The organism is Paenibacillus sp. AK121 (genome assembly GCF_019042715.1).
Classification (GTDB): domain Bacteria; phylum Bacillota; class Bacilli; order Paenibacillales; family Paenibacillaceae; genus Paenibacillus; species Paenibacillus polymyxa_C.
On record NZ_JAHPJM010000005.1, the window covers coordinates 288,358 to 395,853 of the forward strand.

84 protein-coding genes, 1 rRNA gene and 2 pseudogenes (1 of these 87 only partly in view) are annotated in these 107,496 nt (G+C 45.8%); 74 read left to right on the plus strand and 13 right to left on the minus strand.

Features of this window, described 5'->3' with window-relative positions:
* Nucleotides 1–318, plus strand: partial view of a LacI family DNA-binding transcriptional regulator gene (locus tag KSP24_RS12015; RefSeq protein WP_025679019.1) — the 3' portion only. 687 nt of this gene lie to the left of the window's left edge; 318 of the gene's 1,005 nt are visible here — the last part of the coding sequence; its start codon lies beyond the left edge, outside the window; its stop codon occupies nt 316–318.
* Between the two features lie 87 nt (nt 319–405).
* Here the strand turns inward: KSP24_RS12015 and poxB are convergent, their stop codons facing one another.
* Nucleotides 406–2,130 carry a ubiquinone-dependent pyruvate dehydrogenase gene (gene poxB / locus KSP24_RS12020; protein ID WP_064963276.1) on the minus strand — a complete coding sequence of 575 codons (1,725 nt, stop codon included), beginning with the start codon at nt 2,128–2,130 and terminating at the stop codon, nt 406–408.
* 314 nt (nt 2,131–2,444) lie between these two features.
* On the opposite strand from poxB, the gene KSP24_RS12025 reads away from it, so the two are divergent.
* The 4 genes from KSP24_RS12025 (at nt 2,445) to KSP24_RS12040 (ending at nt 7,061) form a co-directional block, all read left to right on the plus strand.
* Nucleotides 2,445–3,938 (plus strand): tagaturonate reductase, encoded by a 1,494-nt coding sequence (locus tag KSP24_RS12025; protein ID WP_216975196.1) that lies wholly within the window; start codon nt 2,445–2,447, stop codon nt 3,936–3,938.
* Between the two features lie 17 nt (nt 3,939–3,955).
* Complete coding sequence (locus KSP24_RS12030; protein ID WP_216975197.1) at nt 3,956–5,455, plus strand: UxaA family hydrolase; 1,500 nt, start codon at nt 3,956–3,958, stop codon at nt 5,453–5,455.
* 124 nt (nt 5,456–5,579) lie between these two features.
* Complete coding sequence (locus KSP24_RS12035) at nt 5,580–6,026, plus strand: GNAT family N-acetyltransferase (RefSeq protein ID WP_216975198.1); 447 nt, start codon at nt 5,580–5,582, stop codon at nt 6,024–6,026.
* A gap of 177 nt (nt 6,027–6,203) precedes the next feature.
* Entirely contained in the window at nt 6,204–7,061 is an 858-nt protein-coding gene (locus KSP24_RS12040; protein ID WP_216975199.1) for a DNA-binding protein, read from the plus strand.
* Nucleotides 7,062–7,228: 167 nt separating this feature from the next.
* Here KSP24_RS12040 and KSP24_RS12045 read toward each other — a convergent pair whose 3' ends face one another.
* Nucleotides 7,229–8,119, minus strand: a complete 891-nt coding sequence (locus KSP24_RS12045) for a hypothetical protein (protein WP_216975200.1) — start codon at nt 8,117–8,119, stop codon at nt 7,229–7,231.
* Between the two features lie 254 nt (nt 8,120–8,373).
* Here KSP24_RS12045 and KSP24_RS12050 point away from each other — a divergent pair, with 254 nt between their 5' ends.
* The 6 genes from KSP24_RS12050 (at nt 8,374) to KSP24_RS12075 (ending at nt 15,644) form a co-directional block, all read left to right on the plus strand.
* Nucleotides 8,374–9,348: an ABC transporter permease gene (locus KSP24_RS12050; RefSeq protein WP_058829552.1), complete on the plus strand. Its 975-nt coding sequence runs from the start codon at nt 8,374–8,376 to the stop codon at nt 9,346–9,348.
* A 14-nt stretch (nt 9,349–9,362) separates the two neighbouring features.
* Nucleotides 9,363–10,250, plus strand: a complete 888-nt coding sequence (locus KSP24_RS12055; RefSeq protein ID WP_013370871.1) for a carbohydrate ABC transporter permease — start codon at nt 9,363–9,365, stop codon at nt 10,248–10,250.
* Nucleotides 10,251–10,276: 26 nt separating this feature from the next.
* A complete protein-coding gene (locus KSP24_RS12060) occupies nt 10,277–11,923 on the plus strand; it encodes a type 2 periplasmic-binding domain-containing protein (protein WP_216975246.1) in 1,647 nt (548 codons plus the stop codon).
* Nucleotides 11,924–11,967: 44 nt separating this feature from the next.
* A complete protein-coding gene (locus KSP24_RS12065) occupies nt 11,968–13,929 on the plus strand; it encodes a sensor histidine kinase (RefSeq protein WP_216975201.1) in 1,962 nt (653 codons plus the stop codon).
* Nucleotides 13,901–14,701 (plus strand): response regulator transcription factor, encoded by an 801-nt coding sequence (locus KSP24_RS12070; protein WP_216975202.1) that lies wholly within the window; start codon nt 13,901–13,903, stop codon nt 14,699–14,701. The genes KSP24_RS12065 and KSP24_RS12070 overlap by 29 nt, the downstream gene beginning before the upstream one ends.
* Before the next feature lie 130 nt (nt 14,702–14,831).
* A complete protein-coding gene (locus tag KSP24_RS12075) occupies nt 14,832–15,644 on the plus strand; it encodes a DUF3891 family protein (protein WP_013370875.1) in 813 nt (270 codons plus the stop codon).
* A gap of 129 nt (nt 15,645–15,773) precedes the next feature.
* Here the strand turns inward: KSP24_RS12075 and KSP24_RS12080 are convergent, their stop codons facing one another.
* Complete coding sequence (locus KSP24_RS12080) at nt 15,774–15,911, minus strand: hypothetical protein (RefSeq protein ID WP_013370876.1); 138 nt, start codon at nt 15,909–15,911, stop codon at nt 15,774–15,776.
* Between the two features lie 255 nt (nt 15,912–16,166).
* On the opposite strand from KSP24_RS12080, the gene KSP24_RS12085 reads away from it, so the two are divergent.
* The 6 genes from KSP24_RS12085 to KSP24_RS12110 all read left to right on the plus strand — a co-directional run bounded on the left by KSP24_RS12085 (nt 16,167) and on the right by KSP24_RS12110 (nt 25,686).
* Nucleotides 16,167–17,312, plus strand: a complete 1,146-nt coding sequence (locus KSP24_RS12085; protein ID WP_216975203.1) for a glucose-1-phosphate adenylyltransferase — start codon at nt 16,167–16,169, stop codon at nt 17,310–17,312.
* A 23-nt stretch (nt 17,313–17,335) separates the two neighbouring features.
* Nucleotides 17,336–18,439: a glucose-1-phosphate adenylyltransferase subunit GlgD gene (gene glgD, locus KSP24_RS12090; protein WP_064963269.1), complete on the plus strand. Its 1,104-nt coding sequence runs from the start codon at nt 17,336–17,338 to the stop codon at nt 18,437–18,439.
* Nucleotides 18,440–18,485: 46 nt separating this feature from the next.
* A complete protein-coding gene (locus tag KSP24_RS12095) occupies nt 18,486–20,939 on the plus strand; it encodes a glycogen/starch/alpha-glucan phosphorylase (RefSeq protein ID WP_216975204.1) in 2,454 nt (817 codons plus the stop codon).
* 133 nt (nt 20,940–21,072) lie between these two features.
* Entirely contained in the window at nt 21,073–21,681 is a 609-nt protein-coding gene (locus KSP24_RS12100) for a DUF2062 domain-containing protein (RefSeq protein WP_063208643.1), read from the plus strand.
* 154 nt (nt 21,682–21,835) lie between these two features.
* On the plus strand, nt 21,836–22,852 hold the full coding sequence (locus KSP24_RS12105) for a hypothetical protein (protein WP_216975205.1): 1,017 nt from the start codon (nt 21,836–21,838) through the stop codon (nt 22,850–22,852).
* 158 nt (nt 22,853–23,010) lie between these two features.
* Nucleotides 23,011–25,686, plus strand: coding sequence for a YhgE/Pip domain-containing protein (locus KSP24_RS12110; protein WP_216975206.1), 2,676 nt, complete (start codon nt 23,011–23,013; stop codon nt 25,684–25,686).
* Between the two features lie 60 nt (nt 25,687–25,746).
* Here the strand turns inward: KSP24_RS12110 and KSP24_RS12115 are convergent, their stop codons facing one another.
* Nucleotides 25,747–25,890 carry a hypothetical protein gene (locus KSP24_RS12115; RefSeq protein ID WP_216975207.1) on the minus strand — a complete coding sequence of 48 codons (144 nt, stop codon included), beginning with the start codon at nt 25,888–25,890 and terminating at the stop codon, nt 25,747–25,749.
* A gap of 134 nt (nt 25,891–26,024) precedes the next feature.
* On the opposite strand from KSP24_RS12115, the gene KSP24_RS12120 reads away from it, so the two are divergent.
* From KSP24_RS12120 to mnhG, 8 genes are all read left to right on the plus strand, one after another.
* The gene (locus KSP24_RS12120; RefSeq protein ID WP_216975208.1) at nt 26,025–26,999 is read left to right on the plus strand and encodes an aldo/keto reductase; all 975 of its coding nucleotides are present in this window, start codon (nt 26,025–26,027) and stop codon (nt 26,997–26,999) included.
* 538 nt (nt 27,000–27,537) lie between these two features.
* A complete protein-coding gene (locus KSP24_RS12125; RefSeq protein WP_216975209.1) occupies nt 27,538–28,179 on the plus strand; it encodes a universal stress protein in 642 nt (213 codons plus the stop codon).
* Between the two features lie 47 nt (nt 28,180–28,226).
* Nucleotides 28,227–31,085, plus strand: a complete 2,859-nt coding sequence (locus KSP24_RS12130; RefSeq protein WP_216975210.1) for a Na+/H+ antiporter subunit A — start codon at nt 28,227–28,229, stop codon at nt 31,083–31,085.
* A 1-nt stretch (nt 31,086) separates the two neighbouring features.
* A complete protein-coding gene (locus KSP24_RS12135; RefSeq protein WP_216975211.1) occupies nt 31,087–31,422 on the plus strand; it encodes a Na(+)/H(+) antiporter subunit C in 336 nt (111 codons plus the stop codon).
* Nucleotides 31,419–32,894, plus strand: coding sequence for a Na+/H+ antiporter subunit D (locus KSP24_RS12140; protein ID WP_216975212.1), 1,476 nt, complete (start codon nt 31,419–31,421; stop codon nt 32,892–32,894). The genes KSP24_RS12135 and KSP24_RS12140 overlap by 4 nt, the downstream gene beginning before the upstream one ends.
* Before the next feature lie 6 nt (nt 32,895–32,900).
* Complete coding sequence (locus KSP24_RS12145) at nt 32,901–33,377, plus strand: Na+/H+ antiporter subunit E (RefSeq protein ID WP_216975213.1); 477 nt, start codon at nt 32,901–32,903, stop codon at nt 33,375–33,377.
* Nucleotides 33,377–33,670 carry a Na(+)/H(+) antiporter subunit F1 gene (locus KSP24_RS12150; RefSeq protein ID WP_216975247.1) on the plus strand — a complete coding sequence of 98 codons (294 nt, stop codon included), beginning with the start codon at nt 33,377–33,379 and terminating at the stop codon, nt 33,668–33,670. The genes KSP24_RS12145 and KSP24_RS12150 overlap by 1 nt, the downstream gene beginning before the upstream one ends.
* Complete coding sequence (mnhG, locus tag KSP24_RS12155; RefSeq protein WP_040101481.1) at nt 33,654–34,016, plus strand: monovalent cation/H(+) antiporter subunit G; 363 nt, start codon at nt 33,654–33,656, stop codon at nt 34,014–34,016. Before KSP24_RS12150 ends, mnhG begins: the two co-directional genes overlap by 17 nt.
* Before the next feature lie 424 nt (nt 34,017–34,440).
* Here mnhG and KSP24_RS12160 read toward each other — a convergent pair.
* Nucleotides 34,441–35,001 (minus strand): annotated as a pseudogene (locus KSP24_RS12160) (multidrug resistance efflux transporter family protein); the annotation flags it as partial.
* Between the two features lie 187 nt (nt 35,002–35,188).
* On the opposite strand from KSP24_RS12160, the gene KSP24_RS12165 reads away from it, so the two are divergent.
* The gene (locus KSP24_RS12165) at nt 35,189–36,385 is read left to right on the plus strand and encodes a GTP-binding protein (protein WP_216975214.1); all 1,197 of its coding nucleotides are present in this window, start codon (nt 35,189–35,191) and stop codon (nt 36,383–36,385) included.
* Here KSP24_RS12165 and KSP24_RS12170 read toward each other — a convergent pair.
* Nucleotides 36,382–37,248 carry a LysR family transcriptional regulator gene (locus KSP24_RS12170; protein ID WP_013370887.1) on the minus strand — a complete coding sequence of 289 codons (867 nt, stop codon included), beginning with the start codon at nt 37,246–37,248 and terminating at the stop codon, nt 36,382–36,384. The genes KSP24_RS12165 and KSP24_RS12170 overlap by 4 nt on opposite strands.
* 130 nt (nt 37,249–37,378) lie before the next feature.
* Here KSP24_RS12170 and KSP24_RS12175 point away from each other — a divergent pair, with 130 nt between their 5' ends.
* The 6 genes from KSP24_RS12175 to KSP24_RS12200 all read left to right on the plus strand — a co-directional run bounded on the left by KSP24_RS12175 (nt 37,379) and on the right by KSP24_RS12200 (nt 42,595).
* Nucleotides 37,379–37,708: an antibiotic biosynthesis monooxygenase family protein gene (locus tag KSP24_RS12175; protein WP_013370888.1), complete on the plus strand. Its 330-nt coding sequence runs from the start codon at nt 37,379–37,381 to the stop codon at nt 37,706–37,708.
* Nucleotides 37,709–37,787: 79 nt separating this feature from the next.
* Entirely contained in the window at nt 37,788–38,807 is a 1,020-nt protein-coding gene (locus KSP24_RS12180) for a daunorubicin resistance protein DrrA family ABC transporter ATP-binding protein (RefSeq protein WP_025679061.1), read from the plus strand.
* On the plus strand, nt 38,804–39,619 hold the full coding sequence (locus tag KSP24_RS12185) for an ABC transporter permease (RefSeq protein WP_025679063.1): 816 nt from the start codon (nt 38,804–38,806) through the stop codon (nt 39,617–39,619). The genes KSP24_RS12180 and KSP24_RS12185 overlap by 4 nt, the downstream gene beginning before the upstream one ends.
* Nucleotides 39,620–39,684: 65 nt before the next feature.
* Nucleotides 39,685–40,359 (plus strand): response regulator transcription factor, encoded by a 675-nt coding sequence (locus KSP24_RS12190; RefSeq protein ID WP_025679065.1) that lies wholly within the window; start codon nt 39,685–39,687, stop codon nt 40,357–40,359.
* Nucleotides 40,356–41,480, plus strand: coding sequence for a sensor histidine kinase (locus KSP24_RS12195; RefSeq protein ID WP_216975215.1), 1,125 nt, complete (start codon nt 40,356–40,358; stop codon nt 41,478–41,480). Before KSP24_RS12190 ends, KSP24_RS12195 begins: the two co-directional genes overlap by 4 nt.
* A 542-nt stretch (nt 41,481–42,022) precedes the next feature.
* Nucleotides 42,023–42,595 (plus strand): DinB family protein, encoded by a 573-nt coding sequence (locus KSP24_RS12200; RefSeq protein WP_216975216.1) that lies wholly within the window; start codon nt 42,023–42,025, stop codon nt 42,593–42,595.
* A 279-nt stretch (nt 42,596–42,874) separates the two neighbouring features.
* On the opposite strand, the gene KSP24_RS12205 is transcribed toward KSP24_RS12200, so the two are convergent.
* Nucleotides 42,875–43,744: a DUF421 domain-containing protein gene (locus KSP24_RS12205; protein ID WP_025679071.1), complete on the minus strand. Its 870-nt coding sequence runs from the start codon at nt 43,742–43,744 to the stop codon at nt 42,875–42,877.
* Between the two features lie 272 nt (nt 43,745–44,016).
* Here KSP24_RS12205 and KSP24_RS12210 point away from each other — a divergent pair, with 272 nt between their 5' ends.
* From KSP24_RS12210 to KSP24_RS12260, 11 genes are all read left to right on the plus strand, one after another.
* The gene (locus KSP24_RS12210) at nt 44,017–44,286 is read left to right on the plus strand and encodes a glutaredoxin family protein (protein ID WP_013370895.1); all 270 of its coding nucleotides are present in this window, start codon (nt 44,017–44,019) and stop codon (nt 44,284–44,286) included.
* A 29-nt stretch (nt 44,287–44,315) separates the two neighbouring features.
* Nucleotides 44,316–45,656, plus strand: a complete 1,341-nt coding sequence (locus KSP24_RS12215) for an LLM class flavin-dependent oxidoreductase (RefSeq protein ID WP_216975217.1) — start codon at nt 44,316–44,318, stop codon at nt 45,654–45,656.
* Between the two features lie 17 nt (nt 45,657–45,673).
* Nucleotides 45,674–46,204 (plus strand): NADPH-dependent FMN reductase, encoded by a 531-nt coding sequence (gene ssuE / locus KSP24_RS12220; RefSeq protein ID WP_013370897.1) that lies wholly within the window; start codon nt 45,674–45,676, stop codon nt 46,202–46,204.
* Nucleotides 46,205–46,319: 115 nt separating this feature from the next.
* Nucleotides 46,320–47,210 carry a LysR family transcriptional regulator gene (locus tag KSP24_RS12225; RefSeq protein WP_216975218.1) on the plus strand — a complete coding sequence of 297 codons (891 nt, stop codon included), beginning with the start codon at nt 46,320–46,322 and terminating at the stop codon, nt 47,208–47,210.
* Between the two features lie 160 nt (nt 47,211–47,370).
* Complete coding sequence (locus KSP24_RS12230) at nt 47,371–48,222, plus strand: transporter substrate-binding domain-containing protein (RefSeq protein WP_216975219.1); 852 nt, start codon at nt 47,371–47,373, stop codon at nt 48,220–48,222.
* Nucleotides 48,223–48,298: 76 nt separating this feature from the next.
* Nucleotides 48,299–49,078, plus strand: coding sequence for an amino acid ABC transporter permease (locus tag KSP24_RS12235; RefSeq protein WP_019687081.1), 780 nt, complete (start codon nt 48,299–48,301; stop codon nt 49,076–49,078).
* On the plus strand, nt 49,075–49,785 hold the full coding sequence (locus tag KSP24_RS12240; protein WP_216975220.1) for an amino acid ABC transporter permease: 711 nt from the start codon (nt 49,075–49,077) through the stop codon (nt 49,783–49,785). The genes KSP24_RS12235 and KSP24_RS12240 overlap by 4 nt, the downstream gene beginning before the upstream one ends.
* Nucleotides 49,782–50,534, plus strand: coding sequence for an amino acid ABC transporter ATP-binding protein (locus KSP24_RS12245; protein ID WP_216975221.1), 753 nt, complete (start codon nt 49,782–49,784; stop codon nt 50,532–50,534). The genes KSP24_RS12240 and KSP24_RS12245 overlap by 4 nt, the downstream gene beginning before the upstream one ends.
* Nucleotides 50,535–50,549: 15 nt before the next feature.
* Nucleotides 50,550–51,566, plus strand: a complete 1,017-nt coding sequence (locus KSP24_RS12250; RefSeq protein ID WP_216975222.1) for an LLM class flavin-dependent oxidoreductase — start codon at nt 50,550–50,552, stop codon at nt 51,564–51,566.
* Between the two features lie 56 nt (nt 51,567–51,622).
* Entirely contained in the window at nt 51,623–52,780 is a 1,158-nt protein-coding gene (locus KSP24_RS12255) for an amidohydrolase (protein WP_216975223.1), read from the plus strand.
* A 190-nt stretch (nt 52,781–52,970) separates the two neighbouring features.
* Nucleotides 52,971–53,906 (plus strand): dockerin, encoded by a 936-nt coding sequence (locus KSP24_RS12260; RefSeq protein WP_216975248.1) that lies wholly within the window; start codon nt 52,971–52,973, stop codon nt 53,904–53,906.
* A 104-nt stretch (nt 53,907–54,010) separates the two neighbouring features.
* On the opposite strand, the pseudogene KSP24_RS12265 reads toward KSP24_RS12260, so the two are convergent.
* The 3 genes and pseudogenes from KSP24_RS12265 to KSP24_RS12275 all read right to left on the minus strand — a co-directional run bounded on the left by KSP24_RS12265 (nt 54,011) and on the right by KSP24_RS12275 (nt 56,910).
* Nucleotides 54,011–55,345: pseudogene (locus KSP24_RS12265) on the minus strand (ISL3 family transposase).
* A 19-nt stretch (nt 55,346–55,364) separates the two neighbouring features.
* Nucleotides 55,365–56,546, minus strand: coding sequence for an MFS transporter (locus KSP24_RS12270; RefSeq protein WP_216975224.1), 1,182 nt, complete (start codon nt 56,544–56,546; stop codon nt 55,365–55,367).
* A 73-nt stretch (nt 56,547–56,619) separates the two neighbouring features.
* Entirely contained in the window at nt 56,620–56,910 is a 291-nt protein-coding gene (locus KSP24_RS12275) for an ArsR/SmtB family transcription factor (RefSeq protein WP_058710457.1), read from the minus strand.
* 280 nt (nt 56,911–57,190) lie between these two features.
* Here KSP24_RS12275 and KSP24_RS12280 point away from each other — a divergent pair, with 280 nt between their 5' ends.
* The 13 genes from KSP24_RS12280 to KSP24_RS12340 all read left to right on the plus strand — a co-directional run bounded on the left by KSP24_RS12280 (nt 57,191) and on the right by KSP24_RS12340 (nt 74,244).
* Nucleotides 57,191–58,126, plus strand: a complete 936-nt coding sequence (locus tag KSP24_RS12280; RefSeq protein WP_216975225.1) for an ArsR family transcriptional regulator — start codon at nt 57,191–57,193, stop codon at nt 58,124–58,126.
* A gap of 304 nt (nt 58,127–58,430) precedes the next feature.
* Nucleotides 58,431–60,155, plus strand: coding sequence for an ABC transporter substrate-binding protein (locus KSP24_RS12285; protein WP_216975226.1), 1,725 nt, complete (start codon nt 58,431–58,433; stop codon nt 60,153–60,155).
* Nucleotides 60,156–60,264: 109 nt separating this feature from the next.
* Nucleotides 60,265–61,218: an ABC transporter permease gene (locus KSP24_RS12290; protein WP_017428378.1), complete on the plus strand. Its 954-nt coding sequence runs from the start codon at nt 60,265–60,267 to the stop codon at nt 61,216–61,218.
* Between the two features lie 15 nt (nt 61,219–61,233).
* Nucleotides 61,234–62,160, plus strand: coding sequence for an oligopeptide ABC transporter permease (gene opp4C / locus KSP24_RS12295; RefSeq protein ID WP_017428379.1), 927 nt, complete (start codon nt 61,234–61,236; stop codon nt 62,158–62,160).
* Nucleotides 62,161–62,173: 13 nt separating this feature from the next.
* Nucleotides 62,174–63,157 (plus strand): ABC transporter ATP-binding protein, encoded by a 984-nt coding sequence (locus KSP24_RS12300; RefSeq protein WP_216975227.1) that lies wholly within the window; start codon nt 62,174–62,176, stop codon nt 63,155–63,157.
* Nucleotides 63,150–64,118, plus strand: a complete 969-nt coding sequence (locus KSP24_RS12305) for an ABC transporter ATP-binding protein (RefSeq protein ID WP_013370914.1) — start codon at nt 63,150–63,152, stop codon at nt 64,116–64,118. The genes KSP24_RS12300 and KSP24_RS12305 overlap by 8 nt, the downstream gene beginning before the upstream one ends.
* A gap of 282 nt (nt 64,119–64,400) precedes the next feature.
* Nucleotides 64,401–65,393: a cation diffusion facilitator family transporter gene (locus KSP24_RS12310; RefSeq protein WP_216975228.1), complete on the plus strand. Its 993-nt coding sequence runs from the start codon at nt 64,401–64,403 to the stop codon at nt 65,391–65,393.
* 205 nt (nt 65,394–65,598) lie between these two features.
* Nucleotides 65,599–67,515, plus strand: coding sequence for a heparinase II/III family protein (locus tag KSP24_RS12315; protein ID WP_216975229.1), 1,917 nt, complete (start codon nt 65,599–65,601; stop codon nt 67,513–67,515).
* Between the two features lie 16 nt (nt 67,516–67,531).
* Nucleotides 67,532–69,442: a glycosyl hydrolase gene (locus tag KSP24_RS12320; protein ID WP_216975230.1), complete on the plus strand. Its 1,911-nt coding sequence runs from the start codon at nt 67,532–67,534 to the stop codon at nt 69,440–69,442.
* Nucleotides 69,443–69,498: 56 nt separating this feature from the next.
* Nucleotides 69,499–70,641, plus strand: coding sequence for a glycoside hydrolase family 88 protein (locus KSP24_RS12325; protein WP_216975231.1), 1,143 nt, complete (start codon nt 69,499–69,501; stop codon nt 70,639–70,641).
* A gap of 387 nt (nt 70,642–71,028) precedes the next feature.
* The gene (locus KSP24_RS12330) at nt 71,029–71,547 is read left to right on the plus strand and encodes an RDD family protein (protein WP_040103737.1); all 519 of its coding nucleotides are present in this window, start codon (nt 71,029–71,031) and stop codon (nt 71,545–71,547) included.
* 436 nt (nt 71,548–71,983) lie between these two features.
* Nucleotides 71,984–73,951, plus strand: coding sequence for an ATP-dependent DNA helicase (locus KSP24_RS12335; RefSeq protein WP_064963246.1), 1,968 nt, complete (start codon nt 71,984–71,986; stop codon nt 73,949–73,951).
* Entirely contained in the window at nt 73,945–74,244 is a 300-nt protein-coding gene (locus tag KSP24_RS12340) for a DUF6509 family protein (protein WP_090735253.1), read from the plus strand. Before KSP24_RS12335 ends, KSP24_RS12340 begins: the two co-directional genes overlap by 7 nt.
* Before the next feature lie 118 nt (nt 74,245–74,362).
* On the opposite strand, the gene KSP24_RS12345 is transcribed toward KSP24_RS12340, so the two are convergent.
* Nucleotides 74,363–74,725: a hypothetical protein gene (locus KSP24_RS12345; RefSeq protein ID WP_025679123.1), complete on the minus strand. Its 363-nt coding sequence runs from the start codon at nt 74,723–74,725 to the stop codon at nt 74,363–74,365.
* Nucleotides 74,726–74,977: 252 nt separating this feature from the next.
* Here KSP24_RS12345 and KSP24_RS12350 point away from each other — a divergent pair, with 252 nt between their 5' ends.
* The 3 genes from KSP24_RS12350 (at nt 74,978) to KSP24_RS12360 (ending at nt 79,984) form a co-directional block, all read left to right on the plus strand.
* Nucleotides 74,978–75,901, plus strand: a complete 924-nt coding sequence (locus KSP24_RS12350) for a PLP-dependent cysteine synthase family protein (protein WP_013370925.1) — start codon at nt 74,978–74,980, stop codon at nt 75,899–75,901.
* A gap of 1 nt (nt 75,902) precedes the next feature.
* Nucleotides 75,903–77,033, plus strand: coding sequence for a bifunctional cystathionine gamma-lyase/homocysteine desulfhydrase (locus KSP24_RS12355; protein ID WP_216975232.1), 1,131 nt, complete (start codon nt 75,903–75,905; stop codon nt 77,031–77,033).
* Between the two features lie 194 nt (nt 77,034–77,227).
* Nucleotides 77,228–79,984, plus strand: coding sequence for a PHB depolymerase family esterase (locus tag KSP24_RS12360; RefSeq protein ID WP_216975233.1), 2,757 nt, complete (start codon nt 77,228–77,230; stop codon nt 79,982–79,984).
* Nucleotides 79,985–80,122: 138 nt separating this feature from the next.
* Here KSP24_RS12360 and KSP24_RS12365 read toward each other — a convergent pair whose 3' ends face one another.
* On the minus strand, nt 80,123–81,040 hold the full coding sequence (locus KSP24_RS12365; RefSeq protein ID WP_216975234.1) for a hypothetical protein: 918 nt from the start codon (nt 81,038–81,040) through the stop codon (nt 80,123–80,125).
* Entirely contained in the window at nt 81,033–81,185 is a 153-nt protein-coding gene (locus KSP24_RS12370; RefSeq protein ID WP_165079916.1) for a hypothetical protein, read from the minus strand. The genes KSP24_RS12365 and KSP24_RS12370 overlap by 8 nt, the downstream gene beginning before the upstream one ends.
* Before the next feature lie 300 nt (nt 81,186–81,485).
* On the opposite strand from KSP24_RS12370, the gene KSP24_RS12375 reads away from it, so the two are divergent.
* From KSP24_RS12375 to KSP24_RS12445, 15 genes are all read left to right on the plus strand, one after another.
* Nucleotides 81,486–83,288 (plus strand): vWA domain-containing protein, encoded by a 1,803-nt coding sequence (locus tag KSP24_RS12375; RefSeq protein ID WP_216975235.1) that lies wholly within the window; start codon nt 81,486–81,488, stop codon nt 83,286–83,288.
* 24 nt (nt 83,289–83,312) lie between these two features.
* Nucleotides 83,313–86,702 (plus strand): tubulin-like doman-containing protein, encoded by a 3,390-nt coding sequence (locus KSP24_RS12380; protein ID WP_025679133.1) that lies wholly within the window; start codon nt 83,313–83,315, stop codon nt 86,700–86,702.
* Between the two features lie 3 nt (nt 86,703–86,705).
* Nucleotides 86,706–89,072: a transcription initiation factor TFIID gene (locus tag KSP24_RS12385; protein ID WP_216975236.1), complete on the plus strand. Its 2,367-nt coding sequence runs from the start codon at nt 86,706–86,708 to the stop codon at nt 89,070–89,072.
* A gap of 45 nt (nt 89,073–89,117) precedes the next feature.
* On the plus strand, nt 89,118–90,407 hold the full coding sequence (locus tag KSP24_RS12390) for a vWA domain-containing protein (protein ID WP_025679137.1): 1,290 nt from the start codon (nt 89,118–89,120) through the stop codon (nt 90,405–90,407).
* A gap of 18 nt (nt 90,408–90,425) precedes the next feature.
* A complete protein-coding gene (locus tag KSP24_RS12395) occupies nt 90,426–91,067 on the plus strand; it encodes a hypothetical protein (RefSeq protein ID WP_013370935.1) in 642 nt (213 codons plus the stop codon).
* Between the two features lie 16 nt (nt 91,068–91,083).
* The gene (locus tag KSP24_RS12400; protein WP_013370936.1) at nt 91,084–92,349 is read left to right on the plus strand and encodes a TRAFAC clade GTPase domain-containing protein; all 1,266 of its coding nucleotides are present in this window, start codon (nt 91,084–91,086) and stop codon (nt 92,347–92,349) included.
* A complete protein-coding gene (locus KSP24_RS12405) occupies nt 92,346–95,375 on the plus strand; it encodes a GAP1-N2 domain-containing protein (RefSeq protein WP_216975237.1) in 3,030 nt (1,009 codons plus the stop codon). The genes KSP24_RS12400 and KSP24_RS12405 overlap by 4 nt, the downstream gene beginning before the upstream one ends.
* Before the next feature lie 210 nt (nt 95,376–95,585).
* The gene (locus KSP24_RS12410; RefSeq protein WP_064963235.1) at nt 95,586–96,053 is read left to right on the plus strand and encodes a MarR family winged helix-turn-helix transcriptional regulator; all 468 of its coding nucleotides are present in this window, start codon (nt 95,586–95,588) and stop codon (nt 96,051–96,053) included.
* A gap of 91 nt (nt 96,054–96,144) precedes the next feature.
* A complete protein-coding gene (locus tag KSP24_RS12415; protein WP_064963234.1) occupies nt 96,145–97,521 on the plus strand; it encodes an MFS transporter in 1,377 nt (458 codons plus the stop codon).
* Nucleotides 97,522–97,606: 85 nt separating this feature from the next.
* Nucleotides 97,607–98,176 carry a hypothetical protein gene (locus KSP24_RS12420; RefSeq protein ID WP_216975238.1) on the plus strand — a complete coding sequence of 190 codons (570 nt, stop codon included), beginning with the start codon at nt 97,607–97,609 and terminating at the stop codon, nt 98,174–98,176.
* A gap of 69 nt (nt 98,177–98,245) precedes the next feature.
* Nucleotides 98,246–98,395 (plus strand): 50S ribosomal protein L33, encoded by a 150-nt coding sequence (rpmG, locus tag KSP24_RS12425; protein WP_013370941.1) that lies wholly within the window; start codon nt 98,246–98,248, stop codon nt 98,393–98,395.
* Nucleotides 98,396–98,903: 508 nt separating this feature from the next.
* On the plus strand, nt 98,904–99,149 hold the full coding sequence (locus KSP24_RS12430) for a type B 50S ribosomal protein L31 (RefSeq protein ID WP_013310118.1): 246 nt from the start codon (nt 98,904–98,906) through the stop codon (nt 99,147–99,149).
* A 609-nt stretch (nt 99,150–99,758) separates the two neighbouring features.
* Nucleotides 99,759–102,338 (plus strand): S-layer homology domain-containing protein, encoded by a 2,580-nt coding sequence (locus KSP24_RS12435; RefSeq protein ID WP_216975239.1) that lies wholly within the window; start codon nt 99,759–99,761, stop codon nt 102,336–102,338.
* A 26-nt stretch (nt 102,339–102,364) separates the two neighbouring features.
* On the plus strand, nt 102,365–106,939 hold the full coding sequence (locus KSP24_RS12440) for an S-layer homology domain-containing protein (RefSeq protein WP_216975240.1): 4,575 nt from the start codon (nt 102,365–102,367) through the stop codon (nt 106,937–106,939).
* A 493-nt stretch (nt 106,940–107,432) separates the two neighbouring features.
* A 16S ribosomal RNA gene (locus tag KSP24_RS12445) occupies nt 107,433–107,496 on the plus strand; the annotation flags it as partial.

Sequence of the window (107,496 nt, forward strand, 5' to 3'; positions counted from 1 at the left end):
CAACTGCTTGCCTTGAAAGAACCACCGACAGCGGTGTTTTGCTCTAACGATGATATGGCTATTGGTGCGATGAATGCGGTATTTGAAAACGGCTTGAAAGTACCGGAGGATATCTCTGTCATTGGTTTTGACGATATTGGTTTCTCGATGTATACGACTCCACCATTAACGACGGTCAAAAGACCGATTGAGCAGATTAGCGAGCGCGGAGCCGCTTGCATTCTGGAACGAATTCAGTCACCGTCCAATGAGGGCGAGCTTATATTTATGGAAACCGCGCTCATGAAGCGGAAATCGACGGCAGACAGACCACGCTGAGTTTTGTTATGTAAAAGAGGCAGGAACAATGCTCAAGCACTGTTCCTGCCTCTTTTTTGTTAAAATGAGCACTGCTTCGTCATGTATTTAACGAAAGAGATTGGTTTTAGCCAGTTCAACAATCTCGTCTCCGCGTCCGTTCAGCACGGCTTTCATCATCCACAGTGTAAAGCCCTCTGCTTGCTTAAGATTAATTTTAGGTGGCATGGACAGCTCCTGACGGTTCACCACCACATCTACCACAACAGGGCCGTCATGAGCCAATGCTTGCTGAATGGCATCCTCCAGCATCGTAGGATCTTCAACCCGAATGCCCTTGAGTCCCATGGCTTGCGCTACAGCACCAAAATCAGGGTTAACCAGTTCAGTCCCGTTTTCCAGAAATCCGGCTGCTTTCATTTCCAACTCGACAAAGCCAAGAGCGCCATTGTTGAAAACAATAACTTTTACAGGCAATTGATGCTGTTTTAGGGTGAGCAGGTCGCCCATCAGCATTGTAAGTCCGCCATCGCCTGAGAGGGCAATCACCTGTCGGTCAGGCTCAGTGGCCTGCGCACCGATTGCCTGGGGCAGTGCATTTGCCATCGTACCATGATTGAAGGAACCGAGAAGTCGGCGCTGACCGTTCATTTGTAAATAACGCGCTGCCCATACTGTGGGAGTACCGACATCACAAGTGAAAATAGCATTTTCCTCGGCGGTATCACTGATAACTTTGGCGAGATATTGCGGATGGATCGGCATATGACCTGGCTTACCAACCGCCAGATCGTCCAGCTCCTGGCGTACCTTGGCATAATGAGAGACGGTTTTTTCCAAATGCCTGGAATCATGCTCTGACGTTAAATGAGGAAGCAGCATTTCCAACGTTGCTTTTACATCTCCGCATAAACCATACGTCAACGGAGCGCGTCTGCCGAGATGGGACGGCTCTATATCTACCTGTAGGACAATCGCATCTTCAGGATAAAATTGTCTATAAGGAAAGTCTGTTCCAAGCATGAGCAGAACGTCACAATCCATCAAGGCATGGTACCCGGAAGAATACCCGATCAGTCCTGTCAATCCAGCATAATAAGGGTTGTCATATTCCAGATATTCCTTGCCTCGCAGAGCGGATACCATGGGAGATTTTAGCCTGTCACATAGCTGCATAAGCAAGTCGTGAGATTGAGCACATCCAGCGCCGCATAGCAACGTAATTCGTTTACCGTTATTCAAATATTCGGCCAGCCGGGAAATTTCAGAAGCGGACGGATGGATGACAGGTGCTGTGGGGTGATAGACATGTTCAGGGGTGGGCACCTTTTCCGCTTCCAAAGCTGCTACATCACCGGGAAGAACAATGACGGAAACACCTGAACGTGAAACTGCTTCCTGAATAGCCATGGTTACTGTTCTTGGAATTTGACGCGGTGTCGTAATTACCTCACAAAAGTGACTGCATTCTCCAAAAAGATGCTCGGGGTGCGTAGCCTGAAAATATTCACTTCCGATTTCATCACTTGGAATATGAGCTGCAATAGCGAGTACAGGCACCCGATTGCGGTGGCAATCATATAAACCGTTAATCAGATGCAGATTTCCGGGGCCGCTACTACCGGCACATACGGCAATACTGCCACTAAGATCAGCATCTGCTCCGGCTGCAAAGGCAGCCACTTCTTCGTGCCTTACATGAATCCATTCAATTTGACCATTGCTGCGAATGGAATCAACCATATTATTTAATGAGTCTCCAACGATGCCATAGATCCGCTTGACCCCTGCATTGACCAAAACTTGTACAATAGTATCCGCGATTGTCTTCATAGATGCTCCTCCTGCCTAGTAAGTAGTGTTATCCTGCCCGTGCTTTCTTGCGTCTATTCTGCTGAAATGTATATATGAACAAGGTCTCGGGAGAGGGTAATAGTTAGCCTTAACCGCCTTGGAACAGGTGCGAAACAACACATGAAGGACAATATACTTGCAGATTTTTATATAAACGTATATGTTAACGTGTTCATACTATTGTCATTATTATTTTTTAAAACTAAAAATATTGATAAAACTATTTTGTTAACGTGTGCATTATGATAAAATAACGGTGAAATCATTATGGTACTAGTGGGAGGCTACTCCGGATGAAACAAGTAGATGAATTAGATCAATTAAACAGAAAAAGCTTTATCATTATAGAACCGCATCCCGAGAGGGTACTACAATTCGGGGAAGGGAACTTCCTGCGTGCTTTTGTAGACTGGCAATTTGACAAAATGAATAAGCTGGCAGAATGGAATACAGGGGTTGTGATTGTACAACCGCAGCCAGGAGGTCTTGTGGAGAAGCTTAACGTGCAGGATGGTCTTTATACGGTTATCCTTGAAGGAATTAAGGATGGGCAGGCCATGAAGGAGCATACCGTTGTGGAGTGTGTCACCCGTGGAATTAATCCTTACGGTCCGGAATTTTTGGAGTATGAAGCGTTATCCCAAAAGCCAGAGCTGCGCTTTATTGTTTCGAACACGACGGAAGCAGGAATCGCTTATGCACCTGAGGATCAATTGGAAGATCGCCCGCAAAAAAGCTTTCCAGGTAAGCTGACCGCCTTTTTGTACAAGCGCTTTCAATTTTTTGAGGGCGATCAAAGCAAGGGACTGGTCATTATTCCGTGCGAACTCATCGACCGTAATGGAGACGCTCTTAAGGAAATCGTGCTGAAATATGCGAACCAATGGGAGCTTGGGGCTGAGTTTATTGCATGGATAGAGGAAGCAAATACGTTCTGCAACAGTTTGGTGGATCGGATTGTACCTGGTTATCCCAAAGACCGGATTCATGAAATCCAAGCGGAATTGGGTTACAAGGACGATTTGGTTGTTGTGGGCGAACAGTATCATTTATGGGTTATTGAAGGGCCACAGTGGCTTAAAGAAGAATTACCTGCTCATTTGGCCGGATTGAATGTACTGATTGTCGATGATATGGCACCATATCGTACACGAAAGGTGCGCATTTTGAATGGGGCCCATACGGCGCTTACACCTGTAGCCTATTTATATGGCCTGGATACGGTAGGGCAAGCGGTCGAGCATGATGTTATGGGCGAATATATCCAGTCGTTGATTCGAGAGGAAATTATTCCGACACTGGACTCGCCAGCAGCGGAATTGAATGTATATGCCGACGATGTGATTGAACGGTTCCGTAATCCCTTTGTAAGTCATTATGTCATGAGCATCGCATTGAATTCGGTGTCCAAGTTCAAGACACGGAACTTGCCATCCTTGCTCCAGTATGTGGCACAGCACAAGGCGTTGCCTGCCAAAATCGTATTTTCGCTGGCGTCCTTACTCGTATTCTACCGGGGAGACAGAAAGGGCGAGTCGATTGCATTGGCAGACGAAGCGGAAGTATTGAGCACATTTGGCGAACTGTGGAGTACGTATGACGGAACTCTCGCCGGAGCGAAGCAATTGACTGAGCAGGTACTCAGCAAACAGACATGGTGGGGGCAAGATCTGAATCAGGTTGAAGGGCTGGCTGAACAAACAGCGCAGCATGTGTATGAAATTACAAGCAGAGGAATGAAGGAGACGCTCGATTCTCTAACCGGGAACAGCGTACCCGGAGCATAAGCAAGGAGGAGACTGGAATGCTGGAATTCATTCAAATTCATAATCAAGATAACGTGGCTGTCGCTTTGCGTGATTACAAGCAGGGAGAAACGCTGGCATGGGGAGCACAACAAGAACAATGCGTGGAGCTGGCCGAGGATGTAGCGCGTGGGCACAAAATTGCGCTACAGGACATACCTGAAGGTGGGCATGTCCTGAAATACGGATATCCCATCGGTCATGCCATTCAGCCCATTCAGGCAGGTCAGCATGTGCATACGCATAATACGAAAACGAATCTGACAGGTGTGGAGGAATATACTTACAAGCCTAAGCCAGCTCCTCATATATATGAACAGGAGAGTCGGACGTTCCAAGGATTTCGGCGAAAGGACGGTCGTGTAGGGATTCGCAATGAGTTGTGGATTGTGCCGACGGTCGGCTGTGTGAATGGAATTGCCGAACTCATTTTAAATCGTTTTAAGCAGGAAGTGGGAGATATCTCACCTTTTGAAAATGCACTTGTGCTCAAGCATAACTATGGATGCTCTCAATTGGGCGACGACCATGCACATACGCGCACGATTTTGATTGATGCCGTGAAACACGCAAACGCGGGTGGCGTTCTGGTACTTGGTTTGGGCTGTGAGAACAATGAAATGAAAGAATTCAAAGAAGCCATCGGTGAATACGACTCGGAGCGGGTGAAGTTTTTGCTTTCCCAGGAGGTGTCGGATGAAGTGGAGGAAGGGGTAAAGCTGCTCCATGAAATATTTGCAGCCGTACAAGAAGATCGACGGGAGCCTGTACCTTTGTCTGAGCTGAACATCGGCTTGAAATGCGGTGGATCTGACGGCCTGTCGGGTATTACTGCCAATCCACTGCTTGGGCGTCTGTCGGATTATATGGCAGCACAGGGTGGAACGACTGTACTGACGGAGGTGCCCGAAATGTTCGGCGCGGAGACGATTTTAATGGAACGCGCTGCCGATGAGCAAGTATTTGATAAGATCGTACATTTGATTAACGATTTTAAACAATATTTTCTGGATTATAAGCAGCCAGTATACGAAAATCCGTCACCAGGCAATAAAGCAGGGGGCATCACGACACTGGAGGATAAATCACTGGGCTGTACGCAAAAATCCGGGTCTTCCACGGTCACCGATGTCATTCAGTACGGGGAGCGTCTCAAGACCAAGGGACTTAATCTGCTCAGCGCGCCGGGGAATGATCTGGTTGCTTCTTCAGCTCTTGCTGCAGCGGGCTGTCAGCTCGTCATATTCACAACCGGGCGTGGCACGCCTTTTGGCTCCTTCGTTCCGACGATGAAGGTGTCGACCAACTCGCCGTTATATAAGGCTAAACCTCACTGGATTGACTATAACGCTGGTTCACTGGTGGAGGATGTCAGTATGGAAGAGGCGCTACGCAACTTTGTCGATTACATTATCGATGTAGCCAGCGGAACCTGGGTGAATAATGAGAAAAACAATTTCAGGGAGCTTGCTATTTTCAAAAATGGCGTTACGTTGTAAAGGGGTTGTAACCTAAAGGAGGCGGATGGATCCGCTTCCTTTTTTGTGTTTGAATACTTCTAAATACGCTGTTAAACTTACTGCAAAATATGCTATATGGATATTCGCATAAGGGGGAAATACAGTGCAACATAAAATTATTGCTTATCGGGAAGGAAATCATGATCAACTCGTAGATATTTGGCATCGGGCAGTACACCAAACGCACACATTTTTGTCTGAAGAAGACATTCAATTTTACCATCACATCATAAGTAACGGCGCTTTAAGAGAACTTGAAGTTTGGATGGAGTGTACGGTACTTCAGGAGCCGATAGGGTTTATCGGGCTGGACGGGCAGAAAATAGAAATGCTGTTTGTCGACCCTGAATGGCACGGACAGGGCACAGGCAGCCGACTCATCCAGCATGCTGAAAAAATAAAAGGAACGCACCTCAAAGTGGATGTGAATGAGCAAAACGAGAAGGCGCATGCTTTCTACAGATATTACGGCTTTGTACCAACAGGACGATCTGCGCTGGATGGATCAGGCCGGGCATTCCCTTTGCTTCATATGGAACTGAACAAATGAATGCTCTATAGGCATCCACATTTTGAAAATTGGAATATATTATAATTTCCTTGCCACATGTCTGATTTTATGATATAACTTAATTACGTAATAAATACGTAATTAAGTTATTTTTAGTTGGAATATAGATCATGTTTTGTTTGATGAGTACAAAAGTCGGACAAGGAGGTGGGGAGGGTGGATGATCTTGTTCACTCCGACATCACAGATCTAGACACACTTGTTAACATGATTAAGCTGTCTTTTTCATTTATGGATGGTACCCATATGATCGCTTTATGCGACCAGCTGTATTCCCATGTCAACCAGAAGTATCAGGAGTTGCAGCTCTACAAAGCGTGCAAGAAACCTATACAACCCATACATACCAAACGGCCGTTAGTCTACTACTACGGCTACAGTCATCTTATGAAAGGCATGGCCTTCCAAAAACAAGGCAAGTATGAGGCCGCTCGAGATTGCATTGAAAAATATGCAGAGTTGGGCTGGTTTAATGGTCTCGATCCGTATGGAGAAGCAGAAGTGGAATATTATCGCCATGCTGCAAGAGCCAATTTATATGCTCTTGATATTTTATCGGGTCGTTCCGAGGTATTGCAGGAATACGTTCAATTTCTTCGTGACAATCCAGAAGAACTGTTACCGGGGCTTCTTTCCATTGTTGAGGGAGCGGCCAGACACGACTATCCTTTAGAGCGTGTGCTTGAATCATTTGCCGAACAAATTGAAGATTTCAAATATTTTGAAGAGCCTGTGAATGTATCCTATTATTTTCGCTTCTGCTATCAGCTGGCTCTTTATTATATAAAGCTGCGACAGTTTACGGTTGCGTTGGGCTATATTCTGCAATCTCTCAAGCTGTCCGATACCCTGGGTATGGAACATGAGCATGAGTTTAGAAAATGTACTGCTATATTTGAGATTTTCAGATCCCAAGCTACAGCAACACAGCAAGACCAATATATAACGATTCTAAAAGGAGTGTTAAAGGATGAAAAAATTGATTTCACGGCCGCTATCGCTCAGTCTGTTTAGTTTGCTGGTGTTTGTTACTAGTCATGATCTCATCACTGTGTTTTATCATGGAGCCAATCATTAATAAGGGAAAATGGTAGAAAATTAGTTGTTTTAATTAACCCAATAGCAAGTAAGCTCATTAAGATCAGGGCTTGCTTGCTATTGGTTTTTTTTGCGAGGAATATTTAGGCAGTGGTAGGCTTGTGCAACAAACTTTGTTCTAATGGATGCAATGAAATCCTTGTCTGTTGGTAAACGGGGAATGTTTCTTCCGTACTGTATGATCCAATCTTTAACGCTGCGTCCAGTGCCCGTAGCAAGGAGCCCACGAATTGCTCTGGCGAAAAGTAAATACTTTTCCCGACCATATGAATGTGAAGCTCGTTATGGTCACGGTTGCTTACAGACAGCAATAAACCTTGACCCTGAAAACCCGTACCGATTGCACGTATTTTGTTTATACTCGATAGCAGCATTTCCGTTTTCAGCGCACGTCCTTGTTCCTCTACAAACACAGATATCAGCCGTTTGTCTGTAACGATAACAATTTGGTTGCCCTGAAACGTATGGCTAAGGTGCAGGAAATCTTTATACACTCCAATAGTCTGCTCATGCGGAGAAACAATCCCCATTCGTACAAACTCATCCAACTCTGTGACGTCAGGCTCCTGATGATTTTTAATTCGTTTTTTGATACTGAACTGAATGGTCAAGATCCCCAAGATAGCTATAAGAAAAGCACTAAGACGGACGTGATATATAAAGAACATTAGGACGATAAAGCCGCCGAGTATCCATTGTCCCCAAGTCAAATAACGCAGTTTTTGCTGTGCCGTACGGCGATAATAACCGTATCCCTTTCCCGGTTGATACTCTTTATTAAACTTCGTCATACCACGCATCATGGTTAATCCATAGATTGATAAGACTGTCATTGCGAGTCCCAGAAGCGCCATAAACCATTCCTCAGCTGCAATGCCAACTAAAGTACACAGGCCAAACATGATGAGCCCTGCCCAGCAGGCAAACCTTTTTATCCGAACCTGTTTTTGAATCGAACGAACCAATTCTTCCATTCTTAATCCTCCTGATCTAGGTCATAGGTAATGATTGGAATTCCATATAGTCTTATCGTACCATCTGATAGTCTTTTTTGTGAATTAATAGATATAGAAAATCCAAAGGCTGGAAGAAACTTTTTACGTATTGTCCTATCTCCACCTGAACTTTAGACACCAAAATCAAAAAATCAAGTACTACTCATTAGAAGCAAAAGCCCCTAAAATAATAAATGTAAGTGCTTACATTATAGAGGAGGGAGGTCTTCTGTATGAGTACAGGATGGAAAAATCCACAACCACAACCACAACCACAGCCATCGGTTCGATCGGGGAGATGGACGTCACTAGCCCGCAGATGGGGGGGGCAAAAACATTTGCAGACCATGGCACTACTTGGAGTGGTATGGATGATTATTTTCCATTACATTCCGATGTACGGCATTTTGATTGCTTTCAAACATTTTGACATTATTGGTACTATATCAAGCGCACCATGGGCGGGGTTAGAGCATTTTCGCGCCTTCTTGGAGGATGATAACTTCTGGTACATTGTCAAAAATACACTGGGTATTAGTCTGCTCAAGCTGGCGATCGGGTTCCCGTTACCTATTGTATTTGCTTTGTTTCTGAATGAAATCCGGTCTACGCGGTTCAAAAAATCCATTCAGACCATTTCGTATCTTCCTCACTTTCTATCATGGGTCATTCTTGGCGGGATTTTAACCACGTGGCTGGCAGATACCGGATTGATCAATCAACTGTTACTAGCTTGGGGCTGGATCGACCAGCCGATTAGTTATTTAGCGGAGCCGGGCTATTTTTGGACTATCGTCGTCAGCTCGGATATTTGGAAGGAGCTTGGATGGTCAGCCATTATTTATTTGGCAGCAATGGCGGGCGTATCTACGGACATGTACGAAGCGGCCACCATTGATGGAGCAGGACGGTTTCAGAAAATGTGGTACGTCACACTTCCTGCGATCAAGGGTACAATATCCATTTTGTTTATTTTAGCGGTTAGCGGCATATTGAACTCCAACTTTGATCAAATTCTTGTCCTGCGTAACTCGCTGAATGAAAGCGCAAGTAATGTAGTTGACATTTATGTGTATCAGGTGGGCATTCAGCAGGGACGTTTTTCGTATTCTACTGCGGTAGGATTGCTGAAATCGGTTCTTGCTCTCATTTTGCTGCTGATAGCCAATTCTGTAACCAAACGGATGAATAATACCTCTCTATTTTGAAGGAGGACGGATGTATGCAGCTATTGCGACGCAGAACAGCAGGCGAAGCGATATTCGATTTATTTAACAACGTTTTTATGCTGGTCATTTGTTTTGTAACGTTATATCCCGTGTGGTATGTGCTGGTGAACTCCTTTAACGAAGGGGCAGACGCAATGCGAGGCGGCATTTACTGGTGGCCGAGACTCTTTAGTCTCAGCAGCTATCAGGCTGTATTTGCCAACAGCGGCATTATGACTGCGATGGGAGTAACGGTCGCCAAGACGCTAATCGGCACGATTGTGCATGTGTTTTTTACCGCCATGATTGCATATGCATATTCCCGTAGAGAGCTGATCGGGCGCAAGCTGTATATGCTGATCGGCACCATTACCCTGTTTTTTGGTGGGGGCTTGATTCCAACGTATTTGCTGATTCGTGATCTCGGGCTACTGGACAGCTTTTGGGTGTACATTATTCCTGCGATGTTCAGCTTTTTCGACCTTATTATTTTTATGGCTTTTTTTCGGGAACTGCCGGATGCACTGGAGGAAGCGGCGAAAATAGACGGAGCCAACGATTTCGGCATCTTTTGCCGGATTGTGCTTCCTGTATCCATGCCAGTAGTAGCGACAATTGCCTTGTTTCATGGGGTGTACCAGTGGAACGATTATTTTACAGGAATGATCTATATCAATAATACGGATCTTCAGCCGATTCAGACGTATTTGTACCGGGTTGTTGCCCAATCCAGCTCTAATCAAATGATGTCTGCCGCACCCGGGATTGTCGCCCAGTCCGTTACTTCACAATCGATCAAGCTGGCGACGATGGTCATAACGACTTTGCCGATTGTGCTGGTATACCCATTCCTGCAAAAATATTTTGTCAAAGGGCTAATGATTGGCTCGGTTAAGGGCTAGCACATCATCTAAGGGGGAGATTTATGATGAACATTCGTAAATGGCAAAAGGGGCTGTTGGCTGTTGTTCTGCTGGTAGGACCGCTCGTGGGATGTACGTCCGGTGGCAATGGCGCTGCCACGGAATTGAAAGATGAGAAGACAAAGGCTACGGCAGATGCGCCGGGCTGGAAGGCGGATACAGAGCCGATAACGTTTGACTGGTATTTGAATTTTTCCTGGTTCCCGAACAAGTGGGGGACGGATATGACTTCGAAGTATGTGACGCAAAAGACTGGAGTCAGTGTTAATTTTATCGTACCCGCAGGAAATGAAAATGAAAAACTGAATACCATGCTCGCCTCGGGCAAACTGCCTGATTTTGTCACGCTCAGTTGGGGAGAAGATGCAATCAAAAAAATGATCGAGGGCAAGATGGTGCTCCCACTTAACAAGTTGGCCGAGAAATATGATCCATATCTGATTAAAGTGGCAGACCCAGCTAAAATGTCATGGTATCGTCAAACAGACGGAAATGTATATGGGTATCCTAACGCGTCCTCTTCACCGCAGGATTACCAAAAATACGGCCAAAATTTTGTCTCCAATCAAACGTTTATGGTTCGTAAGGATATGTACGAGGCGATTGGCAAGCCGGATATGAGAACACCGGAAGGATTTTTGAAAGCGCTTCAAAAGGCGAAAGAGAAATTTCCGGAGGTGAACGGTCAGCCGCTGATCCCGATAGGGTTCCACGAATTTACGGATAACGGAAATTATTCTTTTGAAGACTATTTACTTAACTTTCTTGCCATTCCTCACGAGAAGGGCGGAAAACTGTATGACCGTCGTTCGGACGAAGAGTACATTCGCTGGCTCAAAACATTCCGCCAAGCCAATGAGCAGGGCCTGATCGCCAAGGACGTATTTATCGACAAACGTCCGCAAATGGAAGAAAAGGTGGCACAGGGACGGTATTTTGCCATGCTATATCAGCGGTCTGATTTTGCTACACAACAGGTGACATTGCATGCGAAAGATCCCAACTCCGTCTACATTGCAGTGGATGGACCTTCCAACAGTAAGCTGGACCCGCCGACGCTGGCCGGGCCAGGCATTTCCGGATGGACAGTGACACTTATTTCGAAGGATGTGAAAGACAAGGAGCGGGCTATTGAATTTCTGACTTATCTGATTAGTGAGGAAGGGAACCGTGATCTGTATCTGGGGGAGCAGGGAAAGTTGTGGGACACAATTAACGGTAAGCCAGCCTTCAAGCCAGAGGTACTGGAGCTGCTGAACAAGGATCGCTCTGCTTTTGACAAAAAGTATGGCGCCTCCTCCACCTTCTGGATGCTGATGGATACAAATATGAGTTTGCAGTGGGCGCCGCCCAGCGTCGAGCCGTATAAGCAGCCGGAAGATTGGACGAAAGGCAAGACCCACAGCTTCTCCCAATATGAAAATATCAAACCGACCGGAACCTCGGCAGAAGGCATTGCGTCAGGCCAGATAGACAAAATTTGGGGCAAGGCATTACCGAAGCTGTTGCTGGCTTCCTCGGATGAGGAGTTCGATCAGCTGTTTGCCCGCTTTTTGGAAGACCGCAAAAAAGCAGGCTATGACAAGGTATTGGCTTATCAGCAAAAAGCCTATGAGGAAAACATCAAAAAAATGGAACAGTTCACGAAATGATCTCGTTCAATACTTTATTTATTGAATGCTAAGGATGTGATTTCATGTCAGGCCGTGTACGTTCACAGATGAAGAGCCTGCTGCGCCGTCACATATGGCAGTGGCTGACGGATACGGCCGATCAGCTAGGCGGTTGCTCTCTTCAAGTCAAGCTCATTGTCGCTTATATCGGAGTCATTTTAATCCCGGTTGTAGTGTTCTCGCTTTATACCTTTCATCAATTGTACGAGAACACCATGCACGACATTACCGTACAAAATCAGTATGTACTCGATACAGAACTGGCCCAGATTCACAGTAATATGGAAATTATGGAGCGGACCGCACAGCTTGCGATTTCAGATCGCAACGTACTTCATTATCTAACCGAGGAACGTGAAATAAGCAGCGATGAGCTGGTTCAATTTAACTTAAATGTGTTTCCCAATTTACAGCACTTGCTCTACAGCAATCCCAACATTGAGAATATCCGGCTGTATACAAATAATCCCCAGGCCCATGAAATATGGCCCATGATTTTCAATGAATCACGCCTGCCTAAAACTTCCTGGCTGACAACAGCTCAACATCAGCAAGGAAGAATATGGTGGGATATATACAAGGGACCTAAGAGCTTATTGCAGGGGCAAGCAGGGCAGGAAAATGAAGCGGTACAGTATATGGCATTGCTGCGTGAAATTCAGGCAAGCGGAGGAAGACACGCAGGTTTGGTGGAAACCAATATGAGGCTAGAGCTCTTTTCGCCTAGAGTATTTGGTACCCCACCACGTGATTATGCATGGCAAATGTTCATTCTAAACGCCGAGGATTCCATGCCAAACGGTGGAAAATTAGTGTCTTCTACCGATATAGCTACAGCTTCCATTCAACCTGATCCCATTCCGATCCCTCTGTCCCATGTGCACCATCTGTTACAGTCCCGCGTTCAGGGACAGGGTGGTGCTTTTGACTTTACCTATGGGAATAAGCCTTATCTTGGTTTGTACCGTTATATAGAAGGGCTGGATGCCTATTTGCTAAATATAGTGGCGCTGGACGGTCCGCTGAGTGGCCTCCGTCACAAACGCAATGCCATGCTACTCATTATTTGTATATTGATATTGTTAATGTCCGTCATTTCTTATACCTTGCACGCTCTTATTCTCAAGCAGCTGCATACACTGCGTGAATCTATGAAAAGAGTACAGCAGGAGGGCGACTTTCAGCTTACAATCCCGGTATATGGGCGGGGAGAAGTCGCGGAGCTGGCTCTATATTTTCGCAGTTTGCTAAGTCGGATTAACGTGCTCATTGCTGAGGCTGTACAGAAGCAGGCCGCTGCTCAGGAGGCAGAATTGCAAGGACTCAAGCATCAGATTGATTCCCATTTTCTATATAATACATTGGAAAATTTAAAAATGATGGCGGAGATGGAACAACAATATCCGCTGTCAGATGCTCTCACTTCCCTGGGTTCGATGATGCGCTATAATCTTCAATGGTCCCGGCCGTGTGTTGCGTTGCGTGATGAAATTCGTCATATTCAGCATTATGTGGCCATTATGAACATTCGCCATGACAACCAAATTGGGCTGGACATTCGCCTGTCGTCAATGTTTATGGAACTGGAAATGCTGAAAATGTCGCTGCAGCCTATAGTCGAAAATGCAATAAAGCACGGTTGGAGTACATTGCGAAGACCATTCCTCATCACCATTGAAGCCTACTCCAAGCAGGATATCATTGAATTACGTATACAGGATAACGGAGTGGGGATATCTGAAGAAAGAAAGAATGCCATTATGGCTGGTCTGATGCATCCGGATATGGATTCCTACGAGCCCGGAATGCATGGAGGGATCGGCTTGTATAATGTGCATCGCCGTTTGAGTATGCAGTATGGCGTAGGTTATGGCATTAAACTGGACAGCATTCCCGGCCAATCGACGACAGTAACCCTGATTTTGCCTAGACGTCATATCACGAGGGGGGAGGACCATGACGACCAAGCTGTTGATTGCGGATGACGAAAAGAACATTCGAATGGGGCTTCAAGCCATGATCGAACGGGAATATTCCGGTCTCTATGAATGCGTGCTGGTTAAGGACGGAAAGGAAGCCTGGCAGCATGTAATGGAGTTTTCACCCGAGTTGGTGATAACGGATATCCGTATGCCGGTTATGGATGGAATTATGCTGATGCAGCATATTCGCAAGCTGGAGCCAAGAGACAGACCTTTGGTGATCATTCTTAGTGGATATGACGAGTTCCAATATGCGCGTGAAGCGATTCGCTGCGGAGCACGGGAGTATTTGCTGAAGCCGATCGTGAGGGAGGAGCTGTTCGGTGCGCTAGCAGTTTTGAACGAAGAATTGCAGCAACGGAACTCTCTACTAAACGATCGTGTTGATAGCGGGGAGATAGATAGACAGCCTGGCAGAACGGACGTTGCTAGTGCGATTGCTGATAGAAGCGGCAGCATGACGCGAGCAATCCAGTACATCCATGCTCATTTCAGCGAGGATTTGAACATGGCGGTAGTATCCAATTCAGTATCCTTGAATTATACGTATTTTAGTCAGGCATTCAAAGCCTATACAGGTCTTAGCTTTGTTCAATATTTAAAAAGGCTGCGCATTGCAGAAGCCAAAAAGCTGCTGGGGCGTCAGGAGGGCAAGATTTATGAAATTGCAGCTACTGTGGGCTTTGACAATGCCAAGCATTTTAACAAGGTGTTCCGTGAACTGGAAGGGATGTCTCCGCAGCAGTTTCGATTGAAGAATCTAGGGGGTAATTGAAAGTGAGGATGGAGAAAACTTCACTGCCTTTTTACCCTTATCCTGATATAATGAATGAAGGTAAACATAACCATGGCCTTCGATAGTTTGTACACATATCAGATAGACGCCTAACGGAAGGGGATAGCATATGGTTATTTATGAAACGGATCAAGCTTATATCATGACGACGCAGCATGACCATGCCCATATTTCAGGTGAGTTGGCTTCACAGTGGGAAGACAGTGCCTTTAAGAATAGACGCCATAAACAGGATTTTATATATGCAGCGAGGGAGCATGACCGGGGATGGATTAGGCTGGACGCTGCTCCTTTCTGGAATGATTATGTGTCAGCACCTTATACGTTTATCGATTTTCCGCTTAGTCCGCGTTTTGTTTTTTATCGTCTTGGGATTGATGAAGTCGAGCAAGAGAATGCGTATGCGGCGTTGCTGTGCAGCTTGATGTACAAGGAGCTCGTCGGACGGACCGAGCATGAAAAAGCTCAGGACAAGCAGATTACGCATGCTTATCAAGAGGCAGAGGAACAGCGTCGCCAGAGGCTCAGACAGGAGCTGACATGCGGCGTAACCTTCGAACATCAAGTGCGGACGGATGTACGGAGAATGTTGTTTTGCGACGAATTAAGTCTGTTTTTATGCAGCCGAGAGCCGGGTACTCCTACAGCAGATTATGAATGGTTTGCTGAAGGGTTGAGCTTCCCGGCTGTTCGTCATGAAAGCGAACGGGTTCGGGCTGAGTGGTTATCGGATCAGACGGTAGGTTTGTCCTTTTTTCCTTTCAAGGGCAATGTAGAGATTACTCATACCTTCAAGAAGGTGAGTAAAGAGAACATTCGTACCTCGGGTCTTCTAGAAGCGTACCGTTCCTCCGAATGCACGCATCGAACCTTTACCATTGAACATATCATGGAAGTAGAAGAACAGAAGGAGAATGCTTGACCGTCTAATCATTCAGCTTCGAACCGATGTGTTGTGCGTTGTTCGTGGTTGCAGAGCAGCGTCAAAGCAGAGCCTCCCTGAACAATTATTCAGAGAGGCTCGCGTGTTTCTTGCTTTAAAATTTAACGATTACGATTTTGCAGATGTTTTTGCACGGTTGACCATCGTCTGTACCTTATTCAATACCTTATCGCGTGCTCCTTTATTTTTCATCAGATACGTTACACCCATTCCCAATGCTGCTACTACCCATTTTTTATTCTTCATCAATAACGCCTCCTTATGATCATGTTGTCATACGCTAATGCCTAAAAAGCATCCAAAATGTGAAATGATGAACGGGATTTTACGATTTAGTGATTCCTTGCACTCGTTCCGCATAACTATGATTTACCCTTTCCATCACATCTTACCCGTTCCCTTGGTAATGAAACGATTACGACTGTCTCTTCACGTTTAATGGATATTATCAAATATCCTGCCACAATTGCTTCAGACGCACATGACAGGGAGGTCTTTGTTATGAGAAAGAAGGAAGTAGTTGCCATGCTGCTCGCCGGCGGACAAGGCAAAAGACTCAAAGGACTGACCCGCACACTGGCCAAACCGGCAGTATTTTTTGGAGGAACTTATCGTATTATTGATTTTCCTCTCAGCAATTGCTCTCATTCGGGAATAGACACCGTGGGCGTATTGACCCAATATGAGCCGTTGGTGCTTCATTCCTATATCGGCGTAGGCAGCGACTGGGATTTGGATCGCCTGGATGGAGGAGTTTTCGTTTTACCACCGCACGAGAAAGAGAATGGAAACAACTGGTATCGGGGCACAGCGGATGCGATTTATCGGAACCTGCATTTCCTGGATCAGTATGACCCGGAGCATGTGCTCATTCTGTCAGGGGATCACATTTATAAAATGGACTACAGTCGAATGCTCCACTATCACAAGGAAAAGGGAGCTGATTGCACCATTTCGGTCATCAATGTCCCCATTCAAGAGGCCCAACGGTTTGGGATACTGAACGCCGATGAGGACCTGAGAATATACGACTTTGAGGAGAAGCCTGAACAGCCGAAAAGCACATTGGCCTCTATGGGTATTTATTTATTCAAATGGGATGTGTTGCGTCACTACTTACTGGAAAGCGCAAGTGATTCTGAATCTTCACACGATTTTGGCAAAGACATCATTCCGCTATTGCTTCAGCATGGCCGGTCGCTGTATGCGTACCCGTTTGCTGGGTATTGGAAGGATGTAGGCACAATTCAGAGCTTGTGGGAATCTAATATGGATCTTCTGGTTCAGGACCCGCCGCTAGATCTGAATGACCCGTTCTGGCGCATCTATACCCGCAGCCCCAATCAGCCTGCCCAGTATATAACCCAACGGGCGATCCTGAAAAACAGCATCGTAAATGAAGGCTGTATGGTGGATGGAGAAGTAAGGCACTCCGTACTGTTTTATGGGGTTGAAGTCGGTGAAGGGAGCGTTATTACCGATTCTGTCATCATGCCGAATGTAAAAATCGGACGCAATGTACGTATTCACCGGGCTATCGTAAATGAGAATATGGTTATTGAAGACAACGCAGTCATCGGACCTGAAGATAGCTTGGATGAGATTATTTTGTTCGATCAGGAAAGCCAGCTTCATGCACGAATATAACTCGGATAAGGACGGTGTCCGCTATGAGCCGACTCATTGGAGTGATCAACCTGGATCACGAATTAGATCAATTGAAGGAGTTGACTTATTTCCGGTGCGGGGCCGCAGTACCCTTTGCTAGTCGATATCGGCTCATTGATTTCACCTTATCCAATATGATGCATGCAGGGGTGCATGATATTGCACTGTTTATCCGCCGCAAATACCGTTCGCTGCTGGATCATTTGGGTGAAGGTCGGCCATGGGATTTAGACCGCAGAAGAGGCGGGTTGTTTATTTTGCCACCGGACTGGAACGATCCGACGGACACATCACGTGGTGACTTACAGCATGTGCACAACAATCTGGACTTTTTCCATCGCTCATTGGGGCAAACCATTGTTCATGCAGGAACTCAGCATATCAACAAGGTTGATATAGAGGATGTATACCGATATCATCTGGAGAAGAATGCGGATGTCACCCTCGTATACAAACCCATCTACCAGCTCGAAACGGAGCATGCACCGTGTGTACGGCTGGAGATTGATGAGAGCGGACGAGTGACCGGTATTCATCAGGAGCAGGATCATCATAATATTTATCTAGAAATGTTTGTGATGGACAAAAGCTTGTATCTGGATCAGGTAAAGCATTGCATTGCTCATCAGGATAGTCATTTCTTTCGCGATGCGATTCAGAAAAATCCAAGTGGCCTGCGCATCTGCGCGTATCGCTATGATGGTTATCATTCAGTTATTAATTCCATTGAAAGCTACTATAAAAATAGCATGAAACTGCTGGATCAGGAGCAATATCAAGCTCTGTTCCAGAATCAGCCGGTGCATACCAAAATCAAGTATGAAGCCCCGACTCGTTATACGTACAGCGCCGAGGTGGATCATTCCCTTGTTGCCAATGGCTGCACCATTGGGGGAAAGGTCGAGAACAGCATTCTTTTTCGTGGCGTGCGGGTAGAGGAGGGCGCGCGGGTAAGCAACTCGATTATTATGCAAAAATGCGTCATCCGTAAAGGGGCAGTTGTGCAGAATGTGGTTTTGGATAAAGACGTGCAGCTTTCACCGGATCGAACTCTGATTGGCGACATTAGAGTTCCCTATGTGATTGCCAAGAATAGCGTGATTTAATAGATCATACTTAGCCATAAAAACGGAATTAACAGGAGGTACAACTTTGTTCAGCAATAAAGAAGTATTTAAGCAGGCTTTTCGAGAGCAACTGGTCGGAAGGCTGGGTAAACCGATGCAGGAGGCTCAGTCGGAAGACGTATATAAGGTTTTGGGTGGCATGATTCGTGAACAAGTCGGCAAGAATTGGGCCGAAACAAACCAAGCCTACAAAGAAGGACAAGAGAAGCAGGTTTATTATTTTTCACTGGAATTTTTAATAGGTCGTCTATTGGGCAATAATCTGCTGAATTTGGGCGTATTGGATATGGTTCGACAGGCATTAGGGGAATTGGGCTGGGATCTGGAGGAAATCGAAGCACAGGAAGCGGACGCGGGACTAGGCAATGGCGGTCTTGGCCGTCTGGCGGCTTGCTTCATGGACTCGCTAGCATCTCTAGGCTATGCAGGGCATGGCTGCGGGATTCGATATAAATATGGTCTGTTTGAGCAGCGTATTGTGGACGGGAATCAGGTGGAACTGCCGGATTACTGGCTACAGAAAGGGAATGTATGGGAGGAACGTCGTCCTGACAAAAAGGTCGAGGTTCATTTTTGGGGACGTGTGGAAACCCGTGAACTGGAGGGACGTCTTGTGTTCGAGACACAGGATGCCGAAACGGTCTGGGCTGTCCCTTACGATATTCCGCTGGTCGGCTATGGTCATGCGCAGGTGAATACGCTACGGATTTGGAGTGCTGAATCGGCACTTGATCCCGTGCGGGGACCGATTCGAGGAGAGGGCGGTTATTACCGCTTTCTCGACTACAATCGATCAGTAGAATCCATCTCGGCCTTTCTCTATCCGGATGATTCCAATTATGAGGGCAAGCTGCTTCGCTTGAAGCAGCAGTATTTCCTGTGCTCGGCTGGATTACAGAGTATTTTGCGTACGTTTGAGAAGCTTCGTTTACCTTACAGCCAGTTGCCCGATAAAATAGCACTGCACATTAACGATACCCATCCGACGCTGGTTATACCGGAACTGATGCGTATTTTGATGGATGTGAAAGGCTTGGGGTGGGATGAAGCGTGGGATATTACGACACGGGCCATTTCATATACGAATCATACGATATTAAGTGAGGCGCTGGAACAATGGCCCGTCAACATGGTGAGAGAACTGCTTCCTCGGATTTACTTGATCATTGAAGAAATGAACAAACGTTATTGCGCTATGCTATTAGAGCGTTATCCGGGTCAGGATATCAAAATTGGCGAAATGGCGATTATTCACGGTGAACAAATTCGCATGGCTCATTTGGCTATCGTCGGCAGTTATAGCGTTAACGGAGTGGCTGCATTGCATACGAAAATTTTGAAGGAACGAGAGATGAAATCATTTCATGAACTATATCCTGACCGGTTTAATAATAAAACAAATGGGATTGCCCATCGCCGTTGGCTGATGCACGCCAACCCGGAGCTGGCAAGCTTGTATGATGAGACGCTCGGTGTACGCTGGAGAACCCATCCACGTGAGCTCATCGACCTGCTTCGTTACAGTGAGGATGAGGCGTTCCAAAAACGAATTCAGGCGATTAAGCAAAATAATAAGATCAGGCTTGCTGAGTATGTGTTTGCAAAACAGGGTGTACGACTGGATACATCCTCCATTTTTGATGTGCAGGTCAAACGGTTGCACGGATATAAGCGACAACTGCTCAATATTTTGCATGTGATGCATCTATACAACCAGCTCAAAAGTAATCCTGCACTGGATGTAACGCCACGCACATTTATTTTTGGAGCGAAAGCAGCCCCCGGTTATTTTCTCGCCAAACAGACGATTAAGCTCATTAACAATGTGGCAGACACCATCAATCGGGATATAGATGTCAAGGACAAGCTGAAAGTCGTTTTTCTTGAAAATTATTCGGTCTCGCTGGCAGAGCTGATTATTCCTGCAGCGGATGTCAGTGAACAGATTTCTACGGCCGGCAAGGAAGCTTCAGGCACAGGGAACATGAAATTTATGATGAACGGTGCACTGACTCTGGGCACATTAGACGGTGCTAATGTTGAAATGCATGAAATGGTAGGCGATGCCAACATGTTCATTTTTGGATTGAAGGTCGATCAGATTGAAGAATATTATCGGAACGGCCAGTATTCGGCACGCAAAACAGCCAACAGTGATGAAAGATTGCGTGAAGTGCTGGATCAACTGGTGAATGATGCTCCTTTTACGCGGCATGAACGGGAATTTGAGGCCATTTATCAATCCCTGATTGATCATAATGATGAATACTTTGTGCTTAAAGACTTTGCAGCTTATGTAGATGCGCAGGCTCATATTGAGCAGGTGTACCGGAATCCCTCGGAGTGGACACGACGTGCTATTGTAAATATGGCCCATTCCGGAAAATTCTCCAGTGATTGCACAATTCAGCAATACGCAGCTGAGATTTGGGACCTTGTACCTTTATCCAGCGATGTCAATAAGCGAATTGTGTTTTAAAATAGCGAAACAGGCGGAATAGCATTGCTTTTCGAACGCTGAGGGTTATAATGACAGTATAGACTAAGTAAGGATGGGAGTTCTTTAACCTCATTCCTGAACTTGAATTTGTACTGTTGAAGGAGTCCTCCTATTGATAAAGTTCAATCCGAAAAGGCTCAAATCTCATAAATCAAAGAAGAAATACAACGTGTTTCAAAATATATGGCGGGCAATTCGTCTGAATTTTATCAAGCTGTTGCGCGCCCCTGGAGGAGTTAAAAAGATCTCTTTGGGCTTCGCCATTGGCTTTGGTCTGGAAATGATCGTGATTTCCACGGCCTCTCTGGTATACCTCGTGTTTTATCCGATTGTTCGGTTGTCTGGTGGTTCGCTGCCTGCGGCCATTGTGGGAAACGTTGTAGGCAAGCTGACCTTTTTGCCGATTGTACTGATGCCATTCGCCAAGCAACTGGGAGCTTGGATTTATCCATCACATTATCCGGTGCATGTCAGGGGCGGTCGACTTCACGAGCATTCTTTTATGGAGCTTTTTCACGGCAACTGGTCTGTATTCAGAGACCTACTGCACGGAGGTCTCCACATCCTGATCGGCATGTCCATTTTCGGTATCGTGCTGGGTATAATCTCGTATTTTGTCATTCAGGTTTTGTATAACCGTTCGCTGCACAAACGGTTGGAAAAACGGAAGCTGCGTCATGGCGCAGGATTTTCGCCTACCCGATTGCTGAAGAATGGATAATTTAATGCAAAAGAATAAGCTCCTTAAGCCTATCTTGTAGGCCTAAGGGGCTTCTTCTTTTGGATTTATGCAACTTTTTACTTTTGTGGCACGTCTAAGGATTATGTGTACTTGTATCCTATGAGTATTTATAGACACAGGAGGAATCGACGAAATGAACAAATGGAATTCTATCACAGCTACAGTCGCAGCACTCTCAATCCTGTTGGGAACGGCTCCAGTTGTAATGGCACAGCAACCCGCTGCTGTCACAACCACAGCTTCAAATGCACAAACTTCTGTTAACCTGGACCCGACCGCCACTAAGCGTCTGACGGATGTCCTAAACACATTAGCAGGGAAACAAACGATAGAGTTTACAAGTGCGGACACTGACGCATGGACGGTTTACGGTACCTTGAAAGGGACAGCAAATGCAGATTTCATCCAAAATTATGATTCCAAGAAAGGAATCGTGCAGTCCACCAGCATCATTTATAAGGCCGCTGATATGGATAAGGTGATGCCCCCTAATTTGCGCAGTAAAGTTGCGTCATTCCTGAAAACATTCGATACCGATAAAGTTTTCAAAATAGAGGCCATCTGGCGTGTATATTCCCCGATTGACGAAGGAGGATTCAAAAATTACTGGGTGCTATGGGGGAAAAACCAAAGCATTTATATTCACCTTGATCAAGGAAATAAAATAACGGCCAGCTTTTTGTACCCACTCAAAGACGTTAAAGCTGCCCTGATCAACAAAGCGAACCGTTCACTAAAAACACTGGGCATTCCTACAATGAAATCGTTTGAATATACGCTTCGTCAGCGAGAGGACAACGATACCATCTGGCACTTTAGGGATGAGAGCGACACAAACAGCGTACAGATCGGCGTGAAAACCGGTAAAGTATGGGCTGTAAAAAATGAGCATGGCATGGACTGGGATGGAGATAAGGATTTTGCCAAAGCATTTGCCAAGCCCAAGCTCAGTAAAAATCAGGCCCTTTCAGCTGCCAAGTCGAAAGTACAATCCCTTTTTGGAATTAATTTGAAGGGATATACCGTGCAAATAAAGAAAAACGAATATACATTCTTGAAAAAAGGTGCAGCTACCGTTGTGGGGAAAATCAATAAAAAGAGCGTATTCTACTCACTGGAAGCTATACCTGCAAATGGAATTCGAAATTAAGTAAAAGGGATTTCATAAAAAGCGTATGATCTGTAAAAGAGTCGTACGCTTTTTAGCAATCATTTTTATAATATTCGCTTCTGCCGCTCAAATCGTTTACAATACGTGTGCATACAACACTGGACGAAAGGTTAATGTACATATGAGGAGTGGTGAAGTTGCGGAAGATATGGCAAATCTACTTAACAGACTGGAGAAATGTTTTCAAAGTATCGACCGGGACTTTATTAGTCATTGGCATCATTCTTTTGCCTTCCGTCTATGCATGGGTGAATTTGAAAGCAATGTGGGACCCATATGCGAATACATCTGGTATAAAAATCGCAGTAACCAGCCAAGATCAGGGGGCTGAGGTGAATGGTAAAAAGATTAATATCGGCGACGAGGTTATACATAACCTTCATAATAACAAGAAGCTGGGTTGGACTTTTGTCAATGAAGCAGAAGCACGAAAAGGGGTGCTGAACGGTGATTATTATGCCAGCCTGCTGATTCCGAAAGATTTTTCAGAGAAAATTACGAGTGTGCTTACAGAAAATCCGCAAAAGCCGGAGATTGATTATGCTGTGAATGAAAAAATCAATGCAGTAGCTCCGAAAATTACATCCTCAGGGGCAACCTCTCTGACAAACCAAATTAGTCAAAACTTTATTGAAACGGCCAGCCAGGCAGTTTTGACGAAATTGAAGGAAGCCGGAGTCAAGCTGGAAGAGGAGCTTCCGACGATTCGCAACATTGAAAATCGGGTGCTGGAGCTAAATAATCGATTGCCTGATATCGATCGATTGGGTAAGCAGGCATTGGAGCTGGAGCAGAATTTACCGAAAATTAAGGATCAAGGACAAAAAATCATTGCATTGAAGGAAAAAATACCTGAAATCAATCGCGCGGGCGACCTGGTGCTTAAAATAGATAAAAACCTGCCTGAGCTGGACAAGGTGGCCGCAGTCATTTTGGATATCCAAAAAAGACTGCCTGATATTCAAAAAGCCGGTGATCGAATTGTTGAACTGGATCAGAATTTCAGTAAGGTAGAAAGCGCACTGGCCACCGCCTTGGAGGACACGCAAACGGCCCTTAAGGTCATTAATGCTGCCCGGACAGCACTGCCGGAAGTACAAAAAATAGCCGATACAGGCAAGGATTTTACAACTGGTATACTCGACTTTCTGGATAAAAACGAGGGTGCGCTTGATTCGATCGGAACCGTAGTAAAAGAAGATTTACAGCTGGTGCAACAAATTGCGAATGAAGTTTCACAGATTACAGGCATCATTCGTAGTGTGGATTTTGATCCCAAAGCAGCACAAGCTGCAGCGAATCGGATTAGCGGCAGGCTCACGACTGCTGTAGGTGTGTTGGATCATATTTCTCAATTGCTGAACCGTGTGAATGGGTATTTGCCTAGCCAGCCACTGGATTCACTTATTTCCCGGATAAGCGGGGTAGAGAATCGCTTTCGCCGATTGAATAGCACGGTTACTAGCATCGGGGATGCTATTCAGCGCGGTGAGAAACCAGCCCAAAATCTGCTGGATGATGCTGACCGTCTTGCAGGAGAAATCAGTAGCGGAATTGACAGCATTTTGGACAATTATGATACGGAATATGCACCTGCCATTCAAAGGGCGCTGGATCAAATCAAATCCGTTGCCCGCAATTCTGCCAATGTGTTGACCACTGCTCAAGAGCAGCTCCCGAATATTGAAAAGCTACTAAATGACGCACAGGCCGCTGCCGAATTCGGGCAGCATGAGCTAACACGTCTCCAGCAGGACTTGCCACAATATCGTCAAAAACTGCATGAAGCCGCTACGACGATTCAGGGACGCATGGGCGAGTTTACGAATGCTGTGAACAAAGCGGCAGACTTCGTGAAGCACGATTTGCCAACGGTTAAAAGTAAAATTCATCAGGCGGCAAACTTTGTACGTAATGATTTGCCGAAGGCGGAACAACAGTTTATTAAGATGGCGGACTTGATTGAAAACAAATTTCCTGAGGCTGAAAAAGCGGTACACCAGGTAGCCAATTTTGTCAGAACCGATCTTCCTGCTGCCGAGCATTCCATACGTCAGGCAGCAGACACGATCCGCAAGCTTAAGGGTGAAAATGCACTCGGAAGAGCGATTGCGTTGCTTAAGGGAGATGTGAAAAAGGAAAGTGATTTCCTCGGTAGCCCGGTATCGCTGAAGCAGGAGCGGATATACCCGATTCCTAACTACGGCTCTGCGATGTCACCTTTTTATACTACATTATCGATTTGGGTAGGTGCGATGCTGCTGGTCTCCATGTTCAGGGTAGATGTGGATGACCCGGAAGGTCAATATAAAAGCTACCAGGTGTATTTCGGACGGCTAATGACCTTCTCCACAATTGGTATTTTTCAGGCGCTAAGTGTATCTCTCGGTGATTTGTTTCTGCTGGGAACATATGTGGATGCCAAAGTAGCATTTGTACTGTCCTCTATGCTGATCAGTCTGGTGTTTACGGCCATGACCTATACCTTGGTTTCAGTGTTCGGCAATATCGGCAAGGGTCTCGCAGTCATCCTGCTGGTGCTCCAATTCTCCAGTTCAGGGGGGACATTTCCCATTGCGACGAGTACAGCTTTCTTTCAGACCCTGAATCCGTTCGTACCGTTCACCTATGCGGTTAGTCTGTTGCGGGAAACGGTAGGAGGGATGTTGCCTTCAACGGTAACACGAGATGTAGTGATGCTGTTCGTGTTTATCGGAATTTGCTTCTTGTTTGGATTGGTGCTTAAGAAGCCGCTCAGCAAACATACGAAGAAAATGGCTGAGCGAGCGAAAGAAACGAAATTGATTCCTTGATTGTTGAAAAAAAAATGAGTTACGGTGGTTGAGGTGAGCGGCTCCGCGAAGGGTTTGATCTTACGATCGCTGACGCTTCTCCAGATTCAAATCTTTCTCTCCGCTGGTAACCACCGTAAAGTCACTTCTTTTAACATTCGGTGGGTAGTATGAGAAGGGCCTCTGCATGTAATGCTTCGGCATGGTGCGGAGGCTTTTTTGCATGCGCTATCCACCTTTTAAAATGCATTTTGGGGTGTTTCAAAGGGGGGTTATTCTGGTGAATGAAGTGGGTATGGTCTTTTTTTATGCAATTTTTCGGAATTTAAAAAAATCCTTAAGCAAAGGCGGGAGACAGTATGGAGTATTCATACTTAGGAAAGTCAGGCTTGAAGGTTAGTCGGTTATGTCTGGGCACAATGAATTTCGGACCGGAAACTGAAGAAAAGGATGCTTTTAAGATTATGGATGCCGCGCTTGATGCGGGCATTAACTTCTTTGATACGGCTAATGTATATGGCCATGACCGTAAAGGCTGGACGGAAGAAATTATCGGACGATGGTTCCAGCAAGGCGGTGGAAGACGTGAGAAGGTCGTATTGGCGACCAAGGTTTACGGGGACATGAAAAATGAAAATGACGGACCCAATGCAGGATCAGGTTTGTCTGCCTACAAAATTCGCCGTCATTTGGATGCGTCGCTGAAACGTCTGCAAACAGACCATGTAGAGCTATATCAAATGCATCACATTGACCGCAATGTGTCATGGGATGAATTGTGGGGTGTATTCGAGTCCGTGGTGGATCGTGGACAAGTTGGTTATATCGGTTCCAGTAATTTTGCAGGCTGGCATATTGCGGTGGCTCAGGCCGAAGCGAAGGCACGTCGTTTTCTGGGTCTGGTATCGGAACAGCACTTGTACAACCTGAACGAACGTTCGGCTGAGCTTGAAGTATTACCGGCAGCTCAAGAGCTGGGTCTGGGTGTAATTCCATGGAGCCCGTTGGCGGGCGGACTGCTGGGACGCAATGCGTTAGCAGGTACAGGTTCCCGCAGCGCACGTGCCAAGGAAAAGGTAGAGCAGAATCGTGCGAAGCTGGAGCAATTTGCGGCGTTATCTCGCGAGCTGGGTGAAAAGGAAGACGTGATTGCCCTGGCTTGGGTGCTATCTCATCCGGCCGTGACGGCTCCAATTATCGGACCACGGACATTAGAACAGTTAGAGGATGCTCTGCGGGTACCTGAGGTTAAATTAAGTGAAGATGTGCTTGCCAAGCTGGATGAGATTTTCCCGGGTCCGGGAAAACCTGCACCAGAAGCCTACGCCTGGTAATCATACCTCGTACTTATGATCAAGCAACATTCTTTTTAAAAATAATTTCCAAAAAAACAGCAGATCTGGGAGTAGTCTCCTTGAGCTGCTGTTTTTATACTAATCGGAAAAACTAACAACTATTCGTTAATCTTTCGTACTATCCGTACATACTCCCTGGGGAGAAAGGGAATGCTTATTAGGACAGGTTCAGTGAAATGAGCTGATTGGAATTTGTAACTTTTATTTGCTGGTAACATCGGGTTGCTCATCGCTGTCTTTGTGTGAATATTATGTTCAAGTCCCCAGCACACGATAAGCAATAGGATAAAGAGACTGGTGCAGATCATCATTTTGCGCATCAACACATGAACCACTCCTCTGTAAGAATATTCTCCATTTCTACAGGGTGCTATACGCAAAAAAAATTACCTTTACAATCTCCCCGGTAAACTATATAATTTAGAACTAATTGTATATTGTTTTACCCGGAGGAGCCTGCCAACAGTGGGCTCTTTTTGTGTTTTTTTCGTTAAATTGGAAACAGGAGGCACAGAAAATGATGACGGAGATGAACAATGAGAGCATTATGGTGTGTGTCCATTATGGTCCGCACGGACAGCGGTTAATTCAAAGAGGCAGCGAATTATCCCGGTTACTCGGGGCTCCTTTATATGTGTTAACAGTGGATGCAACAACAGATCATGAATACAACCAAAACAAGGAACAATACCTCTCAGGATGGGAAAAGCAGACCAAAGATGCTGGAGGATCGTTTCTAATTCGTAAATGCAATGGGAAAAAGACAGCTGAAGTGATCGTGGAGACAGCTCAGGAAAAAAAGGTTACCCAAATTATCATTGGCCAGTCCAGTCAGACGCTATGGCAAGAGATTACCCGTGGTAATTTTGTCAACGATTTGATTGAACAGCTGGGTCCCATTGATCTTCATATTGTGGCTGTGCAGCGTTATCCCGAGCTCTTAGAGCACTCGCATGAGAAGGGATTTTCCGCTTATTTGGTAAAGCGGGATGGAAATTATGTACTGAGCGAAGAGCCTGGTGGAGAAGATACGATAAAAGGGATTTTTTTTCGTGAGCTGGATACTGATTTCAACAGCGGTCTATTCAAAATCGTTAGAAATGGGGAAGCCCAGTATTTGAAAATTCTACAAAGTGAATGGGTAAAGCCGCATTCCTAGAGGTCATATACAAAAAAAGTAAACTTATATAGGGGGAGTGCTCGATTGTGTTGCATGCTGCAATTTTGATTCCATTCATGCTGGCTGTCCTAATCCCGTTGACCAAGGGCGTTTCGCGCTGTCATACAGGTTGGATAGTCTTGCCCGTACCCATAGCTCTTTTTCTGTACTTCCTGACAAGGATATCGGACATTCAGGCTGGAAATGATACGATATCAACTATATCTTGGATGCCTTCACTTGGGATTAATATTACGTTGCATCTGGATGGACTGAGCCTGCTATTTGCTCTGCTGATTACGGGAATGGGTGCGTTGGTGATTTTGTATTCCATTTATTATCTTAATAAGCGGACGGAAGCGATTCGCCATTTCTACATCTATTTGCTCATGTTTATGGGAGCAATGCTTGGTGTCGTTTTGTCTGACAATTTGATGGTTCTATATGGATTCTGGGAGTTAACCAGTATTACATCATTTCTGCTGATCGCCTTTTGGCACCGACGGGAGAGATCACGTTATGGAGCTCTGAAGTCGATGCTAATTACTGTCTTTGGCGGGCTGGCGATGTTCGCGGGGTTCAATCTACTCTACGTAATGAGTGGAACATACAGCATTCGAGAGATTATAGCCCAAGTCAGCTTATTGACTGAGTCCCCGTTGTTTATTCCGGCGATGCTGCTGATTCTACTGGGGGCGTTTACTAAGTCTGCACAATTTCCTTATCACATCTGGTTGCCCGATGCCATGGAGGCGCCGACACCTGTCAGTGCTTATCTGCATTCAGCTACAATGGTTAAGGCGGGGTTATACCTTGTGGCGCGTCTTAGCCCCGTATTCGCTGGACAGTCCGAATGGTTCTGGTTGGTTACACTTTCAGGTCTGGTCACGCTTTTTTATGGATCGTTTAAAGCGATTAAACAAACAGATCTTAAAGCTCTGCTTGCCTATTCCACTATTAGTCAGCTTGGTCTGATAATGTGTTTGCTCGGGCTGGGATCGGCTTCTGCCTTTTTTTCCGATACAGAGGAGTCGTTATTCTATACGACGGCTACTGCGGCGGCCATCTTTCACCTGATCAACCATGCCGTCTTTAAAGGCTCTCTATTTATGGTGGTTGGTATTGTCGACCACGAGGTGAACACTCGGGATCTGCGCAAGCTCGGCGGTTTAATATCCCTAATGCCAGTCACCTTTTCTGTGGCGTTGATGGGGGCTTTCTCGATGGCAGGGTTACCACCATTCAGCGGTTTTCTGAGTAAAGAAATGTTCTTTACCGCTGTGTTGAATATTCGGGAGTTGGATGTTCTGAATACACAGTCGTGGATGATTCTAATTCCGGTGATTGCATGGATTGCCAGTGTATTTACCTTTGTTTATAGTATGATTTTGGTCTTTAAAACTTTTACTGGTAATCTCCAGCCGGAGAAGCTCGATAAAATACCGCATGAAGCACCGCTGGGTCTGTTGATTTCCCCTGTCCTGCTGGTTTCACTCGCTGTGGTATTCGGCTTATTTCCTGATCTCTTGTCTTATTCTCTGATTGAGCCGGCTATGGGCTCGATCTATAACGAGCTATTGTCGCCAATGGAAACCTTCGGTGTCTCCATTCATTTCTGGCATGGTTGGACACCTGAGATATTCATGACACTGGGTGTTATCGCTGTCGGGACACTTCTCTATAGAAGACACAGCCGATTGCGGATTCTGGATCGGGAACGGAACGGTAGCAATTTTCTTAATCTCATGTACGATGGATCTCTTCAAGTGCTGGAACGTGGATCAAACCGCTTCACAAATCTCTACATGACGGGATCAAACAGACATTATTTGCTTTATATATTTGGCTTTTTCGTCATTGCCTTAGGAAGTGCGATGATTGGCACCCAAGGAATATCGCTGGGTATGAGCCACTATGCTCCGTTAGGTTTCTATGAGGCTGTCATTGTTGTTGTAATGCTTCTAGCAGCGTTGGCCGTACCCTTTGCTAAGTCGCGGGTCAACGCGATTTTATTTACTGGTGCAGTCGGGTACATGGTGACTCTGCTGTTTGTTATCTTCCGCGCACCTGATCTTGCATTAACACAAATGATTGTGGAAACAGTATCTGTCATTCTGTTCCTTCTGTGCTTTAAGTATCTTCCGAAGTTAAAAAAGGAGAAGGAGCGTCTGAGCTTTAGATTGCCGAATTTGATTATCGCTGCAGGTGTAGGAATGACGATGACATTCATTGGGCTGGCAGCAATGGGCAGTAGTCCATTCGCTCCTATTTCGGAGTTTTTCCTTAAAGAAAGCTATTCCTTGGCCGGAGGGAAAAACGTAGTCAATGTCATTCTCGTTGACTTCCGGGGATTCGACACTCTATTTGAAATTATGGTTCTCGCTATTGCATCCCTTAGCATTTATGCCTTGATTAACTTGCAAGTGGAGCCTGGCATTACACCCGCCAACAAAAATAAGAAGGGGGGAAGAATGGCTTTTCCGCTCCGGAGTAATGATGTGATCTTGCGAACTATGTCCAAGGTTATCATAATCGTGATTCTCACTTTCTCGATGTATTTGTTCTTTGCCGGACACAATAATCCGGGAGGTGGCTTCATTGGAGCCCTGATGACTTCAGCAGCGCTTATTTTGATGGCGATCTCCTTCGGGATGGACACGGTTCGTAAAGTCCTTCCAGTGAATTACCGCATGATCACAGCGGTAGGGCTGCTCATTGCAATTCTGACTGCGGCTGGCTCGTTTGTTTTCGAAGCCCCTTTTCTCAGCCATTCCTTTGGGCACTTTGATCTGCCTATTATGGGTGATACCGAGCTGGCTACAGCAGTCCTCTTTGATCTGGGGGTATACCTGGCTGTAGTAGGTGTGACCATGAGTATTATTTTTACCATAGGGGGGGATGAGTGAAATGGAACTGATTATGGTTGTAGCTGTAGGTATTTTATTTACAATTGGGGTGTACCTGATTTTATCTAAGAGCCTTCTGCGCATTGTTTTGGGGACTTCCTTGCTAACTCATGGCGTTCATTTGCTGCTCTTGACGATGGCCGGACTAAAGACGGGAGCTGCTCCAGTATTAGGAGGTAAAGCGAAGACTTATGTGGACCCTTTACCGCAGGCGTTAATTCTGACCTCTATCGTCATCAGTTTTGGAGTCACTGCCTTTTTCTTCGTGCTTGCTTACCGTTCATATCAGACGTTGGGCACCGATGAAATCGACAGTGTTAAGGGGGAAGAACGATGAGCAATCTCTTGGCACTACCGATTTTAATTCCCTTGTGTACCGCTGTTATATTGATTTTTATGAAGGAGAGGATTCTGCTTCAGCGGTTCATTAGTACAGTTAGCGCCATTTTGAATATTATGATTGCTCTTGTGCTGATTTACCGCATTCATAGCGGAGGTATACAAACTTTGCAAATGGGGGGATGGGCGCCGCCGTATGGCATTGTGTTCGTGGGGGACATGTTTGCGGCTCTGCTTGTGCTAACCGCTTCGGTGGTAAGCTTGGGTATTCTTATCTACTCCTTCCGCAGTATTGATGCAGAACGGGAGCGTTTTTATTACTACACCTTTTTTCATTTCTTGCTTGTAGGTGTCTACGGATCTTTTCTTACAGGAGATATGTTCAATTTGTTCGTTTTCTTCGAGGTTATGCTGATTTCCTCCTATGCCTTGATTTCACTGGGAGGAACGAAGCTCCAGCTTCGGGAAACCTCCAAATATTTGCTTATTAACATTGTGTCATCCACACTTTTTGTGGCAGCAGTTGCTTATCTATATGCGGCTGTCGGCACCCTGAATATGGCTCATTTGTCTCAGCGAGTTGCTGAAGCGGGGCAGGTAGGCGTACTCAATGTGATCGCTGTTCTGTTCCTGATTGTGTTCTCATTGAAAGCGGGATTATTTCTCTTTTTCTGGCTGCCGGGTTCTTACAGTGCGCCACCGTCTGCTGTAAGGGCCTTGTTCGGTGCGTTACTGACAAAAGTGGGACTGTATGCAATCATTCGGACCTTTACTCTTATTTTTGTCAATGATCCCGGACTCACGCATACGTGGGTCGCTTGGATGGCAGCGGCCACGATGATTCTGGGAGGACTGGGAGCGGTGGCTTATAACGATATTCCTCGTATCTTTAATTACAACGTCATTATCAGTGTAGGCTTTGTGGCCTTCGGTCTGGCTGCAGCGACACCAGATGCATTGAATGGGGCGGTTTTCTATTTGCTACACGATATGTTGGCAAAAGGATTAATGTTTGTTCTTGGGGGTATCATTATCACTGCAGCGGGAACGGATCAATTAAAAGATATGGGGGGCCTCATCAAACGCTATCCTTTAATCGGCTGGATGTTTTTTACACTCGCCCTTGCACTTGTAGGTATTCCACCGCTTAGCGGGTTTGCCGGTAAAGTGTTGATCACTCGGGGCGGATTGGATGCTGGAATGCTGACATTATCCTTGATTGGGCTAGGATCGAGTTTCCTTGTGCTGTACTCGCTGATCAAAGTATTCAGGCTTGCATTTTGGGGGAATGAACCCGAAGGCAACTTGCCGAAGATAAAGCTAAAAAGTGTGAGTACTGTGGCGGCCGGTTTGCTCGTCCTGGTTATATTGATGGGCATCGGGGCGGATTGGGTCTATTCCTATGTTGCACAAGCTGGTGATGTGCTGGCTCATCCCACGCTATACATCGAAGCTGTAATAAAGGAGTAGATGAAGATGGTCTTTCAAATATTATTAAATCTGCTGATTGCATTGCTGTGGATGCTGCTTAACAACGACTGGTCAGGGTCGCGGTTCACCATGGGCATTCTGTTAGGGATAGCCATATTGCTTGTTTTGCGTAAGTTCCGTCCAGAACCTTTCTACTTGAAGCGCATATGGGCCATCCTGAAGCTGCTACTTCTGTTTATGCGGGAGCTGATCGTTTCTAGCTTTGCGGTTATCCATCATATTCTCCGCCCGAAGCTGACGATCCGCCCAGGCATTTTTGCCTATGAGACTGCTTTAAAATCAGATTGGGAGGTCACTATTTTATCGTGCCTCATTTGTCTGACACCAGGAACGCTCACTCTGGAAATATCCGGAGAAGGTCAAATGCTGTATATTCATGCCATGGACATACAGGACGCGACACTGCTTTCTGAGCAAATTAGAGGGACCTTTGAAAAAGCGATCATGGAGGTGACACAGTGATAGTTCTGGCACTTATGACTGCATCACTAGCTATTCTCTCCTTAGCCATATTAGGTTGCTTATACCGTTTGATTAAAGGACCAACCCGTCCAGATAAGGTAGCCGCGCTGGACACGATAGGTATAAATCTGCTAGCTATGATTGCTGTGATTTGTATGCAACTGAGGACACAAGATTTTATTGAAATTGTTCTTGTTATAGGAATCCTGACATTTATAGGAACAACGGCGTTGGCGAGATATATAGAAAGAGATGCCGTCATAGACACTGGGGGTGATGAACTTGATCGGTGAGTTGTTTACTGCGATCCTTGTTTTGTTCGGCGCTCTGTTCTGTGGATTGAGCGCATTTGGGTTGATTCGGCTACCAGATGTTTATTTACGTTCTCACGCCGCAACCAAAAGTGCAACGCTTGGCGTGCTTTGTGTATTAACAGGAGCCTTTCTTTATTTTTTGTTTTATGTAGACGTGGTCAGCATCAAATTACTGCTTGCCATTGTGTTTGTCTTTATCACTTCTCCCGTAGCCGGGCATCTAAATGGAAGAGCTGCCTACCGTTCAGGAGTCCCTTTATGGGAGAACAGTGTTCAGGATGATCTGGCGCCGGTATTGGAACAAAATACATCTTCAAAACCATAGTGCAGGATTGCGTCATGTCTGTCTGGATTGATGCTAAATGTGGAGGGATCATGTGCACAATATCATTTCCGTCCAGCCGTATTACAAGGTGGAAAGAATCGTAACTCCGTTAAAACAGGAAACAGTTATCCATCGTCGAGTTTTACACTTGTATACAACTAAAATTATATCAGCGTACCGGGAGTTTGCTCTCAATGAGGTATATGATATATCGTTTAAAAGTATCGGGAAGGGTTATGGTGTTCTTTATTTGCATACGAAACAAGGTGTATTCCCTTATAATGTAGAATCAGATCCAAAAGACTTTATGATAGAATTCAAAAAAAATGTAGAAAAGTAAGATTGTTCAATTCAAAAGATTTAAAAAGACCGTATCTATTTTTTGCGGTCTTTTTCTAATGCCTGAAGTTACCTAAAGTTTTTTAGCATGTGTAACTTCTACTGTGGCCAGCTTTTGCATATTTGCACGTACCTGATTTGTAGCTTTGCAAAAATAAGACAGTAGCAATTACCCCTAAGAATACGGTCACCAGAGCAGACTGTATGGTCTGATTCTTCTTGGCATTCCTGCGCTGAACATCTCATATAACGAAATGCGATTACCTAATGGATAGGCGAAAGAGGCCAGAATTACAGGCAACATACCGAATAAAAAATCTTGAGTACAAATAGATTGCGACTGCTCGACCTGCATCACAATAATTCCGATTAAAATAACCAGACATGAACAATCCTTGGATGGGGATTTTCCTCGTACTTTGACAGGGCCGTTCTCCATTTGGACAACCTCAGCAAATAAAGGAACAAGCAAAGAACCGGAAATAATGGTTATTTGCCAAGTCCCTGCGATCAACCACCCCGGTGAATATGCGGATGCGAAGCATAACGGAGCATAAAATAAAACAAACAGTTCCATAGACCGGTTGAGAACAAATGTAAAAGCAAAAAAGAAAGCCGCTAACACACCTAACCAGATTGAGCGCATAGCATTCTCCTAATTCTTTAAGTATTATCGTTATTTCTCATATTAATTACTTTAGATCATTCATTTCAAGAGTTTCTTTACAGTTGACAAAGCAAAAGGAATACTGTATATTTCTGAATGCTGATTTAATAGTAATAATTACGATTAAATATATCGATAAACCAATATTAAAGGGAGTGCACCAGCAATGAATAAGAAACCAATCCCGGTAACCGTGTTGAGCGGGTATTTGGGTGCAGGAAAAACGACGATTTTGAATCATGTTTTAAACAATCGAGACGGAATGAAAGTAGCAGTCATTGTCAATGACATGAGTGAAGTAAATATAGATGCCGAGCTGGTTAAAAAAGAGGGCGGCTTGTCCAGAACAGAAGAAAAACTGGTCGAGTTGTCTAATGGTTGTATTTGCTGTACATTACGTGAAGATTTATTGCTTGAGGTCAAGAAGCTAGCGGAACAAGGCGAATTTGATTATATATTAATTGAATCTACGGGCATCAGTGAACCCGTCCCCATCGCTCAAACCTTTACCTACGCCGATGAAGGAACGGGCATTAATTTAGCTTCGCTGGCAAAACTGGATTGTATGGTGACTGTAGTGGATGCGAACCGTTTCTGGCATGACTTTGAATCAGGAGAAACGCTGCTGGATCGTAAGCAGGCTACTGGAGAAGATGACACACGTGATATCTCGGACTTGCTAATTGACCAGATTGAAATTTGTGACGTATTGATTCTGAATAAGTGCGATCTGGTTCAGCCCGCAGAGCTGGACAAGCTGGAGGGTGTGCTGCGGAGATTGCAACCTGAAGCCCGAATCATTCGCACTTCCAAGGGAAAGGTCGCGCCTTCGGACATTTTAAATACCGGGCTGTTCAACTTTGACAAAGCTAGTCAATCCGCTGGATGGATTCGCGAGCTGGAGCTGGAAAGCCACACACCGGAGACGGACGAATATGGAATCAACTCTTTTGTTTATCGGCGTAGAAGACCGTTTCATCCTGCAAGATTGGCAGAATTTATGAGCTACTGGCCGGAGGAAATCGTTCGCGCCAAAGGCTTGGTCTGGATTGCAGCCCCTCAGGATTGGGCGGCGAGCATCAGCCAGGCAGGGCCATCTATTCAATTTGGTCCAGCGGGAAGTTGGCTTGCGGCGTTGCCAGAAGAAGAACGGCAGGAAATCATCGCGGGCAACCCTGAGGCTCTGGACCATTGGGATGAGCAGTGGGGCGACCGCATGAACGAAATCGTTATGATCGGTATCGGAATGAATCGGCTGAACTTGGAAGAAGAGCTAGATGAATGTCTGCTGAACGATAGCGAAATGGATATGGACTGGTCCAGCTTTGAGAATCCGTTGCCTTGGCCAACAGGAAGAAGCTAGTTGATCCATTCAGTAATAAAGTCCATACACTTTTTGGCGGCTGGAGCCATGTTCTTTAAGGAGACAGTAGCGATTCCAACGGAACGGGAATATCGTCCATCCAAGGGCCGAATACAAATGTCATAAGGGTTTTGGACTAAAATCATTTCGGGAAGGATACTTACGCCCAGGCCATTTTGCACCATAGCCATAATGGCATGATCATCTTCTAATTCATATTTGATTTTCGGAACAAGCTTATGCTGGGAAAAAATTCTCTGTACATCTGTATCACAGCCTGAAGCCGGCATAATGAAGGGTTCATTGAGAAGCTGATCCACACGTATGCTTGTCTGCTCCCGAAGCACATGATTAGACGGAAGTACGCACAGCATTCTTTCTTTTTTTAACGGTAATACTTCCAGTCCATCGAGTGTAGGCAGATTAACGAAGCCAAAATCAGCTTCTCCGCTGGCTATCCAATGCTCTATGTCATGGTAGTTCCCGTCGAGCAATTTTAGTTCAATAAGTGGGAACTGCTCGTTAAACTTTTGGATGATCCCAGGCAACCAATGGATGGATACACTTGAGAATGTACCTATCTTTACAGTTCCGGTCTCCAGTCCTTTGATGAGGGCGACCTCTTGATACAGCTTTTCATTCATTTGGATGATTTCTCTGAAATGCTTCATCAGACGTTCTCCGTTGCTAGTCAATTGGATGCCTGAACGTCCTCTAATTAAAAGAGTTAGGCCCAATTCATGCTCCAAAGCAGAAACGGCATGGCTAATAGCGGATTGTGTAAGATTGAGAAGTGCTCCTGCTTTGGTAAAGCTTCCTGCTTCTATTACGCTAAGAAAGACCTTATATTTAAACAAATTCATGTGTCCTCCAACATAGAATGAAATATATTCATACATAGTATCATATATATTCATTTTTTTTATCTCAGCTTTGTAGTTATAATCGAACTTGAGAAAATGCCGATTAACCATTAATTTCTGGGAGGTACCTATGAGTTCAATTGCAAAAACACCACAGCCCCCTTATTATGCAGCTATTTTTACTTCTGAACGTACGGAAGGGGATGGCGGATACGGAAAGATGGGGGACAAAATGGTGGAACTGGCTGCCAAGCAGCCTGGATTTCTAGGTGTGGAAAGTGTTCGTGACCAAAACGGAGTGGGCATCACCGTGTCCTATTGGGAGTCCTTGGACGCTATAAAACATTGGAAGGATAACGAGCTACACAAGCTAGCACAGGAGAAAGGGAAGTCTGATTGGTATAAAGCATTCGGTTTAAGAGTGAGCAAGGTAGAACGAGATTATTTTTTTACAGTGTAAATAATTAAGTAAAAGGTCTGTTCATATTCAGTTCATAAAAGTGGATTATTCTCTCTATAGAAATTGTTGTAGGGAGGAAATGAAAGTGGATTATACAGACAAAAAAGAAACCCTGGCCATTGAAGCAAGAGGACTAGTTAAAACTTTTGGTGATAAGTATGCGGTACATGGTGTCGATCTAAATGTGCGTGCCGGCACGATCTACGGAGTGCTTGGTCCCAATGGGGCAGGTAAGACGACGACCATCCGAATGCTGTCAACGTTATTGCGACCTGATGGGGGATCGGCGCTTATTTTTGGACACGATGCAGTAAAGGAACCGCAGGTTGTTCGTCAATTAATTGGCGTAACGGGTCAGTACGCATCGGTCGATGAGTCGCTTAGTGCTACCGAGAATCTGATTATTTTCTCCAGGCTGCTCGGACTGGAACGTGCTGAGGCACGTCATAAGGCAGCGGAGCTGCTAGAGGAATTTGGATTGTCTGAAGCAGCCAAGCGACCGTTAAAGCATTTCTCCGGAGGCATGCGCCGCCGACTGGATTTGGCCGCAAGTCTTATTGCCAAGCCGCCACTAATCTTTCTGGATGAGCCGACTACCGGACTGGACCCGCGCACGCGTGTTCAGATGTGGGACACGATCCGGCGTCTGGTGAAGACGGGTTCCACCGTATTGCTCACGACCCAGTATCTCGATGAGGCGGATCAGCTTGCTGATCGAATTGCGGTGATCGATCATGGTCGGGTAGTCGCCGAGGGGACGGTAGATGAACTGAAAGCGGCAGTGGGGTCGTCAACTCTGCAACTCAGAGTGCAAAATCAACAGGATATCGGAAGGGCTGCTCGAATCGTTGAACAAGTGCTTTCAGTCAAGTCCAGCGTGTCGGTGGAGGCTGGAAAAATTATTTCTCCGATGGCTAATGCCGATCGGGTGACGGACCTGCTGATTGCTCTCCGTGCCGGAGAAATTCACCTGGCAGAGATGAGTGTGCAAAAGCCAACGCTTGACCAGGTGTTTCTGTCCATCACTGGCCAAGGCGTACAAGTAAATGAGCAGCAGACGGCCCATGAAGCACATGCCGTAGAGGGGGTGAGAGCATGAAAAACGCTACTGCTATGACAGATTCTCATCGCACCTTGAAAAAGTCTGTGAGTTTCAAACAGGCGTTCGCCAACTCCATGACGATGGCCTACCGGGGCATTCTGAAGATCAGGCATACTCCTGAGCAGTTGTTTGATGTCACGCTCCAGCCGATTATTTTTACTCTTATGTTTACCTATATCTTTGGCGGGGCTATCTCAGGAGACGTGCAGCATTATCTACCGGTCATCATTCCAGGCATCCTCGTCCAAACAGTCATCTCGACCTCCGTCGTTACCGGTGTGCAACTGCGGGAGGATATGGACAAGGGAGTGTTCGACAGGTTCAAGTCACTTCCGATCGCACGTATTGCCCCTTTGGCTGGAGCTCTGCTGGCCGACAGTCTTCGTTATACTATTGCGACTGTACTTACCTTTGCCATGGGGTATATTTTGGGGTATCAACCAGAGGGAGGACTGCTGAGTGTTGCGATCGCTGCACTTCTGGTCATCGTGTGTTCCTGGGCGGTCAGCTGGATATTCGCCTTCTTTGGCGTGATTGCCCGCACGGCCTCAAGTGTACAGGGTATCTCCATGATTGTTCTGTTTCCACTTACCTTTATTTCCAACGCATTTGTGCCTGTAGATACTATGCCTGGCTGGCTACAGTGGTTTGTGAACGTCAACCCGATTTCACATCTTGTGAACGCGGTTAGAGAGCTTGCGAATACGGGGATGATTGGCGGAGAACTGGCGATCTCTTTGCTTGGGGCGGCAGTTATTGTGGCGATCTTTGCCCCGCTTACAGTTCGTGCTTATATGCGTAAAGCATAGGAAGGGGAACTCTTGACGAGGATGAGAGATTCAAGGCAGAGTTAGTCTGTAGTTAGGGGGTTAAAATGACACGTGTATTAGTGGTTGATGATGACCCGCATATTCGTGAACTCGTCGGACACTTTCTGAGACTGGAAGGTCTGGAAGTCGTCGAGGCGGTGGATGGTTTGGACGCTATGCGCTTGTTTGATGAAACTAAGGTCGATTTGCTTGTCCTCGATATCATGATGCCAGGGATGGATGGATGGGAGCTGTGCCGTAAGCTGCGCGAGCAGACCGACCTGCCGCTGCTGATGCTTACTGCCAAAGGCGAGACGTCACAGATTGTAAAAGGCTTCGCGCTTGGAACGGACGATTATCTTGTTAAGCCCTTCGATCCTATGGTGCTTGTTGCACGCGTAAAGGCTTTACTAAAACGCTATCGGATCATGGCTTCAAAATCGGTGACTGTCGGAGATCTTGTCCTGCGCAGCGATACATTTGAGTGTCAGGCTGGAGAGCAGGGAATTACCCTGCCACGCAAGGAATTTGAACTGCTCTTCAAGCTGGCCAGCTATCCTGGCAAAACCTTTACACGCGACCATTTGATCGAACAGATCTGGGGTTATGATTACGAGGGAGACGAAAGAACGGTTGATGTGCATATCAAGCGCCTTCGGGAACGATTTCCGGAGGCAACCCAATCCTTTGCGATCCGTACGATCCGGGGATTGGGGTATCGGCTGGAGATAAGGCAATGAAGCGGGAACCGGGGTTCCTTCGTATCCTTGCAAGATTCATGCTCGTGTTATTGGTGCTGTATCTTAGCTGGACTGCTGCGTATTTTATTACAGCGGTGATCTATTCACGCTTGTCATGGACTCCGCATGAATTGTTCGTCTATCTTATTAACGCGACACTTGGCTTTTTCTTTTTCGGTATAATTAGTATGACTGTGAGGCGCTTTATCCAGCCTAGAGAACAGCATTTTTTTACCGAAATGATCGATGCTTTAAAGCGAATTTCAGAAGGGGATTTTCACATAAATCTGGGATGGAACTTTGGTACGAGAAACGGAAACCATGATAGGAAACATCCTTATGTACAGCTGGTGGACAGCATTAATGATATGGCGGCAAATCTGAAGGTCATGGAAGAACTGCGGGAGGCGTTTATTTCAAACGTATCCCATGAAATTGGCTCGCCCCTGACCTCAATCATTGGTTTTGCTAAGGCGCTCAAGGACGATAATCTGGATCGGGAGCAGCGGGACCGATATTTGACGATTATTGAGACAGAGTGTATTCGTCTATCCAAGCTAAGCGATAATCTGATGAAGCTGGCGGTGCTGGATTCGGAGCGGCATCCGTTTCATCCGTCCTCTTATCGGCTGAACAAGCAACTGATCTCGCTTATCCTCGCCTGCGAACCGCAATGGGAGGCTAAACAAATTGACATGATTGTGGACACCCATAACGTTGAGGTCAACGCGGACGAGGATCTAATGGGCCAGGTGTGGGTGAATCTCCTTCACAATGCTATTAAATTCACCCCACAGGGTGGAAGCATATCTGTTTCTCTTTCAAGTAATGGTAATCAGGCAATTGTCTGCATTACTGATACAGGACCGGGTATCAATGAACAGGATCAACAGCGCATTTTCGAACGATTTTATAAAGCAGACAAGTCACGAACCCGAACCGCAGGAGGTAGCGGCTTGGGACTTTCCATCGCCCATAAAATAACGGAGATGCATAGCGGCTCTATTTCTGTGTCCAGCAAGGTGGGGGAAGGAACGGCGTTTACAGTATTGCTGCCTCTGCAAGAGGAAACAGTAAAGGGGAACAGCAACCATGAAATGAGCGGAAATAGTGGTGATTAACCGGGCTATTGCTGACACTGGTTATGCAAGCGTTGATATAGGTTCGACACAGGCGAAAGAAGTTCATCATGATTTATACAATGGTGGGTTTAGACTACAAGCGCTCGGTACAATTACCTATAGCATGGCTGGTACTACTAAACAACAGCTTACGAGTTCATTTGGGAGAATGATTTAAGAAGAAATATGGGACTCCTTACCTTGTTGGGTCATATTAATCTGTAAAAAAATCAAGAAGACGTTTCTGATACATCTGGAAACGTCTTCTTGATTTTTCATTTTCCAAATCCATTGGCTAAGTGTATGACGTTTAGGAAAGAGTCAGATGTTAGCGAATAATAATGTTTTAGACTAAACAATAAAGAACAAGACTGAGATCAATAAAGTTATAGACTGGCGCACTGGCGACGGCGGCCGGTGCAATTAGAAAATATAGTTTTAGACTGGAAAATAAAGTATAAAAGATATAAGCTACAAATATGCTTTATTCTTGAGCCCTCTCATATGATGAGAGTAATTCAGTATTCGAGGAGATGATCTTGATGAACAAGAACATAGGGATTAAGGATAATTTGGTAAGGTTCGACGAGATTTCGAAGCATTATGTTCGGGAGCTGGACAAGTATAGTCTGGCGGAACTGTGCCGCAAGCCAAGCGAGAACGAATGGTCGCTTGGGCAAATGTACCTGCATCTGCCCCATTCCACGCTGAACTTGCAGCTCCGTCTTGCGGAGCAGTGCATGGCGCTCGGTGGCGGCAGCGAGGAGGGCGGCGGGAAGACGGAGGCCGGCCATGCCGTGTTTGAGCAAGGGAGTTTCCCACCGGTTCGCATTCAGGTACCTGCCGACTTGCAACATACGCCTCCTCAGCCAGAGAGCAAGGAGCAGCTTGTCGCCAAGCTGGAGGAAGCAAGGCGCCGCATGCATGAGATTGGGGCGTCGCTACAGAACATAGACCCAGAGCGGCTGCAGCGAAAGGCGACTCATCCGGCCGTAGCCTTCGGCGCGTTAAACGCGGTCGAATGGTTCACGATGGTGGAGATGCATTACCGTCATCATCTTCTTCAAAAGGAGCGGCTGGACGCTTTCTTGCAAACTGCAGAATTATTAGGCTAACGGGACGCGATAGCTGAATGTTGACCACAACAGCGGCCAGTCTAGGATTTTACTTTCGCGTCCTTATCTGCCGCTGTTGCATTTGTCGGATCAGTCTAAAACATATTTCTCAAAAGCTGACGACCTTTGAAGTGGACAATCGCGTAAAATCAGCAACTCCAGTCTACAACTTTATTTTCTTCGAACATCAGAACCTTTACGTCGCTATGTTTATTTCAGCAAATTTGATAGAAAGCAGGGGTGTTTCTGGAGTTTATTTTTACGGGCCATTCGTATGTGTCAGGAATTAGATGTATTTATCGGTTTCATCTCTTGAATAGCTTCTTTCAAACTTTGTGAGCATTGCTCGTATAGCTGTTTTCTTTGCTGCTCACTGGAACCAGATGCTAGCTTTTGCAGTTCTGTAGTGCATTGTTCCAAAAGAGTCAGTACAGCTTGATTAGAGTCTTGTACCTTGGACTGTTGTACATTATCACTATATTGGTCAATATATAGTTCTCCTTGCGTGTCCACCTGGGCAAAAAACACATCTTTGACCGTCAAACTCTTTTCCTTTAGCTTGGCATCCAGCCATTGCTGAGTAATCCCCATATATGCCATTTGTTGTTCCATGAGTTGTCCGTCCATAATGACAGCTGTGGGTTCCTTCTCCGGTAATTGCAGCATATTCAGATCCTTAAGCGTCACAGGCTGCTTGTCTTTGGTTAACAGCACGTTGACTTCGCCACTAGTTTCCATAAGAGCAAATTCTACATCAGCTACTTTGAACACATTCTTACTTCGTAGCTGCTCCATCAATTCATCTAGGGTAAGTCGTTCCTTTCTCAGATTATCCTCTAAAATTTTGCCGTCTTTGATTAGAACTGTCGTCTTTCCATCTGATAAATCCCTGACTTTCTTGCTTTTAATTTGCAAAAATTCAATGCATAGTGTTGTCAGTACCCATACGGCTAACGATACGGTACCCAAGTACCAGGAGGATTCGCGTTCCAAAGGGATAGAAGCAGCCAAGTTACCGATGGTGATCCCGGTTATATATTCGAACAAGGAAAGCTGTGATACCTGACGTTTTCCGAGAATCTTGGTAATCACAAAAAGAATAACGATGGCTAATAACGTACGTAAAGCTACAATGGTCCATTCCTGCATTTGTTCAACCTCATTTCATTTCGCCACAAGGGCGCTACTATTCCAAGGATATCCGCGCCAAGTCCCATTTAAACTCCAATTTATCTAAATTTAAATATACAGGCTGTCACCAAACCGATTAAATACAATATAAAATTAAAATTTTCTATCGTTCAATTACCATTGTCTATTACACAAGCGATTGACGGAAAAGAGGGAGCAGGATACATTATAGATATAATTCTCATTTAATTCATCGGGATTATAAACATTAAACTCACGGAGGTATGTATATGTCGTCCAAACCTAAAGTTGTAGTGTGGAGCAAAACCGGCTGTCATTTTTGTGGAGAGATCAAATCGTACCTGGAATCCCAAAATCAGCCGTATGAAAATATCCAGGTGGACGGAAATGATGCACTGCGTGATGTGTTGGAGACCAAATATGGTATTCGTTATGTTCCTGTCGTAGAGATAGGTGGAGATAACAAATATGAAGCACTTCTTAACCCGGATCTGGAAGAGCTGGGTAAAGTGCTGGAAAGTTATAATCAAGCGGTATAACAATTATATTCAAGAGAGGTGGAAGCGTCATGGCTAAGAATAGACAAATTAAATTGGGTGCGATTATTCACGGTGTTGGGGGAAGCATGACGACTTGGCGTCACCCTGATGTACCTGCGGATGCAAGTGTTAATTTTGATTTTTATAAAACGCAGGCACAAAAGGCAGAGGAAGGGAAGTTTGATCTCGTATTTATTGCAGACGGTCTGTTTATTAACGAAAAATCCATTCCTCACTTTCTGAACCGTTTTGAGCCAATTACGATTTTGTCTGCTTTGGCTGGGGTGACGAAGCATATCGGATTAGTTGGCACATTGTCGACTTCCTATAGCGAACCGTTCACGGTAGCACGCCAGTTTTCTTCCATTGATCATATTAGCGGAGGTCGTGCAGGCTGGAATGTGGTGACTTCCCCGCTGGAAGGTTCTGCTCTTAACTTTAACAAAGGTGAGCATCCATCGCATCCACAACGCTATAAAATTGCCGATGAATACTTGCAAGTTACCAAAGGACTGTGGGACTCGTGGGAAGAGGATGCGTTCGTTCGTGATAAGGAAGCCGGCGTATTCTTTGATCCCGACAAGCTGCATACACTGAACCACAAAGGTGAGTTTTTCTCTGTGCAGGGTCCGCTAAACATTGGACGATCCAAGCAGGGACAGCCGGTTATTTTCCAGGCAGGTTCCTCAGAAGATGGCAAAAACCTGGCTGCCAAGGAAGCGGATGCCGTATTTACAGGACATGAAACATTGGAGGAAGCACAGCAGTTTTACCGTGATGTGAAGGAACGTGCAGTACGCTATGGCAGAGCGGAAGAGGATATTGTCATTTTGCCGGGCATTTCGCCGATTATTGGCAGCACGCCAGAGGAAGCGGAACGTAAGTATGAGGAGATTACCAATTTAGTAACGATTGAGGCTGCGTTAAAATATTTGGGGCGTTTCTTCGATCATCACGATTTCTCACAATATCCGCTGGATGAGCCATTCCCTGAGCTTGATGGTATTGGCAGTAATTCATTCCGCAGCGGTACAGATAAAATCAAACGAACAGCCAAAGAGCAGAATTTGACGTTGCGTGAGGTTGCGTTGCGTTCAGCTACGCCGAGAACCTCTTTTATCGGAACTGCTGAGCAGGTGGCAGATCGAGTGCAAGAGTGGTTTGAAAGAAAAGGGGCAGACGGATTCATTATCGGTTCCGATGTGCCAACAGGCCTGCATGATTTCGTAAATCTAGTTGTGCCTATTTTGCAGGAGCGTGGCATTTATCGTCAGGATTATGAATTTAACACACTGCGTGAAAACCTGGGTGTGCCTATTCCTGAGAATCGTTATACAGCAGCCAGATCCAAAGTGAAAGTTGACGCATAACAGAAGGAGGGAATGAGATGTCCAAGGTTGTCATCCTATCGGGCAGTCCGTCTACACAATCCCGTTTATACGGTTTGATTCACTATACAACTGAGCAGTTACGAGAGGCTGGAGCGGAGGTTACATTACTGAATGTGGTCGACTTGCCCGCTGAGGATTTGATCAAAGCTAACTTTAATAGTCCCGACGTCACAGCAGCGCTTGCGTTGATTGCAGCAGCGGATGCCGTCATTGTGGCTTCGCCAGTATATAAAGCGGCCTATTCAGGGCTATTGAAAATATTTCTGGATCTGGTTCCGCAGGAGGGACTGAGAGGGAAACCTGTCTTGCCTTTATTTATCGGCGGTACACTCGCCCATCTGCTGGTTATTGACTATGCCCTGAAGCCGGTTCTGAGCGCATTGGGGGGAAGACATATTCTTGGTGGGGTGTATGCAGTGGATCAGTGGGTCGAGCGCCTGCCGGGTGGAGCATATGGGTTGTCCGAAGAGTTGATTGTACGATTGGAACGTTCTGTTAAAGAGCTCAATGAGCTATTGAAGTTATAGATATTTTGATATTTTCAATATTTCCATTGACAGGTCGTTCAGTGAGTTTTATGATACAAAAAACCAAGTTAACTCATTGGATAAATGTATATAAAACTTACTGGGGGACTTGCGTATGAATATCGAGAATATTGAAGCCTTTGTATACGTGAATCATTATGGAAGCTTTAACAAGGCGGCAGAAGCATTGTTCTTGTCACAGCCCTCTGTCACAGCCCGGATTCAGACGCTGGAACGCGAGCTTGAGTGTAAGTTGTTCGACCGCCAAAGCAAACAAACGATTCTGACGGAGGATGGACGAAAGTTCCTTCCTTATGCGGAGCAGATGCTGCAAGTGCTGCAAAAAGGGAAGCAAAAGCTTCAACAGCGCAAGAAAGCCCCTCAGCAAATTCGAATTGGCTGCACGATATCGGTGTCGAACTATATCATTCCTGAAATACTAAAACAGCTTCGTGCTCGCTATCCGGAGGTTAACTACAAAATTGTGACCGCTACGACGGATCAACTGCTACATAAGCTGTTGAACCGTGAGGTAGACATTAGTTTTGTCCGTAAAGTGATGCATCCGGCTATTCGTACGCTTGCCTTTTATGAAGATCCGATTTCCCTGTATGTATATGAAGGCCACCCGTTTACGAAGACAGGAAAGGCCAGCATACAGGATATCCAGCGTGAAACCCTGGTATTTTTTGAATGCGGCTCATTAGATTGGATGAGGATTCATCGATCTTTTGAATCACTGGAGCAGCCACCGGATATTGCTTTTCAGGTAGACAATGTGGTCACGGCCAAAAAGCTGGTATTGCAAGAAGCGGGCATTGCCTTTTTGCCGGATGTCTGTGTGAACCGTGAAGTGAAGGATCAGAAGCTGTTCCGTGTTCATATTCCGGAGGTGGCTGGGGTATCTATGCAGATTAGCATAATCGCAACCAAAGAAGACTGCGCAGTGTCCTCCGATTTTGCAGATGCACTGACAGAAGGCTTCAGGGAGGCTGTTTTGTTATAGAAAAGTCCTATAGGTTGGTGGATTGACGTATTGGATTACAGGTGTTAAATTAATCACATCTTAAAACCAATTAAGTTTATAGGAATTATTAATTATTAAATGTTATAGCTACCATGTATGTCGCAAACTGCTGATATGCAAAGAGATGAGGGGGATTCATATGAAAAAGTGGTTTGCAATATTGTCTATTATGGCAATCATTCTGGTGTTGGCAGGCTGCGGCTCCTCAGATGACACGTCTAGTGCGTCAGGTTCAAGCGGAGACGTGAAGAAAATTATTGTAGGCACAGGCACTCAATTTAAAAATGTATGCTTTATTGACGAAAACGGAAATTTAACAGGCTTTGATGTTGAGCTGATTAAGGAGCTGGACAAGCGCCTACCTCAATACGAGTTTGAATTCAAAACGATGGATTTTGGAAATTTGCTGCTCAGTCTCGATGCCGGCAAGATTGATCTGGTATCGCATCAAATGGAAAAAAACCCGGAACGCGAAGCCAAGTATCTGTTCAACAAAAATCCGTATAGCATTTTTCTAAACAGAGTAGCTGTAGCGAAGGATAATAATAGCATTCATTCCATTGATGATTTGAAAGGGAAAAAGGTACTTACCAGTCCAACCAGTAATGCGGCGTATGTGCTGAAAGAATATAACAAAACCCACGGAGATGCTCTGAATATCGTGTATACGAGTGGTGCAGCCAATGATACGGTGCAACAAATTACGAGCGGCCGTATAGATGCTACCGTTACGACAGACTTTGCGAACCGTTTTAACACCGATGAAAAAGGAGAAGTAGCTCTGAAAACCGTTGGTGATCCTTTAACTCAATCAGATGTACTATATGTACTGAACAAAAATGAGCAAGGATTGGCGGATGACCTGGACAAAGCCATTCAGGAAGTGAAGGACGACGGTACGCTGTCGAAGCTGAGCATTAAATGGCTTGGAGAGGACTTCACGAAGTCCCTGGAGGATGTGAAAAAAGAGAGTACCAGCAGTAAGAAGTAAGGATAGACTTGGACATTTCAGCGGTCAGGGTACTTTATGTATTCTGACCGCTGATGTATAGAAAGGAGGCAGGCATATGAGCAGAGAGTTCAATATTGATTATGTTTTTAGCTTTATCCCGAAAATGCTGTCCTATTTGCACATCACCTTGTTTATTGTGGCAAGCTCGCTTGTGTTGGGACTGATCATTGGTCTGTTGGTTGCGCTGCCTCGCATGTATAACATTCCATTTCTCAAACGTGTTTCTCAGGTGTATGTTTCCTTTTTCCGTGGGACCCCGATTCTAATTCAATTGTTTCTCGTGTATTACGGCCTGCCAGAGCTACTAAAGCTGGTGGATATCAATTCCTCCAGATGGGATGTGTTGTGGTTTGCCGTAGCGACCTACGCGCTCAATAGTGGAGCCTTTATTTCCGAAATTATCAGGTCTGGCGTAGGTGCTGTAGATCGGGGACAAATCGAGGCTGCACAGTCAGTCGGCATGTCAGGCTATCAAACTTTTACACGTATCATCTTGCCGCAAGCGTTGGCTGTAGTGGTTCCGGTATTTTCCAATCTGGTCATTGGCAATCTGAAGGATACTTCGCTGGCGTTTACGATCGGTGCGATGGAGATGACAGGAAAATCGCAAACATTGGGTTCGGCTACCCAGCATTTTGTGGAAACGTATATCGCGTTGTCCCTTATCTATCTAGTGATCAGTCTAATTGTACAAAAATTATTCAAGGTGCTGGAAAATACACTTCTCCGGCATGAGCATAGAGATTCAGTACAGAAAGAGCCCGCCAAACGAAAAGGTTTTGTGGTGCGTTACCTGAGAAGTCCTCGTCTGAGTAAAGGAGGTAAAGGCATATGAGTCTGGACTTTGGATTTGTATACACCGCCTTTTTAGGATTGTTCTCCGCGTTGCCCAACACTTTAATCATTACAGTGGTTTCCGTGCTGGCAGGGTTGGTCATTGGGATTATAACGGCGTTGGCACGAATTTATAACGTTCCTGTGCTGTCCCAGATCTCTCACGGTTACGTTACTTTTATCCGAGGTACACCGATGCTGATGCATCTGCTGCTTATTTATTTCAGTTTGCCTTTGTTGATTGATGCAGGAGCGAAGCATTTCGGATGGTCACTGCAATCCAAAGACGTTCCTTATATGGTATTTGCACTCATTTCGTTCTCCATTACCAGTGGCGCCTATATGTCTGAGGTCGTCCGTTCTGGAATCCAGTCGGTTAACAAGGGGCAGATTGAGGCGGCTTATGCGGTTGGTATGACGACATGGCAAGTATTGAGACGCATTGTATTTCCGCAGGCATTCGTGGTGAGTTTGCCGAACCTGACGAATTCTGTTATTGGGATGCTGCATGGTTCTACCTTGGCCTTCACCGTTTCGGTCACAGAAATACAGGCTCAGGCTGAAATTCTGGCATCCACAAACTGGAGATATTTAGAGGTGTATATTGCGGCAGCCCTGCTATTTTGGGGATTGACGGTATTGATTGAGCGAATATCCGGCTTGGTGGAGAAAAAAATCAATGTATTTAATGGAGGTCGAGCATCATGATCCGTCTGCAAAATATTACAAAGTCGTTCGGCAAACATGAAGTGCTCAAAGGCATTGATTTGACCGTGAACAAAGGCGAGGTCGTCGTTATTTTAGGACCAAGCGGTTCAGGAAAAACAACCTTGCTACGCTGCATTAATTATCTGGAAAAGCCGAATGACGGAGAAGTCAGCATTGGAGATTTTACCGTGAATTGCAAGCGACCTGCGAAGAAGGATGTTGTGGCCTTGCGTAAAAAGACGGCTATGGTCTTCCAGCAATATAATTTGTTCAAGCATAAAACCGCGCTGGAAAATGTCATGGAGGGACTTGTCGTTGTCCGCAAGTTTAAGCAGGAGGAAGCGAAAAAAATCAGTATTGAAGTGCTGGAAAAGGTTGGCCTTGGCGAAAAACTGAATCATTATCCAAGCCAGCTATCCGGTGGGCAGCAGCAGCGTGTCGGCATAGCGCGTGCTTTGGCGCTGAACCCGGAGGTGATTTTATTCGACGAGCCGACTTCGGCGCTGGACCCTGAACTGGTGGGTGAGGTGCTGTCGGTGATCCGTAAGATTGCGAAGGAAGGCATAACCATGATTGTCGTGACACATGAAATGGGCTTTGCGCGCGATGTTTCTAACCATGTGGTATTTATGGATGGCGGTCATATTATCGAGGAGGGCACACCAGACGCCATTTTTAACCACCCCAAAGAGGAGCGTACCCAACAATTCCTGAAACGAATTACACCAGAATATAACTATTCAATTTAGACGGGAGAGGGAGACATGAGCATTAAAATCGGAGTATTGGATCAAAGCCCTATACACGAGGGTGAAACGGCGGCACAGGCCCTTCGTAACACGATTAAGCTGGCGCAGCGTGTAGAAGAATTGGGATTCACGCGCTTTTGGGTATCAGAGCATCATGATTCCGAGCAGGTTGCAGGCTCATCGCCAGAGGTACTCATTTCCCATCTGTTGGCACGCACCGAGCGTATTACAATCGGGTCTGGTGGGGTGATGCTTCAGCATTACAGCCCATATAAAGTGGCTGAAAACTTTAATGTGCTAGCCTCTCTTGCACCGGGTCGTGTAGATTTGGGCATCGGACGTGCGCCAGGCGGGTTGCCGAAATCCACACAGGCGTTACAACGCAACGTGCATGATGCACCTTCTCTCGAAGAGAAAATTGATGAAGTAAGTCGCTATATTCATAATATCCCGCCTGAAGAAGGACCGCTGGCCGGATTACAGGCGAATCCGATTCCGGAAATACCAGCAGAGATTTATGTTTTGGGTACAAGTACAGACAGTGCTGGAATTGCTGCACGTTTGGGGTTACCCTATGTTTTTTCGCAATTTATTAATAGTAGTGAGCAGGTTGCACTGGATTCATTCCGTACGTATCGGGAGTCTTTCGATTACAGTTATGGACGTGAGCCGAAGGCACTTTTTGCGCTATCGGTTATTGTGGCAAACACTTCCGAAGAAGCAGCGGAGTTGGCAGGTGAGCAGAAGCTGTACAAGATTCACCTGGCCAGTGGCAAAACGGCTACGGTGGGTGCGCTGGAAAGTGCAGAGGAATTCGGTAAGCAATCGGGTGAAGAATATACAATTGAAGTTACACAAGCACAAATTAACAAAGGAAATAAAGATGAAATCTATGCTGTGCTGACGGAAATTCAAGCGAAGTATCAAGCAGATGAGCTGATTGTAACGACAGGCATACGGGATATCGACAAGCGTGTGCGCTCATTCGAGTTGTTGCATGAAGCTTTTGCCGGGTTGCCTGTGCAGTCCTAGAAACTATTGACATAAGAAAGTTGTAACCAATATGGATTCACGAAGGAGGAGTAGGGATGAGTGGATCAACCGGGACGAAGGAGCAGGTTTTGGAGCAGAAGTTGGTAGAAATTCGCCGTCATCTGCACCGTTATCCCGAGCTGTCTAACGAGGAGGTTGAAACTACCGCCTATATTCGCCGCCTGCTCGAAGAACAGAATATAACTATTCTGGATGTGCCGCTGCGTACCGGATTGGTAGCGGAAATCGGCGGACAGCAGGACGGTCCAACTGTCGCGCTTCGTGCAGACATTGATGCACTGCCCATCCAGGAGGAGACGGGATTGCCTTATGCTTCGATATATCCTGGCAAGATGCATGCCTGCGGGCATGATTTTCATACGGCATCCCTGTTAGGTGCAGCCGTATTGCTGAAGCAGTGGGAGCAGAAGCTGAAGGGGACGGTTCGACTGGTGTTTCAGCCAGCCGAAGAGAAGGCCAAAGGCGCTGCCCAAGTGCTGGAAAGCGGTGCGCTGACAGGGGTACAGGCCATTTTCGGCCTGCATAACAAGCCAGATTTGCCCGTAGGCACGGTCGGCATCAAAGAAGGTCCGCTAATGGCAGCGGCAGACGGATTTTACATCGAGGTGGAGGGCCTGAGCACACATGCGGCAGTGCCGCATGCAGGGATTGACCCCATCGTGGTATCGTCACATATCATTACGGCGCTGCAATCCATTGTGAGTCGGAGCGTTAATCCGCTCGATAGCGCGGTCATCAGTGTCACGAAGCTGCACAGCGGCAATGCCTGGAACATCATTCCAGACTGCGCTCATTTGGATGGAACAATCCGCACCTTTGATGAGAATGTTCGAGCTCAGGTGGCTGAACGCTTCGAGCAGATCGTCAAGGGCGTAGCTGATGCTTTTGGTACGAAAGCGAACATCCGCTGGATTGAGGGTCCGCCACCTGTGCTGAACGACAGAAAGTTGGCTGTGATCGCGGAGCAGGCGGCCGAAGCAGTCGGTCTGGAGGTCGTTCGCCCCATACCTTCCTCGGCAAGCGAGGACTTTGGGCTTTATCAGAAGAACATCCCCGGTGTGTTTGTCTTTATCGGCACTGCGGGAAGCCAGGAATGGCATCATCCTTCCTTTGATTTGGACGAACGCGCACTGCCGGGAACAGCGAAGCTGCTGGCTTCACTGGCTGAATTGGCATTGAAATCCATAGAGTAGGAACCCGATCCTACTCTATGGAGCTGATCCCCTCTCTATTAAGAGGGGCTCTTTTTGTTTGGTGGTATATTATTCCAAAGATAATATAAAATTGTTATTTAATTCAAAATTGAGAGTGGGTGTAGGTGAGAGAACAAACGTTGTCATTTTAAATGTGCTCGTAAAAATAACAGGTATGGAGGTTGAAAAAATGCCGAAGAAAAAAGGAATGATCATGGCTTCTTTTTCATTGGTTATGGCTGTTTCTTTATGGGTTGGCGGGGCTAATGTCGGTTTAGCAGCCTCAGATTTGGAAAGCACTTCAAATACAGAAACAATGAGTAATAGCTTGGCTGCCGCTGAACTACCTGCTAAATTTAAGCCTTCGGTAGAATGGGTTTGGAAGAATAGGATGGTCAAAGAAGGCTCAACCAACCGTAAAAACTTGATTTTTGATCAAATTTATGCAGGCAAAGGAACACTCAATTATGTAGTTCGCTGGCAATCCTCTAAAAATATCACTCTTCAGCAGCGTAAAGATATGGCTTCCATGCTAAGTCGCCAAATAAATAACTGGAATAAGCAGTTAAAAGGATATGATGGCTGGCCGTATGATCATATTACTGTAAAAATAGTTGGTTGGGCCGTTGCAAATCCGTCGCAGATTCTTAATAAACAATCTAATGAAATCGTTTACACAGATACGATTACCGATGACTTAAGTAAAACAGACCCCAATATTCCTGCTAAACTTCCGGTTGCTCCTAATGCACTATCGAGATTTGAACATTTTATGGACCCTAACTATACTTATCCGGGTGGACTGGACAAGCGGTTTGATATGTACTTATGGGGAACATCTAATTTTCAGGGTGGAGCCGGCGGTGACTGGGGACAACGTATGGCTGATGATTATATCCTGAACACCTTGAATTCGGATGAAGTACAGATTACAGAGCATGAGATGGGGCATGGATTTGGCTTGCCTGATTTCTACGAAGAGCACGAGCGTCCACCTGGCGGGTTCCCTATGCCTACGATTATGTGGACTGGAAATTCTCCTAAAATAACAGAGTGGGATACCTGGATGTTGCGTTATACCTGGAGCCAGGTCAAGAAGGCCACCTCTCGTTTTCCTACCCGATAAAAGATACGTAGAATAGAAATATAGGTATTCAAAGGTTGTCTCCTGCGATTCTTGGTGGGAGATAACCTTTTTTAGGATATTCGGATTTTATGGTGGAGAAGGGCTTATAGCTGATCCTTCTCCAATTTCTCTATCAAGGTGGAAAAATCGATTCCCAGCAAGATTATTTCTTCTGGCTCACGAACAACTCCAACAGGTGGCATATCAAGCATCGGGAAGTTTTCCTCCTGTAGATCGTAGCTATCAAACCGCCTCTGGTACTTAGGCTTACGTTGCTTTTTAAGTCCCTCTGTAAAGAGTATCTTGGCTCGTAGGGCTTCAAAAGAGTATCCCCTGCCTAAACGATTAATGACTCGAACAAGGCTGTTTAGAGATTCCGTATAAGCGTTTGTAATGCGATGGTCGAAGTAGGCGAATACTTCCAGTTCCCAGTTCTTCATAGCCTTTGTAAGTGGTTCAAAAGCGGATTGCAGTTCAGTTGGTATTTTAACTTTCCATTCGTTGTATTTAAGGAATGCCGTCTGTCTGCTATCACATTCCCAAATATCGAAATATGATTCCTTTAAGTCATAAGCAGTGCCGAGAGAAGGATGATTTTTTGTCCAAAGGTCAAGCGTAATCTTATCCATCTCTGTAAGCTCTATACGGCGTTTTAGGAGGATAAAACGGTCGTGCATCAGCCCGCGGCGCTCTCTTGGCGATAATCCTTCTCGGAGCTGCTTACGAATGGTTTCTAACGCTTGGTTTGCCATACGGACAACGTGAAACTTATCGACGATGATAAGAGCTTTTGGCAATATAGCCCTCACGGCGTCCTTATATGGCTGCCACATATCCATTGTGACGTATCGTATTTGTCCTCGATTTGGAAGGCGTGAGAGGTAGCCTACAACGGTTTCCTTGTTACGATTGGGCAAAACGTCTAACAAAGTATGTTCCTCAATGTTGGTTAAAACGCATCTTGGCTTAATAATGTGTATTTCGTCAATCCCAAGCCAATTAGGAGTTTCAAATCGAAGCGTTTCTTTAAGACGATTAATGTAATCACGAAAGATGTTACGTATCGTTTTTTAATGCAATCCAACATCCTCGGATATGCTGACAAATGTGCGTTTAAGGCTTTGCTTCTCTATATAAGACAATAATCGTTTGGTGCAGTTTCGCTTTTCGTCTATGGTGTGGTTTAAGTGTTCCCAAAAGGTTCGATTGCAGTCTCTACAGCGATACCTCTGACGCTTGATAAGAAGGCCTACACGCTTGCCGTGAATAGGCAAGTCCATGCAGATCTGTTCCCTGCTATCGTGTTTGTAGAGGTTGGCTATGCACCCACAATGAGGGCAAGCCAAAGGTGGAGAGTTCGTCACCACTTGTATTAGAAAATCAAATTCATTCTCACTAATACTTAGGATGTTGAATTTTGAAAGATTTAGAATATCCATATGAATTTCTTCTATGCATTTATGATGCAAGTTCCTTTTTTGTTTTTGCGTGACTGGTCAAAATACCGCTGAATATAAAGGATAACAACGAACCGGCAAAGCATATTGCCGCAAACATGCCTACGGCGGAAAAACCGTTAAAAGTCGCGTAAATCAGGCCTGCGATCCAAGAACCGAGCGTTGTCGCAGCGTACATGATTGAATTGGCCAAGCTGGAGATCGTGCCGCGGATGGTCGGATTTAATGAATTCAGCATTCCCAATATTAGGGGAAAAGCGATCCCCATGTTAACGAATATGAAAAAGTAAACACTTTCGAAAGCCGCAACCGACGGCAAGAGAGGCGAAACAATAAAACATATGATAGAGACAAGAAAGCCTACAACCAGCGTATTGAAACGGTTTAACGTTTTGATCACATAGGCACCGCCGAAGCTCCCGACTATATTCCCAAGACCAAGAAAAAACATTACGTATCCCGCTTGATCAATTGAAAGGTGAAAGCGATCCGTCACCCATTTTCCAATGAAAGAAAAGGCAGCAAAGAATCCACATTGAAATAAGAAATGAGCGAGGAAAGCCTTTCTCGCCATTCGGCTATTCAATAGTGGGATGTATCTACTGAAAACCGGAGTCTTGGTTTTTTGGCCTTGATTTGGTTTCATTTCGGGCAAAGCATAGAAGATGAATACTGCTACCAATAATGCACATGCACCGATTGTAAAAAAAGGATAATACCAATGGGTTGAGGCAAGCAGACTTCCAATAGGGATGCCGAACGCTTGGGAAGCAGCCAAGCCTGCCATGACGATTCCTGATACTTTGGCGATTTTTGACGTTGGAAACAGAGCAGGGATTGAGGCCCAGACTTGAGGCGCCGTAAATGCTGCGCTGACTCCGGCTAAAAAACGGAAGAAGAACATTGACCAAAAACCTGTGGCAAAGCCGCATAACATGGTTGAAACCGAGAAGCATACCATGCCGGCAAGCATTACTTTTTTGCGGTCCCATCCATCGGAAAGCGGTCCAGCAATCAGTGCAAAAATGGCATAACCTAAAGCATAAGACCCCACCATCCAACCGGAATATTCAGTCGGGATATGAAACAAGCTCTGAAGAGTGGGGATGAGCGGAGAAATCAAAAACGTATCCGTACCGATAACAAACATGATGAGGAAAAATAAAGCAGTTAATTTGATCATTCTAATCACCCTTTTTAGTTAGTTCTATAGTTCAAAGATTATTGAAATAATGAATAAAAAAAAGAATTTCTTTCTACAACGTATCCAGAAATCCAGGTAAGTAAGTTTGAAATGTCTCCAAATCGATGCTCATATACTTCGTTTGAGCTTCTTTTCGTACCTTGATCAATTTCGCCTCCTTTAAAGCACGCAAGTGATACGAAGTATTCGATTTCGTAGTATCGCGAATATGTCCTACTTCTCCACAATTCATTTCCTTCTTGCTGGCGTATAGAGCTCGTATGATGTCCAATCTTGTTTCATCGGCTAACGCCTTAAATATTTTGACTCTGAGCTCGTCATTTATTATTTTTTGAGTAGTCATAAAACCATTGTACTAAGATATCGCTACAAATCAAGTCTTTAGAAAAATACCACCATATTCTCCGATTTTTAAGGCAAATGTTTTGATTTTGTCTCCACCATAAAATCCGAATACCCTTTTTTTGTTTTATAGATAAACAGTTTGACTCTAACGGATCTGGCTTTGGCTTTGCATCAGTATTGTGCCTTCATTTTCGCATGAATGAATCACTAAGAATGAATGGATGTACGATAGTATGTATAATTGACATCAGATATGAAAGAAAAGAGGACAGAAAGCGATGAGTCACGACGTGAACGCTCCTTATGATGTACATGTAGCATACGGACCGGTGTTTGAACTGCTCAGCAGCTTACACACTTTTATTTGCCGCAAGGCTTACAAAAAAACTGATTTATCATCCGGGTGGGCGGAACAAGTGCGTGGAACGCTGTCTCCAAGTCTGTCCGCGTTACTGGAGTCCATGGAAATCAATACAGATTGGAAGGTTATTTATGGATTTGTCTGTATGCTTTCTGATCAGGGGGGCATTGAAGAGGTCGTAGACCGCTTGGAAAGCCAGACTTTACCGGAATTAAAACAACAGGTATCAGCCTATGGGATTCCGCTGTCTGACGACATGGAGAACCTCCGTAAACTTGCTTTACAACTGCTATCCGGCTGGAACGAGGAGTATTTTCGTCACATGGATACAAGGATTCTCAGCGACCTGAAACTGGAAGCTGAACGCAGAAAGCGGGAGAAGAACGTATATGACTCTATGGAGTGGGTGGATCGTATAACTAATGGATTCCGATTCAAGCCATCCGCAGGACTAACGCAGGTGTTGCTGGTACCGCAATATCATTTTCAGCCGATGAATATTATTTATCAATTTGGCTCACTTCTGTTATGTCATTATTCCGCAGGTGTATACGTTCAGGAGGACGACTTTTTATCACCACAAGAATACCGAATGATTCGTTGTTTAGGAGAGAAGAGCAGGCTCAAGATATTAAAATATTTGTACCAAAGCCAGTCTCCGCGAACCTTTATTGAGATTGTCCGTCATCTCCAGCTATCCAAGGGAATCACACACGATCATATATTTAAGCTCCGTGCCGCTGGCTTCATTCATGCACATTTTGATGGCGAAACATTGCTCGGCTACAGTGCACGGCTTGCAGCTGTGGATGAGATGCATGGGAGTATCCTTGGCTACATGGAGCGAATATAGAATTATTTGTTTGCCAAGATCATCGGGAAGTTTGATCGTTTTTGATTATGCAGACGATTCATTATATCCATGCTGTAAAAAATATATAGTAATCAGTAAGAGACTGCCTCTCAATCTACTATTAGGGATTGAGAGGTTTTATTTATATTTGTACATGAATTCGGATCGATGTTTATGAGCAGATTTTTTATATAAAAAAATGCAGTTCTCCCTTTACAGAACCCCAATAAATTCCTATAATGAGGTTTATCTTCTTAATCACAACTTGTTCTATCGGAATTTAATAATTTAACTCGGGGGGATTATGTTGAAAAAAGGTATTATTTTACTTAGCAGTCTGCTTCTGGCGAGCTCTACCTTGCTGGCAGCTTGCTCTAACGGTGGATCGGATAGCACCAACAATACTACTGCCCAAAATAATGGGGACACACAGACAACTGCTATAGCGCAGCCATTAACAAGTCTGGTAAAGGCTTCTGATATGTCCAAATTGCCGGAAGTGTCTAAAAAAAGAAACGACACCATTATTGTCGGCCTGACTGACCCGGCCGGGGTATTCACTCCGTATTTTAATCAAAGCGGCTATGACGGCAACGTCATTTCGCAGTTATGGACTCCGCTGGTGACCGTAGACGAAAAAGGGCTTCCACTGCCCAATCTAGCGAAGAGTTGGGATATTTCCAAGGATAATCTGACGTATACGTTTCACTTGGTTCCCGGTACCCAATTCAGCGATGGCTCGCCTTTGACAGCAGAGGATGTCGCTTTTACCTGGACGTTGATCTATGACAAAGCTTATCCTGGCGACAGCCAAATTCGGAAGCTGAACATTAAAGGCGGTAGAGCCTACACGGAAGGCAAGGCAAAGCAAATTGATGGAATTAAGGTAATCGATCCACAGACTATTTCAGTAACATTGGAAAAGCCGAACGCGCTGGCTCTAACCATTCTCGGTGAATATGTGCTGTCCAAAGCTTACTACGGCAAGGATTATAAGTTCGGACAGCTGGATTATTTTAAAAATCTGCATGGTAGCCCATTGGGGAATGGGGCATATAAGCTTGAAAAATTCATTCCCGGGCAAGAAGTTCGTCTGGAGGCGAATGATCACTTTTTTAAAGGCAAGCCGAAAACGAAACACTTCATTTATAAGACAGCGGAAGGTGATGCATGGCAATTCATCGAAACAGGTGATACCGATTTTGCTTCCTTTACCGCAACGCAGGAAAATATCGACAAGCTGAAAGGGCTTGGCTTTTTGAATATTCTTCCATATACCCCGAGCACCTACGGATATTTGCAACTCAATCTGGAAAATGAAAAGCTGAAGGATAAAAAGGTTCGTCAAGCATTGACCTATGGATTGGATCGCAAAAGCATTTATGTTGATGCAGCACAGGGAGCAGGGGCGGTCGCCAACATTCCGGCTTCTCCTATATTCTGGTCATACACGACCGATGGGATCAATCCATACAACTACGACCCGGAGCAAGCAAAAAAGCTGCTGGATGAAGCAGGCTGGGTAGAAGGCAGTGACGGCATCCGTGAGAAAAACGGCCAGAAGTTGACCATTCACTTGCTGACCTCCAAACGTCCGGAAACAGACACCTTTATTGCACTTGCGGCTGAGAATTATAAAGCGATTGGTGTTGACCTGCAACCGGAAATCTTCGCAGATTTTAATGCGATGGTCGCTAAAGTAGAAGGCAAAGATTATGATCTCGCGGCCTTCTCGACAGCCATGCTGACAGACCCTTCGGATGGAATTGAGCCATTCGTCAATGGTGAAATCAAGGGATATAACAATCCGAAGCTCAAAGAGCTCTATGAAAAAGGCTTGGCTACGACGAATATGGAAGAACGCAAGAAAATATATAAGGAACTATATGTGCTGCTAAATGATGAACTACCTGTTATTTTCACCAACTACAAGAAGACAGTATATGCTTACAATGGTCGAATGGAACATGTAAAGGTCAGTCCATTCATTGGCTTGTCTGGTAATCTGTTCAAATGGTCCCTTAAATAAGCCATCTTTGCGGGCCCCTTGTGAAGAACGCCAGGTTCGGATCAAGGGGGGTCTGCCAAATGGAGAACGCGTAATGAGTAGCCCGACCATGAATTGAAAGGAGTCTGTCATGAGCTCGTTTTTAACGAAAAGACTGACGTATATGATTATTATCTTGTTGGCCGCTTCGATGATGATTTTTTTCCTGTATGCCATGACACCGGGGGATTTCATTAGCGGTAATCTGAAGCTGTCGCCGGAGAGAAAGGCGGAGCTGAGGGAAATTTACGGGTTGAATAAGCCTATTCTTGAGCGCTACGGAAACTGGCTAGGCAATGCGCTGCATGGTAATTTCGGCTATTCGCTCGCTCAACAGAAACCGGTGCTGACCTTATTTAATGAATATATCTGGAACTCGTTTTTGTTGGCCATCGTATCCACCTTCCTGACCTGGCTGATTGCAGTCATTATTGGTGTGGTTGCTGCATATAAGCAGTATTCGTGGTTCGATACGCTGGTCATGGTGGTGATTTTTGCCGCGATGTCTGTACCCTCTTTTTTTATAGGGCTGTATCTGATCAAAATTGCGGCGGTCGATCTGAAGTGGCTGCCACCGGGCGGGATGCTCAATACGGGCAGTAACGCTACAGGCATAGAGTATGTGAAGGAGGTTCTCCAGCACATGACCTTGCCGGTGATCGTGATGACACTACTGGGATTGGGTTCGCTGACCCGCTACTTCCGCAGCAATATGATCGACGTGATCCAGCAAGATTATATCCGTACAGCTCGTGCAAAGGGTCTAAAGGAAAGAAAGGTGCTTTTTACACACGCATTGAGAAATGCATTATTGCCTGCCATTACGCTCGTTGGCTTTGAATTGCCTGCGTTGTTTGGCGGATCTCTGATTATCGAAAAGATTTTTAACTGGCCCGGGATCGGTCAGCTGTATATGCTATCCTTTTCGCTTCGGGATTATCCGCTGCTTATGGGCTTCACGATGCTGATTGCCATATTGAGCGTGATCGGGACGCTGTTGTCCGATATTTTGTATCGCATCGCAGACCCGCGTGTGAAAGTGTAAGAAGGGGGCTAAGGAATGTCATCCGTGAGCAGTAATTTGAGCAAGAGCAACGGCAGACTGCGAATAAATGTCAAATCTTCAATGTGGCAGCAAGCGCTCCGGCAGCTGTTCAGAAACAAGCTTGCTATGGCTGGACTGCTCGTCGTGGTATTTATGTTTTTGCTCTGTTTTATCGGTCCGTTATTTTCTCCTTATTCCGATAACAAAACGAACATATTAATAATGAACAAGGCGCCGAATATCCATCACTGGCTAGGAACAGACAAGCTGGGACGGGATGTACTGACACGTGTGATGCAGGCAGGTCAAATTTCTCTTACTGTGGGTTTGGCTTCTATGGTGTTGTCTGTTTTTTTAGGAGCAACGCTAGGGGTTATATCCGCCTATTTTCGCGGAATTGCGGATCAAATCATTATGCGCATTGCCGATTTGCTGCTGACGATACCCAGTTTACCATTGCTATTTATTATGGGGGCGCTGTTATCTGACTGGAAGGTTCCGCCTGATCAACGGATGTATATCGTCATGTTGATGCTGAGTCTAGTCAACTGGCCGGGGATTGCACGGATGGTGAGAGGTCAGATGCTTAGTTTACGGGAACGTGAATTTATGCAAGCCGCGACGGTGCTAGGACTATCGAATCGCCGAAAGCTCTTTAAGCATCTGCTGCCGAATATTTTGCCATTGCTGATCGTTATCGCTACATTGAACATTGGCGGAGCCATCCTGAGTGAATCTGTACTCAGCTTCTTTGGTCTTGGCGTGCTGCCCACGACACCAACTTGGGGAAATATGATTGATGCCGCCAACAATGTGCTGGATTTTCAGCAACGACCTTGGTTGTGGATACCGCCAGGCCTGTCTATTTTTGCTACAGTCATCGCTATTAATATTTTTGGTGACGGGCTGCGGGATGTACTCGACCCGAAACATAAGAGGTAGGTGATCATGCACCATGGACAATTTACTTTCTATTGAACATTTAAGCACTCATTTTTATACAGAAGAAGGAACGGTCAAAGCGGTGGATGATATCAGCTTTCGCGTGAAGCCGGGGGAGACGGTATGCATTGTGGGTGAATCGGGCTGCGGCAAAAGTATTACCGCCATGTCGATCATGGGGCTGATTCAGAGTCCCGGTGGTAAAGTGGCAGGTGGAAGTATCCGTTTTGAGGAAACCGATCTGCTAGAGCTTAGTAGAAATGAGATGCGCACGATTCGCGGACATGAAATCTCCATGATTTTTCAGGAGCCGATGTCTTCATTAAATCCGGTTATGACCATTGGTGAACAACTGTCGGAGCCACTGATTGAGCACTTAAAGATGGGCCGAAAGCAAGCTCGCAAGCGGGCACTGGAGTTGATTGAACAGGTCGGCATATCCCGACCGGAGCAGATATTAAAAAGCTATCCCCATGAACTGAGCGGAGGGATGCTGCAGCGCATTATGATTGCCATTGCTGTTTCTTGCGGTCCAAAGCTGCTTATTGCGGATGAGCCGACCACGGCACTGGATGTAACAATTCAGGCACAGATTCTCGACATGCTGCGTGAATTTAAAGCCCAGTCCAATATGTCGCTTATGCTGATCACCCATGATTTGGGTGTTGTTGCGGAGATGGCAGATTATGTAATCGTGATGTATGCGGGCAAGATCGTCGAGGAAGGCGAAGTGGTGCAGCTATTCAATCAACCCAAGCATCCTTATACGCAGGGTTTGCTCAAGTCCAAACCGGTGCTTAATCAGCGTCAAAAGGAGCTGTATTCCATCCCCGGACAGGTGCCTAATCCGCTGGAGCTGACGACTTCCTGTTATTTTCATGACCGCTGTGGGCATTGCATGGACATTTGTCGTGTAAAGGAGCCTACATTAAAAGAAGTTTCAGCTCAGCAGAAAGCATCCTGCTGGTTATATGAGGAGGCGGTTGTTCATGGCTGAGCCGTTGTTGGAAATAGACCGTTTAAAAACGTACTTCCCGGTGAAGTCGGGGTTTATGAACCGTACTTCAGGACATGTGCGGGCAGTAGACGATATAAGCTTTACGATCCGTCAGGGTGAAACCTTTGGCCTGGTGGGGGAATCGGGGAGCGGTAAAAGCACGGTGGGCCGCACGATTGTTAGATTGACGGATAAAACAGATGGTACCGTAAAATACAAAGGGGTGGATCTCCACAGCTTGTCAGCCAAAGGGATGCAGGAATTTCGTCCCAAAATTCAGCTGATCTTTCAAGACCCGTACAGCTCGCTGAATCCGCGTGTACGAATCGGAGATGCCATTGGTGAGGCGCTGCTCGACCACGGTATAGCTACCAAAGAGGAGGTCCGGCAGATCGTGCTGGACGTGCTCAAGCTGTGCGGATTGTCGGAATATCATATCGACCGTTTCCCCCATGAATTTTCAGGAGGTCAACGTCAGCGGATCGGCATTGCCCGCGCGTTGGCGCTTCAACCGGATCTGATCATCGCCGATGAGCCGGTGTCAGCGCTGGATGTGTCCATCCAGGCACAGATTATTAACCTCTTTGCCAAATTGCAGGCCGAGCGGGGGCTGACATATTTGTTCATCTCTCACGATTTAAGTGTAGTTGAACATTTATGTTCCCGTATTGGCGTGATGTACCTAGGCTCTATGGTCGAAACAGCTTCTCGTGACGAGCTATTCGGCAATCCGCTGCATCCGTATACGAAGGCGTTGCTGTCGGCTGTGCCTATTCCGGTGCCGAAGTTGAAAAGAGAACGTATTTTGCTAAAGGGGGATATTCCAAGTCCGGTGAATCCGCCTTCGGGCTGCAAGTTTCATACTCGCTGCCCCTTTGCAATCGACCGCTGCTCTCAAGAGATTCCACGCTATCGTGAAGCTCGTCCAGATCACTGGGTGGCTTGCCATTTGGCTGAATGAACGAAGTTAAGTCAGCAAGTTTTGCAGCCGTTGACACGGCAGACCGTTCACCGCAATGAAACGGTTCTGCTAGATCAACGGCTTTTTGCTTTGAGGAATCCGTTGCTACGATCTTCCGTTTCGTGAGAGTCATGGGGAATCTTTACGAAGGAATATATTATCATGAGTATTGATTCTCCTCAGTTGGTTAGGTAGAATATGGACGGGTTAAAAATAATACATAACAAGCGATTACACAATGTGGATATGTCAGATTATGTATACCTCAGGAGGAGCTACAAAATGGAAGTGAAACAGAGAGAGGACTCCTTTTGGAGTATGGTCAAAAAAGGAAATAAATCTTCAGGCTCGGCGGCATTGGGTAATACTGGCATTGCCCTGATTAAGGGGATTGCTTTTGCCTTGACAGGAAGCGGCTCTATGTTTGCTACGATGATGCATTCCATTGCGGATGCGGTGAACCAAATGTTTGTATTTGCGGGCAGTGTATTGGCAGAGAAAAAACCTACGAAACGTTTTCCTACCGGCTTCGGACGGGTAATTAATCTTTTTTGTATGGTTGCCGTTATTGTCGTAACGATTATGGCCTACGAAACTGTATTGGAAGGAGTTCATTTGCTGCAACATCCGGCCGAATCCGCACAAGGATTTTGGATTAATGTAGTGGTGCTGGTTTTGTCATTGGCGGTTGACGGATTTGTATGGAGCAAAGCGATGAAAGAAGTGCTGCATGAATCCAGAGTGGAAGCGAAGGGGCTAGGTATTTTTACCTCTGCCTTTCGTCATGTGGGACGTGCTGCGCCACCAACCCGCTTGGTGTTCTATGAGGATTTGGTAGCAACGACAGGCGGGGTACTTGCCCTGCTTGCTGTAGTTGTCACATCGCTGACAGATTTTAAGCTGCTGGACGGGATTTCGAGTATTCTCATCGGCTGTCTGATGGTCGGTGTAGCTTTCCGGGTCGGTTATGACAACATGGTGGGCTTGATTGGTGTATCTGCACCTCCTGATATCGAAGAACGTGTGGCTTCCATTATTTTGGCAGATACACATGTGACCGATATTTCTCAAATGCGTATTTTGCAGGAGGGACGTTACTATCACGTCGAAGGGGTGATCGAGCTTACTTCGGGCATGACGCTGGCAGATGCTGATGATATTAAATTTAGAGTCGAGGATGCTCTGCTGCGTGATCCTAATATTTCAGATGCCGCATTGGGGATTCTAGAGGATGACGGGATTAGAAACTGGAAACAAGAGAAGCCTAAAGCGTAGAAAAATGGACCAAAGCGAATCTGGACGGAACTCAAGAACGTAAATAAGAACCTTCATGACCACGACAACGTGGCGTGGAGGTTCTTTTATATTTTTCCAATTATATTTTTACCCCCCCTTTGAATTTAGGCAGATTGTTAGATACAATGAAAGCGTTAACAAAAAAGAAGGTGAAACGAATGCTTCTCATGGGGAGGAAATGCGAATGAGTCTTCTGAAGGAGGCTTGGCCTGCTTCGCGGCTCGTCAACGCGCTGGCTGGCGGAGTGCAGAATTCGGCAAGACAACGGTTAAGGAGCAATTGGACCCAAAGGTTGCGGGCAACTGTCGATGAACCGGCATACGCCGAGCTGTGGAAGGACATTGAACGTATCTGTAATGATGTTCGGGAAGCACCACGGCTTGAACTACCGTTGTCTCTGTTCCGGCAATTTGCTAATACAGGGGAGCGCAAGCCGTATGAGGATGTATACTTTGAACGGCGCGGACGACTGGTTGCTATCGTGTTGGCAGCAGTTGCCGATCCGGAGCATCAGAAGATGAAAGAGGTGGAAAGCGGACTGCTGGACATATGCACCGAGTACACTTGGGCGCTTCCTGCACATGTCAACGAAGAGGACACTGTAACACCGCCTTGGCAGCAGGTGGATTTATTCGCGTCCGAAACAGCGCAAATGCTGGTTGAAATTGTATTGCTGCTCGGAGAACGACTGGCTGGTCACGTAGTCGTTCAGGTGCACAAAGAGGTCGAGCGTCGTGTACTGGAACCTGTTTTTTGGCAGCCTCGTCATTTTGATTGGGAAACGGCAGAGCATAACTGGTCGGCAGTATGCGCTTCCGGTTGCGGAATTGCTGCATTGCTGCTGGCAAAAGACGACCTTTCCAGAGCGGTAGCCATCGAGCAAATGCTGGGCGCGCTGGATTACTTTTTGGCAGGCTACAGTGAGGACGGGGGATGCCCTGAAGGCGTAGGTTACTGGGTGTATGGGTTTGGTTATTTTATGTATTTTGCCGATATGCTGCGTGAGTTTACCGAGGGAGCTGTGGATATTTTGAACTCAGAAAAGGTAAGACAAATCGCAGCCTTTGCAGAACGAGTCCATCTGTCAGACGGTATTTTCGCTAATTATTCAGATAGTAGTGAAACTGAACGGTTGCCTTCTGGACTCATCTCTCATGTGAATTTTTTGCAAGGACGCCCATCTACACTCCCCTTTCGCGTACCTGGTTTGTTGGAAGATCCATGTCGCCGCTGGGCTCATGTATTGCGTAACCTAGTCTGGACCAATCCCTTGGTATATGGATGCGGTGAAGCCGTAATCGATTATTTGCCGCAACTCGGCTGGTTGATGTGCCGCAGCCTCTGCTCTAGTCCTCATGGATCCGGGGGACAGCAGGATAACCCAGGTGCCGTACTTGCATTTTCAGCCAAGGCTGGGCATAACAACGAGCCGCACAATCATAATGATCTTGGACATTTCATCCTTCATGGCGGTGGCGAAAATGTACTCTGTGATCTGGGAGCAGGCTTGTACACGAAAGCCTACTTTTCACCAGGACGGGAGTCGATTATCAATATTTCCTCCAGCGGTCATTCCGTGCCTATCATTAATGGGATCACGCAGCAATCTGGAGCAAAGGCAAGAGCCGTTGTACTCGATGCTGCTATGGATGAGATGGAGGGAGAACAGACGCTTACAAGGTTTAAGCTCGATTTGACATCTGCTTATCCTGTAGATGAGTTGACTGTTTTCACCCGCTCCTTTGTCTGGAGTGTACTGGAAGGTAACGAGGGAGCAAGGCTGACTGTCACTGATCATTTTGAGTTTGAGACGTCTGGTATGAACGTGAAGCCGTGGGAGGTGGAGGAGCTTTTGATCAGCCGTATTCAGCCTCATACAGGAGTAGGCTTCGTGGAATGGAAGGGAACGAACGCAGTGGTTAGGCTAGTTTATGATGCTGGCGTGCTGAGACAGCGGCTGGAGGCTGTGAAGCATATAGATCATGAAGGAGTGCCCTTTGTATTTTATAAGACATCTCTGCAACTGGACTCCAATCGTTGGGATGGTTCAGCAAGTATCGATTGCAATCTGTTTTTTACCATACATCAATCTTCATGTTGAATGGGAGGCATACAGAATGAATAAGCTTCAAACAGGCAGCGTGTACTCTTGGCAGACGGAACTGGAGAGATTTATAGAACAGGTGGAAAGCGCACCAAATCGAGAAAATGATGGATGGACTCACGAACGTAAGCTGGCTGTGCTGGAAAAGCTGGTTCGTGCATATGCCTTGTATCAAGATGAAAACGGAGCTATCATTGACCCTCATTCTGAAAGTGAACGGTATTACTCCACTCCATCCTATGCGTTGGCTGCGGCTGTGCTGATCAAAGAAGGCCAGCATGATTTACTTGAGTCTGCTGCTGCGGCCTTGACGCATAGCATAGCCTGTGTAGTCGAGGAAAAAGCACCAGATCATCACCCGGACTTTTTTCCAATTATGATGATGGGGGCGTATCGTATCCTTAAAAATCTGCTGCCAGAGCAGGCCACGGCTTGGAAACAGCAATTGAGCAGGATTCAGCCTGAGCAGACCTACATTTTTACGATGAGCAAAATGAAAAATCCAAACCGGATGATCAACTGGAATGCGATCATGATTTCCGGCGAGTTTTTGCGTGCCACTGAAGGGATTGCAGCCGATTCTGAGTGGATGGAGACGTATATCCGCAACTACCACTTACCTCGCTTTACCAGTTTGGGGCTGTACCAAGATGGTCCGCTGGATCGGCCCAATAGCCCATTCGCCTACGATATTGTCACACGGTTTCATCTAGGTGTGATGCTGGAGAACGGATATAATGGCGGCTGTGCTCTCGAAGTGCGTGACTACCTTCGCAGGGGAGCACTCAGCTCATTGCTGACTTTATCCCCGCATGGGGAAATTCCTCCGCGTGGAAGAAGCGCGCAGCACCAATGGAACGAAGCGGCTGCGGCCTTTGTTTTTACAACACATGCGCAGCAGGCGTATACAGCAGGCGAGCATGGGCTTGCAGGTGCATTTCGGCGGGCAGCAGATCTATGCTGGCAATCGATTGGCCGTTGGCAGACCGATGATGGCAAACTGCATATCGTCCGCAACCATTATTCATCTGAGGCACGCCATGGCTTTGAGGTGTACTCGAATCATACCTGCTACAGTCTGTGGACGGCAGCTGTGCTGGCCCATACGCTCCTACATGGGAAGGAGATTGATCGTATTCCTCCAACCTCTATCCCGGCGGAGATCGGCAGTCGGGTATTGACAACGGATGGCTGGTTTCAGACCGTCATTGCAGCTGTAGACGGGCAGCAAATGCTTGTGCAAACCTCAATCAACGATCCGTACAATATTCCGGGTATCGTACGTATTCAACGTTCTGCGTTGCCATCTCTGATCGGCCCATCCTCAGCAGGACACGCAGATCGCGGCTTTACGGGTTTCGCGGAGGGAGATATTTTCCCGCTGAGCTATACACCGGCCTGGCAAACCGAAGACGGAAAGTGGCACAGCTTGTCAGAAGGAATCCCTGGCACATTGGAGTTCGACCGTGATGGAGGGATTGATCCGCAGGATGGCGGAGGAAACGTACAGATGGAGCGCAGTTCAGCATCTGATGGAGAGACAGACTTTACTCTGCTGTGGGAAGGTCCATTCCCGGGAGTGAGGGAAATCCGAACGCATTATCGTCAGGTGCCTGGCAAAATTGAAGTGTCGTATGAGCTTCAAGGCAATATTCAGAATGTAGGGGCACTTATTCCATTGATGGCGTATGACGGTCGGGAACGAAGTGTGATTCATCATGTGATGACAGCCGGGAAAGAAACTGAAAGCATTCGAGTCGAATACGCAGGCGCAAGCCTTGAAGTCATCCCCACGACGGAAGGAACAAACGTGGTATGGCCGGAAGAATTGACTGCCGTAGCCTGCCGAAATGGTTTGCTTAAGGGAGCGCGTCTGGAGTGTGGAGGCAGCCGCATTTCCTTTATCATTCGGTTACCTGAATAGATGAGGTCGGGAGCCATAGTTATCTTCAATCCTGTGGAAAGGGAGAGGAAAAAGAAATGACAAAATCAGAAGCATGGCTGGAACAATCGTGGGAGCTGGCATTGAATAAAACGCTTGCCTTGGCGGCAAGACTGGGGGACGCCTTTCCACATGTTGCAGAGGGTGGACGTTATGATAATTGTGAGGAAGCGTGGTGGACAGCAGGCTTTTATCCGGGGTTGCTATGGCTGGCCCATCGGGCACGTCCTGACAGTGAGACCGCCAAAATTGCACAACGCTGCGAGGCTCGATTGGAGAAAATACTCTATAATAGCGAAGCTGTAGACCATGATCTCGGTTTTATTTGGCTGCTCAGCGGTGTGGCCGCCCATCGGTTGACTGGTGATGCAGAGTCCAGAAGACGGGGGTTATTGGCTGCTAATTTGCTGGCTGCCCGTTTTAACGTGAATGGCCGCTTTATTCGTGCGTGGAACTTCCACTCGAAGGATATAGATACACGGGGTGTTGCGATCATAGACAGTATGATGAATTTACCCTTGCTCTATTGGGCCTCGGAGGAAGGTGGAGATCCACGCTTTGCTGCTCTCGCTGTTCAGCATGCAGATACCGTGGCACGTGAGTTCGTTCGTTCGGACGGCTCCATCGCGCATGTAATTGAGTTCGATCCGGAGATTGGAAAAAAGGTCGCCGAGCATGGCGGACAGGGATTTGCTCCCGGTTCCGCCTGGGCACGCGGCACGTCTTGGGCGCTGTACGGTTTTACGCTTTCGTACGGGTACACGCGCGATCCGCGTTATTTAAAGGTAGCCGAGAACACGGCTGACTTTTTCCTGTCCCAGCTGGGCGATGCTTGCCTGCCTGTGTGGGACTTTAGAGCAGAAGAAGGGCACCGCGAAGCATGGGATTCGTCAGCTGCAGCCATTGCAGCTAGCGGTTTGCTGGAACTAGCAAAATATTCGGCACGTGCAGAGCAATTTACCAAAGCTGCAGAATCCATCCTCAAGGGCTTGCATCACACATGTACGGCATGGGGCGAAGAACATGAGGGATTGCTGATGAACGGAACCGTACATTATCCTGAGCAAAGACACATCAATGTGCCCATTATCTACGGTGATTACTTCTTTGTCGAAGCATTGGCAAAGCTGCGTGGTGAGGAAGGTTTGTTTAGTGTGGAGGCAAAAAACATAGTGCGTTAGATGGTCGGGAACAAGCTCATTCGAGTTGAGTTGTTGCTTGTCAAATCCACAGAATAAATAGTGTGGCGGCGTATGTGTAATCTCATTTACACATACGTTGTTTTTTTATCCGTGAAAAAGGCTGATTCTAATTCGATGTCAAAGTACTACATATAGGTAGATAAGAGACTGTGGCGCGCTTATTTCGTGCCCACTCAGAGTAAAATTACGGTGTATAAGCGCTTAAATCCTAAAAGAATGTTCATTTTAATGCATGGAAATAGGTCTTTTCACTTGTTTATGAGTTTTTATTCGTAAATTGACAATTTAGGGAGGTGACCGTATGATATTTTCTTGGATAAAGGAATAAAATGGATTTTAACGAATGAAAAGGAGTTATACATCATTATGACAGTAGTAAGTGATAGTGTAAGAAAGATTTACGGAGGATTTTGGGTAAGAACGGCAGCGTTTATGATTGATCTGATCATTCTCTTTGCCATAGTCCTTTTAGTTGGGGGGACATTTTCCATAATTCCAGTTCTTCTGGATATAGAGGAGACGGGTTTCATACTAGAATTTTTTATTTGGATGCCGCTGATTCTTTGGCTTGTGCTACCATGGCTATATTGTGGTTTTTTGGAATCATCGAAAGTACAGGCTACGCCGGGGAAGCTTGTGTTTTCTCTAGTTGTAGTTAACAGCAAAGGAAACCGTCTAGGATTCTTACACGCATCCGGACGGTACTGGATTAAAGTCATTTCTTTTATGCTTGTTCATATTATTTACATTGTGGTTGCTTTTACTGCGAAAAAACAAGGAGTCCACGATTTATGTGCCAAAACCTTAGTTGTAAATAAAAAAGAGTTGCAGCGACATGAGCAGCAATCATCCTTGCCTCCAGCAGCTTCTAACATCATAAATTAAGGAAATTAACGTTGCGGAAGATGGAAGGGTACTTCCTTCATTTATCGGGGATGAACTTTTTATTCTGTCGGATCAGAGTCAAGAAACAATTGCAACAACCAGAAACCTGATGAATAGTGAAGTGTGAAAAACGATTCCAGCCGTTCAGAATAAACGGGTATATATGCTCGACAGCTCGTGGAATTTTGATGATGCCATTACGAGAGAGCGATTGCTGGAACAAATTCCAGATTTGATGAAGCAAAAGTAAACAAGGAACCAGCCAGTGCCTGAAAGCATTCGCTGGTTTCTTTGTTTTCTCATTATGTCATGAAAAAATTCCATTGTGACAAAATAAAAAATGTAAGTTATTCTTACAGTTTACATGTTCTTTTTAGCTTGTTTTGCGTTATAATGAAAGGATGCACATTATGAACGAATTGGAGGCACAGCCCGATTGACTACTTACCCTTTTGCCTTTGATCCGTCCAAGCCGTTTATTGAGCAGGCAAGTGACTGGATTGCAGATGTATTTTATGAAGTTTTGCCTGAAGTCGGCTTTGAGGTTCGGGATGAACAAATTTATATGGCATTCCAGCTAGAACGTGCCTATAAGGAAAAAAAGACCATTTTTGCAGAAGCAGGTGTAGGCACTGGTAAAACGCTGGTATACCTGCTGTACGCTATTGCATATGCCCGATACATGAGAAAACCGGCGATTATTGCCTGTGCGGATGAATCATTGATTGAACAACTGGTGAAGCCAGAAGGAGATATAGCCAAGCTGGCGCGGCATCTAAGCTTGACAATTGATGCCCGATTAGGGAAATCGCCAGATCAATATATTTGCTTGAACAAGCTGGATGAGGTGAGAAGCGGACTGGATGAGGACGCGGATGTTTTTCGCGATATTTATCAGGGTCTGCCTGATTTTGTCCATTTTCCAGATACGTTACAGTCCTTTACTCCATACGGGAACCGGAAAGAGTATCCTGAGCTAACAGATGGACAGTGGAGCAGACTTGGATGGGATGTATTTCAAGACTGTCTCGTCTGTCATCAGCGTCATCGTTGCGGACAGACGTTGTCTCGTGATCATTACCGCAAAGCGGCAGATCTGGTCATCTGCTCTCACGACTTTTACATGGAGCATGTATGGACCTATGAAGCGCGAAAGCGCGAGGGTCAGCTGCCATTGCTGCCGGAGCACAGTTCTGTTGTTTTTGATGAAGGACATTTGCTGGAGACAGCGGCACAAAATGCGCTTACTTACAAGCTTAAGCACACTCAATTTGAGTCTATTATTACCCGACTGCTAGAGGGAGAAGTGCGGGAATCTCTGGCCATGACGATCGAAGATGCAATCTCCCAAAGCGAGGTTTTGTTTGCTGCGCTCAATAAGAGCAGTCAGCCAGTACAAGGGTCTAGCCGCAAGGAATTTATCCTGAATGAATCGTTGATTCGGGAGGTGACCCGTTTTGGTGAACTGATCGGTACGATCGAGGAAGAGCTTGTGTTTGAAAGCGGGTTATTCTCTTTGGATGAGTATCAAGTTAAAATTGTAGAAGAACATTTGGAAATGATTCAAACTGCTTTGGCTTTGTTTAAGCGTCCTGAACTTCTCATTTCGTGGGTGACAGAGGATCAGGATGGATTAACGCTTGTGGTTATGCCGAAGATGGTAAAAGAGATTCTCAAAGAACGAGTATTTGCGCAGCATATTCCAATCGTATTCTCTTCGGCTACACTTTCCGTGGAGGGTTCATTTGACTATATGGCGCAGAGCCTCGGTATTGAAAACCCACTAACGTTTTCCGTCGCTTCACCTTATGACTACAGCGATCAGATGCAAGCCGCACTGTACCCGCTACAAGCGGGACATAACCCAATCCAGAGAGCGCTGACGCTGCTGGAGAAATCGCAGGGAAGAGCGCTTATTCTGTTTCCTTCTCAGGAGGAACTGACTGCCTTCCAAAGGGGTCTCGCTGTTTACCCAGAGGCATCTGCCTATCGTTTTCTGTATGAAGGCTCGGCTGAAATTAGCCATCTGATCTCCGCTTTTCAGAATGATGAGGAAAGTGTGTTGTGCGCTGTTACATTATGGGAAGGATTGGACATCCCTGGACCATCCCTGTCACATGTCATCATCTGGTCGCTGCCATTTCCTCCGAATGATCCGGTTTTTACGGCTCTGCGCAAGGATGCAGCAGATCCGTTTACTGAGATAGATATGCCTCACATGGCACTTAGACTCAGACAGGGCATAGGGCGTCTAATCCGCTCGCGTAATGATCAGGGCTGGATCTCGATCATGGGTCAGGATTTGAATCGTCCAGAAGTACGCACACAAGTTGAACAACTACTGCCTGCCGGCGTAGAATGCACCATAATTGAAGGAAATCCGGAGGGAATAAAAACATGTTGAATTTTACAGCATATACAGTAGATCAAATTAAAGATGCTTTTGGTATTTTGAGTGGACAGCGTTATGAATTTATCATTGAGATAGAAGTAGAGGAAGACGACGAGCTATACACTGAAAACGGAATATATATCCGTGCTCTTTATTTAGTAGACGAAGAAAAGACAAGACTGCTGAAGTATGAATTGTTTGAAAAAGCAACGGATCGTTACATTGAGCTTGAACTTGAAGAGGATGAGCTGCAAGCAGTTGAAAACTTCTGTAAAGAACATGTACAGGATGGAGCAGTAAATTAACAGTAAGGACTTTGCTAGCACAGCTAGCTATATATTGCAATCTATAATGAGGATATCAAGGAGCCTTGGCAATGACCAGGCTCCTTTTTCCTATGACCAGTGAAGAAACTTATGTGATCTAACGCAGTCTGTCCCACACATTCACCATAAACAGCATAATACCCGCCGCGAGTAACACCCACCCTATGACGACCCACACTCCAGCCTCTGCAATCGCGTAATTTTTACCTATAATCCCCAATATCAACACTGGCAGACTGATGTTATGTATCCAAAAGTGGATACGTGCCAGAATCGTAACTGAAAGTGCAGGAAAGGTCACGTAGATTAGACCTATGATCCCAAGAGTCGTCCAACCCAGCAAATGGACATGAGACTGAATAGGGGACAGGCTATAATCACCCGACACGCCAATGATTAGACTGAACAGCACACCGAGGGCAAAATATACAGCAGCTATCTTTAAACATTGCTTACCCATAGATGACATCCTCCTATGTTAGACGTGGGTATTTTGAGAGATATTTACCATCATATCGAGGTAGAATATCAAGGGTGTGGGTGTTGTGACTGGTCCATTTGACAAAAGCTTCAAATACACATAAAATCTTATTGCATCAATACTTACCGCATTACTATGTTTTTGGAGAAGACAGCGAATTTCTCCGACAATGGGCGCTAATTTTTGACCATTGGTTTATTTTGGATTCGCCATTAAAAGGAGCTTGAAATTATGAATGTATATCGCAATACCCTTGAACTCATCGGGCGCACGCCATTAGTGGAGCTGAACAGCTATTCTCTACCCAGAGGAATTCGCCTGTTCGCCAAGCTGGAGTTTATGAACCCCGGCGGCAGCGTAAAAGACCGGGTGGGAAAGGCTCTAATTGAAAAAGCGTTAAAGACAGGCCAGTTGAAGCCGGGCGGGACTTTAATAGAAGCAACAGCAGGCAATGCAGGTATTGGTCTTGCGATGGCCGCGCTTCATTATGATATCTCGGTTATTTTTGCTGTGCCTGAGAAGTTCAGCCAAGAGAAGCAGGACTTGATGAAAGCATTGGGAGCACGTATCGTTCATACCCCGACAAGTGAGGGAATGAAGGGAGCCATTGAAAAAACAAAGCAATTGGCTGCTGAAATCAAAGATGCATACTTGCCGCAGCAATTTAGCAATCCTGATAATCCAGAGGCTTATTATACGACAATGGGACCTGAAATTTGGAACGATCTGGACGGTAAAGTCGACGTATTCGTGGCAGGAGCAGGCTCAGGGGGCACATTTATGGGAACCTCGCGTTATCTTAAGGAGCAAAATGCAGCCATTAAAACTGTCATTGTGGAGCCTGAAGGGTCCATTTTGAATGGAGGCGAGTCAGGCCCTCATAAAACAGAAGGAATCGGCATGGAATTGATCCCTGAGTTTGTGGACAAAGGCTATTTTAATGCCATTCATACCATTAGCGATGTGGACGCATTCAACCGCGTCAAGGAATTGGCCGAACGTGAAGGGATTCTCGTGGGCAGTTCCTCCGGTTCTGCCCTCCATGCTGCTTTACTGGAAGCAGAGAGCGCACCGGATGGTGCACATATTGTCACCATTTTCCCAGATAGCAGTGAACGTTATTTGAGCAAAAAAATATATGAAGGCGGGATATAAAATGAAACGCAAAACAAAACTGATTCACGGTGGACTCCCTATCGATCCTCATACTGGCGCGGTTAACGTTCCTATTTATCAGGTAAGCACTTATGAGCAAGAGGAAATCGGCGTTCATAAGGGATACGAGTATTCGCGTACAGGCAACCCGACCCGGTTTGCACTGGAAGAGCTGATCAAGGAACTGGAGGAGGGCAAACGCGGTTTTGCTTTCGGTTCGGGTATGGCAGCGATTCATGCAGTGTTTTCCTTGTTTAAAGCAGGGGATCATATTTTGCTGACCGATGATGTATACGGGGGCACTTATCGTATTGTAAGCAAAGTGCTTAGTCGGATCGGGATTGAGTCCACATTTGTGGATACAACTGATCTGGAGGCTATTTCTAAAGCAATCCGTCCGAATACGAAGGCATTGTATGTCGAAACACCAACAAACCCGCTATTGAAAGTTACTGATATCCGCGCAGTTTCAGAACTGGTGAAAAAGCATGAGCTTTTGTTGATTGTGGACAATACATTTGCTACCCCTTACTGGCAGACGCCAATTACACTCGGGGCTGATATCGTCGTACACTCCGCAACCAAATATTTGGGTGGACACAGCGATGTTGTAGCCGGTCTGGCTGTAGTCAACAGTGAAGAGCTGGGCGAGCAGCTTCATTTTCTGCAAAACGCCATTGGCGGTATTCTCGGACCGCAGGATTCATGGTTATTGATCCGTGGTATCAAAACCTTGGGGCTGCGTATGGAAGCAATTGAGAAAAATGCAAAGGAAATTGCAGCCTTTTTGGAAAAGCATCCGAAGGTTAGTAAGGTGTACTACCCTGGGCTGGAAAGCCATGCACAGCATGAGCTGTCCAAAACTCAAGCTGAAGGCTTTGGCGGCATCATTTCCTTTGATGTAGGTAGCGATGCTAACGCGGTTGCCCTCCTGAAAAAAGTAAAGTATTTTACATTGGCTGAGAGCTTGGGAGCGGTTGAAAGTCTGATTAGCGTTCCAGCACGTATGACGCACGCCTCCATTCCGGCAGAACGCCGTGCAGAGCTAGGTATTACGGAAGGCTTGGTACGGATTTCGGTTGGGATTGAAGATCTGGAGGATTTGATCGAAGACTTGCAGTCAGCATTGTAAGAAAATAAGCACAATGATCAAGAGAGGTGGCAGAAGCTGCCTCTTTTTTTGTTGTGAGAATAGCTTCTTTTTTGAAAAGCACGGAGGAGTACGCAGAGGTGGTAACGAATAGTTTTATATAGTTCAATTGAATGTTAAACGGAATATAACGCGGCTACGTCTCTGAGGACACAAAAACCTGGAGGGGGAATGTTATGAGGTTCACACATCTGGAAAAAGCAACTACTGTGCTGTCGGATCATCCGGTACGTCTGGCGTCTGCTTATGCAGTCGGCCCAGTCGAGCTTCCGGAAAATTGTGGTGTGGGCAGGGAATGGTCGAGTCATTTTACGCAAGAGGAATGGAATTTGGAAAAGGCTTGTGGTGAAGATGGAATCGAGCTTTCAGCAAAAGGAAAGGCAGTGTGCCGATTACTGACCGAGCTTGACCCTCGGACCTCTGAACTGAATCTAGGTGTTTTTCCGCCTTTGGCTGAACACGAAAGACTTTTGCTGGTTTCAAATCTACGTTGTATGACTGCACAGGAAGTGATTTTTAGACCGTTTGAAGGAACCGGACAAATTTGGATAGATGGCACATTGGTATATGCCGAATCCGGTCCCTTTCGCTTGTATTTGGAGGAAGGTGATCATACGGTCGTTATCATTGCTGCATTTATTCCTGATGAGGCCCGCTCTATTCGTATCAGTGGAAATCAGGTATGCGATGAACCAGATGTGATAGAACTGCATCGTGAATTCGTAGAGCGTAATATACGTAATCATATGGCATGGTTAGAGGTTGAGCAAAGTGCTGGCAGGGAAGGAGAAGACAGCCCGATTTTATTTTATTTGCTGCGTAAGGATCGGATACTTCTTCCCTCAGATCAAACGTTATGGGTCGAGGTAACGAATGATGAGGGCATGAAGCTGGATCAGTTTCCAGCCCATTGGGAGCAGGAGCAAAGCTACGCCTGGGATGAGGAGAAGATCGGGAATACGGGAATGCTGCACTTCACCGTTACCTATCGGGATCATGAGGCTGTAGAACATCATTTTGTGTATTCGGTACTTGTGCGGCCTTTGTCAGTCGTCGTGGAGGGCTTGCAGGAAGAGTATGACCAGTACATGCAAGCCTACGCTAAAGATGTTCTTCATTCTGCGCAGAAAATACAAATAAAGGGCCTGCTTGAGGAATTAAACAGGTTAACGGATTCGCCGGAAGATCCTTTTGAAATCTGGGATTCCCGGGTGGTGCGTGAATATATTAAGCTATTAAAACAAATTTTTATATCTGGACATACCGAACAGTCACAGCACCCATCGTTACTTCAGAAAGAACATATTTTTTTGACGGCCGACGGCATTGGTGAAGGTTTTTTTGTCTCCCGTTTGGACAATAGTTTGCAACGGTATACCATCCAGCTTCCCAGCAACTACACGGCTGAGCGACGGTATCCTCTGATCGTTCTAATGCCTGGCAAGCGATATGAGCTTGGACTGCCGGATTTTCAGAATAGAGGTTTTGGGCGGGGTTGGGAAGACGAGGCTATATTTGTTACTTTTTCGTGTCGTGGCGTTACGCTGGGCAGTTATATTGGAGAAGCTGCTTTTTTGGAGGGGCTAGATGTCATACTGCAAGCGTACCGAGTGGACGAAGAACGTATCTATCTGACGGGTTACTCGAACGGCGCATATGCTGCATGGGCGATGGCACAGGCTTATCCTTCTCGGTTTGCAGCTATTGCGGTAATCTCAGGGACGCCACACCCCAAGCATCTTAAAAATTTGACCAATATTCCAATATTGGATGTGTGTGGTGACCAGGATTACTTATTTGCCCAAGCATACACAGCTCCGGTAACCGAGCTTTCATCGAACCATTTTAAAGGTGTGATAGAGCGGCAGTCTAATCATTGGGATACGCATGAGTTAAGACTTTTGGACGGCATACTGGGTTGGCTTATGCAATGGAAAAGAGATGTCGTCCCTCAGCGTATTGCCTACCGGACGGAACGGGGCAGACATAATCGAGCTTACTGGCTGGAAGTGACACGCATGGATGAAAACGAGGAATATGCGGAGTTGTATGGCGAAATGAGTTCCACGGGTGAATTGGATATTGAGGCTGTTCACGTCGAAGAATTTGTGATTCATCTCTCACAAGAGGACATGTCCCTGGAACTGGCCCAAGTTCGTATCGGAGCCCGCATTTTCATGTTGGATTTACGAGAATACAGCCGCTTTCGCTTTGTTAAAACACACTCGCACAAACGCCCCTCACCCGAATACCGTTTGATTGCTGAACGGGAGGGAGAGAGCAGTGAAGACTCCACCAAAAATGCGGATGCAGCTAAGAGTGTTGCGGATTTGCAAAGCGTGGGAAGAAATGGTGCGAGTCACGGTATGGGTGTACTTGATGTTTATATGAATCGACTTCACATTGTTCTTCCTTCCAGTTATGCTACACAAGAGGAAGAACAGGCGGTGAAACGAACGGCGAACGCCTTGGCTAGTCCGCGGACAGCGACCTGGAACCCGTACATTGGTGTTCATTATCCCGTGGTTTCTTCTAAAGATATTTCAGAGAAAGAACTGGCTGATAGCAACGTGATTTGTATCACTTCGGCCTTGTCCAGACATGAGCTGCTTCAAAAGTATCAAGCTCATCTTCAAATTGAATGTACCGAGGATGGGTATACATGGGGTGACGATTTTACGGCAGGCGAATACTGTTTGTCATATATTCAACCTAGCCCATGGTCTGCAACCCAGCAGATGCTTGTCGTATCGACCAATTCACCCCGTCTGCTGGGTAAAAACCTTTTTATGCGCAGACTGATTATGCCCGGATATTTTAATGGTCTACACCCGTATTTAAATAAAGAGATTATTGTGTATGATAGCAAGGGAGTACGAGCATTTAACTTTACTTCCATTAAGCATGCGCAGCATAAACTGCAAGGTCAATAAAGATGCATGAGCGTCATTATAATCCATATTTAAAAAACCGTCTGGAGGCACATTGGCGATCCTGACGGTTTTTTTGCTGATCCATTGCAGTGATTCCTTGACTGGGATACGTCATATATAAAAGGGCATTATGGTAACTCAGCTTTTATACTGCTCCATCAGGTACATGATCTTCACTTCATCGGCCAAATCTCCAAAGGGTTCTAACGGATTCTCCTGAATGATATGATATAAACGTTGGATTCGTTCCTTTGGTAGCTTCCGAACATATCTGGAAATGAAAGCGGCATGGGTGACTATGTAGCGTTTTTTACGGACAGCGGCACTGGCTACGCGAACGAGAATATCTTCGCCTCCCGCCATCTCTAAAATACGGCGCTCATAAAAAGCCACATACCGGAATGTCCGATCCTTAATCAGCTCACGATTGAGTCTGGCAACCTCTCCAATGTATCTGACCATAAGGGGTTCAAAGCTTTTGATCAGGAGAGGATCGAGCGTTAATTCCATATCTTTGCGAAGAACAAATGATTGCAGCAGAGCGACCTGCTGGAGCCTTATCCGATCATTGTGAATGAGTATGGCAATCTCGCGTAACATTTCATAACAGACACGCTCACTGAGCTGTCGTAGGGCAACTGCATTTTTGTGATTCACGTTCAATCCTTCCTGGATTTGTCCTATACGGCCTCTGAAAAGGCGTATAAGCTGCCTACGCTGTTCATAAGGAACAATGCGCTGCTGTAGAAGGATCAAGGGCAACAGGAGAAACGCACCGACGATCCCACACAGTAGCATTTGCTGTGACGAGTGACCGAAAAAGATAGAAGTAGCCAGCAACGCGATGCCGACGGCAAGGTCTTTATAAAAATAACGTTTAGCTCTGAGTTGGGCATATTGCTCTACAGGAACCAGCGTATCCCGACCACACGATGTACATTTCTCTTCCCAAAGAGCGGTGAATTGTCCGCAGCGCTTGCAGATTCTCAGCTTTTGGAAGGCACGCTCTGTGCGGGTAAATGGGCGAAATTGCACAGCCTGTTTGGAGCTATTCATTGCGCTCACTTCTCCGGTTCAGCAGTGCGAGAAGCTCGGTGTCGATTTGTGTAATCGACGGGGCGCGTCTTTTATGTATATAGTAGATTAGTGATTTAATGGCGACAAAAAGAAACATAATCGCCAGACATCCGTATGAGATCATAGTGTACTTCCTCTTTCTGCTTAGATTTTTATTTTACTGTTTTACATGAACGGGTTTCGCTAGGGTTATTTTTGTCGTATAAAGGAGAAGGCTGGTGCCCGATTGCCCTTGTTGGGGTATAATTATATCATTACTGCAGGATATTGGTAAAATATCGCGGTATAATAGGCTTTTTGGTCGTATTCAGGCCGCTCGGACAGGATTTTCAGCTGGCGCTCATGTAAAACTCATTATAATTTAATAGTAGTGGAGTACAACTGTAATTTAGAATGAGAATTAATCGGCAAAGGGGTACAAGCGATGTTTAGTAGAGACAGAAAATGGTTTTTGGTCATCGGAATCATATGTACAATGATCATGACCTCGATTTCGGCCTGGCAGCCACAGACGGCGAATGCCGCTTCACCCTCAGCTTCTAAAGTGGATGCGGTGCTGGTAGTCGATGTAAGTAATTCAATGAACACCAGTGATCCTGGGAAAATTGGCAATGAAGCCATGAAAATGTTTATTGATATGTTGTCAACACAAAATGACAAGGTTGGGATTGTAGCCTATACGGATGTCGTACAGCGCGAGAAAGCCTTGCTTAATATTTCATCCGAAGCAGATAAGCAGGAGCTGAAGACATTTATTGACGGGCTGAACCGGGGAGCGTATACTGACACCTCCGTAGGTGTCAAGGAAGCGATCCGTATTTTGCAGGACGGCAAAACAGCCGGGCATGCGCCTATGATCGTTATGTTAGCTGATGGTAACAACGATTTTAATAAGACGACAGGCCGAACTGAAAGCCAATCCGCTCAGGATATGGCACAGGCTGTAGCCGAGGCTAAAAAAAGCGGTGTGCCGATCTATACCATCGGTTTGAATGCAGATGGAAAGCTGAATAAAAATAAACTCGCCGACATCGCGCAGCAAACGGGTGGCAAGTCCTTTATTACAAGCTCGGCAGACGATCTGCCGAACATTTTGAGTGAAATTTTCGCCAGCAATTTGAAATTGAAAGTGGTGCCCTTGCAGTCCATTACGGCAAACGGCGACTATCAGGACGTTACAGTAACCGTACCAAACGATAGCGTGCTGGAAGCCAACATTTCGATCATGTCCTCGAAACCGGTGGACGCGAGATTAATAGACCCATCGGGCAACACGAAGTCGATTCCTTCGAGCGATGTACTGCTGTCCAAGTCCAAAAGCTACTCGCTGATTAAATTGCTCAAGCCTGTGGCTGGCGACTGGAAGCTTCAAGTCAAGGGAGTGCAGCAGGATAAGATTGATATTAATCTGGTATTTAACTATGATTTGGAATTGAAGCTGGACGCACCGCCTGCCAAATCATACAAAAAAGGTGACTCGGTTCAAATTCGTTCCTATCTGACGAGCAATAACCAGCCGTATCAGGATCAGGAATTGTATGCGAATATGAATGCGGTCCTGAAGGTCAAGGACCTTGATACCGGCGCGACGAATGAAGTGCCCCTAACAAACGCAGGCGATGCTTTTACCGGCTCCTATGCGATTCCGGATGAGCATGACTATGAGCTAACCGTCAGAGCAGAGGAGAAGAGCTTCTACCGTGAAACGCAGCCTGTAACCATCAGTGCCAAAGCTGGGGCAGCGAGCGGTACGAATACTGGCACAACTCAGCCTACGGCGCCTGCTGAAAAGTCTAAGCTATTGCCACTCATTCTTTTAGGGGTGGGACTGCTCGTTCTGCTAGTGGCGGCATATTTCATCTGGAAGGCTGTCAAAAAAGCCAATCGTGGCTTTGTCGGTCAGATCGTACTGGAAATCCGGGACGAAAATACCGGCGAAAAGACATACCCGCAGTATAAGAAGCTGAACACCTTCCGGGGCAAATTCAATTTACACCAGTTGCTGCAACTGGCGCCAGAATTTGCTGGAACCGATAAGGTCGTGTTCACGCCAGCGAACCAGGATCGCATTGTGGTGCGTAGTACCCCAGAGATTACGATTGAAAAATCCGGGCGTGCTGTAGACGCAGGCAATGGTCTTGAACTGAAAAACGGTGATCGTCTGACGATTCCGCTGGCTAGTGTGGACAAAACCATTTTACTGGAGTTTATTTCAGTAAACAGCTAAACGAACCCTTAGGAGGTCATATCTATGAAACCAGTAGTTAGAGAGCATATCCAACAATTAGACGTATCACTCGGCGGAGGGATCGTAAGCGATAAGATCAGAGTAGATACCATCGATAATCCTATTTTAATTATCGGACTTGGGGGAACGGGGATTGACGCCCTTCTCCGCTTGAAATATCAAATAAACCGCAGATTCAAGCTGCCTGCGGACCCGATTTCCAAGAAAAAAAGCGAGAAGCCGGATAATGTGGAATTTCTAGCTTTTGAAACGAATGAACAAGACCGCAACAAAAAATACAAAGGGATTGGTTTGGACCCCATCAATGAGTTTGTACTGCTGTCCAATGCGGAAATCGGCGGGTTGCTGCAAAACCGCAGTATTTTGGAGCCGTACATCACTGACTGGCTGTCTCCCGAGCTGAGCATTACCGATGGTATGAACGGGGCGGCAGGGGTACGTCAGGCTGGACGATTACTATTGTTCACCAAAATCAATCAGGTCGTACAAAGTATTGACAAAAAAATCAAAACCCTGTCTGAAGGTACTAACAAGAAGCTTATGGTGTTTTTGCTATCCGGTTTGTCCGGCGGTACAGGAAGCGGTACTTTCCTCGATATCTCATATATCGTTCGAGGCATTATTGAGCGGGACTATGGCTCCGCAGGTGTAGACCGTGTAAACACGCTGGGTTATCTGTTCACACCGGATATTAATCTGGCCAACAAAAGCCTGAGCGAGCATACGCGTGAATATATTAAAAAAAATGGCTATGCTGCACTGAAAGAGCTGGACTACTGGATGAATGTGGACAGTCGTGGTGAACGCTTTAAGCAACAGTACGGTAACATTTTGACTGTAAACTCGCCGTTGCCGCCGTTCAATCTGTGTCACCTTATTTCGGCTACGAATACGGAAGGCAAACTACTGGAAAATGCTTATGATTACTGCATGAATGTCACCGCTGAGAACATCACCAACTTTATGGCGAGTGAGGAAAAACAGTCGGGTGAAGAGTTCGCCATTCATGACTATATCAGCAACATTCGTACCAACATCGCGCAAATGAATAAGGCGTATCCAGCAAACTACGATTACAATATTATCGGAGCTTCCTCGGCAGTGCTGCCTATGGAGGAAATGACGACATATCTGGCTTACCGAATGTTTGGTAAAATGTCCAAAATGTTTGAGCAAGCGCCAAATCAGGAGGATGTAGAGAAGTTTGCCCGCAAGCTGGGCGTGGATCTGGATAGCATGATCAAAAACTTTGAGTCCCGTGTACCTGAGCCGCTTCCGGGCTTTGAAAACAGTGAACGGTTAAGTTATAACAATGTTGTTAAGATGCAAGTAGTTAATATGGACACTGAGCTGGAACAAACGTTCCTGACGCGTGCTCGCGAAGAATATATCAAAGCGAAGAAACAGCTTCCTGGCGAAATTGTAGGACAGTTTACGGACCAAATCCGCCGGATGTTCCTACATCCCGAGCAAGGGCCGTTTTATGTATCCCGCATGATATATACTGAAAAAGGGTTTAGCTTGCTGAAAATGCTGCTTTCCTATGTTGAAACGTTGCGTGAATCACTGCACCGTATTCCTACGGACATTGAATGGGCGCGAGAGCAGGCGAACGAGAAGCTGGGCGATGCCAAGAGTGCGTTTGTATCCAAGGATAAGAAGAAAAATGCATATATTGAAGCAAAAATCAACGAATATTGGCTGCGGGCTGATGTGGAACGTACAGAGCAGCTCATTGAATTCTATGAAGACCTGTATGACCTGCTAAATAAAGAAAATAACCGCATTTATAATGTATTTACTGAAATTTTGAACGCACTGAGTGCCATTTTCGAAAAGAATGGTGATCTGCTGATTAATGGCGAGGAACAATCCGATCACAAAGGTAACAAGACGTATTATTGGAATCTGGTAAGTGTACCGGATATTTCGGAAGTTGTGACCAAGCTGCTGGATAACCGCAATGGTGACGACTTAATTCGTGATTTTGCCCAAGAATTGCTGGAAAATTCAGATCAATGGGTGAAAGATCAGGACATGGACATCATCAGCTCGATCTCCAATTTCTTGACTGACAAATTCGGTGATCTCATTACCCGTTCTATGGAAGATTTCCTGGTCATGAAGTACGGGCAGGACGAAGCAATTGAAAAATTTGTGGAGCGTTACATTGCAAGCAAGCTGGATGAGGAGGCTGTACCTGTCTTCCATTTGAGCAACAGTTCTGGCAATTTGTATTTCCCATCCTGGGGATTCGTTTCGGTACCTGTACAGTCGCCTAATATCCTGAAAGGCGTTCGCAATTATCAAAATAATGCAATTGGCAAATCGCACTTCACTATTAAAGAAAGTGAAGTCCGTAACCGGATTTTCTGGCTCAATACGCGTAATGGTGTTCCTCTGTTTGTATATACGCCGCTCAAAGTGTATGAAGAGAGCTATGAGAAAACCATTCTTGACCGTGAAGGTATTGGCCGACATCTGGTGCAGACAGGTCAGAACAACTGGACGAATCTGCCGTCGCCGATTCCTGAAAAATCATGGGGAGAAACTTACGTCAATTCGCGTGTGCAAGCTCACAATGCCCGCATTCGTAATGATTTCGACCGGGCTAAGGCACTCGGAGTGATTCGTGAGAAAGATGTCGATCAAAATACAAGCAGCCGTTTTACTGTAATTCGCTCACAAGCGCTAGATATGAATGCGCTACTGGCAGGCTACGATATGCGCTTACAGGAATCCAAGCCGAATTTGGGCGAGGTGAAAAGAGCATGGTCTGAGCTGAAGCGTCTACTGGCTGAAGGGCTGGAGCAGACCGGAAGCAAGGACATCTTTGGCAGCATCAATGAAGAGATGGCCAAGGAAAACCTGATCCGTTCACCGGAGTTAACGCAGGTGGTTCGTGATGAGCTGGCGAAATATATTCAAATCGAAGCAAAAGCCGCTGAATTGGAAGCTTTACTGGGCAAATACCAAGATGAAGAAAAATGGTTGGATCAGTTCATTCAGGCACTCTACACGGACACGATCACGAAAAAAGGCGCTTTGTACGTCTATGATCGTGATGAAGAGGAAGAGGCGTGGGAGCCGTTTGCCAACGTCATGAAGAGCCGCAATTATGTGGAGTTTGAAGTGTTCACAAACTTCCGTGGATTGGATGAAAAGAAATTTGCAGCACTAATGCGTAAGGCGGATCGCCGTGATGCTGTATTGACTTCATCTGAGGATATTACACCACTGCTGGCGAAGTTGGATGAGCTGGCAGCCACTTACACAGAGGCTCGCAATCAATTGGAATATGAAAAGGTAGAGCTGGCTAATGGAGCGGAACTTTATGCATTTTATGCTCAAATGGCTGGGAAATTAAACGACATCCGCAGAAAGTTGAAGTAAAGTATGAGAGAGCAGCTGTTACGTTATGCGGCTGACTATGCAGCCGCAGAGGACCAATTAATCGGAAGCGGGGATGGACGCAGCAGCATCCATTTCCCGTCCGTGTTTCTTTTTATCGGCGATCACATGGGCCCGGTGATGAACACAATTGCAGATATCAACCGGACCAAGTGGGATAACAGCACAGGAGTAACCTATATTCAGATTTGCTCGCAGGAAGAGCACGCAGCTGTAGACCGTTCGGTAGAGGCCATTGTTCATACGGTAGCTGTACCGGAAGAAAGTAGTCACCAAACGTTACGCCGTGACTTGCACCAGGCTTTTTATACACATGAATCAAAGCTAATTGAACTTAACACCGCGTTACGCCGGGCTAGTGGACATCTGGCTGATTATGGTCGGTTGTATTCCTCGTTTGAGCGTGTACATTTGTCGATCCTGACAACAGCGGATGATCCCATGAACGTATTAATTCCTGAAATTACGCTGTTGGCAGAGTATATTTTTGCCCAATCTTTTAAATCGGTACAAATGGATCTGTATGTGTTGATGAGCGAAAGCGACCAGGCTGCCCAATTTGGCTACAGAAGTGCAACATCCGTTGCTTTTATGCGGGAGTTGGATTACATCCAGAGCCCAGCATATACGTTTACAGCACCGCTTCATATGACCGAGGACAAATTGACCATCCCGGTATCTCATGCTCCATCTCCGTTGTTCGATCTTGTCTATGTGCTGTCCGACAAGAATGAGCGCGGCGTAACGGTGCCGAATAGCCTGCGCGAGAGTTGTGATATTATTTGTCACATTCAACTTCTTAAAAACCGTTACCAGGCAGGAGATTCCTATCGGTCACAGGATGGAGGCTACAATAATACATCGTTTAAGAATAACATCATGACGGAATCCGGGCGGCAGGGTTATGTGTCGGCTGGATTTTCCCGGGTTAACCGCCCTAATCAGTCGATTGCGCTTACGGTGTTGTATCACTTTTATGTGAAGCTGCTAGAGCGTATGAGAACAGAGCAGGATTGGGACATACGCGATAAGCTAAATTATTTTGGCTTAGATGCTGCTGAGCGTGGTCGTACACGAAATGATCTAGTACCTGGCAATGAAGCGATCATGGACATGAGCGCACTAATGACGAGCGGAGCCAGCTACGGCTCGCTGAAACGAATGTCATTACGTGAGGCAGAGGAAACCTTGTTTGGTCAGGGGTGCGAAGCCTTTTTCCGCGATAACTGTGAACGGATCGTACAGAAGCGCTTGGGAGATTTTCAGGCGGATATGCGTTTGCAGATAGCTGTGAATGCAGCTGCTAAGGAACATCCTCATATCGGCTTTTTCGAGCTGACAGATTGGACGGATGAAAATCAAACAGGGAATGTGCTTACGGCTGTTCGGGGAATGATTCGTGATACGTCCAATGATTTGCAGATCAGTGCGGCCGAACTGGATGCGCTGTATAGCGGACGAGTGGAAGATCAGCCTTTTCAGCGACTGCCGCTTATGGATAAACATAATGTGCGTAGCTTGATCCGTTACCTCACTGAAACAGTCTACGGGCATAAAATGCACATGTTGCGGATTCAAGTGGATTTGGAGCTACTTCGCCGCTATGAAATGGCACTGGAAAAATGGCATGCACAGGCGAAGCATATTACAGTACAGCTAGCCAACCTGGAGCGTGAATTGCATCAAGCTGCAACGGACAGTATTCGGCAGGCTGACAGTTACACAGGTCAAAACCTGTTCGAGTATTACGAGCGTGTGACGGAGGATGTCATGCATGAGTTGGAAAGCAAGCGGGGGAAATCTATATTCTTTGACGCCCGGCATATGGGACCTGTATCTGGGTTGCTGGATGAAGGTCTGTCTGCACTGGTGGATAGACTTACGCAGACCTGCCGTACCTTGATTCTCAGCTCACAGCCATTTAATCAGACATTCGAAGAAGAATTATTACGACGTGCCAATGTAGCTGCTGCATATGAAAATCGGCTGGTCGTTCCGAAGGATGAGCTGTTTAAAAAACTGTATCAAACGTTAGAAGAGCACGGCGGAATCAATGTACGTTTGCTCGACTATACCCATGAGCATCGGTATGAAGAAAAGTATTTTTTTGGTGACTACGAAGGCGAATTTCTTCCTTATGCGATGGACGTCGACATTACTTCGCGAATTTACAAGCTGGGTTTTGTTCATGAGCGTCGCAGTAGCGGGGTGGAAAAACTGCATTTGATGGGCGGCTTCCATCTGGAGGATCTGATGGTTTACCGCAACGGCAAAACGTATTATGAGACATATACTGCGAATGGTTTCGTGTTTCATGGAATCGACGTGGACCGGTTGCCGGAATTGCGGTAGCCATATATTATCCTACTTTAATGATGGAAGGAAGCAACGAATCTTATGAAGCAACGAAAATTTAACGTTCTCCTATTGGTGTTTGGCTTGCTGGGCGCTGTAGTAGGCTTCATCTTAGGAGAGCTTATTCTTCACAAATTGATAGGCCACTGGCCGCATATCATCGTGGTCGGGCTATATTTTGGCATCATGGCGCTGTGCATTGGTCTAGGTTGCCTTATCGGCGAACTAATTTCGCCACAGTTAAATGGACATTCATGGCGACAACGATACTCAGGATTGTCCTGGAAATTACTAGTACCTGCTACACTGGTCATGTTGCTCGTGGCAGGTCTGTTATTGGAACTGGGGTATCAGGTTAACCCTGAAGGGCGCAAGAGTGTACAGGACCTCGTGCTTGTGATTGATAATTCCGGAAGCATGCAACAAACAGATCCCGATAATGAACGCCTAACGGCTGCCAAGAGTCTAATTGGGCAAATGGATGGAGACAAGCGCGTAGCCATTGTTTCATTTGAATCCACTGCGCAGTTGGTGCAGCCATTTACTCCCATTGGCACAGATGCAGAGAAGCAAGCGGTATATTCCAAAATCGATAGTATGCAGACTATAATGTCAGGCGGTACAGAGATCGGGCTTGCTTTGGACGAGACGATCAAGGAGATTGAAACCCAAGGCAATGCGGAAAAAGGTTCTCTCGTTATTATGCTCTCTGACGGCTTTAGCGAACTGGATACGCAAACCGCATTGGCTCCTTACATTGCCCGTCAGATTCCGATTAATACGATCGGCCTGAAACTGGCAGAATCAGAAGGTATAGCTTTGTTGCAAAATATTGCCAGCCTAACGGGTGGAACTTATTCTAATGTAGCTAATGCCCAAGGACTTACGCAGGCGTTCGGTAAAATATATAACAAAATTGGTGATCGCACGCTGGTAACGGAGCGGACAGGTGAGTATGCCGACAGTCTGTATTTTGCTATTTATCGCGTAACGGCTCTGGTTATCATCGGAGTTCTATTAGGGTTGGCTCTTGGATTGATGTTTGATAACCGTTTTCTCGCGCGGAATTTCGCAATTGGTGGAGTTCCAGCCGGCTTGCTCGCTGGCTTGATTTTGGAAAGAGGGTTATCTGGCTCGCCTATAGGTGACTTGATGATTCGTTTGCTAGCAGCGCTCGTACTGGCGGCCCTTATTGCTGTCTTTTCACTTGTTCTGCCGATTGCGGAAAATACTCGCCGATCTTCTGGTGGTGGGAGCCAAGGTGGGCCATCAGGCCAACGGAGAGGGGCACCGGAAGGCCCGACGCGCAATCGACGCAGCAGTGGATTTTAGAACGGGAGGCTGGAACTTATGCAGTATAGGGATGCACAGCCCGGTGATCCTGTGATTTCGGAGCTGAGCCACAAAATTGACGACAACCGGGTAGTGTTACGCTGGCAGTGGCCTGAAGGTGTAGCCGTAGTCTATATTGCCAAACAATCAGCCGATGCAGGTGCGAACGGGCAGAATGAAACGCCGACTTCTGACCTGAAGCTTTTTACACGAGAGGAATATAAGGCCGCTGGCAGCTATCGTGACCGGATTGAAGGCATTGGACGTGTGCGGTATACCGTGTATCCGGCTGTTCGGGAGGAGGGTGACACCTTTGTAATCCGTCAGCCAGACGGAACCAACCAACTGGAGTTGAGCACGGGTAGAGCCAAAATTAAATATGCGGTTCACCATAAAAAAAGCTGGTTTCGCAGCCGCAAAACAGTCCAGATTCAGGTGACAGCCGAAGTTCCTGTTCCGCAGGAGGCGCTTTGCTACGTAAAGAAGCGTGGCGGCTATCCGGTTGACCGGGACGATGGCACCTTGTATCCGTTCACGGCACCCTTTGCTGCAGGACGGAATGTTTTACCCGCTATTGAAGTGGGGGGAGATGAGTATGTGCGGCTGTTTTTTACGGACGGTCAGAAGTATGGCACGATATATGAATTAGTTCCTGAATGAAAGGAGGCCACAACCGATGAGTTTTCTTAGCAATTTATTCAGAAGAAAGCCACAGGCCGAACCGCGGCCGTTATTCTATGATATTGTGTGCCCTTATTGCTTTAGTAAATTTTCCCCAGAAGAAGTGGTATTCCGTGCTTCCCATCACCGTGAAGATGATGAGGATTACGCTTTGGGTGAAGATGAACTGTTGAACAAATATCGGGAGCGTTTTGGCTTGGATAGTGTACATGATATGGAGGCAATTCTTCATCCCTATGATGTACCTGAGGAACATCGCTTGTATTCAGATCATGTGTTGACAGGTCTGACGGACCGTTACGGTGAGCTGACACGTCACCGACTGTGCCCACACTGCCATAACGAGCTGCCTGTGACCGCAGGCAAGGTGCCGAGTAATATCATTTCGATTATTGGGGCTTCGCAGGCGGGAAAATCTGTATTTATGACCTCTCTGATTCACACGCTGCAGCATGTGACGGCCGATCATTTTGATGCAGCTTGCATGCCGCTTAATGCAGAGATCAGCCGCAAGTTCCGCACGATGTATGAGGAACCACTGTTTGAACGAGGCGATCTGCTTACATCGACACAAAAAGAAAAGATGCAGGAGCCTTTTATTTTCCAGTTTGTATTTAAGGATGAGGAAAAGCCACCACTGACATTGGTATTTTTTGATGTAGCTGGTGAGGGTATGGTCGATCAGGACTATCTGGGACTTCATGGACAGCATATTAAAAATTCTGCGGGTATTCTTTTTATGGTCGATCCACTGCAAATCCGTTCTATCCGGGAACGTATTAAGATTAATCTTGGCGATAAGCCTGGTGAATGGGTCTCGCAATATGATGAACCGCGTGATGTCGTACTTACGATGTTCGGTGACTTTATTGCATACCAGGAAAAAGGCAAGACGGACATTCCGACCGCTGTGGTCCTGACCAAAAGCGACATGCTTACTGCGCTGGCAGATGAAGAAGGCACATATATCAAGACAAACAGCAATATTTTTAATCCAATGGAACATCGCAAATACATGGATTTGGATGAGTTCGCGAACATTGATGGCGAAGTTCGGCGCTTTATCGAGAAGGTGGATAAGCCGTTCAAGGGCACAATGGATGTATATTTTACAGATACAGCCTATTTCGCAGTTTCTGCTCTAGGTAGCAATCCAGTGGACCAAAAGCTGCAAGGGTTGGTTAGTCCGATCCGTGTAGATGAGCCATTCATCTGGCTGCTCTATAAGTTGAAGTACATTGAGGGGAGAGAATCACATTGAGTTTATCTACCTCTCATATGATACAGCAGCAAATGTATACACGGGAACGGCGCGGTATTTTCCGTTCTACGGAAGGCTTCGATACAGTAGCTAATTCCAAAGGGTTGGATGCTTCATTTATTAAAAAGGTGTTGCATCCTTTATGTGTGTATGATGCGCCTGCGGCTTTGACAGCGCGTGGCGAGAAGCAGGAGAGTGTCTATCCCGAAGCTTTACATCTGGTACGGACAGAGTCCGGGGGTGTTGTGCTCGGACGCAGTATTTATAAAGCAGCGGATTTCACTGGGCTTCGGAGCGCCTTTTTTACGCATAACTATGTGATTCCGGCTGGACATGGTGAATCTCCGTCTGATTATAAGCAGTGGCTGAACACTTCGTTTGCCGATACCTATGATATTGAGCAGGGAACGGAATTACCGGAATTAGAGCGTCTACCAGGTGGTAGTGTATTTCCCGCTGTTGACCCGTCTGCAGTACTGGCTCAATTGCAGCTGAGCGAAGAAGTGTTCAAGCAGCTTTTATACGCTGTAATGATGTCAGCTGCGGGTCGCAAAAAGGTATATGTAGCGCTGAATGTTCCAGCAGAAGCGGTAGCATCTTCAGCCAAACAGCTACTGGGTGTGTTGTATGCGGCATTGCCTTATGCATTTCGCAACAGACTCGGATTTCTTACATATGCGCAGGAACCGAACAGCAGAAAAGGCATTCACTTAATGTTTGTTGAGCCATTCAGCTTGCGTCCCGGTGATCGGAATGTAGAAAAGGACTTTGTATTTGACCTCTCTAACAATAGTCGAATACTGAATGTGGATACAGAGCAGGCGAAACAGCCGTATTTTGACTGGATTGTCCGTACGCTACTGAATGGCGAGGCTCCAGACGATTTTCTCAAATTTGCCGAGCAAATGCTGACAGGCATGGAGGCAGGGCGTGAACTAACGCCTTCCAGCTATCATGAGCTCATTACGCTGTACAGAATTGAGCAGGGAGAGCGGTCATTATACAACGAGCAGCGAATCACTGTGTTACGAAGCTTGACTGATTATTTATCGCCATCTGATGCGCTGCCACGTAAAATGCGGCTGAATGATCTGTTTCTGTCCTTTTTTGATCATGAGTTTGATCGGGTGAAGGATGGACACATTCCAGATGTAGGGCTGGTTGATTGCTTCAAGGACTATTATAAAGTTCATGCACGCAGTAGCGAAAATCGGCTGGTGGAGTATTTAATCCGTTCGCTAAACAACGCTTATACTGCCAGAAATACGGAAGCAGTCACGTATATTTATCATACGATTGAAGAGAATCCGTCATTAGGCAAGGTCTATTTTACGAAAGTACTGGGTAATCCGGCACTCACGAAAATGCTGTTCATTCCCTACATGGACAGTCAGATGAAAAGAACGCCTGATGTAAAGGGTCTATTGGCTGTGGTGCATGAATGGGGCAGTCGGTATATCGAAGTGTCAGCGAATGCCGATTTTCAGCTTTTGGCCGAATCTGCATTGATGGGCAAGCTGCGTGCCGAGAGAAAGCCGGTAGAGACTGTGGCTGCCATTCACCAACGCTTGCGTCAATGGGACAGTAGTTCTGCCGTGGGTACACTGTCCCCGTTGGAGCAATCCGGATTAACAGAGCGCTTACGGGAAGCATCGGATCGATATTTACTCACTGAAGTAGAGCTAAAAGAAATATCACCTGATCAGGTCGTACAGATTCCCTTTTTCACACGGCCCGATTTGGTGCAGTGGGTTGGAAAGTTGCCTGCTCCTCTCAAGGGACAAGCAGTGCGATTGATTGCGGCTTATGATTGGTTTAACACGGAGGACCCGGAACCATCGGTGCTAGACGGTCTGGAGCCAAGCGAAGTAGAAAAGGTGCAGGATTGGGCTTACGGTTGGCTGCCCCAGCAGCTTGCAGAAGGCCATTTTGCCCGTCTGTTGCCAGCTTTCTATCGTTCTGATGGTACTGGCGAAGGAATACTGGATTTTGCCCGCCTGGTCAGTTCGATCCGCAAATGGGCAAAGGATAACGATACGATGTACCGCTTTATCCGCTGGTCGGAGGAACACGCTGAGTTTGCTACTCCACGTGGTGGTTTTGAACCAGCCTACCGGCGTGCGTTGCTTTTATTCTTCCAAAAGGAAGGACGAGAGGGCCTGCATAAAAAGCCGCTATGGCGTCAATATTTTGAACCAGCTAAGCCTGTTTTTAAAAATTTCTATCAGGCAGCAAAGCGTGAGACAGACACACCTTTGGTCAAAACGCTTCGTCGTTTCCGCAAAGGCGGTGTGATTTCCGGGATCGTATTAATCGTTATTGCAGGAACATTAGGCGGTCTGAAAGCAACCGGGATCATTGGATCTGTTGACACACCAACGCCTGCCGCTGCTCCAAAGCCTGTACAACAGCCAGTAGAGCCTACAGTGCCGGTAAAAGAGGAGCCTGCTGCAATAGTGACACATGTACCTAACACCAAGTCCACTACGAAAATGGTCAAGCTGTTGTTTGCGTTTCAAACATCGGCAGAGCAGGCAGAATTTAAGCCTAAAAAACTCGTCATTGTCGGTGCGGATCAACAGGAGCACTCATACGAAAATTTTACGCTTACTGAACAGAACGATAAGGAAGCAGCCAGTAAAGCTAACAATGGTTCGTCCGGTGACGTTAACACTGAGGGCGCTACCACCAAAAGCAAGACAGGTGCCGGAGAATCCACAGGAAGTGGTTCTACAGATCTGAGCGGTACATCCAGCGGAAAAAGCGCTGATCAGACTGGAGCAGTGACAGACAACACAGCCGGAGGCGCGACTTCAAAGATATCAACTGAGGGTAGCGGTATAGCAACCGATCAAACCACCACCAGCACGTCCGATGATGGTACTGGGACAACGGAATATGATCTCGACAAGTATCCTTATCGTACGCTGTTGACTATTTGGCAACGGCTAGAGCTAAATGATGCTAGCACGGTTACTGTGGATGGAAAAGATTATCCGCTGGTTCAAGTGAAAGCTGCCAACTAAGCAACTATAGACAGTAAAAAGACGGGTTCTTTTTGGAACCTGTCTTTTTATATGTATAAATTTATGCATAAAATGTATTCGTGATTCTGAAACTGACTGTATTTAGTAGACGATCATTTTACGAAGGTATTGACACCAAATAGGCAGCTGATTAAAATTAGTTGGAATTCAAACTATTAAAATTCGATAGATAAGGAGGTTAGTAGTGAAATGGGAAGTGAGGTGTATCCCGTTTGTCTTCCTTGGGAAGAAGAGAGCACGATGTACTTAATTAAATGGATTTTCACCACCGTCCGGCGTGAGATTGAAACAGCACTGCGCCCTTTGGGGCTTACCTCCCCACAATCGCAGACGCTCTATATACTGGCGATGTCGCCTGGAGTCACCAATACGGAGTTGGAAAAGCTATTGCTTATTGATAAATCAAGTGTTACCAGCCTGGTAAACGGGATCGTTAAGAAAAACTGGGCAGTACGCCAAAGTCATCCGGAAGATGCACGAATGAAGCAGATTTATTTGACCGAGGAAGGCTTGGAGATTCACAAGGTAGCCGAACGTACCATTGAGCAAATTAAAAGCTCCGTAGGCAAAACGTTATCTGTCGGAGAGTCGGAGACGCTGCGTGGTTTGCTCAAAAAAATTCTTCACGATTACCGTCCTGCGAATGCTTGCGTTTGAGCGGATAATTAGAAAAGTTTGCCCGGCTGAGGAATCTATGAGCTATAAAATGTCACCTAGATAAGATGTTTACAGGAGAGGGAGAAACCAAATGGTAAAAGAACAAACTTATCCCAATGCGGATAAGCTTATGCGTGTTTTGGCCTTCACACTTGTTTTTTCAGTGATGAACGCTTTTATGTTTAATGTTGTTATGCCTGTCATTCGGGAGGAATTTCATATTAGTGCCTCCGATGTAAGCTGGCTACTGACGGGTTATATGATCGTGTATGCAGTTGGCTCGGTGACCTACGGCAAGCTTGCAGATAAGTATCGTCTCAAAGATTTGCTGACATTTGGGATTATATTTTTTGCACTAGGTTCGCTTATTGGACTGTTGGCCAATCAATTTTGGATGTTAATTGTAGCCCGTTTGCTTCAGGCCACAGGGGCTGCTGTTATTCCGGCAACCGCTATGATTGTTCCCGTTCGCTATTTCTCAGCTGAAAAAAGAGGGCGAGCTTTAGGCGTCACAGCAATCGGCTTAGCATTAGGTACTGCGCTGGCTCCCATTATTTCCGGTTTGATTACAGGCTTTGCGAGCTGGCGTTTTTTGTTCGTCATTTCCATGCTGCCACTGATCGCTTTGCCGTTCTTTCGCAAATACCTGGACGATCAGCGAGGAAAGGATCAGAAGTTCGATTTTCTTGGCGGATTATTGCTGGGTGGAACAGTGGCCTGCTTGTTGCTTTCCATTTCACAAGCCAATATGATGTTTTTTCTGATCGGTGTGGTTTTATTTGGACTGTTTATATGGCGCATTCATACTGCCCACGATCCGTTCATCCAGCCAAAGCTGTTCCGTAACAAGCAATATTCATATGGGCTTCTTATCGCTTTTTTAGGGACGGGGATTAGCTTTGGATTGCCGTACTTGGCACCACAGTTTTTGAATAGTCTCAACCAGCTTACACCAGCTACGATTGGACTGATTATGTTTCCCGCTGCTATTGCGTCAGCTCTATTAGGAAAAAAAGGGGGGCGTTTGGCCGATAGCAAAGGGAATTCAGTTCTAGTTTATACAGCCGTATCGCTATTGTTTATCTGCTTTATCAGCTTGTCTACATTTGTAGGTGCATCTCCGTATCTGATTTTGTTTTTGCTTATTTTCGGAAATGTAGGTCAGACCTTTATGCAGATTGCCATGTCCAACACGATTTCTCGTACTTTGTCGAAAGATCAGATTGGTGTTGGAATGGGGCTGTTATCTCTGTTGAATTTCATTGCCGGGGCGATGACAACAAGTATTTTGGGCAAAACGTTAGATAGTTCGTCGTCCTTTCATTTGAATCCGGTCGTATCTAATGTCCAAGTGTTCAATTTCAGCAATATATTTACGGTGCTTGCGCTGATTGCGCTTGTGACGATGGGGCTTTACGCATTGCAGTTCCGGCGGGGTCCGCGCGGTAATACACCTGCTGTCGAATAAGGATAAACATTTTATGTAAGCTCATGCGATAACAAGGGTATAATATAGAAGGAGAAATTTTCTATGGAAGGACGGAGTGCCCAGCATGACAAGAAACCTTCAATATGTACCCTATGGTTATGAACCGCCAATCGAAACGCACAAAGGGACTATGGTCTACTATGATACGTTTGAGCAGACTACAGCTAGTGAGCTGGAGCTTTTTGCCGAAACGGGGGCTGCACTGTCTTTTACAAAGCTGGTGCTGTATCCGCTACATGAAGAAACGGTCAGAAGAATGTGGAAGCAACCAGTACGCTCGTATTATAAGCGGGTCGGCGAGCTGGGAGAGTGGCAGCGAGAGCAGGCTTTGAGTGCTGTTGTGATTGAGAACTGGGAAGGTAAGCGAAAAAAGTATACGCCAATTGAAGCAACCATTCGTTTTTTGGCGGAAAAGTATGCAACTCCGCTTTTTTTGTATATGAGTCCTGAGACTGCTAATTTGTGCGCTTCCTATGCATCCTTTGGAGAATGGATTAGAAACGTCAGGTTGCTGCTTTCGAGTGAGCCATTGGAACTTCATCCCAAGCTAGTACAGTACCGTAATCGCTGGAACACAGTAAAAGAAGCAACAAACCGCGACTCTAAGGTTGACAAAGAGGAGCATGAATTATAGAATAGAACTAATCGTAAAAATTACTATTGTAATTGTATACCATGTATTCCAATTGAGGAGGAAGAATAAATGCGCGTTATTGTTACCTTGGCATGCACCGAATCCGGTGATCGCAACTATACAACAACCAAGAACAAAAGAAATCATCCGGAGCGTATTGAAATGAGAAAATACTCTCCGCGTTTGAAAAAGTACACGATTCATCGTGAAACTAGATAATTTGTGGTTTGCTGCATAGCAACCTGAATGATCTCTTCCTGAGCGAAGCCTGTAAGTTTGCAAAAAGCCTGCGTTATGGAACCGGCGAAAACTTGAATTAGTCCAGTGGACAGAGCGTCCAAAGTTAAAGCTAGCACCTAAGAGAACGGCTTCTTTTCATGGTTGCATGATGGATGCTGAGCTACAGTGGCACGCTTTGCCTTTTGAATCGAAAGCACGTGGTCACCGAGTTTTCCTATGCTGATGTCAGCATGCGGGACGAGCCGGAGGACCATTCACAATATGCTTATATAACGATGAAGGCTGACGAAAGATACGGAGCGTTCGTGTAATGGGCGATGCAATATATACGGCATCGTTTGCTTGTCGTTTACGACCTTGAGCACAACCGTTATGATCTGTCGTCTTTTTTCTGAGACATAACCGTTCCTTTTGCCAACTGATGGAGCATTGCGTCAGTACGTTTGAAGATTGAAACTAAAACTACATGAAAGATTAGGTGAAACAAATGAAAAAAGATATTCATCCAACATTGAACAAAGTTATCTTTTTGGACCCTAGCTGTGGATTCACTTTCCTGAGTGCTTCTACTAAATATTCGCAAGAAACGATGGAATGGGAAGATGGCAACACTTACCCAGTTATCCGTGTAGATACTAGCTCCGCTTCACATCCGTTCTTCACTGGTAAACAAAGAAACGTGGATATTGGTGGACGTGTGGATCGCTTTAACAAAAAATACAACCTTAAGTAAGACTCGTGGAGAGCTGTGTTTACGGATTATACCAATAATTCGTAAACATAGCTTTTTTGTTATCTACGATTACTTGATACAGCCAAAGCCCAATAAGAACACGAAAGCAGCAGCTTCTCCGGAACGATCCGTGAAGTTGCTGCTTTTTTATGCTTAATGAAGCTGTACAATAGTCGACAATGCTAATCTTGGCAAACTGATCATTTTAAAACGTAACTCCATACTTCGCATGAGGCTGTCTTAACTTAAAAATAATCGCAGGTTTCTAGCCTGCGATTATTTTTTTATAGAACAAGTATTATGGTTAAGGGAAGATCCGGATAAATCACTCGCGGAAATGAGTTATTTGAAGAATATAGTTGGGGACTTAGTGCAACCAGCATCAATTATATAAGATTTTGTTCAGAATTGGTTCAGAGCTTTCGTATATATTAATCGAAACGACATAAATCACTTATTTTCGACAAATATATGAATAAAAAAATAATATAAACGCATTATTTATCGATAAATTCAGTGAATAGGCTTTATTAACTTTGAATTAGGTAGAAACATTTCGAAGATTGAATAGGGTCGTTTTACTTAAAAGTAAATTAGGAGGTACAACCATTGAAGGTTTATTCACTTAAGTGGGCAGCCGCTCTTGTTGCTCTTCAGGCGACGTTTGGTACTTCTGCTCACGCTGCAACGCCTGCCAATAATTCGTTTTCAGATATATCCTATGTGACGAATGATAAAATGGTGGCCATCCAAGAAGCTATACGCCAGGGGCTTTTATCGGGAGATCCTCAAGGAACTTTTCGCCCTGCAGCAACATTAACTCGCCAGGAGCTCGCAGTATTATTGGTCAGAGCTTTAAAATTGGACCCTATTTCAAGTTCTTCTACTTTTAAAGATGTGCAAAGCAAACAATTTGCTGCGCCATATATAGAAGCCGCACAAAAAGCCGGGCTTCTATCCGGGGATGGATTAGGAAACTTCCGTCCGAACGATTCTGTTACGCGTGAAGAGCTGGCAGCTGTGTTTGTTCGTGCAGTCGGAGGGGTTAATGCAGAGGGCGGATCAAGTATTTTGCCTAAAGATCAGTCCTCGGTAAGCCAATGGGCGGCTGGAGCGGTAGATAAGGCACTTCGTTTGGGTTTAATTGACATTCATGACAGCAGGCTCAATCCCACAGGTGAAGTAAAAAGGGAGGATATTGCTCCTTTCCTGCTGGATATTTTCAAAACTCAAGAGCAAACGGCTACGATCAATAGCGTTGATGGAGATATTGTAACAATTGATAATGTTCCCTATTTAATAGAAGGAAAGTTGAAAGAGTTGATCGGAAACTCCAATAAAGATGCGTTAAAGGGAGCTATATTAAAGTTTAATTCGCGCAATCGTAATGTGGACGGGCTACAACAATTGGAGATCGTGCAAAAAGATGTTGTGTTAAACACCAATGGTCTACCGGAAAGCAGCCTGCTTCGAATTTCGGGTGATGGTGTTCAGATTAAAGGGGATACCAAAGGAATAATTGAGCTTAAAAACGGTGTCTCTAATATCCAGCTGAATGGCAACGTAAACCATCTTACTGTGAATTCCGGCAGTGATATTTCTATTAAAGGAACAGGGACAATTGGGGAGCTAAAAGTTGCCAACGCAAACGCTAAAGTGACATTGAACCCGAATTTTAAAGTTGAAACGATTAAGCTACCTAAAGATATTTCTGTTTCACAAGTTATCCAAAATTACAACGAAGTACAAAAGCAGATTGGACAAATTCAGTCCGCTGACGGGACGGTTCAAAAAACGACTACAGTTACATCGAGTAGCGTGACATTTTCATCTGGAGGTGGAACTTCAACAAATTCAGTGACTAACCATGCGCCAGGCGTTACTACCGGGTTTACAGATATTACGTTAAGTACAGCAGATGAGCCTAAAAAGATTAATCTGGCAAATAGCTTTACCGATGTTGACGGAGACACTCTGACTTACACAGCGGAATCTTCGGTCACGAACGTAGCGACGGTATCGGTGAATGGAAGTCAGCTGACTCTCACACCAGTGAGCGCAGGAACAACCAAGATCACGGTTACGGCGAACGACGGCAAGGGCGGGACCATAAATAGCCAGTTCAACGTGACGATCACGCCGGTGATCCCGGAAGCCGTAAACCATGCGCCGACGGTGAACACGTCGATCAGCAATGTGACGACAGGAGCCGCAGACGGCATCAAGACGGTGAGTCTTGCGGGTGTGTTTGCAGATGAAGACAGCGATGTGCTGACATACACGGCAACCTCGACGAATGCAGGCGTGGCGACAGTAGCGGTAAACGGAAGCGACCTAAAAATAACGCCAGTGAACGCAGGCACCGCCATGATTACAGTAACGGCGAACGACGGAAACGGTGGCACGGTGGATACGAATTTCACTCTAACGGTGACTCCTTTGCCTGCGGTTAATCACGCTCCTGTTGTTCAAAACACGATAAATGATATTTCTACAGAAGCGGGTGCTATGGACACAACTATTGGACTTGCTTCAACTTTTGCAGATGAAGATTTGGACTTGCTAACGTATTCCGCTGGTTCATCGGACCCTAGCGTAGCAACGGTTTCCGTTACAGGCGATCAACTGAGTATTACTCCGCTTGCAGTCGGGAGTGCTACAGTCACAGCCACCGCAGATGATGGGAAGGGGGGAACCGTTCAAACGATCTTCCAAGTCACTGTTGGAGAAAAAAGAGGACTTTTCTTCTCTGAGTTGGCATGGGGGGAGGGCGACCCTATGATGCAGATTATTGAGCTTTATAATGCGGGTTCTGAGGAATTGGATGCTTCGAAAATTAGAATTGAACGCAGTGATAGTGGAAATTCGATCGAAATAAGTCAAAACGCTGGTGCTTCTATTCCAGGTGGAGCTACTTTTGTGATAGGAGATACCATGTATTTTGGTGATGCACATGTAGATTACTTCATGGATATGGGATTTTATAACGACGATTCAGCACCTGTCACTTTATCGCTCTATTACGATAATCAGTTGATTGATACGGCCGTGTTTCAGCCTCATACCACTATAGCTAGACAATCCGATGTTACCCATGGAAATGCAGGCCACTACGAGGCGAGTGAATGGTTTGATGAAGGTATCGATTATACGGATAATATCGGTATCTTTAACAGTGAGGCACCGTAATGAATAAAAAGAATAGAGGGAACATCATGAGTTCTAAGCCCAATAAATGGCTGATTACATTAGCCTTGGCTGCACTTGTTGCTCCAACGGCTTTGCAGACGATTGCATCTGCTGCCAGTGATGCGTCAAACGGAGTAGCTCTGGCGAGCCTGCCTTTTAAAGACATCAATAATATTGCTTCAGAGCAAAAGACAAGCATCCTGCAAGCCATTGAAGCCGGGCTTATGCATGGCGACCCGTCCGGATCCTATCGGCCAACGGATTTGTTGACCCGTCAAGAAATGGCGGTTCTGTTAACTCAAGCTCTTCAACTCTCTATTTCTAAAGCAGCAAGTAGCAGCTTCTCGGATGTAGACTCGAAAAATTGGTCCAGTCCCTATATTGAGGCTGTACATCGTGCAGGACTCATGAATGGAGACGACGGCTCCAAATTCAGGCCCAAAGCGGCAGTAACCAGAGAGGAGGCTGCGGTTCTGCTTATGCGGGCTGCCGGGCTTCCTATTACAGCTAACGCCACGGAGTCTGCTAAACTTACTGATTGGAATCGGGTCAGCCCGTGGGCACGGCCATACGTTAATACGGCTTTACAGTCGGGCTCCATGAAGACGGATCAGTCCGGTTTTAAACCTAAATCGTCCGTTCAGCGTCAAGATATAGCCCAGTATATGATGTCTACCTTTTTCCCCAAGGACCATGTAGTCCAACTCCAAAAAGTAGAGGATGGAAAGGCCTGGATTAACGGGATTGAATATAAACTCTCGGATTCAGTTAAAGGAATCCTGCAAACCTCTAACCAGGAGATTCTTAAGGGAGCAGATATTCAATTTGTAGCATCACAGCGGACCATTGAATCAATCACCAAACTGGTCATCCATGCGAGTGGGCAAGCCCCGATAGGGCAAGCTTCCGAATTCAGTGGCAATCTTGTATTAGATGGTCATAACTCCTCGATTGACGGAGATTTAACTATTGACGGCGACTACATTTCGGTTATGAATTTGAATGTCAAAAATAGTTTTACAGTTACGTCAAGCCTTGAACATGATTTCTATGCCTCTAAATTTACGGCACAAGAAAAAACATATATTCAGGGCGGTGACCAAAACACCGTATTGTTTAACACATCTGAGCTGCAGGATGTCGAGGTATCCAAACAGGATGTCCGCGTAGTCATTCAAGGAAATTCAAGGGTAGATCAAATGACATTGACTTCCAATGCAACGATTGAAAATGATTCATCCTCAATGATACAGCAGTTAAAAGTTCTTACCGGTGCCCAGCAGGTAGAGTTGCAGGGGACTATTCAGCAATTGTCAGTCAACAGTGATCAGCCCGTAGCTCTGACAGGCCAGGCCTCCATTAATACATTGGTGGTGAGCAGTTCCTCCTCGGTCAGTCTGGAGGTAGCTGGAACCATTTCAAATTTACAAGTAAATAACTCTGAAGCAAACATTAGTGTAAGCTCCTCTAGCCAAGTCACGAATACTTCATTTGCAGCAGGTGTGTCCTCTTCGACGGTATCAGGAGTCACTACAACTTCTTCCAGTAGCTCTTCCGGTAGCTCGCGCTCTACGGTTGTGACCAATACAGCACCGAAGTTAGTGACCAAATATGACGATCAAGCCGTAACGGTGGGCGATTCTGAACTTCAAATTGACTTGCTTGGGCATTTTACGGATGAGGAGCAGTCTGAGCTCAAATATACGGCTGTGTCGTCTAGTACAAAAATCAGTACAGTCCGAGTAGAGGGAACCAACCTGTCTATCAAGGCTGTTGGCAAAGGGACTGCGACTATTACGATCGCTGCAGATGACCAGGCCGGGAAAAAAGCGGGCACGAGTTTCAAGGTCCGTGTTAATGAATCTCCTGTTTCATTGGGTATCCCTGATCAAAGCGAACAGCTGGGAAGCGACGATGTGACCTTGTCTTTAGGATCATATTTTACAGATTCTGAAAATGATCCCATGACCTATGAGGTTGTGATCGATGATCCTTCCATTGCCACCTTTACCTTGACGGGTGATCAATTGGTATTAACTCCGGCAGTTGTAGGACATGCCCAAGTTACTGTCAAGGCGTCCGATGGTCGGGGAGGCAGCGCAAACCAGTCGTTTCAATTAGTGGTAAGTGCGGGACCTAATCAAAATCCGGTTGTAAATCAGAAGCCAGGTAACCAAACGCTCACTGTGGGCGATGCGGACTACATCCTGGATTTATCCCCGGTATTCCTTGATCCGGACAGCAAACCAATGACCATTTCGGCAGAATCCTCGGATCCTTCCATTGCGACGGTCTCCGTTAACGGAAATCAAGCCACGGTTCATGCGGTTTCCTCAGGAACAGCAAACATCCAGCTAAAAGCGGCTAATAGCCGTGGAGGCGAGGTTAAAACCAATTTTGATATTACCGTTAATGAACCTCCAGCATCCATGGGAATTCCGGATCAAACGAAACAAATCAATTCAGGTGACATTCAATTATCTTTAAATGACTTCTTTACCGACCATGAGAAGGATTCGTTGTCATACAGCATTGATATTTCCGATTCTTCGGTTGCATCTGCAGTGCTCAATGGGGACACGCTTACCATTACACCGTTAAAGATTGGCAGCACATCAGTATCCGTTAAGGCATCCGATGGCCATGGAGGCAGCACAAGCCGGTCGTTTCAAATGGAAGTAACCGCTGTACCTAACCAAAATCCGGTTATAGATCAGCAGCCGGGTAATCAGACACTGATTTTAGGTAATTCAGATTATACCCTGGATTTATCTTCGGTATTCCACGATCCCGATGGCGACTCTGTGGACGTTTCTGCAGAATCTTCGGATTCGTTAGTCGCTGCTATATCCGTTAACGGAAACATAGCCACAGTCCATGCAGTTTCCCCAGGAACAGCAACGATTACGCTTAAAGCAGAAGATGGCCGTGGGGGCGAAGTCGCTACTAATTATGATGTTAGCGTCAATGAATCCCCGATTTCCACAGGGATTCCGGATCAGATGAAAGAAATAAATACAGGCGATATTCAATTGTCCTTAAATGATTTCTTTTCCAGTCCTGATAGCTATGTTTTAACTTACGATGTTCATAGCGTTTCTGACCCGACTGTTGTGACGGCTGCCGTTTATGGGGATATACTCACTCTTACACCATTAACGATCGGTAGCACATTAGTATCGATCAAAGCAACAGATGGCCAGGGAGGGGAAGTAATCGAAACTTTCAAAACCACCGTCACAGCTGGACCTCCACAGAATCAAAATCCAGTAGAAACTAAACCTGCCGACCAGTCGCTTACTGTAGGTGATGCGGTTTACTCACTCGATTTAGATTCCGTTTTTACAGATCCTGATGGAGATACGTTGACCTTTAAGGCAACCTCTTCCGTTCCGTCTGTTGCTTCGGCGGAAATCACTGGAGACCAATTGAAAATTCAGGCACTAAGTGCAGGGACGACAAGCATAGAAATCAAGGCTACGGATGGTCGCGGAGGGGAAACTTCAACTACCTTCCAGGTCAATGTCCAGTCATCCGGTTCGTCTAACCCATCTTCAAATCAACGCCCTCAAGTAGAAGCTGCCATTTATGAACAAGTGTTGACTGCAGGAGTTACCAATCCAAGAAGCTACGACCTATCCCAATTGTTCAGTGATGCTGACGGGGATGCCCTGACGTTTACTTCTACTGTTGAATCAAGCGGTGTGGCAAATGCAGAGGTTAACGGATCAACGCTGACTCTTACTCCGGGTAATCAGGCAGGAAGTACCAAGGTAACGATTACTGCGGATGACGGGCATGGTGGAACAGCCACCTATAATTTTCAGGTAACAAATGCTCCTCTAACGACGAACGGAATTGTTCAAATCCGAACCAAGCAAGGGGTCAAAGATCCGATTACTTATGACATGTCAACAGTTTTCCCGGGTGAAACTTCATTTAAAGTCTATTCGGGTACGGCAGATTCTACCTTTACTGGACCAATCCCTCTTAACGGAACAGTTTGGACATGGAATGGGGATATTTCTCAATACTACTGGGTAATCGGGGCGAACGGATCTGCCACTGTATTCCAAGTGATAGCAAATCCTCAAGGGCCAGAGGATCTATATTTTTCCCAGTATCTATCCTTAGATAAAACCCGGACTGCTATTGAGCTGTTCTACAATCCGGTAGGAGATACTTCTAAGCCTATAGAAAATGCAGGATACTCACTTGAGATTCATCAATACAATCTAGCTACAAATACTCCCAAAGTGTGGAGCCAGCCTATTAATTCGTTTTGGAAAGGTATGCCTTATATATATATCGATTCCATTTTTTATGACTTTTTCGACATTGTCCCTGCGACATACTATAATGAAGAATTGATGTTACTAGAAACGAATACAAACGTAACGACAGGCTATGTCCTGAAAAAGAACGGTGTAACGATCGACGTTTTAGGTGATCCTGACGGCAAAACACAATTTATGCCGAATGATGGGACTATTATCCGAAAATCGGGGATTAAGTCCGGTTCCTCCTCCTATAACCTTCCGGGAGAGTGGAACTCTTATCCAACTGGAACGCTCCAATATTTTAGCCATCATACTCCATAACATTTTGTTGAATTAACGGGAAGCCGGCGATAAAATCGCCGGTTTTTTTTATATTTTTCAGATTTAAGTCACCTTGATTTGTGGTTGCTTAAAAGCCAGCCGAATTTGCACAACCTTCATCGGTTTTGGGGTTTGTTTTGATTTTAAATTAAACTCGAATTATTTTAGCAAATAACACTTGCTATATAATTTGATTATGTGTTATATTCTTATTCCGGCCAATTAAACAAGATATTTTGTCGGTCAGCTAATGAGCAGAACGAATTTGAAGAAAAAAGAAAAGAAGTTGTTGCAAAGTTAGTTGGAAGATGATAATATATAAGAGTTGCTGTTGAGAAAAAGATAGCGATGGAATGAAGAATTTGATCTTTGAAAACTGAACAACGAGTGAGTAAACTGATTTTGTTCGCAAAAAATCAAACAATGAGATATTTTATCTCGTCAGTTTCAACATGAGCTAATCGCTCTTTCTATAACCAGCTTCGGTTGGTCTTTAATGGAGAGTTTGATCCTGGCTCAGGACGAACGCTGGCGGCGTGCCTAATACATGCAAGTCG

Bases quoted from the DNA above. Each gene is read 5' to 3' on its own strand.
- KSP24_RS12190 (WP_025679065.1), top strand. From the start codon at position 39,685: ATGACACGTGTATTAGTGGTTGATGATGACCCGCATATTCGTGAACTC.
- KSP24_RS12210 (WP_013370895.1), top strand. From the start codon at position 44,017: ATGTCGTCCAAACCTAAAGTTGTAGTGTGGAGCAAAACCGGCTGTCAT.
- KSP24_RS12280 (WP_216975225.1), top strand. From the start codon at position 57,191: ATGAGTCACGACGTGAACGCTCCTTATGATGTACATGTAGCATACGGA.
- KSP24_RS12065 (WP_216975201.1), top strand. From the start codon at position 11,968: ATGTCAGGCCGTGTACGTTCACAGATGAAGAGCCTGCTGCGCCGTCAC.
- KSP24_RS12340 (WP_090735253.1), top strand. From the start codon at position 73,945: ATGTTGAATTTTACAGCATATACAGTAGATCAAATTAAAGATGCTTTT.
- KSP24_RS12055 (WP_013370871.1), top strand. From the start codon at position 9,363: ATGCAGCTATTGCGACGCAGAACAGCAGGCGAAGCGATATTCGATTTA.
- KSP24_RS12125 (WP_216975209.1), top strand. From the start codon at position 27,538: ATGATGACGGAGATGAACAATGAGAGCATTATGGTGTGTGTCCATTAT.
- KSP24_RS12165 (WP_216975214.1), top strand. From the start codon at position 35,189: ATGAATAAGAAACCAATCCCGGTAACCGTGTTGAGCGGGTATTTGGGT.
- KSP24_RS12300 (WP_216975227.1), top strand. From the start codon at position 62,174: ATGGACAATTTACTTTCTATTGAACATTTAAGCACTCATTTTTATACA.
- KSP24_RS12170 (WP_013370887.1), bottom strand. From the start codon at position 37,248: ATGAATTTGTTTAAATATAAGGTCTTTCTTAGCGTAATAGAAGCAGGA.
- KSP24_RS12355 (WP_216975232.1), top strand. From the start codon at position 75,903: ATGAAACGCAAAACAAAACTGATTCACGGTGGACTCCCTATCGATCCT.
- KSP24_RS12240 (WP_216975220.1), top strand. From the start codon at position 49,075: ATGAGTCTGGACTTTGGATTTGTATACACCGCCTTTTTAGGATTGTTC.
- KSP24_RS12390 (WP_025679137.1), top strand. From the start codon at position 89,118: ATGAAGCAACGAAAATTTAACGTTCTCCTATTGGTGTTTGGCTTGCTG.
- KSP24_RS12400 (WP_013370936.1), top strand. From the start codon at position 91,084: ATGAGTTTTCTTAGCAATTTATTCAGAAGAAAGCCACAGGCCGAACCG.
- glgD (WP_064963269.1), top strand. From the start codon at position 17,336: ATGAGCCGACTCATTGGAGTGATCAACCTGGATCACGAATTAGATCAA.
- KSP24_RS12115 (WP_216975207.1), bottom strand. From the start codon at position 25,890: ATGCAAAAAAGCCTCCGCACCATGCCGAAGCATTACATGCAGAGGCCC.
- KSP24_RS12325 (WP_216975231.1), top strand. From the start codon at position 69,499: ATGACAAAATCAGAAGCATGGCTGGAACAATCGTGGGAGCTGGCATTG.
- KSP24_RS12290 (WP_017428378.1), top strand. From the start codon at position 60,265: ATGAGCTCGTTTTTAACGAAAAGACTGACGTATATGATTATTATCTTG.
- KSP24_RS12025 (WP_216975196.1), top strand. From the start codon at position 2,445: ATGAAACAAGTAGATGAATTAGATCAATTAAACAGAAAAAGCTTTATC.
- KSP24_RS12175 (WP_013370888.1), top strand. From the start codon at position 37,379: ATGAGTTCAATTGCAAAAACACCACAGCCCCCTTATTATGCAGCTATT.
- KSP24_RS12395 (WP_013370935.1), top strand. From the start codon at position 90,426: ATGCAGTATAGGGATGCACAGCCCGGTGATCCTGTGATTTCGGAGCTG.
- KSP24_RS12235 (WP_019687081.1), top strand. From the start codon at position 48,299: ATGAGCAGAGAGTTCAATATTGATTATGTTTTTAGCTTTATCCCGAAA.
- KSP24_RS12215 (WP_216975217.1), top strand. From the start codon at position 44,316: ATGGCTAAGAATAGACAAATTAAATTGGGTGCGATTATTCACGGTGTT.
- KSP24_RS12370 (WP_165079916.1), bottom strand. From the start codon at position 81,185: ATGATCTCATACGGATGTCTGGCGATTATGTTTCTTTTTGTCGCCATT.
- KSP24_RS12070 (WP_216975202.1), top strand. From the start codon at position 13,901: ATGACGACCAAGCTGTTGATTGCGGATGACGAAAAGAACATTCGAATG.
- KSP24_RS12075 (WP_013370875.1), top strand. From the start codon at position 14,832: ATGGTTATTTATGAAACGGATCAAGCTTATATCATGACGACGCAGCAT.
- KSP24_RS12365 (WP_216975234.1), bottom strand. From the start codon at position 81,040: ATGAATAGCTCCAAACAGGCTGTGCAATTTCGCCCATTTACCCGCACA.
- mnhG (WP_040101481.1), top strand. From the start codon at position 33,654: ATGAACTTGATCGGTGAGTTGTTTACTGCGATCCTTGTTTTGTTCGGC.
- KSP24_RS12320 (WP_216975230.1), top strand. From the start codon at position 67,532: ATGAATAAGCTTCAAACAGGCAGCGTGTACTCTTGGCAGACGGAACTG.
- KSP24_RS12195 (WP_216975215.1), top strand. From the start codon at position 40,356: ATGAAGCGGGAACCGGGGTTCCTTCGTATCCTTGCAAGATTCATGCTC.
- KSP24_RS12310 (WP_216975228.1), top strand. From the start codon at position 64,401: ATGGAAGTGAAACAGAGAGAGGACTCCTTTTGGAGTATGGTCAAAAAA.
- KSP24_RS12420 (WP_216975238.1), top strand. From the start codon at position 97,607: ATGACAAGAAACCTTCAATATGTACCCTATGGTTATGAACCGCCAATC.
- KSP24_RS12135 (WP_216975211.1), top strand. From the start codon at position 31,087: ATGGAACTGATTATGGTTGTAGCTGTAGGTATTTTATTTACAATTGGG.
- KSP24_RS12415 (WP_064963234.1), top strand. From the start codon at position 96,145: ATGGTAAAAGAACAAACTTATCCCAATGCGGATAAGCTTATGCGTGTT.
- KSP24_RS12360 (WP_216975233.1), top strand. From the start codon at position 77,228: ATGAGGTTCACACATCTGGAAAAAGCAACTACTGTGCTGTCGGATCAT.
- KSP24_RS12345 (WP_025679123.1), bottom strand. From the start codon at position 74,725: ATGGGTAAGCAATGTTTAAAGATAGCTGCTGTATATTTTGCCCTCGGT.
- opp4C (WP_017428379.1), top strand. From the start codon at position 61,234: ATGTCATCCGTGAGCAGTAATTTGAGCAAGAGCAACGGCAGACTGCGA.
- KSP24_RS12315 (WP_216975229.1), top strand. From the start codon at position 65,599: ATGAGTCTTCTGAAGGAGGCTTGGCCTGCTTCGCGGCTCGTCAACGCG.
- KSP24_RS12145 (WP_216975213.1), top strand. From the start codon at position 32,901: ATGGTCTTTCAAATATTATTAAATCTGCTGATTGCATTGCTGTGGATG.
- KSP24_RS12385 (WP_216975236.1), top strand. From the start codon at position 86,706: ATGAGAGAGCAGCTGTTACGTTATGCGGCTGACTATGCAGCCGCAGAG.
- KSP24_RS12030 (WP_216975197.1), top strand. From the start codon at position 3,956: ATGCTGGAATTCATTCAAATTCATAATCAAGATAACGTGGCTGTCGCT.
- KSP24_RS12120 (WP_216975208.1), top strand. From the start codon at position 26,025: ATGGAGTATTCATACTTAGGAAAGTCAGGCTTGAAGGTTAGTCGGTTA.
- ssuE (WP_013370897.1), top strand. From the start codon at position 45,674: ATGTCCAAGGTTGTCATCCTATCGGGCAGTCCGTCTACACAATCCCGT.
- KSP24_RS12275 (WP_058710457.1), bottom strand. From the start codon at position 56,910: ATGACTACTCAAAAAATAATAAATGACGAGCTCAGAGTCAAAATATTT.
- KSP24_RS12260 (WP_216975248.1), top strand. From the start codon at position 52,971: ATGCCGAAGAAAAAAGGAATGATCATGGCTTCTTTTTCATTGGTTATG.
- KSP24_RS12285 (WP_216975226.1), top strand. From the start codon at position 58,431: ATGTTGAAAAAAGGTATTATTTTACTTAGCAGTCTGCTTCTGGCGAGC.
- KSP24_RS12255 (WP_216975223.1), top strand. From the start codon at position 51,623: ATGAGTGGATCAACCGGGACGAAGGAGCAGGTTTTGGAGCAGAAGTTG.
- KSP24_RS12140 (WP_216975212.1), top strand. From the start codon at position 31,419: ATGAGCAATCTCTTGGCACTACCGATTTTAATTCCCTTGTGTACCGCT.
- KSP24_RS12045 (WP_216975200.1), bottom strand. From the start codon at position 8,119: ATGGAAGAATTGGTTCGTTCGATTCAAAAACAGGTTCGGATAAAAAGG.
- KSP24_RS12230 (WP_216975219.1), top strand. From the start codon at position 47,371: ATGAAAAAGTGGTTTGCAATATTGTCTATTATGGCAATCATTCTGGTG.
- KSP24_RS12305 (WP_013370914.1), top strand. From the start codon at position 63,150: ATGGCTGAGCCGTTGTTGGAAATAGACCGTTTAAAAACGTACTTCCCG.
- KSP24_RS12185 (WP_025679063.1), top strand. From the start codon at position 38,804: ATGAAAAACGCTACTGCTATGACAGATTCTCATCGCACCTTGAAAAAG.
- KSP24_RS12245 (WP_216975221.1), top strand. From the start codon at position 49,782: ATGATCCGTCTGCAAAATATTACAAAGTCGTTCGGCAAACATGAAGTG.
- KSP24_RS12375 (WP_216975235.1), top strand. From the start codon at position 81,486: ATGTTTAGTAGAGACAGAAAATGGTTTTTGGTCATCGGAATCATATGT.
- KSP24_RS12270 (WP_216975224.1), bottom strand. From the start codon at position 56,546: ATGATCAAATTAACTGCTTTATTTTTCCTCATCATGTTTGTTATCGGT.
- KSP24_RS12085 (WP_216975203.1), top strand. From the start codon at position 16,167: ATGAGAAAGAAGGAAGTAGTTGCCATGCTGCTCGCCGGCGGACAAGGC.
- KSP24_RS12430 (WP_013310118.1), top strand. From the start codon at position 98,904: ATGAAAAAAGATATTCATCCAACATTGAACAAAGTTATCTTTTTGGAC.
- KSP24_RS12440 (WP_216975240.1), top strand. From the start codon at position 102,365: ATGAGTTCTAAGCCCAATAAATGGCTGATTACATTAGCCTTGGCTGCA.
- KSP24_RS12080 (WP_013370876.1), bottom strand. From the start codon at position 15,911: ATGAAGAATAAAAAATGGGTAGTAGCAGCATTGGGAATGGGTGTAACG.
- KSP24_RS12060 (WP_216975246.1), top strand. From the start codon at position 10,277: ATGAACATTCGTAAATGGCAAAAGGGGCTGTTGGCTGTTGTTCTGCTG.
- rpmG (WP_013370941.1), top strand. From the start codon at position 98,246: ATGCGCGTTATTGTTACCTTGGCATGCACCGAATCCGGTGATCGCAAC.
- KSP24_RS12205 (WP_025679071.1), bottom strand. From the start codon at position 43,744: ATGCAGGAATGGACCATTGTAGCTTTACGTACGTTATTAGCCATCGTT.
- KSP24_RS12330 (WP_040103737.1), top strand. From the start codon at position 71,029: ATGACAGTAGTAAGTGATAGTGTAAGAAAGATTTACGGAGGATTTTGG.
- KSP24_RS12050 (WP_058829552.1), top strand. From the start codon at position 8,374: ATGAGTACAGGATGGAAAAATCCACAACCACAACCACAACCACAGCCA.
- poxB (WP_064963276.1), bottom strand. From the start codon at position 2,130: ATGAAGACAATCGCGGATACTATTGTACAAGTTTTGGTCAATGCAGGG.
- KSP24_RS12350 (WP_013370925.1), top strand. From the start codon at position 74,978: ATGAATGTATATCGCAATACCCTTGAACTCATCGGGCGCACGCCATTA.
- KSP24_RS12410 (WP_064963235.1), top strand. From the start codon at position 95,586: ATGGGAAGTGAGGTGTATCCCGTTTGTCTTCCTTGGGAAGAAGAGAGC.
- KSP24_RS12380 (WP_025679133.1), top strand. From the start codon at position 83,313: ATGAAACCAGTAGTTAGAGAGCATATCCAACAATTAGACGTATCACTC.
- KSP24_RS12250 (WP_216975222.1), top strand. From the start codon at position 50,550: ATGAGCATTAAAATCGGAGTATTGGATCAAAGCCCTATACACGAGGGT.
- KSP24_RS12180 (WP_025679061.1), top strand. From the start codon at position 37,788: ATGAAAGTGGATTATACAGACAAAAAAGAAACCCTGGCCATTGAAGCA.
- KSP24_RS12105 (WP_216975205.1), top strand. From the start codon at position 21,836: ATGAACAAATGGAATTCTATCACAGCTACAGTCGCAGCACTCTCAATC.
- KSP24_RS12200 (WP_216975216.1), top strand. From the start codon at position 42,023: ATGAACAAGAACATAGGGATTAAGGATAATTTGGTAAGGTTCGACGAG.
- KSP24_RS12225 (WP_216975218.1), top strand. From the start codon at position 46,320: ATGAATATCGAGAATATTGAAGCCTTTGTATACGTGAATCATTATGGA.